81 protein-coding genes (2 of these 81 only partly in view) are annotated in these 115,343 nt (G+C 59.2%); 23 read left to right on the forward strand and 58 right to left on the reverse strand.

Features of this window, described 5'->3' with window-relative positions; genetic code table 11:
* The 10 genes from OGI63_RS12185 to OGI63_RS12230 form a co-directional block, all read right to left on the reverse strand.
* Nucleotides 1-222: the 5' end (the start) of a peptide deformylase gene (locus OGI63_RS12185; RefSeq protein ID WP_004218243.1), read on the reverse strand. The gene continues 432 nt to the left of window position 1, outside the view; the window shows 222 of its 654 coding nt (coding positions 1-222); it begins with the start codon at nt 220-222; the stop codon falls past the left edge of the window.
* A 37-nt stretch (nt 223-259) separates the two neighbouring features.
* Nucleotides 260-1,624, reverse strand: a complete 1,365-nt coding sequence (gene glmM / locus OGI63_RS12190) for a phosphoglucosamine mutase (RefSeq protein ID WP_004269221.1) — start codon at nt 1,622-1,624, stop codon at nt 260-262.
* A 464-nt stretch (nt 1,625-2,088) separates the two neighbouring features.
* Nucleotides 2,089-4,713: an aminopeptidase N gene (pepN, locus tag OGI63_RS12195; protein WP_004218245.1), complete on the reverse strand. Its 2,625-nt coding sequence runs from the start codon at nt 4,711-4,713 to the stop codon at nt 2,089-2,091.
* Nucleotides 4,714-4,869: 156 nt separating this feature from the next.
* Complete coding sequence (locus tag OGI63_RS12200; protein WP_004218247.1) at nt 4,870-6,777, reverse strand: ribonuclease J; 1,908 nt, start codon at nt 6,775-6,777, stop codon at nt 4,870-4,872.
* Between the two features lie 100 nt (nt 6,778-6,877).
* Nucleotides 6,878-7,789 carry a 4-hydroxy-tetrahydrodipicolinate synthase gene (dapA, locus tag OGI63_RS12205; protein WP_004269222.1) on the reverse strand — a complete coding sequence of 304 codons (912 nt, stop codon included), beginning with the start codon at nt 7,787-7,789 and terminating at the stop codon, nt 6,878-6,880.
* A gap of 45 nt (nt 7,790-7,834) precedes the next feature.
* The gene (gene dapB, locus OGI63_RS12210) at nt 7,835-8,596 is read right to left on the reverse strand and encodes a 4-hydroxy-tetrahydrodipicolinate reductase (protein WP_004218250.1); all 762 of its coding nucleotides are present in this window, start codon (nt 8,594-8,596) and stop codon (nt 7,835-7,837) included.
* Between the two features lie 55 nt (nt 8,597-8,651).
* Nucleotides 8,652-10,070 (reverse strand): MFS transporter, encoded by a 1,419-nt coding sequence (locus OGI63_RS12215; protein ID WP_004218251.1) that lies wholly within the window; start codon nt 10,068-10,070, stop codon nt 8,652-8,654.
* A complete protein-coding gene (locus tag OGI63_RS12220) occupies nt 10,067-10,777 on the reverse strand; it encodes a GNAT family N-acetyltransferase (protein WP_004218252.1) in 711 nt (236 codons plus the stop codon). The genes OGI63_RS12215 and OGI63_RS12220 overlap by 4 nt, the downstream gene beginning before the upstream one ends.
* Before the next feature lie 222 nt (nt 10,778-10,999).
* Complete coding sequence (locus OGI63_RS12225) at nt 11,000-15,136, reverse strand: ATP-dependent DNA helicase (RefSeq protein ID WP_004218254.1); 4,137 nt, start codon at nt 15,134-15,136, stop codon at nt 11,000-11,002.
* A gap of 12 nt (nt 15,137-15,148) precedes the next feature.
* On the reverse strand, nt 15,149-19,702 hold the full coding sequence (locus OGI63_RS12230; protein WP_004218256.1) for a PD-(D/E)XK nuclease family protein: 4,554 nt from the start codon (nt 19,700-19,702) through the stop codon (nt 15,149-15,151).
* A gap of 334 nt (nt 19,703-20,036) precedes the next feature.
* Here OGI63_RS12230 and OGI63_RS12235 point away from each other — a divergent pair, with 334 nt between their 5' ends.
* The 6 genes from OGI63_RS12235 (at nt 20,037) to OGI63_RS12260 (ending at nt 33,170) form a co-directional block, all read left to right on the forward strand.
* The gene (locus tag OGI63_RS12235) at nt 20,037-21,440 is read left to right on the forward strand and encodes a serine/threonine-protein kinase (RefSeq protein ID WP_004218258.1); all 1,404 of its coding nucleotides are present in this window, start codon (nt 20,037-20,039) and stop codon (nt 21,438-21,440) included.
* A gap of 6 nt (nt 21,441-21,446) precedes the next feature.
* Nucleotides 21,447-27,368, forward strand: coding sequence for an Ig-like domain-containing protein (locus tag OGI63_RS12240; protein WP_004218259.1), 5,922 nt, complete (start codon nt 21,447-21,449; stop codon nt 27,366-27,368).
* Complete coding sequence (locus OGI63_RS12245; RefSeq protein WP_004218260.1) at nt 27,352-28,590, forward strand: AAA family ATPase; 1,239 nt, start codon at nt 27,352-27,354, stop codon at nt 28,588-28,590. The genes OGI63_RS12240 and OGI63_RS12245 overlap by 17 nt, the downstream gene beginning before the upstream one ends.
* Nucleotides 28,577-29,770: a DUF58 domain-containing protein gene (locus OGI63_RS12250; RefSeq protein ID WP_004218261.1), complete on the forward strand. Its 1,194-nt coding sequence runs from the start codon at nt 28,577-28,579 to the stop codon at nt 29,768-29,770. Before OGI63_RS12245 ends, OGI63_RS12250 begins: the two co-directional genes overlap by 14 nt.
* On the forward strand, nt 29,767-32,256 hold the full coding sequence (locus OGI63_RS12255; protein ID WP_004218263.1) for a transglutaminase-like domain-containing protein: 2,490 nt from the start codon (nt 29,767-29,769) through the stop codon (nt 32,254-32,256). Before OGI63_RS12250 ends, OGI63_RS12255 begins: the two co-directional genes overlap by 4 nt.
* A gap of 266 nt (nt 32,257-32,522) precedes the next feature.
* On the forward strand, nt 32,523-33,170 hold the full coding sequence (locus OGI63_RS12260) for a hypothetical protein (RefSeq protein WP_004218264.1): 648 nt from the start codon (nt 32,523-32,525) through the stop codon (nt 33,168-33,170).
* A gap of 14 nt (nt 33,171-33,184) precedes the next feature.
* Here the strand turns inward: OGI63_RS12260 and OGI63_RS12265 are convergent, their stop codons facing one another.
* The 5 genes from OGI63_RS12265 to OGI63_RS12285 all read right to left on the reverse strand — a co-directional run bounded on the left by OGI63_RS12265 (nt 33,185) and on the right by OGI63_RS12285 (nt 43,794).
* A complete protein-coding gene (locus tag OGI63_RS12265) occupies nt 33,185-33,799 on the reverse strand; it encodes an FHA domain-containing protein (RefSeq protein WP_004269223.1) in 615 nt (204 codons plus the stop codon).
* A 131-nt stretch (nt 33,800-33,930) separates the two neighbouring features.
* Nucleotides 33,931-37,968: a DNA-directed RNA polymerase subunit beta' gene (locus OGI63_RS12270; protein WP_004218268.1), complete on the reverse strand. Its 4,038-nt coding sequence runs from the start codon at nt 37,966-37,968 to the stop codon at nt 33,931-33,933.
* 60 nt (nt 37,969-38,028) lie between these two features.
* Entirely contained in the window at nt 38,029-41,589 is a 3,561-nt protein-coding gene (gene rpoB / locus OGI63_RS12275) for a DNA-directed RNA polymerase subunit beta (RefSeq protein WP_004218271.1), read from the reverse strand.
* Nucleotides 41,590-41,822: 233 nt separating this feature from the next.
* Nucleotides 41,823-42,488, reverse strand: coding sequence for a hypothetical protein (locus tag OGI63_RS12280; protein ID WP_004269224.1), 666 nt, complete (start codon nt 42,486-42,488; stop codon nt 41,823-41,825).
* Nucleotides 42,489-42,804: 316 nt separating this feature from the next.
* The gene (locus OGI63_RS12285; RefSeq protein WP_004269225.1) at nt 42,805-43,794 is read right to left on the reverse strand and encodes an A/G-specific adenine glycosylase; all 990 of its coding nucleotides are present in this window, start codon (nt 43,792-43,794) and stop codon (nt 42,805-42,807) included.
* A gap of 73 nt (nt 43,795-43,867) precedes the next feature.
* On the opposite strand from OGI63_RS12285, the gene OGI63_RS12290 reads away from it, so the two are divergent.
* Nucleotides 43,868-44,539, forward strand: a complete 672-nt coding sequence (locus tag OGI63_RS12290) for a tRNA (cytidine(34)-2'-O)-methyltransferase (protein WP_004218275.1) — start codon at nt 43,868-43,870, stop codon at nt 44,537-44,539.
* Nucleotides 44,540-44,663: 124 nt separating this feature from the next.
* On the opposite strand, the gene OGI63_RS12295 is transcribed toward OGI63_RS12290, so the two are convergent.
* The 7 genes from OGI63_RS12295 to OGI63_RS12325 all read right to left on the reverse strand — a co-directional run bounded on the left by OGI63_RS12295 (nt 44,664) and on the right by OGI63_RS12325 (nt 52,166).
* Nucleotides 44,664-46,028: a PFL family protein gene (locus OGI63_RS12295; protein WP_004218276.1), complete on the reverse strand. Its 1,365-nt coding sequence runs from the start codon at nt 46,026-46,028 to the stop codon at nt 44,664-44,666.
* 44 nt (nt 46,029-46,072) lie between these two features.
* Nucleotides 46,073-46,345, reverse strand: coding sequence for an ACT domain-containing protein (locus OGI63_RS12300; RefSeq protein WP_004218277.1), 273 nt, complete (start codon nt 46,343-46,345; stop codon nt 46,073-46,075).
* A 124-nt stretch (nt 46,346-46,469) separates the two neighbouring features.
* A complete protein-coding gene (locus OGI63_RS12305; protein WP_004218280.1) occupies nt 46,470-47,318 on the reverse strand; it encodes a class C sortase in 849 nt (282 codons plus the stop codon).
* Nucleotides 47,319-47,598: 280 nt separating this feature from the next.
* Entirely contained in the window at nt 47,599-48,849 is a 1,251-nt protein-coding gene (gene galK / locus OGI63_RS12310) for a galactokinase (protein WP_004218283.1), read from the reverse strand.
* A 66-nt stretch (nt 48,850-48,915) separates the two neighbouring features.
* On the reverse strand, nt 48,916-50,196 hold the full coding sequence (gene galT, locus OGI63_RS12315) for a galactose-1-phosphate uridylyltransferase (protein ID WP_004218284.1): 1,281 nt from the start codon (nt 50,194-50,196) through the stop codon (nt 48,916-48,918).
* The gene (locus tag OGI63_RS12320; protein WP_004218285.1) at nt 50,196-50,999 is read right to left on the reverse strand and encodes a DeoR/GlpR family DNA-binding transcription regulator; all 804 of its coding nucleotides are present in this window, start codon (nt 50,997-50,999) and stop codon (nt 50,196-50,198) included. The genes galT and OGI63_RS12320 overlap by 1 nt, the downstream gene beginning before the upstream one ends.
* 135 nt (nt 51,000-51,134) lie before the next feature.
* Nucleotides 51,135-52,166 (reverse strand): polyprenol monophosphomannose synthase, encoded by a 1,032-nt coding sequence (locus tag OGI63_RS12325; protein WP_004218287.1) that lies wholly within the window; start codon nt 52,164-52,166, stop codon nt 51,135-51,137.
* Nucleotides 52,167-52,337: 171 nt separating this feature from the next.
* Here OGI63_RS12325 and OGI63_RS12330 point away from each other — a divergent pair, with 171 nt between their 5' ends.
* Nucleotides 52,338-53,489: a quinone-dependent dihydroorotate dehydrogenase gene (locus OGI63_RS12330; RefSeq protein ID WP_004269227.1), complete on the forward strand. Its 1,152-nt coding sequence runs from the start codon at nt 52,338-52,340 to the stop codon at nt 53,487-53,489.
* Nucleotides 53,490-53,787: 298 nt separating this feature from the next.
* On the opposite strand, the gene OGI63_RS12335 is transcribed toward OGI63_RS12330, so the two are convergent.
* From OGI63_RS12335 to OGI63_RS12395, 13 genes are all read right to left on the reverse strand, one after another.
* Nucleotides 53,788-54,918: an NADH:flavin oxidoreductase/NADH oxidase gene (locus OGI63_RS12335; protein ID WP_004218290.1), complete on the reverse strand. Its 1,131-nt coding sequence runs from the start codon at nt 54,916-54,918 to the stop codon at nt 53,788-53,790.
* 292 nt (nt 54,919-55,210) lie between these two features.
* Entirely contained in the window at nt 55,211-57,415 is a 2,205-nt protein-coding gene (locus tag OGI63_RS12340) for a transglycosylase domain-containing protein (protein WP_004218291.1), read from the reverse strand.
* Between the two features lie 130 nt (nt 57,416-57,545).
* Complete coding sequence (locus OGI63_RS12345; RefSeq protein WP_089194270.1) at nt 57,546-58,250, reverse strand: Crp/Fnr family transcriptional regulator; 705 nt, start codon at nt 58,248-58,250, stop codon at nt 57,546-57,548.
* A gap of 96 nt (nt 58,251-58,346) precedes the next feature.
* Nucleotides 58,347-59,510, reverse strand: coding sequence for a biotin/lipoate A/B protein ligase family protein (locus tag OGI63_RS12350; protein WP_004218293.1), 1,164 nt, complete (start codon nt 59,508-59,510; stop codon nt 58,347-58,349).
* Between the two features lie 96 nt (nt 59,511-59,606).
* The gene (locus OGI63_RS12355) at nt 59,607-60,071 is read right to left on the reverse strand and encodes a TM2 domain-containing protein (protein ID WP_004218294.1); all 465 of its coding nucleotides are present in this window, start codon (nt 60,069-60,071) and stop codon (nt 59,607-59,609) included.
* A 371-nt stretch (nt 60,072-60,442) separates the two neighbouring features.
* Complete coding sequence (locus tag OGI63_RS12360) at nt 60,443-60,577, reverse strand: hypothetical protein (protein WP_004218296.1); 135 nt, start codon at nt 60,575-60,577, stop codon at nt 60,443-60,445.
* Nucleotides 60,578-60,652: 75 nt separating this feature from the next.
* The gene (locus tag OGI63_RS12365; RefSeq protein WP_004218298.1) at nt 60,653-61,693 is read right to left on the reverse strand and encodes a 3-isopropylmalate dehydrogenase; all 1,041 of its coding nucleotides are present in this window, start codon (nt 61,691-61,693) and stop codon (nt 60,653-60,655) included.
* A gap of 167 nt (nt 61,694-61,860) precedes the next feature.
* Nucleotides 61,861-64,254 carry a S9 family peptidase gene (locus OGI63_RS12370; RefSeq protein ID WP_004218300.1) on the reverse strand — a complete coding sequence of 798 codons (2,394 nt, stop codon included), beginning with the start codon at nt 64,252-64,254 and terminating at the stop codon, nt 61,861-61,863.
* A 227-nt stretch (nt 64,255-64,481) separates the two neighbouring features.
* Nucleotides 64,482-65,993 carry an App1 family protein gene (locus tag OGI63_RS12375; protein ID WP_004218301.1) on the reverse strand — a complete coding sequence of 504 codons (1,512 nt, stop codon included), beginning with the start codon at nt 65,991-65,993 and terminating at the stop codon, nt 64,482-64,484.
* A gap of 56 nt (nt 65,994-66,049) precedes the next feature.
* Nucleotides 66,050-66,460: a glycine cleavage system protein GcvH gene (gene gcvH / locus OGI63_RS12380; RefSeq protein WP_004218302.1), complete on the reverse strand. Its 411-nt coding sequence runs from the start codon at nt 66,458-66,460 to the stop codon at nt 66,050-66,052.
* A 63-nt stretch (nt 66,461-66,523) separates the two neighbouring features.
* On the reverse strand, nt 66,524-67,633 hold the full coding sequence (gene nudC / locus OGI63_RS12385; RefSeq protein ID WP_004218303.1) for an NAD(+) diphosphatase: 1,110 nt from the start codon (nt 67,631-67,633) through the stop codon (nt 66,524-66,526).
* Nucleotides 67,633-68,559, reverse strand: coding sequence for an alpha/beta fold hydrolase (locus OGI63_RS12390; protein WP_004218304.1), 927 nt, complete (start codon nt 68,557-68,559; stop codon nt 67,633-67,635). The genes nudC and OGI63_RS12390 overlap by 1 nt, the downstream gene beginning before the upstream one ends.
* Nucleotides 68,560-68,638: 79 nt before the next feature.
* The gene (locus OGI63_RS12395) at nt 68,639-69,262 is read right to left on the reverse strand and encodes an NUDIX hydrolase family protein (RefSeq protein ID WP_014483189.1); all 624 of its coding nucleotides are present in this window, start codon (nt 69,260-69,262) and stop codon (nt 68,639-68,641) included.
* 176 nt (nt 69,263-69,438) lie between these two features.
* Here OGI63_RS12395 and trxA point away from each other — a divergent pair, with 176 nt between their 5' ends.
* Nucleotides 69,439-69,834, forward strand: a complete 396-nt coding sequence (gene trxA, locus OGI63_RS12400) for a thioredoxin (RefSeq protein ID WP_004218306.1) — start codon at nt 69,439-69,441, stop codon at nt 69,832-69,834.
* 300 nt (nt 69,835-70,134) lie between these two features.
* A complete protein-coding gene (locus OGI63_RS12405) occupies nt 70,135-71,193 on the forward strand; it encodes a G5 domain-containing protein (protein ID WP_004218307.1) in 1,059 nt (352 codons plus the stop codon).
* 276 nt (nt 71,194-71,469) lie between these two features.
* Here the strand turns inward: OGI63_RS12405 and OGI63_RS12410 are convergent, their stop codons facing one another.
* Both OGI63_RS12410 and OGI63_RS12415 read right to left on the reverse strand, forming a co-directional pair.
* Nucleotides 71,470-73,080, reverse strand: a complete 1,611-nt coding sequence (locus tag OGI63_RS12410; protein WP_004218308.1) for a sugar transferase — start codon at nt 73,078-73,080, stop codon at nt 71,470-71,472.
* 262 nt (nt 73,081-73,342) lie between these two features.
* A complete protein-coding gene (locus OGI63_RS12415) occupies nt 73,343-73,792 on the reverse strand; it encodes a hypothetical protein (protein WP_004218309.1) in 450 nt (149 codons plus the stop codon).
* A gap of 411 nt (nt 73,793-74,203) precedes the next feature.
* Between OGI63_RS12415 and OGI63_RS12420 the strand changes: the two genes are divergently transcribed.
* On the forward strand, nt 74,204-75,643 hold the full coding sequence (locus OGI63_RS12420) for a DUF2142 domain-containing protein (RefSeq protein ID WP_004218310.1): 1,440 nt from the start codon (nt 74,204-74,206) through the stop codon (nt 75,641-75,643).
* Here OGI63_RS12420 and OGI63_RS12425 read toward each other — a convergent pair.
* The 5 genes from OGI63_RS12425 to rfbB form a co-directional block, all read right to left on the reverse strand.
* On the reverse strand, nt 75,627-76,634 hold the full coding sequence (locus OGI63_RS12425; RefSeq protein ID WP_012619772.1) for a glycosyltransferase family 2 protein: 1,008 nt from the start codon (nt 76,632-76,634) through the stop codon (nt 75,627-75,629). The two genes, OGI63_RS12420 and OGI63_RS12425, sit on opposite strands and share 17 nt — an antisense overlap.
* Nucleotides 76,635-76,711: 77 nt before the next feature.
* A complete protein-coding gene (locus OGI63_RS12430; protein WP_004218312.1) occupies nt 76,712-78,601 on the reverse strand; it encodes a DUF4012 domain-containing protein in 1,890 nt (629 codons plus the stop codon).
* Between the two features lie 143 nt (nt 78,602-78,744).
* Nucleotides 78,745-79,635, reverse strand: coding sequence for a glucose-1-phosphate thymidylyltransferase RfbA (rfbA, locus tag OGI63_RS12435; RefSeq protein ID WP_004218313.1), 891 nt, complete (start codon nt 79,633-79,635; stop codon nt 78,745-78,747).
* Nucleotides 79,636-79,648: 13 nt separating this feature from the next.
* On the reverse strand, nt 79,649-81,100 hold the full coding sequence (locus tag OGI63_RS12440; protein WP_004218314.1) for a sugar nucleotide-binding protein: 1,452 nt from the start codon (nt 81,098-81,100) through the stop codon (nt 79,649-79,651).
* A 74-nt stretch (nt 81,101-81,174) separates the two neighbouring features.
* Complete coding sequence (rfbB, locus tag OGI63_RS12445; RefSeq protein ID WP_004218315.1) at nt 81,175-82,194, reverse strand: dTDP-glucose 4,6-dehydratase; 1,020 nt, start codon at nt 82,192-82,194, stop codon at nt 81,175-81,177.
* A 155-nt stretch (nt 82,195-82,349) separates the two neighbouring features.
* Between rfbB and OGI63_RS12450 the strand changes: the two genes are divergently transcribed.
* Nucleotides 82,350-83,315: a glycosyltransferase gene (locus OGI63_RS12450; RefSeq protein ID WP_004218316.1), complete on the forward strand. Its 966-nt coding sequence runs from the start codon at nt 82,350-82,352 to the stop codon at nt 83,313-83,315.
* 1 nt (nt 83,316) lies between these two features.
* Here the strand turns inward: OGI63_RS12450 and OGI63_RS12455 are convergent, their stop codons facing one another.
* The 13 genes from OGI63_RS12455 to OGI63_RS12515 form a co-directional block, all read right to left on the reverse strand.
* The gene (locus tag OGI63_RS12455; RefSeq protein ID WP_004218317.1) at nt 83,317-84,768 is read right to left on the reverse strand and encodes a flippase; all 1,452 of its coding nucleotides are present in this window, start codon (nt 84,766-84,768) and stop codon (nt 83,317-83,319) included.
* A gap of 25 nt (nt 84,769-84,793) precedes the next feature.
* Nucleotides 84,794-85,681: a glycosyltransferase gene (locus OGI63_RS12460; protein WP_004218318.1), complete on the reverse strand. Its 888-nt coding sequence runs from the start codon at nt 85,679-85,681 to the stop codon at nt 84,794-84,796.
* Nucleotides 85,682-85,699: 18 nt separating this feature from the next.
* Entirely contained in the window at nt 85,700-86,713 is a 1,014-nt protein-coding gene (locus tag OGI63_RS12465; protein WP_004218319.1) for a glycosyltransferase, read from the reverse strand.
* Nucleotides 86,706-88,052 (reverse strand): hypothetical protein, encoded by a 1,347-nt coding sequence (locus OGI63_RS12470; protein ID WP_004218320.1) that lies wholly within the window; start codon nt 88,050-88,052, stop codon nt 86,706-86,708. Before OGI63_RS12470 ends, OGI63_RS12465 begins: the two co-directional genes overlap by 8 nt.
* Complete coding sequence (locus OGI63_RS12475) at nt 88,049-88,942, reverse strand: glycosyltransferase (protein WP_004218321.1); 894 nt, start codon at nt 88,940-88,942, stop codon at nt 88,049-88,051. The genes OGI63_RS12470 and OGI63_RS12475 overlap by 4 nt, the downstream gene beginning before the upstream one ends.
* A 12-nt stretch (nt 88,943-88,954) precedes the next feature.
* Nucleotides 88,955-89,719, reverse strand: a complete 765-nt coding sequence (locus OGI63_RS12480; protein WP_004218322.1) for a DUF4422 domain-containing protein — start codon at nt 89,717-89,719, stop codon at nt 88,955-88,957.
* Nucleotides 89,720-89,723: 4 nt separating this feature from the next.
* Complete coding sequence (locus OGI63_RS12485; protein ID WP_004218323.1) at nt 89,724-90,608, reverse strand: glycosyltransferase; 885 nt, start codon at nt 90,606-90,608, stop codon at nt 89,724-89,726.
* Nucleotides 90,609-90,760: 152 nt separating this feature from the next.
* On the reverse strand, nt 90,761-91,693 hold the full coding sequence (locus OGI63_RS12490) for a capsular polysaccharide synthesis protein (protein ID WP_004218324.1): 933 nt from the start codon (nt 91,691-91,693) through the stop codon (nt 90,761-90,763).
* A gap of 64 nt (nt 91,694-91,757) precedes the next feature.
* Nucleotides 91,758-93,005 (reverse strand): nucleotide sugar dehydrogenase, encoded by a 1,248-nt coding sequence (locus OGI63_RS12495; RefSeq protein ID WP_004218325.1) that lies wholly within the window; start codon nt 93,003-93,005, stop codon nt 91,758-91,760.
* Between the two features lie 120 nt (nt 93,006-93,125).
* Complete coding sequence (locus OGI63_RS12500; RefSeq protein WP_012619777.1) at nt 93,126-94,562, reverse strand: flippase; 1,437 nt, start codon at nt 94,560-94,562, stop codon at nt 93,126-93,128.
* 47 nt (nt 94,563-94,609) lie between these two features.
* Complete coding sequence (locus OGI63_RS12505; RefSeq protein ID WP_014482347.1) at nt 94,610-95,632, reverse strand: hypothetical protein; 1,023 nt, start codon at nt 95,630-95,632, stop codon at nt 94,610-94,612.
* A 34-nt stretch (nt 95,633-95,666) separates the two neighbouring features.
* Nucleotides 95,667-96,530, reverse strand: a complete 864-nt coding sequence (locus OGI63_RS12510) for a glycosyltransferase (RefSeq protein WP_004218329.1) — start codon at nt 96,528-96,530, stop codon at nt 95,667-95,669.
* A gap of 93 nt (nt 96,531-96,623) precedes the next feature.
* Nucleotides 96,624-98,159: a sugar transferase gene (locus OGI63_RS12515; protein WP_012619778.1), complete on the reverse strand. Its 1,536-nt coding sequence runs from the start codon at nt 98,157-98,159 to the stop codon at nt 96,624-96,626.
* 276 nt (nt 98,160-98,435) lie between these two features.
* Here OGI63_RS12515 and OGI63_RS12520 point away from each other — a divergent pair, with 276 nt between their 5' ends.
* Both OGI63_RS12520 and OGI63_RS12525 read left to right on the forward strand, forming a co-directional pair.
* Nucleotides 98,436-98,777, forward strand: a complete 342-nt coding sequence (locus OGI63_RS12520) for a hypothetical protein (RefSeq protein ID WP_004218331.1) — start codon at nt 98,436-98,438, stop codon at nt 98,775-98,777.
* 72 nt (nt 98,778-98,849) lie between these two features.
* On the forward strand, nt 98,850-100,574 hold the full coding sequence (locus OGI63_RS12525; RefSeq protein WP_004218332.1) for an MDR family MFS transporter: 1,725 nt from the start codon (nt 98,850-98,852) through the stop codon (nt 100,572-100,574).
* Between the two features lie 137 nt (nt 100,575-100,711).
* Here OGI63_RS12525 and OGI63_RS12530 read toward each other — a convergent pair whose 3' ends face one another.
* On the reverse strand, nt 100,712-102,070 hold the full coding sequence (locus tag OGI63_RS12530; protein ID WP_044059188.1) for an Nramp family divalent metal transporter: 1,359 nt from the start codon (nt 102,068-102,070) through the stop codon (nt 100,712-100,714).
* Between the two features lie 103 nt (nt 102,071-102,173).
* Complete coding sequence (locus tag OGI63_RS12535) at nt 102,174-102,902, reverse strand: HNH endonuclease family protein (RefSeq protein ID WP_004218335.1); 729 nt, start codon at nt 102,900-102,902, stop codon at nt 102,174-102,176.
* 158 nt (nt 102,903-103,060) lie between these two features.
* On the opposite strand from OGI63_RS12535, the gene pdxS reads away from it, so the two are divergent.
* From pdxS to OGI63_RS12575, 8 genes are all read left to right on the forward strand, one after another.
* Nucleotides 103,061-103,936, forward strand: coding sequence for a pyridoxal 5'-phosphate synthase lyase subunit PdxS (gene pdxS / locus OGI63_RS12540; RefSeq protein WP_004218336.1), 876 nt, complete (start codon nt 103,061-103,063; stop codon nt 103,934-103,936).
* Between the two features lie 26 nt (nt 103,937-103,962).
* Nucleotides 103,963-104,613, forward strand: coding sequence for a pyridoxal 5'-phosphate synthase glutaminase subunit PdxT (gene pdxT, locus OGI63_RS12545; protein WP_004218337.1), 651 nt, complete (start codon nt 103,963-103,965; stop codon nt 104,611-104,613).
* 342 nt (nt 104,614-104,955) lie between these two features.
* Nucleotides 104,956-106,092, forward strand: coding sequence for an NAD-dependent epimerase/dehydratase family protein (locus OGI63_RS12550; RefSeq protein ID WP_004218338.1), 1,137 nt, complete (start codon nt 104,956-104,958; stop codon nt 106,090-106,092).
* Between the two features lie 104 nt (nt 106,093-106,196).
* Nucleotides 106,197-106,661, forward strand: coding sequence for a PssD/Cps14F family polysaccharide biosynthesis glycosyltransferase (gene pssD, locus OGI63_RS12555; RefSeq protein WP_004218339.1), 465 nt, complete (start codon nt 106,197-106,199; stop codon nt 106,659-106,661).
* Nucleotides 106,661-107,161: a glycosyltransferase gene (locus OGI63_RS12560; RefSeq protein WP_004218340.1), complete on the forward strand. Its 501-nt coding sequence runs from the start codon at nt 106,661-106,663 to the stop codon at nt 107,159-107,161. Before pssD ends, OGI63_RS12560 begins: the two co-directional genes overlap by 1 nt.
* A 77-nt stretch (nt 107,162-107,238) precedes the next feature.
* The gene (locus OGI63_RS12565; protein ID WP_004218341.1) at nt 107,239-108,192 is read left to right on the forward strand and encodes a glycosyltransferase; all 954 of its coding nucleotides are present in this window, start codon (nt 107,239-107,241) and stop codon (nt 108,190-108,192) included.
* The gene (locus OGI63_RS12570; RefSeq protein ID WP_004218342.1) at nt 108,185-109,021 is read left to right on the forward strand and encodes a glycosyltransferase family 2 protein; all 837 of its coding nucleotides are present in this window, start codon (nt 108,185-108,187) and stop codon (nt 109,019-109,021) included. The genes OGI63_RS12565 and OGI63_RS12570 overlap by 8 nt, the downstream gene beginning before the upstream one ends.
* Nucleotides 109,022-109,206: 185 nt before the next feature.
* On the forward strand, nt 109,207-110,340 hold the full coding sequence (locus OGI63_RS12575) for an EpsG family protein (RefSeq protein ID WP_004218343.1): 1,134 nt from the start codon (nt 109,207-109,209) through the stop codon (nt 110,338-110,340).
* Nucleotides 110,341-110,464: 124 nt separating this feature from the next.
* On the opposite strand, the gene OGI63_RS12580 is transcribed toward OGI63_RS12575, so the two are convergent.
* Entirely contained in the window at nt 110,465-114,046 is a 3,582-nt protein-coding gene (locus tag OGI63_RS12580) for an ATP-binding cassette domain-containing protein (protein ID WP_004218344.1), read from the reverse strand.
* 241 nt (nt 114,047-114,287) lie between these two features.
* Here OGI63_RS12580 and OGI63_RS12585 point away from each other — a divergent pair, with 241 nt between their 5' ends.
* On the forward strand, nt 114,288-115,343 hold the 5' portion of the coding sequence (locus OGI63_RS12585; protein WP_004218345.1) for an AMP-dependent synthetase/ligase. The gene runs 765 nt beyond the window's last position; the window shows 1,056 of its 1,821 coding nt (coding positions 1-1,056); its start codon is at nt 114,288-114,290; its stop codon lies off the right edge, out of view.

Consider the following 115,343-nt stretch of genomic DNA (forward strand, 5'->3'; position numbering starts at 1 on the left):
GGCCAGACCCACTCCAGGCGCGTCGAGCATGGTCTTGTGCATCGTCTCGATGAGCTTGTGCAGCGTATGCTTGCTCAGCTGGCCGTCGTAGCGCACGCACTGCTCACGCAGCACGGGCTCGCCCGCTTCGACTATGGGCAGCACGCCTTCCTTCGCGGACTTGAGCAGACGTTCGACATCCGCATTGAGCTCGATGTCGACATGGTTCTTCTTTCCGAACATGTTCAGACCTTTCTGGAATTCGCTGATTGACGTGCGCTCACAATGCGAGCTCGTCGGCGACGATCTGCGCCAGACGCGCAGTGACCTCGTCGGCCTGTTCCTGCGTGGCGGCCTCGGCCATCACACGCACGAGCGGTTCGGTGCCGGACGGCCGCAGCAGCACACGGCCCGTATCGCCGAGCAGCTCCTCCTCGCGGGCGACGGCTTCGAGCACGGCCTTGTTCGTCTTGGCCGCCATCTTGTCGACATTCGGCACGTTGATGAGCTGCTGCGGCAGCTGCGGGAAGTCGGCGGCGAGCTCCTTGAGGGACTTGCCCGACTTCACCACCTCGTTGCACAGTGTGAGCGCGGTGAGCGTGCCATCACCCGTGGTCGCGAACTCGCGGTTGATCACATGGCCGGACTGTTCGCCGCCCAGGCTGTAGTCGCCGCGCAGCATCTCCTCGAGCACATACCGATCGCCGACGTTCGTCTGCACGGTGTCGATGCCCATCTCTTTCAATGCGAGCTTGAGCCCCAGATTGCTCATGACGGTCACGACGAGCGTGTCGTGGTTGAGCTTGCCCTCGCGCTTCTTGGCACGGGCGAGAATGCCCATGATCTGGTCGCCGTTGACCATGTTGCCTTCGGCATCGGCGGCCAGGCAGCGGTCGGCGTCACCGTCGAAGGCCACGCCGAGGTCGGCGCCCGAGGCCCTCACCATCGCCTGCATCGACTCCGGGTGCGTGGAGCCGGCGTTCTTGTTGATGTTGTAGCCGTCCGGCGAGGCGTTGATCACAATGACGTCGGCGCCTGCGCGACGCAACGCCTCCGGGGCCACCACCGAGGTGGCGCCGTTAGCGCAGTCGGCCACCACTTTGAGGCCCTTGAGCGGCTGCTCGTTGCCTTCCGGGGCGATCGCCGAGACAAGGTGGTCAATGTACAGGTTCGTCGCGGTCGTCGTATCGTGGCTCACACGCCCCACACCGGCGCCTGTGGGACGCTCCCAGTCCTGGCCGAGCACGGCCTCGATCTCGTCTTCCTTCGTGTCGGGCAGTTTGAACCCACCGCGCGCGAAGAACTTGATGCCGTTGTCGGGCATCGGATTGTGCGAGGCGGAAATCACGGCACCCATCTCCACATTGAGCACGCTGGTGAGGAAGGCGACACCCGGCGTGGGAATGATCCCGGCGTCGATCACGTCGAATCCGCCGGCGCTCATGCCGGCAGCCAGAGCATGCGAAAGAAAGTCGCCGGAAACACGTGTGTCACGGCCGATCAGCGCACGGTGCCGGTTCGTCTCGCGACCACCGTCGTCGCCGAGCACACGGACCGCCGCGTCCCCCAAATCCAAGGCCAACTGGGCGGTGAGATCCCGATTGGCAAGCCCTCGAACACCATCGGTTCCAAACATACGCGGCATATACATCCTCTATTCCATTTCGCGCATTCCTATATTCCGTTCCAGTCTACGTCACCAGTGCCCCTTTCACCGCGCATCATTCGTCATGGATGAGCTGTACCCGTGTGCGCAAGTATGCGTTTGCCGTCTGTGGCACACCCTGATGCGTTACATACGTGCGAATATGATCTTATTCGTCTCATCTCCATGTCCCTCCATATGACGAACACATGCGCTTGCACACAGAGTTGTCATATTTGCAGACTCCTTGCGCTACATTCCCGTATATGCACGCACGTCTTCGTCGCATTGGGGGCTTCCAGATATGATTAATCCGTGCGTCGATGCACGTGTCTGTCACGTTCGAAGTCCCAAATGAGTCATGAGACTATTCTGAGACTATTCACTGACTTGCCGTATCCGCCGAATATCAACAATACGGAGGGGATGAGTCCCGCGGCCCATCCCCTCCCATGCCCAGCACATCACCGGGCGGATTCACCAATCGACGCGTTGAAATCGCTCACCATACGGGTGCGATGCGATGCCTCGACATTGGCCTTGACCATGCGCAGCAGCGCGTTGTCGGCATCCTGATGCGCGGCGAGCCAACGGTCGCCTGCTTCGACGAGCTTGGCCGGGTCGGCGTATGCCGGGTACAGGTCGCCAATGAGCACTTCGCTCATATGGAAGGTCTTGTTCTTCCAGATCCAGTCGATTGCCTCGAAGTAGGCATCCACATAACCGTCGGCGAGATCGGCGTCATGGGTGCCGGAGAAGCCGCGAGCCACCTCCCCGAGCTGGCTGTTGGTCAGCTCGTCGTTGTGCAGCGCCTGGTCGAACGCCCAGTCCTTCGATTCCTTGCTGTGCAGCGAGGCGCGCGTGCCCACGGCGAACTCGCGGTTCTCCGTGGTGTCGCGACGCTTGAGCTCGGCGTCGATGTCTGCCTGCTTGATCGCATTGATTGAAGCGAGCGCGTGCATGATCGACCAACGGAAGTTGTTGTCGAGCTCGAGTCCTTCGAACACGAGCGAACCGGAGAGCAAGCCACGCACGGTGTCGGCGAACTCGCTGTCGCCTTCCACGCCATAGGTGAGGTAGGCGCTCACGAGCTGGAACTGCTCGTCGGAGCCTGCCTTGGCCTGCTTGGCGAGCGCGAACAGTTCGCTGGCCACATGCTTGGCGATCCGATTGCGCTGCTTGGCGTCGGTGTAATGCCAGACGGTCGTTGAAAGCATGGCGAGCGCATACCGGAACGTCGTCGACTCGGTTTCGGTGCCGAGCATCTTGAGCGTCGTGTCGATGAAGTCGGTGGCGGCCAGCTCACCGTCGCGCGTCATGTCCCACAGCGACAGCCAGATCACGGCACGGGCGAGCGCATCGTCGAAGCGGTACAGGTTCGCCATGGCGAAGGCGAGGCTGTCGTCGTCGAAACGAAGCTTTGTGTAGGTGAGGTCGTCGTCGTTGGCGAGCAGCAGTGACGGCTTTGCCTTTCCGGCCGCCTGTGCCACCGTGGTGTGTTCGCCGTCCACATCGAGTTCGATGCGGTCGGTGCGCACGATCTTGCCGGTCTGCGGGTCTTCATCGTAGAAGCCGACGGCCAGGCGGTGCGGGCGCAGCACCGGGAACTCGGTCGGCGCGGCCTGCGTGAGTGTGAGCGACGTGATCTTGCCGTCGGCATCGGCCTGAACAGCGGTGCTGATCGTGTTGATGCCCGCCTGTTCGAGCCACTTGGCGCTCCAGGTCTTCAGGTCGCGGCCCGAGGTGGCCTCGAGTTCGTCGAGCAGGTCGTTCAATGTTGCATTCGAGTAGGCGTGGCGGTTGAGGTAATGGCTGATGCCCTCGAAGAACCGCTCGCGGCCCACGTATGCGACGAGCTGCTTCAGCACGGAGGCGCCCTTCGCATAGGTGATGCCGTCGAAGTTCACGTACGTGTCGTTGAGGTCGTTGATTGGCGCGACGATCGGGTGCGTCGTGCTCAGCTGGTCTTGTGCCAGTGCCCAGCTCTTCTCGCCCGAGCAGAACGTGGCCCAGGCGTCCTTCCAATCGGTGGCCTCGGCGGTGGCGAGCGTGGAGGTGAACTCGGCGAAGGATTCGTTGAGCCACAGGTCGTTCCACCACTTCATCGTCACATAGTCGCCGAACCACATGTGGGCGAGCTCGTGCAGCACGGTGACCACACGGCGCTCGGCGAGTGCGTCGGTCACCTTCGACTCGAAGACGTACGAATCGCGGATCGTGACGAGGCCGATGTTCTCCATTGCGCCGGCGTTGTATTCCGGCACATAGATCTGGTCGTACTTCGCATACGGGTATGGCACGCCCCAGGTCTTGGCGTAGAAGGCGAAGCCCTTCTTCGTGATGTCGAACAGGTAGTCGACGTCCTTGGCGAACGCGTCTTTGAGCGCCTGGCGGCAGTACTGGCTCATTGGCACGGTGCGTCCGTCCTCGTTCTCGTAGGTGGTGTGCCAGGCGGCGTAGGGGCCGGCGCAGATGGCCGTCAGATACGAGCTCATCGTGGGGGTGGTGGCGAAATGCCACAGTTTCGTGCTCTCGGCCGGCTTGCCTGCCAGCGTGCCGTCGGCGGTGAGGTCGGCCAGGTCCTCGGTGGATTCCACCGGCATGTTTGACAGCACGGTCCACGACTGTGGGGCCTTCACGCTGAACTTGAACGTGGCCTTCAGGTCGGGCTGGTCGAATACGGCGTAGACGCGGCGCGCATCCGGCACCTCGAACTGCGAATACAGGTACACATTGCCGTCGGACGGGTCGACGCTGCGGTGCAGGCCCTCGCCGGTGGTGGAGTAACGGCAGACCGCCTTCACCACGACCTCGTTGTGCTCCTTGAGGTTGTTCAGGTCGATGCGGTCGTCGTCGAACACCTCGTTCACGTCGAGTGTCTCGCCGTTCACCGTCACCGATTCCACGGAGTCGGCGATGAGGTCGAGGAACGTGCTTTCCCCGGCATGGGCGCCGAAGCGGATCGTGGAGGTGGAGACGAAGGTCTTCGGGCCCTGCGTCAAGTCCAGATCCACCGTGTATTCGATTGGATAGGTGATGATCGCCTTGCGCTCCTGCGCTTCCACTCGGGTGAGATTCGATCCCGGCATGGATTCTCCTTTACTGCTCTGTGTTTCCTATGCTTAGTACTACTCTATATGAATCTGGTCGGATTCCGCTCGCCGCACATGGCAAACGGCGCCCGGTCCGCCGGACGTGAGACTTCGGTCCACGCCTTGGGCGAATCGGGCGTCGCGTACGGCCGCTCAGTCGTTGTACGACTCCATCTTGTTCATGTCGGCGGCGACATCCGCCACGACCGGCACGATCATCGGCTTGCGCTTGAGCTCGCGCGAAACCCAGCCGCCGAGCGTGCGGCGCATGATCTGCTGGAGCTTGTGCGTGTCTTTCGTGCCCGTCATCATCGCGTCGCGCAGCTGCTCGACGATCTGGTGACGCACCTTCTCGAACTCGCTTTCGTCTTCAGCAACGGCGTTGAGGTACACCTTCGGTCCGGAGACCACCTCGGCCGCGTCCGTGTCGACGACGGCGAAGCATGACACGAAGCCCTCGGTGCCGAGAATGCGGCGCTTCTCGAGCTCCTCGTCGGTGAGCTCGCCCACCGAATCGCCGTCCACATAGATGTAACCGCAGGGCACGGAGCCGACGATGGCGGCCTTGCCGTGGTAGAGGTCGACGACGTCGCCGTCCTCGGCGAGCACGACGTTCTCGGGCTCGATGCCGGTCTTCACGGCGATCAGGCCGTTGGCCACGAGATGGCGGTTCTCGCCGTGGATCGGCATCGCGTTCCTCGGCTTGACAATGTTGTACATGTACAACAGCTCGCCCTCGTTGCAGTGGCCGGAGACGTGCACCGCCGCGTTGTCGCGGTTGACCACGCGCGCGCCGAGCTGTACGAGCTTGTTGATCACCTTGTACACGCCGTGTTCATTGCCCGGGATGAGCGAGCTGGCGAGAATCACCGTGTCGAACTCGTTGATCGTGATGTCGCGGTGGTTGCCGTCGGCGATGCGGCCGAGCGCGGCCATCGGCTCACCCTGCGAACCCGTGCACATGTACACGAGCTTGTTGTCGGGGTAGTCCTTGGCTTTCTTGACGTCGATCACCGTGTCCTCAGGCAGGTGCAGGTAGCCCAGATCGGCGGCGATGGCCATGTTGCGCACCATCGAACGGCCGACGAACACGACTTTGCGGCCATACTTGTGGGCGGCGTCCACCACCTGCTGCACGCGGTGCACGTGGCTCGAGAAGCTGGCGACGATGATCTTGCGCGTCGCGGTGGCGAACACCTGGTCGAGTGCCGGGCCGATCGAGGTCTCCGGCTTCACGAACCCGGGAACCTCGGCGTTCGTCGAATCCATCATCAGCAGGTCGATGCCCTGTTCGCCGAGCTTGCCGAACTCCACGAGATCGGTGACGCGGTGGTCGAGCGGCAGCTGGTCGAGTTTGATGTCACCGGTGTCGATGAGCGAGCCGGCCGGCGTGCGCACGCACACGGCGAGCGCGTCCGGAATCGAATGCGTCACCGAGACGAATTCGAGGTTGAACGGACCCACCTTGAGCTTGTCACGGCCTTCGACCTGCGTCATCACCGGCTCGATGCGGTGTTCCCTGCACTTCGCCTCCACGAATCCGAGCGTGAGCTTCGAACCGATGAGCGGAATGTCCGGACGCATCTTGAGCAGATACGGCACGCCGCCGATGTGGTCTTCATGGCCGTGCGTGAGCACCAGCGCATCCACCTTATCGAGACGGTCCTTGATGTAGTTGAAGTCAGGCAGAATGAGGTCGACGCCCGGCTGCTCCTCTTCCGGGAACAGCACACCGCAGTCGATGAGCAAAATGTGGCCGTTGTATTCGATCACATTCATGTTGCGGCCGATCTCACCCAGACCGCCGAGCGGCACGATGCGCATCGAGCCCTTGCGGTACTTCGGCGGTGCGACGCGGTTCTCGTCCTGCGTGTCGCTCGTGGCGAGCGGCTTGTTCACGTTGATCTGCTTCCTCACCCGTGTGGACGTATTGCGGGTGGACTTGCGCGTGCGCGGGCTCTTCGCCTGGCTGGCCGCCGACTTAGTGCTGCGGCGCTTCGTGCCGGTTGCGGATTTTCCTGCGGAGCGTTTCCTCGTTGTCTTTGCTTCTTGTGTTGCCATGCTACTTTCTCTTCGCATTTCCTTGATTATTGCCGTTGCCTTTGCAATCGGCGAGGTATAAAAACCAACGGCTGCCGCTTGGGCAACCGTTGTGTGCGGATCATTCCGGAATGAGACCGGATGCCCGCAGGCCGTCGCGTACGACTTCGATCTGTTCGTCGTTCGGCCCGATGTTCGGCAGACGCATTGTTGTGCATTCCATGATGCCGCGCACCTTGAGCGCCGCCTTTGCCATGACCGCCTGGAACCCGGTGCCGTTCATCGCCTCGATGACCGGCGCGATGCGGTTCGCCAGGCCCTGTGCCTTGGCGATGTCGCCGCGGTCGAACGCTTCGGCGAGCTCGCGCATCGGTTTGGCAGCGGCATGGGCCACCACCGAGATGATGCCCACCGCACCGATCGATAGGAACGGCAGATACAGTGCGTCGTCCCCCGAATACCAAGTGAGACCGGTCTCCATGCGCTTGCGTACCGCTCCGGCGATGTCTCCGGTGGCGTCCTTGACGGCCTTGACGTGGTCGAGTTCCGCGAGATGCACGTAGGTGTCCAGTGCGATTCTCACACCGGTGCGCCCAGGCACGTCGTAGACGATGATCGGCTTGTCGGCCGACTCGTTCACCGCCTGGTAATGGCAGAAGATTCCCTGCTGCGACGGCCGTGAATAGTACGGGCAGACGACGAGCACGGCATCCGCGCCCGCCTCCTGCGTCTGTTCGACCATGCGCACGGTATGCGCGGTGTCGTTCGAACCGGCGCCGGAGATGACCGGCACGTCGACGACTTCCTTGACGGCCTTGACGAGTTCGACCTTCTCATCCATGTGCGTCGTCGGCGACTCACCGGTGGTGCCGTTGACCACGAGGCCGTCGGCACCGTCGGCCACCAGCTGTTTGGCAACCGTCTGGGCCATGTCGAAATCGACATCGCCGTTGGGCTTCATCGGTGTGATCATCGCGGGCAATACGCGGCCGAACGGGGCCGGATCGAGAAGATGCATAATACCGTCACTCATAATTGCAACGGTACTTGCTAGTTCGGACGCGTACCGCCCGTTCGCTCACAGGTCGAGGAATTGATCGAGCCCGACGGTGAGTCCCGGGAACTCGCCGGAATCGACCTTGCGCACGGCGAGCAGCACGCCGGGCATGAACGAGATGCGGTCGAAGGAATCCGCTCTAATCACCAACTGTTCGCCGGCATTGCCGAGCAGCACCTCCTCGTGGGCGTTCAGTCCGCGCAGACGCACCGCATGCACGTGCACACCGTCGATCACCGCACCGCGGGAACCGTCGTCGGTCTGCGTGTTGTCGGGCATCTCACCCAGACCGGCCGCCTTGCGGGCGTCGGCAATCGCGTGGGCGGTGTGGATGGCGGTGCCGGACGGCGCATCGACCTTGTCGGGGTGATGCAGTTCGATCACCTCGGCGGATTCGAAATAGGGGGCGGCGATGCGTGCGAACACGTCTGCAAGCACGGCGGAGATCGCGAAATTCGGCGCAATGAACACGCTCTGCTTGCGACCGTCGATTGTCTCGGTCTCAGCGAGTGCGGCGCGCACCTGGTCGAGCTTCTCGTCGGTCCAACCGGTGGTGCCGACGACGACGTTGACGCCCTGCCTCACGAGCGTGAGCACATTGTTCAGACTCACCGCGGGCACCGTGAACTCGACGACCACATCGGTGTTCTGCGGCGTGATCTGCGTCAGATCATCGCCGGCATCAAGCGCGAGCGCCAACTCGGTGTCGTCGGCGGCACGCACCGCCTCGACCACGTGCGAACCCATGCGTCCCTTGGCTCCGACCACGGAAACTCGAATCATACTTCCTCCCTTGGGATTGTGTGCATCTGCACCTAAGAGTAATTCGTGGCGTGCATCACGCGTTCGGGTCGACGGCCTGCGCCTTGCGGGAGGCGACATACCAGCCGAGCACGGCGAAGGGGATCGCGGCGAGCGTGTACACCCACGTCGTCATCACACCGGCATGCGCATCGATGTGGTCGAGCACCATGCCGCCGAGCAGCGAACCCATCGCGGCGCCGATCTGCCCGGCCGTGGTGAGCCATGAGAGTCCCTCAGTCAACTGGCTCTCCGGCACCGTGTCTTTCACAATGAGATTGCCTGTGGCGAACATTGGCGAAACGACCAAGCCGGCAAGCAGCTCGACGATGCCAAGCACCCAGTAGATGTCCATCGTCACGCGCATCAGCATGAAGCCCACGGTGAGAATGCACAGGCACACGATGAGCCGGCGCCAATGCGAACCGCGATGCTGGCGGGAGCCGAAGTAGAATGCGCCGATGCACGAACCGACGGCGATCATTGCCAGCTGGAGCCCCAGGAAGCGGTCGAGATGGTCGGCCTCCATCTGGCCGGTCATCGACACGTCGAAAGTGGTGAAGCTCATGTTGAAGCAGATGAACGCGAGCATCAACGGCAGAATCCCGGCGTACGACAGCACGTTGCGCGTGGTCCTGCGCGACTGGCTCACCATGCCACGGTGCTTGCGCTCCACACCGGCACGCTGCCCGGCGACATGCGAGCCATCTGCCTGGGCGGCGAAACCGGAACGTGCCATGCGCACATCGTCGTCGTCACCGTTCACCTGCACCGTCTCCACGGCGTGCAACACCGGCGGTTGCGTGGATCTGAGCGAGAAGAAGATGCCGCCGCCGATCGCGCAGGCGGCGGTCGGCACGAACAGCTGCGAAACGGGGTGCACCGATGTGGCGAGCGTGGCGGCGAGAATGGGGCCGAAAATGAACACGATCTCGTCGATCGCCGCTTCGAGCGCATACGCGGTGTTGAGCAGATCCATGTTGTCGGTGCGTTCGAGCAAGTAGGTCCATCTGGTGCGCACGAGTGCGCCGAACGAGAACTGGGTGGCACCCATGACCACGGCGAGCACGAACAGCAATGGGATCGGCACGCGGGCAAGCGCCGCGAAGGCGAAGGCGAGCATGACAATCACCTGCACGGTGAGCGCGACACGGCCCACCTTCACTTGGCCGAAGCGGTCGAACAGGCGCGCGTAGAACGGGGTCACGGCGGCGACGGCCAGAATGTAGACGGCGCTCATCGCACCGGCCACGGTCCAGTTGTCGTACAGATGATTGAGCGCGAGCACGATCCCCAGGCTCATCATCGACATCGGCAGGCGCGCGAAGGCGGCGGAGAGGCAAAACGCCTTGGCCCCCTTGAGCCTGAAGAGCCGCGCGTACGGCGAGCCCGAGCCTTGTGCCGCCTGCGTCGCCCCATCGGCCGTTTTGGGAAGGTTGGATGGCTTCGAACTCATACGGCCGGCACCTCGCCCCGGTACACGAACATGTCGTCGCGAATGCCATCGGCACGCCCGTTGTCTTCCGGATGATCCGCGCGCAGCCGTTCGGCCACGCGTTGCAACCCGTGATGTTCGTAATAGGTGTAGTCGCAGCTGGTGTCGGTGTGCAGGTAGAACGCGTGCACGCCGTTCGCGCGGAAGCCCTGCAGCAGCGCATTCCACAACGCGCCTCCCACTCCATGGCCCTTGACCGCCGGATTGACCATGAACAGCAGCAATTCGGCCTGCGTGCTCTGCCCGACCCCGCTACGCAGTTCGAGTTGGTGGTCGGTGGCGCGGAAATGGTCGAATCCGGAGCGCATCATCTTGGCGATCGGGTTCTCGTCGATGATCTGCCGCAGGTCACCGAGCATGCCCTCCGTCTGGGGGAACGCCAACGGCTGCCCGTCGATGCGCGCCAACGTGACGCCGGCGAACTCGCCGTCGGCCGTCACCGCCACGCAGGACGCCGTGGCGGACCGCATGTATTCCAGCACGAAGTACCTCGCCAGTTCGTACGCCATGGGGGTGCCGGTCAACGGTGCAGCCTGCGGCCATACCTCGTCGAACACCCTGGCCACATCCTGCAGGTCGCCGAGGGTCATCGCACGCAGGGTGAGATCGCGGTTCGCCGTGCTCGACGCACTGGCAACGTTGTCATGTCGATTATTGGTGTCGCTCATATCACTCCTCATATCGAGTCAGTCATATGCGCCCGCCCGCATATTCGCCAACGATGCACGACGCGTGGAAGGCCGTGACGTGCGTTTCCCCGCCACCTATGGCCGCCGTTCCACGCACGCCGCCCGATGCCCATGTCGCATGGGTCACGCCGAGTCGTGTGCGTTGGCATGAAAACACTGCCTACACTAACTACGGGTGTAGATTGACGCCGTGAGCGTACGCTAATCGTTATCGTCGGGTTCAGGAACGCCGGCGCGCATCTCGGCGAGCACCTCCGCCTCGCTCCGTTGAGGCGCGACCACGAGCGCTTTCGCCGGGTCCTTCTCGCTGACGTAGTAGAGGGCGGCATCGATCTGACTCATCGGGATGCGTTTCTGCAGCGCCCAGAAATACCGGTACATGTCGAGCTGGGCGAGCTTGCCGGCGCGCTGCTGTGCATTGCGTGGCCGCGAGCCGGTTTTCCAGTCGATGATCGTATACCGCGCATCCCCACTCGCACCGGACGTGCCGTCGCCAAGACCGCCATGGAACACGGCGTCGAGCTTGGCATCCACGCGCTTGCCTATGCCGCTGACGAAAGTGGAGACGGTCTGCTCCACGGCGGCCGGTTCACGTGCCGACCATGCCGACTCGAGGAACCGCTGTTTCCATATGAGCAGATCGCGTTGCTCCCTGGGCACCGGACGACCTCCCCGCTCGGCCTGTTCGACGGCTTCCGCCTCGTGCGCCACCTCGCGAGCCATGGCCTCCTGCGAGATGCCGTATTCCGGGTTCACCCCCGCTTCGAGATACCGCTGTGCCCAGGCGTGGAATCTCGTGCCCGCCTGCGCCTGAGGTGTGCTCACTTGCGGCACGGGGCGAATGATCTCCAAGGCGAAATCCGTGGCGTTCTCGCCTGCCTCGGCATTGCGCTGCAGACCGGTGGCCGTGAGTTTGTCTTTGGCGGCCAGCACGCGCTGCCCGCGCATGCGCACGGCCTGCTCAATCTCGTCGGCCGTCATGCCTTCACGGATCAGCGTCGCCCTGTTGTCGATGAGCTGGCGCGCCCGCTCCAGCAGCGATCTGCCGTCGCCTTCCGCGGTTTCGCCCGGCATGTCTGTCGGATTGTTTTGCGACATGCGCTGCACCACCTGTGCCGCGCCCTTCCGCAGTGTGCGGTGCATCTCTTCGCTCAGCCGACTTGGCCATGGCAGATGCTGTTCCGTATCGATCGGCTCCATGGGTTCCTCATAGGGTTCGTCCACAAGAAGCGTCGCAAATTGCTCGGCCCCCTTCCCGACGATGACGCCCTCCGGTCTCTTGGCGCCGCGTTCATGCAGCGAGCGCGGCTGCGTGGACTCCAGATCATCGTAGGTCACGGCGGTGTTGCCGGCAGTGGCGGCAACCGGCCGGGCCGGCGCGGTGGTCTGATTGTCGAACGCGGTCAGTTCCACACGCTGGGAGAACGAGTCGTCGCATGACATGGAATCGCGCAATTCCCGCCAGAACACGGAGGGGGCGCCCGACTCCTTGGCGTTGTCTTCCGGTATGCGGCTCGTCGTGGCGCCCACGCTGTAGGTGACCAATGCATCGTGCTTGGCGCGGGTCAACGCCACATACATGAGGCGCCGCTCATCGGCATGCAGGGCACGACCACGCTCCTCTTTCTGCGACAGGTTCCACGCGTCGGGCTCGCCCAGCTCGTCGAGGAGCACACCATTGTCGCGCAGCAACGCGCGTAGTTCACCGTAGGCGTCGTTCTCCAGGCTCTCCACCGAATCGATGTCACGCAATGCGCGTACCGCGCTCTCCTGCAGGCTCGACGCATCGGATCCCCCCGCATCGGGAATCGTGGGGAACTTCGGCAGAATGGCGGCGTCCACGCGAATCGGCACCGGGACCGCCTCTGGACTCTCCAGCCAGCTTTTGGCCGTCTCCTCGTAGAGCGGCGGCTCCCAATCCAGTTTCGACCCGCGGTCTTCCAGTGCCTTCACCCTCAATGCGTCACCCTTATTCGAGGGGAATGCGCCCTGTTGCATGCCTACGATGGCCACGGCGTCCCATTCCAATCCCTTCGATTGATGCACCGTCATGAGCACCACATCGGCGGGTTCATCGCCGAGGTCAGCGGCTGCCTCCGGCATATCGCTGCCATTCGCCATGTCGAGGTAGGTCAGGAACCCACGTAATGTAGGACGCTGCTGTTGCGCGATCTCCGACGTGTAGGTGTTCACCGTCTCGAGCAGCGCATCGATTGCCGCACGCACTGCATCGCGCGGAGCCGGCGCTCCCCCCGTTCGTAGACTGCTTGCCACCATGAGGTCGACGTCGAGGTTCAACGCCTCCACCGCGGTGTGGATCACCTGCGCAAGCGGCTGGTACATCTCGTCCTGCACGCGGTGCATGGCCCGCACGGCCTGCATCACGCCGGCACGCCCCTCATCGCTCAGCCCGGCGGCTTCCAGCTGCGCTTCCACATCGTCGCGCAACAGCATGTCGATCAGGTACACCATGTTCGGCGCATTCCTGGCGTATTGCCGCACCAATGCGCCCCATTCGCGCTTCGGCGTGCCGGCGGGGGCGAGCCCCGCCTCCACGAGCGTGCGGAAGCGGTATTCGGTGTTCAGATCGGCGGCGCGTCGGGCCAGACGCTTGAGGTCGAGGGCGCCCAGAGCATAGCGTGGTGTGGCAAGCAGGCGCATCAACGCGTTGGCATCGGTGTGGTCGCCCACCACCTTGAGCAGGGCCAGCACATCCTGGACTTCCGGTCGGTCGAGCATGGCTGAAAGACCCACGGCACGCACACGCAACGGCCTGCCGTCGCGCAATGTCACCTGGCTCAGCTGATCCTCATACAAGGCCATCGACTTCTTGCCGCGAAACAGCACGGCCACCGGCGAATCACCGGGCTTGCAGGCATCACCGTACTGTTCCACGGATTGTTTCACGAATCGTGTGACGGCGTCGACCTCCTGTCCGCGGGTCTGGAAGCCAAGCACCGCCAAGGTGCCCTCATCCACCTCGACGCTGCCGTCGTCCACATTGCGCAGCGGCTGCACCGGCACTTCCTGTGCGTTGGCGCTGCTGGGGCGCTGTTCCACGCGGCGCAGCACCTTGGTGAGGTTGTTCGCCCCCTGCAGCACCACCCGCGAGTTGCGCCGTGTGCGCGTCATCGGCAACGGCTCCGCGGCGGCCGGCATGTGAAAATCGTTGATGAACATGCGGAATGCACCGGGCGAGGCCCCACGCCATGCGTAGATCGACTGGAACGGGTCGCCCACGGCGCTCACGGCCGCGCTGCGGTCGGTGCCATGGGGTTCGTCCACATGGAACAATGCGGCGAGCAACGCGGATTGGGTCGTCGATGTATCCTGGAACTCGTCGAGCAGCACATGGGTGAACTGACGCCGGTAGTGGGCGCCGATCGACGGGAACCGTTCGACCAGCTGATAGGCGGCGATCACGAAGTCGCTGTATTCGGCCATATGCCGCCGGCGTTTCTCCTCGTCGAACTCACGCACGAGCCCGAGCAGCACATCGCGTTTCATCGCCACCAGGTAGAGGTCACGCGCGGCCAACTCGGCGTCGGCATGTATCGCTTCACCGACTGCGTCCTTGTCGCCGGGGGTCTCGACGTACTCTCCGCCCTTCTTCTCCGCCTTTTTCCTGGCTTTGAGCACATCCTTCACCGCCTTTGGCGTGGCACCCCTTTGCCGATCCGCCAGCGGCCCGGTGAGCAGGCCGGTTTCATCGGTTTGCAGGAGGTCGAGGATCTGCGTGCGGAACGCCGCGTCCCATTGCGTTATCCGCTCGATGGCATCGGCCACGGTGAGGCATCCATTGCCAATCATCGAATTCGCGATGTTGTTCGCCAGTGCGCCCACGGCATCCACCACCGTGCCGAACGAGCCCATGTCCACTGGCAGTTGCACGATCTCGTCGACATGCCGGCCCACCACCGAGGCGATGATCTGGCGTGCACCGGCGACGCTCAGCGGCTGCGTCTGCGGGTCGAACCCCACCAGCAATCCGTATTGGCGCACGATCGACTGGAAGAACGCATCGTAGGTACGCACATCGGGTTTCATGAAGGCGAGCCGTGCAGGGTGGGGCCCTCCCTCCCTCGCACGTTCACGCGCATCGTCGAGCACCGCCTTCGACACTCGCGAAAGCAGCTCGGAGGCGGCCTTGTTCGTGAAAGTGAGACCCAGAATATGCTCCGGAGGCACGCCTTCGTGAATCAGGTGGATCACGCGTTCGGTCATGGTGAACGTCTTGCCCGAGCCGGCACCCGCCACCACAATCACGTTGGCGTTGGCATCGGCATCGACGATCCGCTGCTGTTCGGCGCTTGGAACCGGCTTGTTTGACTGTGCCATATTCGCTCCTGCCTATTCCCATTCCGTTTCGAATACCGTGGCCATCGCCTCATTGCAGGCTGCGCATACCTGCTTGTGGCGGCACGCTCCCCTATGGGCGTCCGTCGGATGCGCCACGATGTGGTCGGCCTGTTTGGCCGCGGCCGCATAGAACACGCGGGCAAGCATCGTCAACGCCCACAACGTGCCCTCCTGCGCACCGGCGAGCAGGTCATGCCACACCTCTTCCGGAACGCCGTCCGGAGCCTTGGAAGGCAGCTGCATCTTGAACAGGGAGCTCATGTGGGGCATGTAGTACCGTGCTGCGAACCCGGTGTCCGTGACGGCGCCCCCCTCCATCAGCGCCGGCTGATAATACGATTCCACTCGTGTGGCGGTGCCTGCCGGCGCCGGCTGGTCCTTGACGAAGAACAGCTCGGCACGGCTCACCTTCGGGCGTGGCCCGGTGAGTGCGGTCGTGGACCCATCGGTGTTGAAGGCCAGCCCAAGCTGGTAGCACACAAGCTGCAGATCGCTGAACTGCTCGGCGGGTGAGAAGCTGTTCCCCGTCTTGTAGTCCACAACCCGCCAATGTTCGTCACCATTGTCGAATCGACGGCGTTCCAGGCGGTCTATGCGGCCATTGATCTGCACCTCTTGCCCATCGGCCAATTGCACGGGCCAACCGTCCATGAGCACCCCGAGTATCGCCCGCATCTGCTGCACGGTGAGCTTTGGCCGATCCCCGGCATGGTTGTAGGCGTCGGTGATGCTGCGCAACGTGAAGGCTCCTTCGAAGGAGCATTCCGCGAACGACTCGACCAAGGTGCCTATGGCACCGGTGGTCTTATGGATGTACTCAGCCTCGTTCGAATCGACGAAATACCTCGCGATGTTGAACAGCATCGCCTTGGACTCAGCATCGCGCTGCAATGCCGCGAACCGCTCTGAGGCGTCCTCTATGCCCAGCGGGTCTATGCGCCGCGGCGCATAGTATTCGTCGAACATCCTGTCGGCTATGGCCTGGGCCGTCTGCTCACGCCATGTGTCGGTATGCGGCCCCTGAATCGGCACGAATTGTTCGTAGACCTGCGGCAGATCCCAATGGTGCTCGGTCGCGTATTGCGCGGCATCGTGCACGAGCGTGCCGAAATCCGCCACCACCGCGCTTGGGGTGGGGCCGCTGAAATCGCGTTCCAGGCGAGCACACACCGCGCACCCCCACAGTCGGTCGACCTGCGAGGGCGACAGCACGATCGGGGCGAACGGATCCGTCGGAACACTCATGGCTTGGGGCGAGGCTCCGGATTGTGCCGAGCCCGCGTTGAGACTGAGCGCCGTCCCAGTGGATTGCACGCTGTTCCCGGATTGGGTGCGCTCATGACGCCCCGGCGATCGCGCCCCGGTGGGGGCGTCGCGCAGGAACGGCCAACGCCGCGGGTCGGCCTCGTCGACTCCCGCCGACGCCAATGCCGCCAATGCGGCGACGGCATCCTGGAATTCCGCGGATGATTCCTCACTATGGGCCAACGTCATACGGGCCAAGGCGATCACACCCCGCATGCTCGCAGTGAGGGTCTCGTCACCGGCATGTCGTTCCGATTCCTTCACGCTATGGCCATGCTCAGCAGTGTCCACCGATGTTTCGGTCTGATTCCTTCTGGAATCCGCATTCCCGGCATCGGATGCGTCGGCCAGCCGTTCGGCCAATGGCCGCTCGGCATCGTCACGGGTGAAGCATTCCGGCAGGTACGCGTACAGGAAATCGGAGGGCACGGCATCGTCATTCTGGCTGGCGCTCACGTTCAATGTGCCGTTGGCGCGGGTGAGCGCCACCAGCCAGCCCTTCTGCTCGGACGCCAGCACCTCGTCGAGCTGGCCGCCGACCTCGTTGCGGTGCCGGGTCTGGCTGCCGTGCAGGGCGATATCCACCAAATCCTCGCCGCCGAACATGGTGTTACGGGCGGCCAGATTCGGCCAGATGCCTTGTTGCACGGCGGGAATCCACACATGCTCCCAGCTCAGTCCGGCAGTGCCGGCAGGCGTGGTGAGCGTGACCGCCTCGTCAACCGGTGCCAAGCTGGCCAGCGAATCCGCCTCGATCTGCAGCTGGCGCACCTGGTCGATGAAAGCGTTGATGTCGGGGGCCACGCCTTCGGATTGCACGTAGTTGAACAACCGCATCGCCGTGTCGAGCCGGTCGTTGGCGGCACGGCCGTCCGGCGAGTCGAAAATGGCCTGCACCTTCCACGCATCGGCCACATGGCACGCTTTCCATGCCGCCTCAAGCGCGTATTGGGGCGCCTTCGACGGCAAGGAGCCGAGGTCGTCGGCAATCTGCCCCACAATGCGCCACAGCAGATTGAAATTGCGCACGTCTTCGTTATGGTCTCCGCACAGCGCCTCGAGCACATCGAGCAGCGTCTCGTCATCACCTTGCGCAAGGAGCAGATATAACGCATCAATGCCGAATTCAAGGCCGTCGCCCACCTTGTCGGTGTCGCTCAGCCGCGAATCGTCCACGACGATGCCACTGGCCTGCTCCTGTGCGGCATGCGCGGCGCGCACCGTGCTCGCAAGGGCATCCCATTGCGAACGCAGATCCGATAAAGCGGATGCCTTCACCGATTCGGCGAGCGCGCTCCGATCCGGGTCGGCCGTCGCACTCGCATCGTCGAGAATGTCGGTCTGGGAGATCCTCGCCAACGCTTCGAGCGATGAAAGCGCGGCATTCACCGTGTTCAGGCGCATGGGCCGCGTCGGTTTGCGATGCGATCTGACGTGCGCGTTGATTGTGTTCGTGCCCATGTTCGCGGTGTCGATGAGCAGACTCTCGGCGATTCTGCCCACGCGGGCACGCACATACTGCGCGGCGGCGGCGAGCGTCATCGAGCGGGTTTCGAGTCCATGGGCACGCAGTTGGGCGAGCTCGATGAGCGCGAACAGCCCCTGCACGAACGGCTCGTCTGCGAGAGGCCGGGTCACCGACGAATACCGCACCGGCACATCGGCCCCGCGCAGCCTTTCCCCGAACCGCAGCACGTCGGCGTTGTCATGGCAGATCACGGCCATGTCGTTCCATGTCACGTTCCTGTCGTTCAGATGCAGCGCCGAAATCTGCCACACGATGTTGTCGAGTTCGTCGTTTGCCGACCGGTACAGTCTGCCGTTGAGAGAACCGTCTTCCAGCACCTTCTTGGTATGCGGGTCGTTGGCATCGAGCGGGCGCAGGCGGTCCGACCCCTCCACGGCAGGCAGTTTTCCGGGCCGCTGGGCCAACGGCAGCGAGGATTCCTCGGCGGAGGCTATCGACAGGCTCACGCGTGACGCCACGATGTCCCGATAGGTGGCGGGCTCGTGCTGAAATGCCTGCAATGAAACATGGTCGGCGGCGAACGGGCCGTTCGGGTCGAGGAAGCGTGCATAGAGGTATTCCGGGTATGAGCCGCGGAATGCTTGCACGGCTTCGTCCGGATCGCCGAACAGCACCAAATGCACGCCGAGCCCCTGCAGCACCGCGAGCAACGCCAGGCCACCCAACGTGAGATCCTGCACGTCGTCCACCACCAGCAACGTGGGCATCCAAGCCCCTGCAACAGTCAGGGAGCGCATGGCCGCAAGCGGCAGATACGAGGGGTCCAAACGGTATTCACCAGGGTAGCGCCGGGCCACCAGATCGAAATACTCGCGCCTCAATGCGAGTGCCAGACGCCACTGCAACGAGAGGCGCACGCCAGCGGGGCCCTCCGATTCCACAGCTTGGCAGGCGACCTGCATCGTCCATTCCTCCACATTGCGCGCAGCCGCCGTCGGCTGCATCGCGCCGAGACGCAACAATGCCCCCACCTCGTCGAAGTGGGCGAACACGTCGCGCAACTGGGCGATGAATCCTGCATTGACGTTCGCTGCGATATCGGCAATCGTCTCCTCGTCGGCATCGTTGGCATCGGCGGCATCCATCACAATGGTCGCCCAGTCGAGCGTGCCTGCGGACGAGGAGTTGGCAGCAGCACCCACCCCCTTCCGTGCGGGGGGCGCCTGCACGCCTGCATCCTCGAAATAGGCGCTGAGCAGCCGGCAGGTCTCGCATGAGCCATCCTCGCCACGGCGATGCTGTTCGACGTGCACGGCGATCACATGGCGCAACAATGCGTCCTGCTCGGCACCGTTGATGAGACGGGGTGCGCTGTCGCCGCTTCTCGAACGGGCGATCTCAAGCAATTGGAAGGCCAACGCATTGAGCGTGGTGGCCGGGCGCACACGTTCGCTTGAGCCGAGTTCGCGTATGATCCGATCGGAATACAGATCCGCGACGCGACGGTTCGGCACGAGCATCACCGTCGACCCATCGTCCCCGGCCGCCAAGCCGGCTCGCAGCCCGGCGAGCGTCGTCTCCACGGCCAGCTGCGTCTTGCCCGAACGCGGGGCACCCGAGACGAGCAGGGTGCGCGCCTTGGAGTTCCGGTCATCATTGTGAACCGACTCCAGGAATTCACGAATGGCACGGCGAGCCCCCTCGTTGGTCCGCGGCGCATCGTCATCGGCGACCATGCCAGCGACTCCATGCTCTTGGGTATGTTCGACCATGCATTGCCTCCTCGCCCTCATCGGCATCCTCCACACCGATTCTCCAAGTGTATGGACGGCCTGCGCGCACGTCAAAGAAACGCCGTGTACCGAGCGGTCCGTCCGGATTCCCATTTGCATCGTATCGCGGCTCATATGGCGTGCAATATGTTGCAGCATGCGATGCGCCAACATGGTCAATCTGCCCATATTGGCGCAAAACGACCAACGAAACGCCGCACTTCGTTGGGACAGTCTCATTGCCGGCTTACGCGCAAGCAGTCGAGCGCAAATTTCGATAATCTACATATGGGAGAATCCCCGACACCGGTACACAGCCAGCGAAGGAGCCGCCATGACCCAGCAGGTGCCCCAGCCACCGCGCCTTGCCGGCTACAGCTATGTGCGCGTGCTCGGGCACGGTTCCACCGCTACCGTCTACCTCTACCGGCAACAGGGCATAGAACGCGACGTCGCCATCAAAGTGAGCGTCGAGCAGGTGGACAGCAGAATCGCAGACGCCTTCCGCGCGGAGGCGCGTGCCATGGCCGCGTTGTCGAGCCACCCCTACATTCTCTCCACCTACGATGCGGGCGTCACCGACGACGGCCGCTATTACCTCGTGTTCGAGTATGCACCGGGCGGCACGCTCAAGGACGTGCTGTGCAACCATGTGCTCGACGTGCCGCAGATGCTCTCCATGGGAGTCCATCTCGCCAGCGCAGTCGCCACCGCTCACCGGGCCGGCATTGTGCACCGCGACATCAAGACGAGCAATGTGCTCATCACCTGGCAACGGTTGCCCACGCTCGCCGACTTCGGCATCGCCGTCACCGCCTACGATCACAGCAGCACCGGCTACTCCCTGCCGTGGGCTCCTCCGGAGACGCTGCGCACGGGCGGTGCGGGAGGTGAGGCGGCCGACATCTATTCGCTGGGCGCAGTGCTCTATGCCTCACTGGTGGGCACCTCCCCGTTCGAATACGGGTACCACCCGAAGACGGCGAAGGAGCTGGCAAGGCTCATCATGACGCAACCGCTGCCGACGATCCAGCGCAACGACGTTCCCACTGTGGTGCATGAGACGTTGGCACACGCAATGGCGCCGAATGCCGACGATCGCTACCCCTCCGCACTGGCTTTCGCCCGCGCGCTCCAGCAGGCGCAATTCGACCTGTATGGGCACGCCACACCGGTGAATGTCGAGGGCGCAGACCCCTATCCGTCCAGCATCGCACGCCGGCAGATCACCGAACGTCCGCCGGCGGCACGGCAACGCGGCAAACACCGCAAGGCGTGGATGGTCGCGGGCTTCACCGTCGCGCTGCTCACCCTGTTCCTCGCGGTGTTCATGGGGTTCGTGCTGCCCGGGCTCGACACCCATGCCAGCGGAAACCAGACGGTTGTCGAAGGCAGCCACGGCGCACTCCAGAACGGCGAACGGCCCGAACCCACGGGCAACGAGCCCCCCGGCGCATCCGTTGTGCCGTCGCCGCAACAGCTTTCCGGCACCCTCGACGAGAATGGCATCGCGCATTTCCATTGGAGGAATCCAGATCCACGGGAAGGCGACACCTACGTGTGGTCGCGTATCGGCGCCGCGACCACGCCGGGCGCCTCGCATGTGGTCGATTCCACCGGCTTTGACATTCCGGCTGACCAAACCGATCAGGCGCAGGTGTGCGTGCGCGTGAGCATTGTGCGGGCAGACCGCAGCATGTCGGCACAACCCGCCATCGCCTGCGCGGTACGGAAATGAGGTGACATGACCGAATCGCCACGCAACAGCATGCACAAGTTCTCGCCACGGCGCATATTCCGCGGTCGCGGCAAAACGTGGATGGTGCCCGCGGCCATGCTCGTCATCGTGCTCGCCGTCATCGCGGGAGCCCTCGTCATGCACTCGGTCTCGCAACGGCATCTGCAACTCGACGACGGGACCGTCTGGGTGACCTCGCAGGCCGACCAGAAGGCGGCCCGCTACAACGTGCGGCTGCGTGAGCCGGATGCGAGCGTCACCGCACAGTCGCCGAACTTCGACATCGCGCAGCACGGTGGAGACGTCATCCTGGCTGAGCCGCAAAAAGCCTCGGGCATCGACCAATCCACCATGGGTACCGCCGACGCCACCGCGACCACCTCCACGATGCGCACGCTGGTGGGTGGCCGTACCGCCGCGATCATCGACGCCGACCGCGGCGAGGTATGGGTGGGAAAAGCCGATGGCATCGCGCACCTCTCCCCCACCACAGCCACCGCGACGATGAAACTCGGCACCGGCGGCCGAATCGCCATCGCCGCGGACGGCACCGTCTACGGCCTCGACGCCCACACGGCAAAGGTGTACACCGTCGGGGCTGGTTCGAACACGGCGCATGAAATCGTCACACTGAACGAAGGCGAACCCATTGCCGCGGATTCCTTCACCGTGGTCGACGGCCAACCAGTGGCCAGCAGCGGCAACCGCCTGTACTTCGGTCGGAGCCATATCACCGTGGATGGCGTGGGAACCTTGACGTTGCAGGCACCTCCAGCCGACACCGACGACCGCTCACAACGCGGTTGGGTCGCGGCGGCCGCACCGGGCGCACTGGTCACGATGCCGCTCAACGAGGGAGCCAAACCCGCCATCCACCGCACCGCAGGCACCGGCGAGGCCGCACAACCCGTGTCGGTGAACGGATGCGTGCACGGGGCATGGAGTCAAACCGCGCGAAACTATGCCACCGTCTGCTCGGCGAACGGCGAACCCGATATGCTCGATCTGCAGGCGATCACCGCGACGGCCAATCTTCGCCTTCGTGTGAACCACAGGCTCGTCGTGCTCAACGACATCGCGAACGGCAACATATGGAACCCGGCGGATTCGCCGGATGTGATCCAGATTCAGTGGAAGCGGCTCGACAACGACACCAGCCGTCAGACGAGCACCACCACCGATAGCACGAGTTCGAAGCACACGTTCGCACGGGAATGCTCCACGAAATCAGGGCAGATTCGCGCAGTGGACGACGAGTTCGGCATACGCGCCGGCTCCAACACCGTCATCGACCCGTTGCGCAACGACGAGCAGACCGACTGCTCGGTGCTACGCATCACCTCAGTGAGCTCGCCGGAGAATGATTCGGTGAAGGCGTCCGCCATATATGATGGCCGGTTCCTGCAGGTCAGCGCGCACAACCCCGGCCGCGCGACCTTCACCTATGAGATCGGCGATGGGCGCGGACAATCCTCAAGGGCGACCGTGACGCTGACGATTGCCGGCGACCAGAACCGCACACCAACCCGCAAGGAGCAGCCGGAGGAAACCGAGGTCGAACAGGGTGCCACGTACACCATGAACGCGCTTGGCGGCTTCGTCGACCCAGACGGCGATCCGCTCACCCTGGTCGGCGCCAGTGTGGAGAACACCGACGAGGCGACGGTCTCCGCACGCCCGGACGGCGAACTCGTGTTCCACGCCGGTTCGATGCGCGAAGGCCGTGCAGCGGTGCGGCTGCAGGTCTCCGACGGCAGGAACCTCACCGAGGCAACCGTGTACTTCACCATCCGTCCGCCGCACACCTTGGCGGCGAACATAGATCCGGTCTGCCGCACCACCACGCCGAACACAGCAGTGACCGTCGATCTGTCCAAGGTCGTGCACGCCACCTCGGCCGATACCCCGCAATTGACACGGGTAGACAATCCCGAACGCACGAACGTCACCATGCGCGCCACCGACATGTCGTTCACCTTCCAGTCGAGCGAACCGGGCACCTATCATGTGCCCTACACGATTGTCCAAGGCGATGTGGAAGCCTCGGGACTGGCACGCATAGACGTCGAACCCGACCAGGAGGAATCGGCAAGGCCGGTCGCCGCCAACGACGTGGCATTGCTCGGAGCCGACAAGACGGCCATCGTGGAACCGCTTGCCAATGACGTCGACCCCATGGGCGGCGTGCTGGCCGTCACCGATGTCAGGGCCGACGCCAAATCCGGCATCAAAGCGGGCATCGTGGGAAATAAACGCGTGTATATCACGGCTCAGACGCTGCCATCTGCACCAGTGAGTCTCGACTACACAGTGGCGAACGCACAGGGCATCGCCACCGGCACCATCGTGGTGCAACCGCCGGCGCTCACCAGTGCCGATTCCGTGCCGAAGGCCTCCGACATCACCGTACCCGTACGCACCGGGGGCATAGTGTCGGTGGATGTGCTCGACCATGTCTCGTACACCGGTGCCTCGGCCCTCGCGCTGGACCGAAACCTCAAGACTGATGCGGGCAAGTTCCGCGGGCTCGCCTTCGCCTCGTCGAACACCGTACGGTACCAAGCTCCCAGTACGTCGGGTAATTACCCGCTCACCTACACGGTGACCGATGCCCTCGGCAACGCGTCATCGGCCGTCGTCACCTTCGCCGTGCATGACAGTGACGCGGAATCGAAATCCGCGCCGAAACCCACCGATGTCGAGGCGCAAGTGGCTGCTGGCCGAAAGATCCGCATCCCGATTCGCGTGACCGGCATCGACACGGACGGCGATGACGTGCAGTTGCTCGGCTTGGGCAACAATGCGCCCAAACTCGGCCGCGTGATGGAAACCGGAGCGGATTATCTGGTGTACGAGGCATTCGCCGATTCCGTGGGCACCGACACCTTCAGCTACGCGGTGGAGGACTGGACGGGCAGGCGCGCCCAAGCGCAGGTTCGCGTCGGCGTGTTCCAAAGCGGCGCGGATTCGGGAGTCTACGCCCGCGATGACTCGGTGACACTGCGCCCGGGAACCTCGACCACCGTGCCCGTGCTGCGCAACGACATCGCGTCTGACAACAGCAATCTTGTGCTCGAGAACAACGTGCAATGCCAAGGCATCGACAACGTGAAGGTGCAGGGCGGCATGATCTCGCTCACCGCACCCGACCATACCGGCACCGCCTACATCATCTACACGGTCCGCAACGCAGCGGGGGTCAAGGATGTCGGGTTGCTGAGCGTCACCGTCGATCCGAACGCACCCATCCAACCGCCGAGCGCCTACGATTACCGGGTGCCGGCAAGCGCCACCGTGGACAAAAGGACGGTGAACGTGGATGTCTCGGCATGGATCTCCAACCCGTCAGGAAGCCTCGACGAGCTCGCAGTGAATGTGGACAAGTCCGCCGCCCAGCATGCGCGTGCCACCGGCGACACCACGCTCTCCATCGATCTCACCGATGAGGCGAGGGCCATTGCCTATACGGTAACGAACACGACGCACGGCATCACCTCGACGGCATTCATCCATGTTCCCGCCTACGGCGTGTTCCCGCCAACCCTACGACCTCAGGCACCCCCTCTGCGGGTCAATGCCGGGGAGACCATCACCATCCCGCTTGCCGACCACGTACGCGTAGGGGCCGGCAAGGCGCCGATGCTGGCGAACTCGGAGTCGGTGAGTGCCACGAAAAGCGACAACGACGATTATGTGGTGAACAGCGGAACGCTCAGATTCACCGCGAGAAGGGACTACTCCGGACCGGCATCGATCACCTTCACCGTGACTGACGGCAGCCGGGGCACGAATGTGAGATTCGTCAACACGGCAGTGATCACATTGCCCATCACCGTAATCGGCAACACGCGTCCCGCGCCGACGTTCGCAGGCACCACCGTGGATGTCGTCGCAGGTGAGGCCGCCACGGTGATCGACCTCAACGCACTGGTCTCAGGCGGGGCGAATGAGGATCGGAAACCATACTCGTTCACTGGAGGTCAATCGTCTGCACCCTTCACCACATCACTCACCACCGACGGCAAACTCACCGTGGCGGCCGACGCCACCGCCACACCGGGTGCCACCCAATCGATTCCCATCACGCTCGACTATGGCAATGGTGCGCTCCACGCCGGTATCACCGTTCGGGCCGTGCCGTCCACACGCCCATTGGCCCGGCTCAACCCCGCCACCATCAGGCTCAAACCCGGTGAAAGCACCGGCATCGATGTGACTCAAGGAGCGTACAACCCATTCCCCCAAACCCCGCTGAGCCTTGTTTCGGCGAACGCGGATGCAGACTCCACGCTGCAAATGCAAACCGAGGGAACCGTTCTGCGTCTCTCGGCGCCTCCAACAATGCCAGCCGCCACCTACCATGTGGTGATCACCGTCATGGATGCCACCAAAACCGAGGAACGCAGCGTAAGCGCCACGCTCACAGTCGTCGTGCAGAATGTTCCCGGCGCCCCGTTGCTTTCCCCCGTGGCCGCAAAACCCGAGGATTCAGCGGTAACACTCAATTGGACGACCGGCAGCGCCAACGGCTCGCCCATCACCGACTATCTGGTGAGATGGCAGGGAGGCGAACAATCCTGCGGAAACGTGACATCATGCCGCATCGGGAATCTGCACAATGGCACCACCTATACGTTCACGGTGCGGGCACGCAACGCCATAGGCTGGTCGCCGGACTCCAATGCGGTGACGGGTAGACCCAATCGGGCACCGGAACCCCCCGGACAGGTGCAGGTGAGGGGCGGTCACCGCAGCGTCGAGGTCTCGTGGAACGAGCCGGACTACGCAGGCTCGCGCCCAAGTTCCTACACCGTGCAATTGCAGGGGCCCGACGGTTGGACGAAGACGAACACCAGGGTGACGGCGCTCGCCACATCCTTCGAGATCGACAACAACGTGATCACCGACTCGAGCGCCTTCTCCGCCACCGTCGTGGCGAACAACGAAGTCGGAGCCAGTGTGCCGAGCCGACTCGTGTCAACCCGGGACGTGTGGGGAGACCCCGATGCCCCGCAAGTGAGCATCACGCAGGCCAACGACCATGAGATCACCGGCACCGTGACGCTCGGCAACATGCGCAGGGCGGGGTGCGCCTCCATCCAGCTCTCCCATGGCACGACATCGTGCGAATCGCTGCGGTTCAGGGTTCCCCTCGACAATGCCATGTATTTCAAGCCGTTGAGCGTGAGCGCCACCGTGCACACATCAAGGCGTCCCGCAACTGTGGCGACGGGACAATCGAACACCATCGAGCCCACCATCGGCATTGCCGAGCCAAGTGTGCGCATGGAGGGCAGGAATGACGAGTGCATATTGGAATGGTCGGTGCCACGCGGCAGGCATGACGGCGTTCATGTGAAATTCGGTTCCATCGATGCAAACAGGGAGCCCGCCGGCAGTGAGACAGTGCGGCTCAGTCCGTGGGAGCGCTGCCCTGCGGGCGAGGTACGCACCCGGCTCCAAGGCCATTACAGCCCACCGGCACGGGCAACGAGCACACACCAGTACCGTGTGGCGCCAACCGTCGACGCCAACGAAATCGAGGTGAGCTGGTCGCAGCACAACCGCGATGCCATCGTGATGCGCAACACAGGGCGCGCCTTCACCGACTACGGCCAGCCCGTCACCATCACCTTGTCGTTCAGCAACGGATTCACCACGCGCTGGAATCCGGACACCGATGTCACGGTTCGTCCGGCACCCGGCGAGAGCACAGTCCCAGACAATCTGCGCTGGACCGCAAGCATCACCATGAACGAGGATGCCGGCTATGCCGCACGCACCGAAGAGCACACGGTACAGGGCATTCGCCGGGCGGCCACAACCCGCACAATCGCCTGGCACACGACACCACGACTTCCGGCAGGGCATCACAGTCTCGAGCCGCATCATATTGCAAAGGAGAGGTTCCATGACAGCCAAGCATGAACAGCCTGATGCACCCCATGCACAGCATACGGACGAGGGCTACGAATCCACCGTCCTCTCACGACGGGGCTTCCACACGCCTGCGGACGTGGCGCCGGATTCCGACGCCACCCGGCTGGGAGGCGTCCATGCTTCACCGTCGCGAACCGAAGTCCAGACGGTCACCGAGACCGTGAGCACCGTGAATATGCCGACCGAGCGAGATGCCACCGCAGTTCGGAGCGAATCTGCTCACAAGGGCGACATTGTGCGGTTCCACAGTCTGTTCGACGCCATCGTGGCGAACATATCGCAAGTGGTGGTGGACAAGGAGAAAACGATTCGCGAGTGCGTCACCGCCCTCCTTGCCGGCGGCCATGTGCTGCTTGAAGACAACCCGGGCACCGGCAAGACCCAGCTTGCCCGAGCGCTCGCCCAATCCATCGACACCTCGTTCAAACGCATCCAATTCACCCCGGATCTGCTGCCCTCCGACGTGGTGGGAGTCACCTTCTACGACCAGAAGAACGGCGAGTTCACGTTCCGCCCAGGTCCGGTGTTCGCGTCCATCGTGCTCGCTGACGAGATCAACCGAGCCTCACCGAAAACACAGTCGGCCCTCCTCGAGGTGATGGAGGAGCAGCACGTCACCGTCGACGGGACCACACATACGGTGCCGCAGCCATTCATGGTGATCGCCACCCAGAACCCGATCGAACAGCTCGGCACCTACTCACTGCCCGAAGCGCAGATGGACCGCTTCCTGCTGCGCACCACGATCGGCTACCCATCCAGGACCCGGAGCATGCAGTTGCTCAAGGAGGCCGACATCACCGATCGCGCCAGCACCATCGGCAGCGTTGTGAGCGCCCATGACATACTCGACATGCGCAAGGCCGTGCAACAGGTGCATATCGACGACGCGATCTACGAGTATATTCTGCGGCTGGTGGAGCAGACGCGCAACAGCGAGCTCGTCGCCGTCGGATCTTCCATGCGCGGTGCGCTTGCGCTCACCCGTTGCGCCCGTGTGTGGGCGGCGGCCGACAATCGCGCCTACGTCATTCCTGACGATGTCAAGGATCTCGCCATCTCGGTGCTCGCCCACCGCCTGACGCTCACGCCGGATGCCACCTTCGCCGGCCAGAGCCAGCACAGTGCAATGCAGGCGATCATCGACGACGTGCCGGTGCCGCAGACGGGACTCAACGAAGCCCACGAATCCACGCATGGCGAGCGCTGACATGGCCATACGGAAATACGTATCGCCATTGGGCTGGGCGGTGGCCGGCATGTTCGTGCTCACGCTCGCGTTGTTCCTATGCCTGGGTTGGGTGGAGATGCTTGCGTTCGCACTCGTGTGCGCCACGTTGCTCGTAAGCTCCGCGGCGCTTTCAGTGGGCAACACTGCGTTCACGGCCACGCTTTCGGTATCGAACACGCGGGTGAGCGTCAACCAGACGATGCACGCCATGGTCACCGTGTCGAATCCGAGCACCTCCGTCACCGCGAGCGCGAGCGGCGATCTGCCGATATCCCAGAGCAACTACGGCAGTCTCGAGTGGCACCATGAACGCTTCGCCATACCGAGTCTCGGCGCCCACCAGTCGAAGCAGACGGCGATTCCCCTCACCGCAACGCATCGCGCGGTGGTCACAGTCGGGCCATTGTCGGTGCGCAAAGGAGACCCGTTCGGCCTGGTGCGGCGCGAGCATCGTCTCACCGAGCAGATCCGCGTGTACATTCACCCGGACATCGTGCCGCTGCACACACTGCACGCCGGAATCATACGTGATCTGGAGGGCAATCCGAGCGACGACCTCGTCAATGACGACCTGAGTTTCTTCGGTCTGCGCGAATACGAATATGGTGACGACGTGCGCAATGTGCACTGGCTGAGCACCGCGAAAACGGGAACGCTCATGATCCGGCAATTCGAAGCCACGCGTCGCACCGATTCGTCGGTGAGTCTTGACGTTGCGGCGTTTTCGTATGCGAGCGCCGAGGAGTTCGAACTCGCGGTGAGCGTGTTCGCCTCGATTGGCGTGCAGTGTGTGTCAGAACGGCGTGCGCTGTATGCGCAATCCGGCAGATTGCATGTGCAGCCGCGCAAACCCGCCGACTTTCTCGACACGTGCAGTGAGATCGAACCTGAAACGCGTGGGGGCACCATGCTGGCGAATCTGGCACGCGAGGCCCTGCTTGCCTGCGACAAGGCATCGCTGTACTGCTTTGTCGCCGGTTCCGCGCATGAGGTGGACGATCTGCGCAGGCTTGGCGCCGCCATTCCGGATTCGGCGACCTGCGTGGTCGTGCAGGTCGTCGCCGGGGCGAGCAGCGCGGTGCGCACGCTGCCGGAATGCGTGTTCATCACGGTCGGCGTGCTCGACGACCTTCCGCTACTCATGGAGGTGCTCTCATGACTTCGCCGACCTCCTCCTTTGGCGCGACAAGACACGGCCGCACCCGCGGCGATGCTTCGTGGATCAACGACAATTCCACGCAAATGCCCGTCTGGCTGACGATGAACGCCCGCGACGCGCGTCGGGCCGATGCCGCACATGCCGCTGGCCATGCCACACGCGATGCCGCCATCTCACTTGTCGTGGTGATGGCAATCGTACTGTGCGCATGCGCGAATCTCATTGACGTGTACGGCTCGGCCGGCAGCTGGGCGCGCGCCGCGATTCCGGCTGCATTGCTCGGTTCTGGCATCGCGTTCATGACGCTGGTGCCCCGGTTGAGGTTCTGGTGGCAGATTCTGGCGTCCGTGCTCGCGCAATGCGTGATCGGCCCGCTGGTCGCACTGCCGCACACAAGCGTGGCCTACGTGCTGCCGACGTGGCAGACCCTCGCCGAAGGTTGCTCCGCCATGTTCACGTCGTTCAAGTTCCTCATCGCCGTGCCGGCGCCGACCGGCACCGCGGATGGCTCGCTCATGGCCGTATGGACGCTCTGCCTGCTCTCGTGCACACTTGGCGGCGTGCTGGCCGTGCTCCCCCAACGGCGATGGAGCGCATTGAGCGTATTGGTTGTGATCGGCGATTTCGCTGTCTGCGCGCTGCTTGGCACATCGGCAGGCGTGCTTCGGCTGCCATGCGGCGTGGTTTGCGCGCTCGCCGCCGTAGTCTGGCTGTCGTGGCGCTGGCGACTGTTCGAAATGTCACGATGGCTCGGTGCGGGCGCACTGTTGCTGCTGGCGGGCGCCGTGGCCGTAGGCGCATGCCTGCCCGTCCACGCCACGCGAACGATTCTGCGCGACCATTACGAGCCGCCGCTTGCGCCCTTCGACTATGCGAGCCCGATGTCGGGCATGCGCGCGTATCTGAAGGAGCATAAGGCAGACACACTGCTCACCGTGCGCAATCTGCCGGCGGGGGCCAGCGTGCGTCTCGCCGTGATGGATCGGTTCGACGGCAATGTGTGGAATCTATCGAACACGCGGATTGCCGGCGCATCCTCGAACTACACGCGCATGGGTCTGCGAATCACACAGGACGGCGATGACTCCGGAACCTGGTTCACTGCCATGTTCGACGTGCGCGACGGCATGCGTGACGATTGGCTGCCGCTTGCCGGCGCGGCGACGCAGGTCACCTTCGCCACCAATGCGAATGCCGACGATTTCTACTACAACACGGGCACCGAATCCGGTCTGCTCACTTCCGGCGTACGTTCCGGACTTGCCTACACCGAAACCGGCACGCTTGCACGCCGTCCCAGTGATGATGAGATTCGGCAGACACAGGCCGCACGCATCGCGCTCCCCGATGCCGGCGACATTCCCAATGCCGTGCGGCGCATGGCGGAGGCCTTTGCAGGAGGTCAGCCCACGGCTGGCGCGGCTGCGCTCGCATTGGCGAACGGCCTGCGCGACAACGGGTGGTTCTCGCACGGTTTGGTGGACGACTACCCTTCGCTTGCCGGGCATGGCAACTACCGGATCACCCAGCTGCTCGGCGGCACCGCAATGGTGGGAGACAGCGAACAGTATGCGTCGGCGATGGCCCTCATGGCGAGGTCCTTGGGAATCCCGTCGCGCGTGGTGCTTGGGTTCGTGCCCAAGGACGAGCATGGCGACATCACCGAGGCCCGCACACAGAGAACCGAGAACGGCACCACAACCGACTTCACCGGCAATGACATCGAAGCCTGGGTTGAGGTCGCGCTTGAAGGGCACGGTTGGGTGGCGTTCCACCCTACGCCTCAGGAGACGAAGACCCCTGAAGACAATCAGAATCCCACTCCCCCGAATCCGCAGACACTCGTGCGCCAACCGCCACTGCCCCTCACCGATCCACTGCGCGACAAGCAGGAGGCCACAGGAAGCACCGTGCTCTCCGGAGACGACGCCCAAGACCCGCGAACCTCGGGAGTCTGGTCGAAAATCGGCGCGGTGACGCGCGACGTCGCTATATACGGCTCCCCCGTGTGGATTCTCCTTGTCATCTGCGGCTGCATTCTTGCGGTCAAGGCGGCGCTGCTCATGCGATTGCGCAGGAATGGCAGCACGAATCACCGTGTGGAGTCCGGCTGGCGTTCACTCACGCAATTCGCGATGCAAAGCGGCATTCCCGTGCACGGCACACGCCGTGAGCAGGCGCATGCCATCGCGAGGTCCTTCGCCGCGGAATCTGCTGCCGAAGCGACCGCCAGCCCCTCCGACACGAGCCGTGGGCCGGTCACCGAAGCGCAGCTCAGGCACAGCGCGCAGACGGCGGATTATGCCGCGTTCTCGGGCAATCCTGTGCCTGAAAGCGAGGTCGTACAGTATTGGGAGTCTGTGGATGGCATGCGCGCCGCATTGCTGAAGACCCTGCCGTTCTGGCGCCGCGTGCGCACGCGACTGAGTCTGCGCGGCCTATTCCGGCACCATGCATACAAAGAGACATCCGACCACCCTGCGTAAAAAGGGACATCTTCGTTCGCAAATCTGTCCCTTTTTACGCAGGGCAAGCAGATCAAACCGAACAAACAGGTCAAGCAGAACAAGCTGCCCTCTTACGCAAGGTGGGATGCTTTTATTTATGCAGATGAGTCCACTATATGCGGCGGTCCGGCCACACACGGCGATTGATGCTAGTATGGCGGCGTGCGAGTTGAGGAAGACTCCACATGCGGAGACTGTGCGTGGGCTGCGCATGCCGAACATCTGCGAGCAGGAAAGGAATCTCGATGGTGGACTATCAGACGGCGGTGGCCGCAGTGCAAGACCCTCAGGCAGACCCGATCCTGCTCGCCAAAATCGCCTACGAGAACCCGGAGTTCGGCGCCAACGTGGCGGTGCATCCACGCGCCTACCCCGGACTGAAGCGCTGGCTCGCCGAATTCGGCGACAAACGGGCGCGCATGACACTCGCGCAGATGGGCGTCATCGCCACCGCAGACCCTGTAGAAGACCGCTTCGACGAGTCGGAGACCCCGTCTGGACAGCGGAACCCCGAACCGGCGCGCGCCGTGAAACTCGCCGTGGAACAACTGGTGCGCAATTCGGGCGCGCAGCAACCAGTGCAGGCGCGCCCCACGCGATTCACCCAGCCAGCGCAATCTACGCAGGCGGCACAGCACACGCTGGCGACGCAGCCTGATCGGGCAACGGCGAGCAATCCGAATGCGCAGTACAGTGCGAATGGCGAATTCACGCCGCAGCTGGCCATGACCACGTCTGATCCGGCGGTGATGCACGACATCGCCCAGTACGCACCGGATCTGCATGTGTATCTGGTGCAAAATCCGTATATCTACCCAGAATTGCTCAACTGGCTGGCTTCGCTCAATGAGACGGAGGTCAACGAGGCAATCGCCGCACGCCGTGCACGTTAGAGGGCAACGCCAGTTCAGCGGGCATCGAGTGTGAAGAACTGGTCGCCTATGCGAATGTTCGCAGGCAGATCGAGCTCCACCGGCATACCTTGGCTCACGCGCATCTCCTCGTCGTCATGCACGACGTACGTGCCGTTGAGGGAGCCCATGTCTTCCAACCAGAGCGTGCCATGCTCGCCGTAGCTGATCGCGCAGTGATTGCGGGAGACCGTACGCGTGGGGTCTATGAGCCGCACCGATTTCGAACCTTCCGGAATGTCGTGCGACGGCTTGCGCCCGAGTAACGTGTTCATATTGATGTCGATATGCTGGTTCGTCACCGCATTCGTCAACACCGCTTCGCGTTCGGTTTCGCGTGCGAATCGTTTGGAGAGCACGGTGCCGTCCCACTGGGCATCGCCTTCCGAACCCGGTTCCGCCGTGTACTCATCGGGTTCCCCGGCGTAGTCATCTGGCTCGCCATGCCATTCGGGCTGCTCACTCACTTGTCCATCTTGTCTATGCGCCTGCACACGGCGCATCTCCTGCGTTCCGTACGCGGGGAACGCGACCCCCGGCACCGCGTCGACGTCATCGTCATACCAACCCGGCTCCGGTGCCGGTGGATACGGAATTCTGCTCATACCCATGTTGTACCACACCGCGGCACATTCCCGGCTTCGATCCCCATTTTTTGGGCAGATTCCGCGCCCGCATACAGTGAAAGGTCCCCACACCCGCCATGGGTGTGGGGACCTTTCAGGTCAGACGTCGGCTCGGACTACTTGAGTTCGTCCGGGTCGATGCGGAACTCGTCTCCGAAGTCGACCGGGTTGTCGTTGTCGTCGAGGAAGTCGTCCGGGTTGAAGTCGTCGCCGAGCTTCAGATCACCGAAATCGATGTTCGAGAAGTCGACGTCACCCAGATCACCATCGCTGAGGTCACCACCGAGCGAACCGTCGCCCAGGCCGAAGTTCGGGTAGATGGTGTCGCGGATCGCCTTGTCGGGCTCCACGGTCGCGTTGCGGTAGCGCGCCAGACCGGTGCCGGCCGGGATGAGCTTGCCGATGATCACGTTCTCCTTGAGGCCCTTCAGGTCGTCTTCCTTCTCGTTCAGGGCGGCCTCGGTGAGCACTCGAGTCGTTTCCTGGAACGATGCGGCGGACAGCCAGGAGTCGGTCGCCAGCGAAGCCTTGGTGATGCCCATGAGCTCCGGGCGGCCCGCTGCTGGGCGGCCACCGGCGGCGACGGTCTTCTTGTTCTGCTCGCGGAAGCGTGCGCGGTCAACGAGCTCACCCGGCAGCAGGTCGGTGTCACCGGAATCGATCACGGTGACGCGACGCAGCATCTGGTGCACGATGACCTCGATGTGCTTGTCGTGAATGTCGACGCCCTGCGAACGGTACACGTCGTGCACCTCGTTCACGATGTTCATCTGGGCGGCACGCGGTCCGAGAATGCGCAGAATCTTCTTCGGATCCACGGAACCCTCGACCAGCTGGGTGCCCGGATCGACGTGCTGGCCGTCCTTGACGAGCATCGGCGCGCGACGGGTCACCTGATAGGTGATGGGCTCGAGCGAGTCGTCGTCCGGCTGCAGAATGACCTCACGGCCACGCTCGGTGTCCTGCACCTTGATGGTGCCGGCAAACTCCGAGATCGGCGCCTCACCCTTAGGCGTACGGGCTTCGAACAACTCGGTGACACGAGGAAGACCCTGCGTGATATCGGATGCCGAGGCGACGCCACCGGAGTGGAAGGAACGAAGCGTCAGCTGCGTGCCAGGCTCGCCGATGGACTGTGCCGCGACGATGCCGACCGCCTCGCCGACGTCGACGAGCTTGTTGGTGGCCAGCGACCAGCCATAGCACTTCGCGCACACGCCGCGCTTGGATTCGCAGGTGAGCACGGAGCGGCCGATCACCTGCTCCACACCATGTGCCACGAGGTCGTTGAGCACGTCCATCGAGAGGGCGTCGCCCGCGTGGTACAGAACGGTCTTGCCGTCGGCTGGGTCGAGCACGTCCTGAGCGAGCAGACGCGAGTACGGGCCGCCGTCCGCCGCCTTGACGAGCACGAGATTGCCGTTCTCGTCACGCTCGGCAACGGTCATGGGCAGACCGTGCGTGGTGCCGCAGTCCTCTTCGCGCACGATGATCTCCTGGGAGACGTCCACGAGACGACGGGTGAGGTAGCCCGACTCGGCGGTACGCAGTGCCGTATCGGCCAGACCCTTGCGGGCGCCGTGCTGCGAGATGAAGTACTCGAGCACCGACAGGCCCTCGCGGTAGTTCGACTTCACAGGACGCGGGATGATCTCGCCCTTCGGGTTCGCCACGAGACCACGCATGCCGGCGATCTGGCGAATCTGCATCCAGTTGCCTCGTGCACCGGACTGCACCATGATGTTCACGTTGTTGTCGTCATGGAAGTTCTCGCGCATGGCTTCGGCGACCTTGTCGGTGCACTCGGTCCACAGGTTGATGAGCTCCTGACGGCGCTCCTCCTCGGTGAGCAGGCCCAGATCATACTGGTTGTTCACCTTGGCGGCCTGTGCCTCATAGCCCTTGATGATCTCCTCGCGGTCCGGCGGGGCCACGATGTCGGAGAACGCCATCGTGACGCCCGACCACGGTGCGCGGGTGAAGCCGAGATCCTTCAATGCGTCGAGGGTAGCAGCCACCTGCTGGGTGGAGTAACGGGTCGCGATGTCGTCGACGATCTTCGAGAGCTTGCCCTTCGGCGCCTGCTCGTTGATGAACGGGTAGTCCACCGGCAGCGTGTCGTTGAACAGGATGCGGCCGAGGGAGGTGGCGAACAGCACGGAACCGTCTGCGAAACGCTCCTCCTTCACCACGTCCGGGCTGCCCGGCTCCGGGTCGATGACCTGGACCTCGCCCGGCTCCCAATCCTTCGGCAGCACGAAGTCCTGCGGCAGGCGGATGAGCACCTTGGCCTGCATGTCGATCTCATGCTTGTCGAGGGCCATCTGCGCCTCTTCGAGCGACGAGAAGATGCGGCCCTGGCCCTTGGCGCCGTCGATGACGGTCGACAGGTAGTACAGGCCGAGGATCATGTCCTGCGAAGGCATGGTCACGGTGTGGCCGTCGGCGGGCTTCAGAATGTTATCGGAAGCCATCATGAGCGAACGGGCTTCGGCCTGGGCTTCGGCGGACAGCGGCAGATGGACTGCCATCTGGTCGCCGTCGAAGTCGGCGTTGAATGCGGCGCAGGCCAACGGCGGAAGGTGGATCGCCTTGCCTTCGACCAAGATCGGCTCGAAGGCCTGAATGCCCAGTCGGTGCAGCGTAGGTGCACGGTTGAGGAGCACCGGATGCTCGGAGATGACCTCTTCGAGCACGCCCCACACCTCGGAATCACCGCGGTCGACGAGACGCTTGGCGCTCTTCATGTTCTGCGCATAGTTCAGGTCGACGAGGCGCTTGATCACGAACGGCTTGAACAGCTCGAGTGCCATCGGCTTCGGCAGGCCGCACTGGTGCATGCGCAGCGACGGGCCGACCACGATCACGGAACGGCCGGAGTAGTCGACGCGCTTGCCGAGCAGGTTCTGGCGGAAGCGGCCCTGCTTGCCCTTGAGCATGTCGCTCAGGGACTTGAGTGGGCGGTTCGAGGCACCGGTGACCGGGCGGCCGCGACGGCCGTTGTCAAACAGCGAATCGACGGCTTCCTGGAGCATGCGCTTCTCGTTGTTGAGCATGATCTCCGGGGCGCCGAGTTCGATGAGGCGCTTCAGGCGGTTATTGCGGTTGATCACACGACGGTAGAGGTCGTTCAGGTCGGACGTGGCGAAACGGCCACCGTCGAGCTGCACCATCGGGCGCAGATCCGGCGGGATCACCGGGATCACGTCGAGCACCATGGCCTCCGGCTTGTTGTCGGTGGTCAGGAAGGCGTTGACGACCTTGAGGCGCTTGAGGGCACGGGCCTTGCGCTGGCCGGTGCCAGTCTCGATCTCCTCGCGCAGCTCCTTGGCGGCGGCTTCGAGGTCGAAGTCCTGCAGGCGCTTCTTGATCGCCTCGGCGCCCATGCAGCCTTCGAAGTAATCGCCGTAGCGATCCTCCATCTCACGCCACAGGTCCACATCGGACTCCATGTCGCCCGGCTTGAGGGACTTGAACTTGTCGAACACCGCGGCGATGCGCTTGATCTGGTCGTCGTAACGCTGGCGGATGGCCGCCATGTCGCGTTCCGCGCCGTTGCGCAGCTTCGTCTTGGCGCTGCCCTTCACCTCGCCGTCCGCTTCGAGTTCGGCCAGGTCGGCTTCGAGCTTCTTGGCGCGCTCCTCGATCTCGTTGTTGCGGCGACGTTCGAGATTCTGCACCTCGTGGTCGAACTCGTCTTGCAGATCAGGCAGATCCTGATGACGCTGCTCCTCATCCACCGAGGTGACCATGTAGGAGGCGAAGTAGATGACCTTCTCGAGTTCCTTCGGCGCAATGCCGAGCAGATAGCCCAAGCGGCTCGGCACACCCTTGAAGAACCAGATGTGCGTCACCGGGGCGGCGAGCTCGATGTGGCCCATGCGCTCACGGCGCACGCGGCTACGGGTGACCTCGACACCGCAGCGTTCGCACACGATGCCCTTGAAGCGCACGCGCTTGTACTTGCCGCAGGCGCACTCCCAGTCGCGGGTCGGTCCGAAGATCTGCTCACCGAACAGGCCGTCCTTCTCGGGCTTGAGCGTACGGTAGTTGATGGTCTCCGGCTTCTTGACTTCGCCATAGCTCCAACCGCGAATGTCGTCGGCGGTGGCCAGGCCAATCTTCAGTTTGTCAAATGCGTTGACGTCCAGCACGTAATATCCTGTCTGTTGAAAATCGTCTTGTTCCTAGCACAGCTGTGCGGGAGTGCCCGTTCAGCGGTATTCCGGTTCGTCAGCGACCTGGTCGGCCTTCGCGGCGGCGTCCGGGCGGGCGCCGATGTTGAAGCCGAGATCGTTGGAGGAGGAAACAGGATCGTCGTCCTCGTCCTTCATGTCGATGGCCACGCCTTCGGCGTTGAGCACTTCGACGTTGAGGGACAGCGACTGCATTTCCTTGAGCAGCACCTTGAACGACTCGGGGATGCCTGCAGGCGGCAGGTTGTCGCCCTTCACGATCGCACCGTACACACGCACACGGCCATCGACGTCATCGGACTTCGTGGTCATCATCTCGTGCAGCGTATAGGCGGCACCGTAGGCCTCGAGGGCCCACACCTCCATCTCGCCGAAGCGCTGGCCGCCGAACTGGGCCTTGCCGCCCAACGGCTGCTGCGTAATCATCGAGTACGGGCCGGTGGAACGCGCGTGGATCTTGTCGTCGACCAGATGGTGGAGCTTCAGCATGTACATGTAGCCCACGGAGATCGGCTTCGGATACGGTTCGCCGGTACGGCCGTCGAACAGCGTCGCCTTGCCGTTGTCGCCGACGAGCTTGTTGCCGTCGCGGTCGGTCAGCGTCGTGGAAAGCAGGCCCTTGAGCACGTCCTGACGCACGCCGTCGAACACCGGGGTTGCCACCGGGGTGCCCGGCTCGCCCTTCTCGGCGCCCTTCGGCACCATCTTCTTCCATTCGGCTTCCATATCCGGATCGAGGGAGATGTCCCAGCCGGCATGGGCGACCCACCCCAAGTGCAGTTCGAGCACCTGGCCGAGGTTCATTCGCGAAGGCACGCCGAGCGGGTTGAGCATGATGTCAACCGGGGTGCCGTCCGCCAGGAACGGCATGTCCTCTTCCGGCAGAATGCGGGAGATGACGCCCTTGTTGCCGTGACGGCCCGAGAGCTTGTCGCCCTGGGTGATCTTGCGGTGCTGCGCGATGTAGACGCGGATCATCTGGTTCACGCCGTTCGGCAGCTCGTCGCCGTCCTCCTCGGCATCCTCGCGCGTGATCTCCTTGACGGCAATCACGGTGCCGGTCTCGCCGTGGGGCACGCGCAGCGAGGTGTCGCGCACCTCGCGGCTCTTCTCGCCGAAGATGGCGCGAAGCAGACGCTCCTCAGGCGTGAGCTCGGTCTCGCCCTTCGGGGTGACCTTGCCCACGAGGATGTCGCCGGCCTCGACCTCTGCACCAATGCGAATGATGCCACGCTCGTCGAGGTTGGCCACGGCGTCCTCGCCCACGTTCGGCAGGTCGCGCGTGATCTCCTCGGCGCCCAGCTTGGTCTCACGGGCGTCGATCTCGTACTCCTCGATGTGGATCGAGGAGAGCGTGTCGTCCTGTACCAGACGCTGCGAGATGATCACGGCATCCTCGTAGTTGTAACCGTTCCAAGGCATGAAGGCGACCAGCAGGTTCTTGCCAAGCGCCATCTCGCCCTTCTCGGTGGCCGGGCCATCGGCCAGCACGGTGCCCTTCTCCACGCGTTCGCCGTCGTGGATGAGCGGCACCTGGTTATAGCAGGTGGTCTGGTTGGAGCGCTGGAACTTGGCCAGCTTGTAGCTCGAGGTCGTGCCATCGTCGTTCATCACACGAATGATGTCGGCGGAGACGTAAATGACCACGCCCGGCTTCTCGGCCAGAATGACGTCGCCGGAATCGACGGCGGCACGCCATTCGGCGCCGGTGCCCACGAGCGGGCGCTCGGACTTGATGAGCGGGACGGCCTGACGCTGCATGTTCGTACCCATGAGCGCTCGGTGGCCTTCATCGTGCTCGAGGAACGGAATCAGCGATGCGCCGACCGACACCATCTGGCGCGGGGAGACGTCCATGTAATCGACCATCTCGACCGGAACGTCCTCCGCCTCGCCGGCGGCGTCACGCACCAAGGCTTCCTTCTCGACGAAGTTGCCGTTCTCGTCGAGCTTCTGGTTGGCCTGGGCGATCACGTGCTCGACCTCGCGGTCAGCGGTCATGTAGACGACCTCGTCGGTCACATGGCCGTTCTCGACCTTGCGGTACGGGGTCTCGATGAAGCCGAAGGGGTTGATGCGGCCGAAGGTCGCCAGCGAGCCGATGAGGCCGATGTTCGGGCCTTCAGGGGACTCGATCGGGCACATGCGGCCGAAGTGCGACGGGTGCACGTCTCGCACCTCCATGGAGGCGCGGTCGCGCGACAGGCCGCCGGGGCCCAGCGCGGAGAGACGGCGCTTGTTCGTGACGCCCGCCAACGGGTTGTTCTGATCCATGAACTGCGAGAGCTGGGACGTTCCGAAGAACTCCTTGATCGTCGCATTCACCGGACGAATGTTGATGAGTGACTGCGGCGTGATGGCCTCGGCGTCCTGCGTGGTCATGCGTTCGCGCACCACGCGCTCCATGCGGCTCAGACCGGTGCGCAGCTGGTTCTGGATCAGCTCGCCCACCTGGCGGATGCGGCGGTTGCCGAAGTGGTCGATGTCGTCGACATCCACGCGCAGCTCGACGTCCTCGCCGTCACGCTTGCCCGGGAAGGTGGCGTCGCCGGCATGCAGCGTCACGAGGTACTTGATCGTGGCGATGATGTCTTCGCGGCTCAGGCTGCGGTCGTTGTAATCCTTCTCCAGACCGAGCTTGCGGTTGATCTTGTAGCGGCCGACGCGGGCCAGATCGTAGCGCTTCGTGTTGAAGTAGAAGGAGTCGAGCAGTGTGCGGCCGGCTTCCGGCGTCGCGGCATCGGCCGGACGAATCTTGCGGTACAGGTCCACGAGGGCGGCGTCCTCAGAGTCGATGGTCTCCTTCTCGAGGGCATCGAGCACGAGCGGGTAATCCTTGAACGCGTCGCGGATCTCGCTGCGGGTCATGCCGATCGCCATGAGGAAGACGATGGCCGACTGCTTGCGCTTGCGGTCCACGCGCACTCCGAGGAAGTCGCGCTTGTCGATCTCGAACTCGAGCCATGCGCCACGGCTCGGAATGATCTTGGCGCCGAAGATCTCCTTGTCGGAGGTGCGGTCCGGCTGACGGTCGAAGTAGACGCCCGGGGAACGCACGAGCTGGGAGACGATCACTCGCTCGGTGCCGCCGATGATGAACGTGCCGTGCGGGGTCTGCAGCGGGAAGTCACCCATGAACACGGTCTGGGACTTGATCTCGCCGGTCTCGCCGTTCTCGAACTCGGCGTTCACGTACAGCGGCGCGGAGTAGGTGTAGTCCTTCTCCTTGCATTCCTGCACGGTGTGGCGCGGTTCCTCGAAGTATGGGTCGGAGAACGTCAGGCTCATGGTCTGTGCGAAGTTCTCGATCGGGGAGATCTCGTGGAACACCTCATCGAGTCCGGAGACGTGCGGCACGGTGTTGGTGCCGTTCGCCTCGTCTTCCTCCACGCGCTTCTTCCAGCGCTCGTTGCCGACGAGCCAGTCGAAGCTGTCGGTCTGCACGCCGAGGAGGTACGGCACGTCGATGGGTTCTTTGATGGAGCCGAAATTCACACGGTCCGAAGCCTTGTGCAGATCGATGTCATGCTGATCTGCGCGTGCGGTGACGGAGGTGGTATTCGTCGTAGTCTGTGACAATGGACGTTCCTTAATCGCTCACTTTGGTCGGTGTATTGTTAAGGAAGCGCGAGGGGGCCGCCATATGCCTGCACACGGGCGCTTCGTCTGGCAGACTGCCCGCTATATGACAATCTATACGCAAAGACAATAATTTAGCAGACTCAACTCGAAAACGCAAATTATATTCCCTCGCACAGTGCCCGGCGTGTCGCATGTGCCGATCTGCACGAAATACCCGAATTCGGCGGTGTCTACTCCACGGTGATCGTCTGCGGTTTGCTCTGCACCTTCGGGTCGTCCTTGAGGCTGAGCTGGGCCACATACGTGCCGCGATCGACCTTCGGCAACTGGTCGTCGGCCACACAGGAGGTGCCCGTGCGGTTCGTGTTCCACGCGATCTTCTGCTCGTCGGTGACGTCGGCGAAGAACAGGCGCGGGCGGTATGCCGCCTCGCACACATCGGAACGCCAGATCACATCGGAACCCGAGGTGATCGTAAGCACCAGACTGTCGGCGGCCGTGTTCATGCGGCATCCTTCGGGGCTTTTGCCCACATACGCGACCCGTTCGGTGAAGTCGAGCGAGCCACCCACGCCGACGGACGTGGCATCCGGCACGAGCTGCACATCCACATCACCGGGCGTGCACGTCTCCACCTTGCTCCTCTGCGGCGCGGCAGGCACCTCGGCACGGCTCAGCGCAGGCGCGGCGGAGGCCCCCGCCATGCCATGCACGCTCACCGCACCGCGCACCAGACTGTATACGGTGAACACGGCGAGCGCCAACACCACCGCAAGCGCCGAGAAGAACACGATGCGACGCCGGCGGTACAGGCGCTTGCGTTCCGCTGCGGTCATGCGCTTTCTGCCGCCGGTGGTGCGCGTCGTGCCACGGCGTGGCGATTGTGGTGAGCTCATGCTCCCAGTCTACCGAGCGCGCTCCCCGTTGCTGTCCCCCACGAGCTGCACTACTCCTTACTGGTCATTCCTGCAGCCCCATATCACATCTATCTCTTACGGGATGTCGGTAATTCTTACGGGATGTCATTTATGTACTTGTGTGAGCAATGTCTTCGACATTTTGGAGGTGTCATCGGCGAAAACAGGGCTTTTCCGTCTTTTAGCCGGATGTGCCGCAGCGGTGAAAGCGGCATCCCGCAGGAGAAGGGTGACATCCCGTAAGAATTACCGACATCCCGTAACGATTGAAGACATCCCGTAAGGCTCTGACACACTACGCCGGCAGACGCATCGCGTGGCCGGGCAGAATCTCAATGAGGCCGTCGTCGTCCAATGATGCGATGCAGCGGTCGAGCTGCACGGCGTCCGCACACAGTCCCTCGGCCTGCGCATGCGTGAGCGCACCGCCCGCCGGCAACGCGCGCAAGGCCTGCAGAATGCTGCCGCGCACCTGCCTGTCGGTGCCGTGGAACCGCTGCCGCGGCCGTGTGCGTTTCTCTCCGAGCCCGGGCATGCCGGCCTTCACGAACTCGCATTGCGGTTGCAGCGGGCACTGTTCGCACTGCGGCGCCTTCGCCGTGCACACGAGCGCGCCGAGCTCCATCACCGCCTGGTTCCACAGCACGGACTGCTCCGCCGCCTTCGGCAGCACTACCCATGCGAGCGCGCGCTCGAGCGGTGTGCACGAGCCGCCCAAGGATTCCACGCCAAGGAACGCGCGGCTCAGCGCGCGGCGAATATTCGTATCGATCACGGCGACACGCTCGCCGTATGCGAAGCTGAGCACCGCGCTGGCCGTGTAATCGCCCACGCTGGGCAAGGCCATCAGCTCGTCGTACTCACGCGGCAGGCGGTCGTCGTAGTCGCGTGCCACCACTTCCGCGCACTCCTGCAGTCGCAGTGCGCGACGCGGGTACCCGAGACGTCCCCATGCGCGGATCACCTCGGATTTCTCTGCTGCCGCAAGCGAAGCGGCGTCGGGCCATTGGCTCATCCATGCCTCCCAATACGGCACGACGCGGCTCATCTGCGTCTGCTGGCTCATCACCTCGCAGACGAGCACGCCCCATGGCGTTGTGCGTCCGTACCGCCAGGGCAAGTCACGTGCCGAGGTCTGCCACCAGGTGGCGAGTTCACGCAATGCCTGCCGGGCGCTGCGTTCGAGTTCGCGGGCACGCCGCTCGCCCACGGTCTGCTCGGGCGTGGCCTGCGCGCGTTTGCGGGACTTTGTGCGGGGGGAGGCATCTGCCATGTCGGAAACCATAGCGCAACATCGTACCGCAGATTGCCCCGACCTGCATGGCCGAACTGTCGATTGACCGCAATACGCTGTGACCATGACCGCACATTCCCAGAATCCGCAGGAAATCCCCGCACAGCACGCCGATCCCGAAGCCCAAGTGGAGAAGATGTTCGAATACGGTTACCGCAAATCGAATTACGGACCGGATGAACTGGTCACCGACGCGCACGGCAACCCGATTTCCGTCACCGATGCGATGATGACGGCCCGCGAGGCCGCCGAGACGCCGACGACCACGCCGCATCTGTGCTATTACAGCCCGCGCATCCCCGGCAACACCGGCTCGGCGATCCGCCTGTGCGCGGTCACCGGCACGATCCTGCATCTGGTGGAACCGCTCGGGTTCAATCTGCGCGACACCAAGCTGCGCCGCGCAGGCCTCGACTACCACGACATGGCCCATGTGGTGTTGCACCCGAATTTCGAGGATCTCGTGGAATCGATGCCGAATTCGCGCATCATCGCATTCACCGCGCACGCCACGAAGCTGTATACGGAGGTCGAATACAAGCCGACCGACATTCTGCTGTTCGGCCCGGAGCCCGGCAATATTCCCGACCCAATGGACATCATGGCCGGCCCGCATGTGGCCGAACAGGTGCGGCTGCCGATGCGTCCGAGCCTACGCAGCCTCAACCTGACGAACTGCGCTTCCATTGCCATCTACGAAGCATGGCGCCAGCTCGGTTTCGACGGCGGCCAGTGATCACGCCGCACGCGCCAATCCTGATCTGAGACTGGGATTGCAAAACGAGACATGCACCGCAAACATGAACGCGGGCACGGTATTCGAATACCATGCCCGCGTATGTGCAAGCTGAAACGGCCGCTCAGTTCTTGAAACTGTGGATCGGCGCCGGAATGCGGCCGCCGCGCGTCACGAACGCCTCACAGCTCGCCGTGTTCACCGGCATGATCGGCGCATAGCCCATCAATCCGCCGAAGTTGGCCATCTGGCCCACCGTCTTGCCCACGACAGGAATCACGCGCACGGCGGTCGTCTTCTGGTTCACCATGCCGATCGCAGCCTCGTCGGCGATGATGCCGGAGATCGTCGACGCGGTGGTGTCGCCGGGAATCGCGATCATGTCGAGACCGACCGAGCACACGCAGGTCATCGCCTCGAGCTTCTCAATGGTCAGGCAACCGCTTTCCGCGGCGTCGATCATGTTCTTGTCTTCCGAAACCGGAATGAACGCGCCGGAGAGTCCGCCAACGTACGACGACGCCATGATGCCGCCCTTCTTCACCTGGTCGTTGAGCATCGCGAGCGCCGCCGTGGTGCCCGGAGCGCCCACCTGCGCCAGACCGATCTTCTCGAGCACCTCGCCCACCGAGTCGCCGACCGCCGGAGTCGGCGCCAGAGACAGGTCGATGATGCCGAACGGGATGCCGAGGCGCTTCGATGCCTCCTGGGCGACGAGCTGGCCGACGCGCGTGATCTTGAACGCGGTGCGCTTGATCGTCTCGCACAGGAATTCGAAATCCTTGCCCTTGGCTGCATCGAGCGCGCGCGAGACGACGCCCGGTCCCGACACACCCACGTTGATCACCGCGTCGCCCTCGGTCACGCCGTGGAAACCGCCCGCCATGAACGGATTGTCGTCGGGCGCATTGCAGAACGCGACGAATTTCACGCAGCCGTACGAATCGATGTCGGCGGTCGCTTCGGCGATCTCCTTGATGATGTGGCCGAGCAGCTCCACCGAGTTCATGTCGATGCCGGTCTTCGTGGAACCCACGTTCACCGACGAGCAGACGATGTCGGTCTCGCTCAGCGCGGCCGGCAGCGAGCGGATGAGCAGTTCCTCGGCCGGCGTCATCGACTTGGAGACGAGCGCCGAGTAGCCGCCGATCAGATCGACGCCCACCGTTTTCGCCGCGCGGTCAAGTGCGTGGGCGATCTGCACGAAGTCGGCGGAGGTCTTGCAGCAGCTGGCGCCGACGAGCGCGATCGGCGTGACCGTGATGCGCTTGTTCACAATCGGAATGCCGAAGTCGCGTTCGATTGACTCGCCGGTGGACACGAGGTCCTTCGCATACGAGGTGATCTTGTTGTAGATGAGGTCGCAGGTGGTCTGCAGATCGGTGGACACGCAGTCCATCAGGTCGATGCCCATCGTGATCGTGCGCACGTCGAGCTTCTCCTGCTCGATCATCTGGTTCGTCTCATGAACTTCCAGAATATTCAGCATAGTGTTCCTTTTCGCAGTCTAAATCGAGAAACCGAATGCGGCGCTCACACGCGGTGCATCTTCGTGAAGATCTCCTCGCGCTGGCAGCGGATGCGCACGCCGATCTCCTCGCCGAGCTCCTCGAGGTCGTTGACGATCGTCTCGAAGGAGACGTCGGCGTCTGCATAGTCGACGATCATCATCATGTTGAAGAAGCCGTCGATGATCGTCTGCGAGATGTCAAGCACGTTCGTGTGGTGGTCGGACAGGTACGTGCACACGCGCGCGATGATGCCCACGGTGTCTTGGCCGACGACGGTGATGATTGCCTTGTTCATGGAACTCCCTGCTCGGTTTTTCATTCGCTTGCGCTTGCGACACGCGCACGCCCAACGTGTTCAGTATAGGGAAAACACAGGCCATACGCGTGCGTCTGCTCATTTTCGCAAGACTATTTCCCCGCTATTTTCTCGAACGCAGGTGCGAGCCATGCGCATGCGTCTTCCTACGCCGCCGCTGCGTGATCACGATCGTCGCCATGCACACGGCGACGCCCACGATCACGAACGCGGTGATCGCGATATCGCTCATGATCGCGCGCTCCGGGTTCACCTCGACCTCTTTCTTGTTCTCGGGGGTCGGAATGCGGTGCGCGGTGAGGATCAGGCGGTGCGAGTTCACGCCGTACGGCGTGCAGGTGACCAGACTCACCAAGTCACGACCCTCCTGAATGGCGAGCGGCTTCACGTTGGTCGGCAGCACCACCTGGCGTTCCTCCACTTCGTAGGTGAGCACGTCGTCGTACACGGTGATCGAGAACTTGTCGCCCTTCTTCATGCCGTCGATGCCGGTGAACAGCTGCGCGGACGGCAGGCCGGTGTGCCCGGTGATCACCGCATGCGTGGATTCACCGCCGATCGGGAAGCTCGAGCCCTCGTAATGACCGGCTGCGATCTGCAGCACCGTCTCGTCGGTGCCATGGTAGATCGGCAGCTTCGCGTGGATCGCCGGAATCGCGATGTAGCCCATGATGCCGGTGCCGGAGACGTCGAGAATCGAATTGTAGACTTTCTTCTCCTCCCCGTTCGGCAGGAAGCGCGCATTGCCCTGCCCGAGCAGGTTCTCGTTGTATTCGCGCGCCTTCTTGATCTGCGCCTCGCGATCTTCCTTCGGCGTGTTCGCCACCTGCTCGGAGTAGCCGGCGATCGCACGACTCGACACATGGCGGTTCCACGCGTCGGCGACGGTGGGGTACACGATGAGGCCCACACCCACGAGCAGCATGATCACCATGGAGATGATCATGAGCATGAACCGGCGGTTTGCACGCTTTTTACGCTTCGCCTGTGCTGCGGCCGCAACGGGGGTCCATCTCGGTGACGCCGTTCGCCTGCATATCGTTGCCGTTCTTCGGTGTTCTCGCCATATGCTCCCTCGCTGTTTCGCTCTGAGCCTAGTGTATCGAATACCGGCGGCGGAGGCGACTGATATGGCGAATGCTTGCAGACCCTTTTCACTTCCCTGCCCCATGACGACACACAAGCCGCCATGCTGGGCACGGCGGCTTGTCGAGAGGGCATCTGCGAGCAGATCACTGCACGCGGTGCGCCGAGGCGGACGCCTGCGCGGGCAAGGCGCGCGGCAAAACGAATCCGCGGCGCTCGAACTCATCGCAGATCGCCTGCGCAATGCGCTGAGATTCACCCGCGTTCACGAGCGCGATGATCGAACCGCCGAATCCGCCTCCGGTCATGCGGGCACCGAGCGCACCCTCGTCGCGGGCGACATCCACGGCCACGTCGAGCTCGGGCACGGTCACCTCGTAATCGTCGCGCAGCGAGTCGTGCGATGCGTTGAACAGTTCGCCGGCGGTCTGCATGTCACCTTCCGCGAAAGCGCGCACGAAATCGTCCACACGGCCGATCTCGGTGACCACGTGACGCACGCGCTTCCTCATGGTCTCGTCGTCGAGTCGGTCGAGCACGCCGTCGAGCGCGGCGGCAGGATCCGCCTGCGCATTCACCAGATCTGCCACCTCGCGCAGATTCGCGACGCCCAGAATGCGCGCGGCCTCCTCGCAGGTCGCACGCCGCTGGGCATACTGTCCGTCGTTGAGCTGGTGCGGCGCGCGCGTGTCAAGCACGAGCAGCTCAAGGCCGTGGCCTTCGAGGTCGAAGACCTCCTGCTGCACGCTGTCCACCGCGCTCAGGCCAGGTCGGCAATCCAAACGGATTGCATGGTCGGGGGTGCAGCGCATCGACGCGTTCTGGTCAAGGCCACCGGTGGAGGCGCCCGCCATGTCGTTCTCGGAGGCAATCGCCGCGTTGATCAAGGTCACACGGCCTTCGTCGGTATCGCCGAAGCCCTGTGAATACACGTCGTCGAGCGCAAGAGCGGTGGAGCAGGTCATCGCGGCCGACGAGCTCAGGCCGGAACCGAGCGGCACGCACGAGCTGAATGCCGCATCGAAACCCTGCACGCCGTCGAAACCGGCATTGCGCAATGCCCAGGCCACACCCACCGGGTAGGCGGCCCAACCGTCCACGCCACCGGCTTCAAGCCCGTCGAGGTCGGCCTCGGCAATCACATCGGAGGCGAGGTCGGAAACAACGCGCACGCTGGTGTCGTCACGCGGCGAGAGCGCTATATAGGTGCGGTGCGGCAGTGCGATCGGCAGGCAGAGGCCCGCGTTGTAGTCGGTGTGCTCGCCGATCAGATTCACGCGCCCCGGTGCGGCCCACACGCCTGCGGGCTCCTTGCCGTAGGCCTGCTTGAACAGTTCGGCGGCCCGTGCGGCGCCCTCGGCGTCGCTCATTGGCTCGATGAATTCGACTGATGTCATGGAAAGCCCTTTCAACAAGTACTTCGGATTCCAAATGTATGAATTGATATGCGTTGCGCTGCGCGGTCAGTCGGCGATGTCGACGGGGCCGAGCTCGTGGAATCGCTGTGCGATGAGCTCGGGCGTGGTGTCGGAGACCCATGCGGCCATGCCCGACTCCGAGCCGGCGAGGTACTTGATCTTGTTCGCGGCGCGGCGGAACGAGAAGAACTGCAGGTTCAGCCGGTAGTTCTCGCGGCGTGCGTCTCGCACGGGGGCCTGGTGCCATGCGGCGATGTACGGCAGGTCCATGCCCTTGCCGTCGCCCTTGTCGAAGAAGCGGTTGCCGCGCCTGAGCAGCGTCGAGTACATCTGCGCGAGATCCCAGCGCTCGGCGTCGTTGAGCTGGTCGAGCGTGAGAATCCCGTCGCGCAGCGGCTGCACATGCACCTCGAGCGGCCATCGTGCGGCCGCCGGCACATAAGCCACCCAGCTGTGGTTGCGCATGATCACGCGCTCCCCCGCATCGATCTCGGCGTGCATCAGGTCACGCAGCAGATTGCCGCCGGTGCGCTCGAAATACGCCTGCGTATGCTGCAGCTCGGTCTCCAGCTTCGGCGCGATGAACGGGTACGCGTAGATCTGGCCGTGTGGGTGGGCGAGCGAGACGCCGATCTCCTCGCCGTGGTTCTCGAACGGGAACACCTGCTCGATGCCGTCGATCGCGCTCAGCTCGGCCGTGCGGAAGGCCCATGCCTCCACCACCGTGCGCAGACGTTCCACCGGAAGGTCCGCCGGCAGCCCGTTCTCGTCGGAGTCGAAGCAGATCACCTCGCAACGGCCGGCCGCCGGACGCTCCTGCCACAGCGGGTTGCCGTCCACATAGCGCACCTCGTTCGGCACTCCCGGCACCTGCACCATCGACGGGAAGCGGTTTTCGAACACCACGACGTCGTAATCCGTGTCGGGCACCTCGCCGTCCTGATACGGGTCGCCCGGCTTGCGCGCCGCCAGAGGATTGCCTTTCGCCGTCGCGCCCGCGCCTGCAGTAATAGGCCTGTTCATGCGTGCCGTGGCCATGGGAATCCAGTCTCCGGTGAGCGGGTCGCGGCGCATCTGCGGTGCCGCGTACTTCACTTCCACACCCTCGGCGTTCAAGTGCGGTGCGAAGCGGTAGTCCAGGTCGCGCGGGTCGTCGAGCACGCGCGTCCTGCTGCCGTTCACATACTCCGGCTCGTCGTCGAGGTAGAAGAAATCACGGCCGTCCGACAGCGTGGTCGGCGTGATGCGCAGATGTTCCGCGGCGTATTCGCCGGGCTGGTAATGCGCGAATTCGGGCTGGTTGGGTGTCTGTGACATCGGTGTCATCACTCACTTTCCTCTTCGGTTTCGATCTGATGGGCGAGCACAAGCTCCTTCACCAGATCGCGGGTCTTTGCAACGGAATCCGGGTCGAGACCGTCGTCGGTGATCACCGTGTCCACCTGGTCGAATTTGGCGAACAGCGACAACGATGTGCTGCTCCACTTCGTGTGGTCGGTGAGGATGATCGTACGGTCCGCAATGTCCATCATCGCCATGTCGGTCGCCGCTTCGAGCGAGTTCGGCATGAGGAAGCCGCGTGGCATCGAGACCGAATGCGTGCCGAGGAACACCGTGTTCACACGCAGCGAGGCGATCACCTTGTCGGCGATCGGGCCGACGAGCGAATTCGAACGAGTGATCACGCCGCCGGTGACGATCACCTCGACGTCCTTCGATTCCAGCGCCTGCACGAGCTCGGCCACCGGAATCGAATTCGTCAGGATCGTGATGCCGTTCGCGTTGGGCGATTCGAGCAGATGCTGCGCGAACACGTACGCGGTGGTGCCGCCGCCGATCGCGATGACGTCTCCCGGTGAGACGAATTTGATCGCCTCGCCCGCAATCGCATCCTTCAGGCCGATGTCCATCTGCGATTTCACCGAGAACAGCGGCTCGCTCAGCAGCGTGCTGGTGGAGACCGCGCCGCCGTGCACGCGCCTCAACAGTCCTTTGTCGGCCAGTTCGGCGATGTCACGGCGAATCGTCATCGCCGAGACGCCGAACTCCTTCGATAACGCGGTGATGCGGACGGCGCCGCGCGTACGCAGGCGCCCCAGAATCAGATGCTGACGCTGTGAAGAAATCATGCGAACATTATCGCACATCTTCTTCCAAAGAACAACTTGAAACGAACATTTCGGCGTGTTTACCACACAACACCGAACAAAACCGCATATATCGCAGAATTGCGGATTCCCTCGCCCACGCCGCGCGGCGCACCGCTACTCGCGTTCCATATACTCCTCGGATTGCTCGGGATCATCCTGAGCCAGGCCCGCATCCTCACGCATCAGCTGCCCAGGCAGCTCCAGATCGTCCTCGACCTGCCGTTCCATCCGCTCGTTGTTGTGCAGAATCGTCTGCTGCATGCGCGTGAAGCCCCACTGCGTCACCTTACGCATCGCCTCGCGCACAATGGAGCCATCCATCTTCGAGTCGCCCTTCGTGCGATCCGGAAACACGATCGGCACCTCCACCACATGCCCGCCGGCGGCGATCACGCGGCGCGTCATATCGATCTGGAACACGTAGCCGTTCGCATCGATGCCGTCGAGGTCGATCTGCCGCAGAATCCTGGAGCGATATGCGCGGAAACCGCTCGTCATATCGCGCACCTTGAGCCCGAGCATCACGCGCGCGTACTGCGAACCGGCACGCGAGATCACGTCGCGGTACCATGGCCAGTCCTGCGTGGAGCCACCGGGAACGCGCCGGGAGCCAAGCACCAGATCCACCTGCGGGTGCCGCTCGAGCACGTCGATGATTGCTCGCAGATCCTGCGGCCTGTGCGAGCCGTCCATGTCCATCTCGCACACGATGTCGTACCTATGGCCAAGCGCCCATTCGAATCCCTGAATGTACGCGGTGCCCAATCCCTGCTTGCCGGGGCGGTGCAGCACAAAGACGCGCGAATCCATCGTGCACGAGGCCAGTCTGTCGGCGATCTTCAGATCCTGGGTGCTCACCTGCGTGTCGGAATACAGCGAGGAATCGGAATCCTCATCTGCAAAACTCACATCGCGCAGTACATCGTTCTCGTTATGCTCCACGTTGAGATCCTGCGGCAGCCGCGTCACGCGCGAGATTACGTCGGCGAGCGTGCCGGTGCCGTCGGGCGAGTTGTCGTCCACGATCAGCACATCCACGCCGGCATTGCGCAGAAAGAGGTCGGTGAGCGTGGGCTCCAGATTGTCACGTTCATTGTAGGTGGGCATCACCACGCACACACGGTGCCCGCTGTTCACCTGCGCCATCCGCACGCCCTCCCGTCATTCGAGCATCCGTTATTCGACCGTCTTCATTGTAGGCATACGCCGTTTCCCCAGCACTCTCTCGCAGAGCGCGAATTCGCACGAAGCGGGCGAAATGCGGGGCGGGTGCATGCAGGCATGCATTTTTGCCCCATCAATGGCACAATGGTGTGCATGGCTTATGTATCTCAGAACGGTCTGCACGACTCGATCAACAAGGCGACCACCGACCTGTTCACGTTCGCATACAAGCATGTGATCAAGCCGGATCTCGTGTTCAACCACACGCCCGACATCGCCCACGACCAAATGATCCGCTTCTGCCAGATCACCGGCAAGATGCCGCCGCTCATGTGGCTGTGCCGCACGATGCTCAACTACACCGACCCGATTCTCGAAACGAATGTGATGGGCATCAACTTCGCCAACCCGTTCGGCCTGTCGGCCGGCCTCGACAAGAACTGCGACATGGCCGCCGTGCTCGACCATGCCGGTTTCGGCTTCGAGACGGTCGGCTCCACCACTTCACGACCCTGCGCCGGCAATCCACGCCCCTGGTTCCACCGTCTGCCCGAATACGATTCGATGATGGTGCACGTGGGCCTGGCCAACGATGGTTCCGACGTCGTGATCGAACGCGCCGAAGATGCCTGGCGGCGCACGCAGAGCATGCAGCTGAGCGTGTCGATCGCACGCACGAACGACGACCAGGTGGGCGATCTGAACGAAGGCATCGAAGACTACTGCATCTCCATGGAGCGTGCCGCCGGCCGCACCGCGATGGTCGAGGTGAACGTCTCCTGCCCGAACACCACCGTGGGCGAGCCGTTCACCGAGTCCGCCGAGAATCTCGACAAGCTGTTCGCCGCGCTCGACAGAATCGAACGCCCGCAGCCCACGCTCGTCAAGATGCCGCTCAACAAGCCGTGGCCGCAGTTCAAGGAATTCCTCGACGTATTGGCCGCGCACAACGTGCAGGGCGTGACCATCGCGAATCTGCAGAAAGACCGCACCGGTCTCGACGACATCCCCAAGGATTGGCTCGGAGGACTCTCCGGCGGCCCCTGCACAGTGGCGAGCACCGAGCTCATTCGCAGAACCTATGCCGAGTATGGCGACCGGTTCGCAATCGCCGGCGTCGGCGGCGTGTTCACCCCCGAACAGGCCTATGAGAAGATTCGCGCCGGTTCCTCGCTCATCATGTTCATCTCGTCGCTCATGTACCGCGGCCCGCAGCAGATCACCGTATTGAAGCGAGGACTCGCGAAACTGCTGCGCCGTGACGGCTTCGGAAGCGTCGCCGAGGCCGTGGGCGTCGACGCCTGATTTGTCCTTCAGCTTCCGCTGGCCGCGGGATGGGGTACTCGGATGACCCATGGAATGATTGTTCAGCGAACAGCATGCACCTTCATCGGTACCAGCGTGGTCGGTTGGGTCTGCCGATTGGCTGAGGAACGTAAAGGACGCTTGCGATCCAGTGACGAAATCAACCGGCAGGCCCAACCGACCACATACTATTCCACTTTCCGTCCTCGGCTTTTTGCCGTCCCTCTTCCCCACGGCCTCTGACATCCCGTAACGGGCTTTCCCTGTTACGGGATGTCTCTTGCGACAACGAGGGCCATTACTCATTACGCCATGCGCCACGCACGTACTGTGGCGGGTATGGCAACAGGTCGGTCGGCTCACCAAGCTTGAAGCCGGCACGCAACGGCCAGTACGGCTCGCGCAATGCGGCGCGGCCAATCTCCACCGCATCCGCCTCGCCTTTGGCCAGAATGCGCGCGGCCTGCTTGGGCTTGGTGATCAATCCGACCGCGGTCACCGGAACATCGGCCTTCTTGCGAATCTGCTCCGAGAACGGCACCTGATACCCGGGCTTCGTCGGAATCGTCACATTCGGCAGAATGCCGCCGGTCGAGACGTCCACCAGATCGACGCCATGCTCCTTGAGCGCCTTCGCCAACACGATGCTCTGGTCGAGATCCCAGCCGCCCTCGGCCCAGTCGGTTGCGGAGATGCGCGCAAACAACGGCATGTCGCCGCGGATCACCGAGCGAATCGCATCGGCAACCTCGATCACAATGCGTATGCGGTTCTCAAGCGAACCACCGTATTCGTCGTCGCGGTCATTGACGAGCGGGTCGAGGAACTCCGACAGCAGGTAGCCATGCGCGGCATGAATCTCAATCACCTCGAAACCGGCCTCCATCGCGCGCCATGCGGCATCGCGGAATCTGTTCACAATGTCGTGGATCTCATCCACCGTAAGCTGGCGCGGTGCAGGCAAGTCGCCAAATGGCAACTCGCTCGGCGCAACCGTCTGCCAACCACCCAACTCGGGCGACACATAACCGGAGTCGGTGCGAATGGCGAAACAACTCGTCGAGCCCTTGCGTCCGGCATGATTGAGCTGAATCGCCGGCACAGCACCAGCGTCCTTCATTCCCTGCGCAATCCACCGGTATGAATCGATCTGCGAATCCTCCCATAGGCCCAGATCACACGGCGAGATGCGGCCGTCGGGAGTCACCGCGGTCGCCTCGACAATGATCAGGCCAAAGCCGCCCATGGCTCGCGAGACATAGTGCTGGTAGTGGAAGTTGCCTGGGCGCCCGTCGAGAGCGAACGCGGAATATGTGTCCATCGGCGGCATCCAGATGCGGTTGCGCGCGGTGATGCCACGCAGTGTGAACGGCGTGAACAGAGTCGGCTGCTGCGCCTTGACCTTCTTGGAATCCTTAGACTTGCCCATACGCGCAGAGTATCACATTCCCATTGCAGCAAGCGGCACAGTTCACGGAAGCATCCGCAGAACGGACCGCAAACTGCGCACTCCATGGCATAGTTTGCGGAATCATCCGAAAAACAGACCACAGATTGCACCCTCCACAGTCCAATTTACGGAAGCTTCCGTAAAACAGACCACAAATCGCACCCACCATGGCACAGCTTACGGAAGCATCCGAAAAACAGACCGCCAGCATCCGAATAGCACGATGGGCCCGAGTTGCCCCGAGCCCATCGTGCTATTCACGCCGAGCGAATCACCGCCGTTGCGTGTTCTGCTGTGTGCCTTGCCTATTGCTTTGCACGCCAACGCTATTCGTGTACTTGTCGACGGGTTGTCCGTAATCGTTGTCCATCGGCAGCTGCTTCTTGTCGGCGTATTGGTTCATCGCATCCTTGAACGCAGGTGCGGCGATGGTGGAACCATCCCAGTAGCCGTGGTAGTTGCCGTTGATGGCAATGTTCTCAATCGGGTGGTTCGTCGGGTCCTGCACGTCGCCGACGAGCACGAAGGTGGCGATCTGGTTCGGAATGAAGCCGCCGGTGGTCACGTACATGTTCTCGTTCGTACCGGTCTTCGCGAAGGTCTTGCGCCCGTTCGCGAGCTGGGCCGCACCTGCCGCGCCGTCGGGCCGTGTCACGCCCTGGTTCATCGTATAGGCCAGCGTCTGAATGATGTCTTTGTCCACCGCCTGGTGGCAGTTGGCCTTCGGCACGTCGAGGTCCTTGCCGTCGGAGTTCGTGACCTTCTTGAGCGCGATCGGCGTGCACTCCACGCCGTTGGCCGCATACGTCGCGTACACGTTGGCCATCGTGAGCGGCGATACCGACGTGGTGCCGCCGATGAGCAGCGCCGGGTGCATCGAGATGTCGGAATAGACGTCCTCCTGTCCGATCTTCGCATTGTGGTAGCCCACGGCCTTGGCGGCGTCCGCCACCGCGCACAGACCGATCTGCGCACCCATCGCGGCCATCGTCGTGTTATGCGAGTGCACCAGGCCGAGGAACGGGCTTTCCGGCGACACCGTGCCATTGGTCAACGCGTTCGTCACGTGCCAGTTGTCGGTGCCGCCCGTGTAGCCGTTGCAGGTGAAGCGGTTCGTGAGGAAGTCGGTCGGTGCGACGAGCATCTCGTTGACCGAGCGTCCCTGCTGCATCCAGGCGACGAGGTTGATCGGCTTCCACGAGGAGCCGATCGGGAAGCCCTGGCCGCCGCCGTCGATCTGATCGACCGCGTAGTTCATCGACGACTTCGTCTGGTCGGTGGCCGCGGCATCGGTCGCGTCGTAGGCGCGGTTGAGCCCGAAGCCGAGCACTTCGCCGGTGCCGGGCTTGACCGAGGCCATCACGATCTCCATGCCGCTGGAATCGTTCGCGGGAATCGTCTTGTTCGCCACGTCCATCAACGCATTGCTCGCGTCGAGGTCGAGCGTGGTGACAATCTGCAGACCACCCTCCTGCAGCAGCCGCTCACGGTCCTTCGCGGTCTTGCCGAACTCCGGCGAGTTCTCGATCCTGTGCACCACGTAATCGCAGAAGAAGCCCGTGTTGTACTTCGCCGCCATGCAACCGCGCGACACTGGCGTGATATGCAGCGTGTCCACCAGCGGGGTCTTCACGGCCTCCTCGTACTCGGCCTGCGTGATGAAATGCTGGTTCTTCATCAGCTCGAGCACGATGTTGCGCTGCTTCTGCGCCTCCTCCCGGTTCTCCGGAATCGACGGATCGTACTTCGACGGGTTCTTTGTGATCATCGCGATCGTCGCCGCCTGCACGATGTTGAGCTTGTCGGCGGTCGTATTGAAATACCGCTCCGCCGCGGCCTGCACGCCATACAGCGAATTCGTGCCGAACTGCGCGATGTTCAGGTAGCCCTGCAGAATCTCCTGTTTCGAATACTTCTTCTCCATCTGCACCGAGATCAGCATCTCGCGCATCTTGCGCGCGATCGTGTCCTCGGTCGCATGGTATTCGGCGATCGGATCGTCCTTCTCGCGCGCCTGCGTGGCGAGCACGTTCTTCACATACTGCTGCGTGAGCGAGGAGCCGCCCTGCTGATCGCCCTTCTTCATATATGTCTGCACGAACGCACGCAGCACGCCCTGCACATCGACGCCCGCATGCTCCCAGAAGCGGCGGTCCTCACGCGCCACCACGGCCTGCATCATCGGCTTGGAGATGTCCTTCAAAGGCACGACCTCACGATTCTGCGCATAGAACTCCGCGATCACGGTCTTGCCGTCGCTCGCGTACATCGTCGACTTCTGCGGCAGATTCGTCACGTCGAAATCGATGCCCTCAACCTGCATCGACGGCGTCACGGCCTTCACAACCTGATTCGCCCCCATCACGGTGGGCAGGAAGAGCACGGCCAACGTCACGCCGCCGCCAAGGCACAGCGTGATGAAGGCAAGTGCGAGCGCAAGTATACGAGCGCCAGTGAGGTTCTTCTTCTTCGGCATGTCTCTATTCTATGGGTCTGGCTCTACCGGAGCGCGAATTTTACAGTATGTTCGAAAAATATACAAACGAATGCCAGCCTGCTTTCAGACGACACTCAGATTGGCATATCGACTGCCCGAAACCGCATGCCTACCGCTGGGAACGGCGGATGAGAGCTCCCGGCTGGTAGATGATTATAGTGCGGCCGTTGCGTGCAATCCAGCCCCGGTTCGCAAAATCCATGAGCGCCTTGTTCACGGTCTCGCGCGAGGAACCGACGAGCTGCGCCATCTCCTCCTGGGTGAGGTCATGCGGCACCTGCAGCCCTTCCTCCACCGGCTTGCCGAAGCGCGAGGCGAGGCTCAGCAGTGTTTTCGCCAAACGGCCGGGCACATCGCTGAACACCAAGTCGGCAATGCGCTCGTTATTGGCGCGCATGCGATTCGCGAGCACCTGCAGCATGTCGACGGCCACGCCCGGGTATTTGCTGAGCCACGCGAACAATGCGTCATGGTCGAGCCACACCACCTGGGTGCCGTCCACCATCGCCACCGCGTTCGCCGTGCGCGGGCCGCCTTGCGGGTCAAACACGGGAATCTCGCCGAGCAGTTCGCCGCGGGTATGTATCGAGAGCAGCTGCACGCGCTTGTCCACAGACTGCCGTGTCAGCTTCACGCGCCCCTCCTGGATCACATACATGCGCTGGTCGGTGTCACCCTCGGTGAAGATGTACTCGCCCTTGTCGTACTCCTCATGGTGCAGGTAAGGCACGAGCTCGCGCGCCTGCTCCTCGGAGACCTGCTTGAACAACGCGGTCTCCAGCAGCGGATTGCGTCGCTCGCGTGCGTCGCCCATGCCGGCCGGTTCGTCAGACATCGCACCGCTTGGCATCCGCTCGGCGGACTGATTCATGCCGTTCCTCCAAAGGTATCTATCGAAAAGCACTGCCGTTCATATTGTATTCCCCACGACACCGAAACGGGAGGCCGTCTCGAGCATGCAATCGACAATCTGCGCGCGCGTGCACGACGTCTGCGAGTTCATCGGGTCGACGCGTTTGCTCGCCGATTTCACTGCCTTGTCCGACATCTTCTCCTTCGACGGGCGCAGCACATGCTGCAAATGCTCGGTGTTCATCGCATATGCCAGCGTGTCGTGGTGCAGCAGGCAACCGGGCCCCTCCCCGCTTGCCGGGAACCGACGTTCCGCCGCGCCGCCTATCTTGCCCGCCGCGCTCGCAATGTCGTTGAGGCCGGCGAAATGCGCGCGCACACCGCATGCGGCGAGCGCCTCCAGCAGCCACATATCGCAGAACTGGTAGCATTGCCGCGCGTCGAGCCCCGCCACCACCGGCTCGGGCACGTAGAGCGAATAGGTGATCGTGTTCTGCGGTTCTATGAACATCGCGCCGCCGCCGGTGTCACGCCGCACCACTTCAATGCCGTGCTCTTTGGCGTATTCCAAGTCCACCTCGTCGGCGATCGACTGGAATTTCCCGCAGACCACCGCGGGCGCCGCCCAATCCCAGATTCTCAGCGTCGCCTGCCGCTCCCCGTTCGCGACCTGCGTGGCCCATAGTTCGTCCACCTGCATCTGCTCGGCGGGCATGCGTGGAATGTCGACGACGGTCTGCGGATTCATCCGCGCCCATCGCCGTTTCGCGTCCTGCAGCCCGATGAGCATGGGCGCAGGTTCGTCCCCAGATTGCGCCCGCTCACCCTGCCGTGTTGCGCGCGCCTCGCGAATACGCTCGAATTCGCGTTCGGCTGTCTGCGCGGATTCGCGCGCACCGCCGCCCACCAGCGCACGCACGACGGCCAATGCGATCGCCTCGCCGTTGGCGCCGATCAGCGTGTCGCCGATCACGCCGCGCAATTCGCCGGACAGCGCCCTGTAGAACGCGAGGTAATCCGCGCTCCCCCAGTGCTCCCAATCATCGGGCAGTTCCGGCAGATGCGCGTCGATTGCGGATTGCGCACGCCCCAACACCGAACCAGCGTTGGCCTCCATGAAGAAATCGCCGTCGATTGTCGCATGCCAACCGCGCACCTCGTCGCCCTGCAAGGTCACCCGCACGAGTTTGCCGCCAGGAATCTTCACTTCGCCGGATCTCATTCGATCTCACCCGCCTTGGTATTCGCAAATATACGCAATGCGGGGCGCAGTCCAGTGGAACCACCCCCCGCAGAATGCAATGCGTCGAAGTCGCCGCTAATCCTGAAGCTCGACACCGCGCGCATCACGGTGGTGCTCGGTGCCGTAGTCCGCGGTGAGAATCTGAATCGCCTCCACAATCGCCCAGATCATCACGGCAATGGCCCCAATGCCGAAGGTCAGCACCGAGATGAGCACCTGTGCCACGCCTTTGCCGGTGTAGCCCAGGTAGAAGTTATGCAGGCCGAAGATGCCGAAGAACAGCGCGAGCGCCGCCGCCACATACTTGTTGCGCGGAAGGTAGGTCGGGTACGCGGCCGGTGGCTGGGCGTAGGTGTAGTTCTGCTGCGCGTAGGCATTCGGGTCCTGGTACTGCCCGTTGTAGCCGCCCTGCGACTGCGTGTACTGCGGCGCGGCGTAATTCTGCGCGGGCTGCGTGTACTGGGGTGCCTGTGCGGCACCTGACACGCCGTTGTTCTGCTGGTCGCCGCCCTGTGGCTGGTAACCGTTCGGATCACTCATATTGTCTCCTTATACGAATGTCACTGTGTATCACCGTGTGTTTGGTACAGCTCAGCATACACGTTCCTCGCATGTGAAGATATCTCCACAGCACAATGCGGCATCAGCGGGCTCTCATTGGTCAATACGCCACCGCCCGCGCAAAAAGACCCACGAGCAGCCATCCTCGTTGGCCAATTTGGCCGCGTGCGCGAGAAATGGCCAATGAGCGCACCTTCCCGGCGGCCTGATTTGCGCGCCCTGCCGATTTCGGCACGCTCACCTGCCCGGGTATGCGAAAAGGCCGACCCGAAGGCAGACCTTTCCGTGAGATTTGTGTTGCGTATAGCCCCGCAACCGGTTTCAGGCCGAAATGGCCGAATTCGACCAGCTCAGTCGACGTAGACCGGGCCGTACTCCGACGGAATGTGCGTCGTGGCGATGTACGGGCCCGAGGTCGGGCGCGCGTAGGTCTGGAAACCGTTGCTGTAGTTGAATGGAGCTTCTTCGTTGCAGTTGCAGCACATAATGTCCTCTTTTCCTGCCGCGCGTTCACGCGGCGCTTCCTATGGCCGAATCGATCGGCTTGACGTTGCCATAGTCTACAGGCGAGCCAAGATGTCGCGGCCCACTTCGTCGGTGGAGCGTTGCCGGCTGCCGTTTTCGGCGATGTCGAGTTCCACGGCGGCGTCGATTTTCGCGGCGGCGTCGTCGAATCCGAGATGACGCAGCAGCATGGCGGCGGAGAGGATCGCGGCGGTCGGGTTCGCGATGCCCTGGCCTGCGATGTCGGGGGCAGAACCGTGGATCGGCTCGAACATGGACGGGTATTCGTTGCTCGCGTTGATGCAGCCGGACGCCGAATAACCCACGCCGCCCACGACCGCGCCCGCCTCGTCAGTGAGAATGTCGCCGAACAGATTGTCGGTGAGAATCACGTCGAAGCGCGACGGATCGGTGACCAGGTAGATCGTGGCCGCGTCGATGTGCGAATAGTCATGCTGGACCTCGGGGTATTCGGCGGCCACCTTGTTCACGATGTTCTGCCACATGTCGCCGGCGTTGACGAGCACGTTCTTCTTGTGCACGAGCGTGACGTGCTTGCGGCGCTTCATCGCCAGCTCGAAGGCGTAGCGCACCACGCGTTCGACGCCGTACGCCGTGTTGATGGAGACCTCGGTGGCCACCTCGTGCTCGGTGCCGCGGCGGATCGCACCGCCGGCACCGCAGTAGAGGCCTTCGGTGCCCTCGCGCACCACCACAAAATCGATCTCGCCCGGGTTCGCCAGCGGCGACTCGACCCCCGGGTACAGCTTCGACGGGCGCAGATTCACATACTGGTCGAGCGCGAACCTCAGCTTGAGCAGCAAGCCGCGTTCGAGAATTCCCGCCTTGATGCGCGGGTCGCCCACCGCACCGAGCAGAATCGCGTCGGTGCTCTTGATGCGTTCGAGATCTTCGTCCGGCAGAATCTCGCCGTCACGCAGATACCGCTCCGCCCCCAGGTCGAACGGTTCGTACTCGAAGGTCGCCACTCCCTCGGTGGCTTTTTCGAGCGCCTGCTGTGCCCACGGGGTCACTTCCTTGCCAATGCCGTCGCCGGGAATGACGGCGATCGTGTACTGCTTTGCGTTTTGAGTCATATGGGCAGACTACCCGCTCGCACTCGCCGCTTTCGCGCGGTTTTCAGTTCTTGGACGTTTCGGCGCGAACGTTTCGCATAGTGAGATTGACGGTGAGATTAGTGGTGAGATTATTCCTGGGATTACTCCGGAGCAGTCGGCGCCGACGCGAACCGGCACCGCTCTTCTCACTCTTCGATGCCCATGGCGGCAAGCACCCACGCGTTCTCGTAGCAGATCTGCTTCCACTGCGCGTAGCGCCCGCTGGTGCCGCCGTGACCGGCCTCGGCCTCGATCTTGATGATCGCGTCCAGACCCGCGGCCTGCAGCCGCGCCACCCATTTGAGCGGCTCCACCACCATCACACGCGAGTCGTTCATCGACGTGGTCACGAAGATCTTCGGGAACGCCGTCACCGGCGTGCCGTCCGGCCACCGCGCGCCGCCCTCGCCCGGCGCCGGCGCGTTCTCGTATGGCGTGTACGTCTTCATGTAGCGGTAGGTCTCCGCATCGTGCAACGGGTCGCCCCACTCATCCCACTCGGTCACCGTGAGCGGCAACGTCGGGTCGAGAATCGTCGTCAGTGCATCCACAAACGGCACATCCGCCTCGATGCCGGCGAATCGTTCCGGCGCCATGTTCGCCACGGCACCCATCAGCAGGCCGCCCGCGGAGCCGCCGTTCGCCACCGTGCGCGCACGGTCGGCGAGCCCGCAGTCCTGTATGGCCGCAGTGACGTCTATGAAATCTTCAAACGTGTGCTTCTTGTTGCGTCTGCGCCCCATCTCGTACCATGCGCGGCCCATTTCGCCGCCGCCGCGCACATGCGGCACCACGTAGAGCACGCCGCGGTCGAGCATGCTCAGTCGCGACACCGAGAACGCCGGGTCCGAACTGATTTCGTAGGCGCCGTAGCCGATCACGAACATCGGCATGCGCCCGCGCACGCAATCGCGTCGCCAGACGAGCGAGACGGGCACCTGCTCGCCGTCGCGCACCTGCACCCAGATGCGTCGCTCCACATAGTCGCGCGCGTCGAAACTCCCCAGCACGTTCGCGCGTTTGAGCAGCACGTCCTCACCGGTGCGCGGGTCGAACTCGCGCAGTTCGCCCGGCCGCGTGTAGCCCGTCACCATGTAGCGCATGCGCGGCGCCTCGTAGCTCGGGTTGCCGGCGGTGCCGATCGAATACAGGCGCGCCGAGGAGCCTTCGAAATCCTTGAGTTGCGGCGGATTCACCGCAGCGTCGTCCGAGGCGCCGTCCCAATCCCCATCGAGCTCAGGCACGTTCACCTCGGCGAATTGCCAGGGGCGGCGCGCGAGGAAGTCCTGTGCGGCCTGCTGTTTCGACATCACCGCGAGCTTGGGCAGTCCGTTCGCGCGGTACGAGAGCGCCACGAAATGCTCGTGCATCGCGATGCCCTCCACCGCGAGCCCGCGCACGCCGCGCAGAATCTGCGGATTCGTGGCATCGTCGTACGGCGTGCCCACCGGCATTGCGGACGCGCCGGCGATCACCTTCTCGCCGTCCTCGCTGCCGTACGGCGAACCCTGCACAATGCGCACGCCATCGCCAATGCGGTAGGGCGGGCGGGCGGCGCTCATGTCGATGACATCGATCTCGAAATTCGGGTTGGCGAGATTGTGGTAGACGATTGCAACCGGCAGATCCTCGCCATGCTCGCCCGCATGTTCGAACACGGCGAAGCTCACGTCGTACTCGACGCCCTCCTGCCGCGGAATGAACGCCTGGAACTCCCCCTCCGGCGTCGCAGTGGGCAGCATGAGCACCTCGGTGGTCGTTTTCGAACCGGTGCCGATCACCAGATTCCGCTCATCGAAGGAGAGCCCTATGCCCACCCAGAATTTCTCGTCGTGTTCCTCGTACACAATCACGTCGCGTTCGACCGGCTCGCCCACCTTGTGCCGGCGAATCGCATATGGGCGCTGCGCGTCGTCGAGCAGCGTGGCGAACACATAGCGGCCATCGGGCGTGAAGCACGCCGCAGCCAGCCCGTCGAGCTCGTCGGGCAACTGTTCGCCGGTGTCGAGGTTGCGAATGCGGAAGTCATACTGTTCGTCGCCGGACGTGTCGACGCCGAACAGCAGCCATGTGCCGTCCTTCGAGATGTCCATGCCGCCGATCTGGAAGAAATCGTGGCCCTCGGCCTCTGTGTTGGCGTCGAGGATCACCTGTTCGCCGGGGATCACGCCCGGCGCATCGTTGGCATTAATCTCGGGCGGCGTCCAATCGTCCTCGCCGCGGATCGGCATGCGGCACTGCACGCCGTACTGCTTGCCCTCCTGCGTGCGTGCGTAGTACCAGTAGCCGTCCAGTCGCGTGGGCACCGACATGTCGGTCTCCTGCACATGCGAGCGGAACTCGTCGAATAGCGTCTTGCGCAGATTGGCCAAGCCGGCCGTGCGCGCGGAGGTGTAGGCGTTCTCGGCGGCCACATACGATTTGAGGTCTGCGGAATCTTTATCTCGCATCCACTCGTAGGGGTCGGTGAAGGTGTCGCCGTGGAACGTGCGCACGGAGGGAACCTGCTTCGCCTCCGGCGGCTTCGGGAAAACATGCATACCAGTCATTAGGCCAAAGATTATACCTGCGCACCCTCCCTTGCGTAAAAAGGGACATCCGCAGACTTCCACCTGTCCCTTTTACGCCCCACTTTCTGCGTAAAAAGAGACATTTACGCGCCCTATCTGTCTCTTTTTACGCAGATTTCTTCTGTTCAATGCGGATTTCTTCCGTTCAGTTGTTTCACTGCGTAAAAAGGGTCGGCTGCCGCAGAGGAGGCTCGGACTCACATGAACTGCCGCAGGTACGGCAACATCGTCTTCATGATGTTCGAACCGGTGGTGCCCGTGAACACCGGCACGTCGGTCACCGGCACAGGCTGCGTGGTGGAGAAGCCCGACATTGTGCCGAATCCGCCGGATTCCTTGGGCGAGAGCTGGCGTATGCCTATGGCGAGCACACGCCCCGGGTAGCGGCGAGCGATCTCGGCGTAGGTGGTCGGGTCTTTCTGCCCGTCGTCGCCGATCAGAATGAACTTCATGTCGGGGAAGTCCTCCATGAGCTGCTCGGCGTATTCGAGCTTGTGCTGCACGCCGGAGGGTACGAAGGTCTTCGGCCGTGGGTCGAGGTCGCGCAACAGCAGCGGACCGTCGGGGAATCCATAATCCTTCAGAAAGTTACGAATCGAATTCTCCACATTCCACGGCGAGGTGGACAGATAGAAGAACGGCGCCCCCGGGAACATGCTCGCGATCTTGTTGTACATGACCGCCATGCCTGGCACCGACGCGCGCTTGTGCGGGCTCAGGAACAGCATGTTGTACACGGCTTTCCACAATGTGGGCACCTGCGTGACCATACAGGTGTCGTCGACGTCGGAGATCACGCCCACCTTCGCCGTGCTCGGTATCGTGAACAGCTCCGCCTCTACCGCCGGACGACGCGTCACCTTGCAGCTGACCATGTGCACGCCCGGCTCGAGCCTGTGCTCGGCGAGCAAGTCGAGGTAGCCTGCCGAATCCGAAACCGAGTAATCCATCGTCACCGACCGTGCGGAATCGACCGGGTTGTAGACCTCCATCGTGCCCACCTGCACGGTTCGCAGCGGCACACCGTCGATGTCGATCTGCACGCATTGGCCGGGCGCGGGCACTTCGAGCATCGCGTGGATGCCGCGCATCGGCTTGTTCGGCTGTCCGTCTGCCGGCGCGAGGATAGTACGGCAAACCAGTCGCGAGTATTCCTCCGTGCCGTAGCCCACGTATGGCTTGACCATGGGGAACCAATGCAGCTGCTTTGCGATGGCCGTGGAGAACCGTATCCACAGGCCGAACGTCCAAGTGATCGCCTTGCGCAGCACTCGCTTGATCGATGAGACGAGTTTCGGATTCCTCCTCAGCCGCGTTCTCCCCGCCGGCGCTTTCGCCGCGGAGAGCGAGCCGAGCGGCACGGCCACGGTCGGCATGTCGTCTGTGGACGTGGCTGCGGACGTCGTGCGCAACGCCACCGCCGGCGCCCGCCATTGCCGTTCCGGGGTCTCGGTTTCCGCCTGCCCGTTCGCAATGCCGGTGATGACGCGCGTCTCGGCGGAGCCTGCATGCTGCGTGTCGTCGAAGTCGGCGTCCGTAGGCCCTTCGCCGGATCTCACCGTGCGACCTTGCGTCGCAACCGTGCTACCGTCGCCGTCCGCGGCGAGGCGTGCGCGCTCGGCCTGTTCGCGTTTCACCTGTGCGAGTGCCGCCTCAAGCAGACGCTTGGTCTTCCTGAGCTCGCGGTCCGACCTGTCCGTATATGCCATGTCTCTAACGCATTTTCCGTTGATTGTTTCGTATATATGCCTGCGATACCCGTATTCTACTGCTGCTGGGCAATGAATTTCGCGTATTCGCCGGCCGACAGCAGATCCGGTTCGTCGTCATCGAGCTCGATTTTGACGATCCACCCCTCGCCGTACGGGTCGTCGTTGATGACCGCACCGTCGTCCTCGGTCTCGCTGTTCACGTAGCGCACCACGCCGGCCACCGGCGAGATCATCGGCTCGACGGCCTTCGCGGATTCAATCTGCACGAGCTCGTCGCCCGCCTCCACGCGCATGCCCACCTCGGGCAGGTCGACGAACACGATGTCGCCCATCTTGTTCGCCGCGAATTCGGTGATGCCGAGCACCGCCGGCGTGACCGATTCGTCCACCCACACGTGGTCATGCGAGTACTGCAGGAAGTCCGGCACGTCGAGATGCGTGCCCTGTTCGTTCTCCTCTGCCATATTCTCTCCTTGTATCGTTCGTGCTGTCCGATTCCGTATTCGGCTGTCCTGTGTTCCGCGCGCTCAGTCCAGTTCGCGCCCGTACCATTCCTCGATCATAACGCGTGCGATCGTCGCCTTGCCGGGCGCTTCGATCTCGCCGGTGACGAGCAGATTCGTGTATTCGTCGCGCGTCACCCATCGTGCGGCGATCGTCTCGTCGCCGTCCACGTGGATGTCGTTGCTCAGCGCCTGCGCCTTGAACCCCATCATCAGCGAGAACGGGAACGGCCAGGGCTGCGAGCCGAGGTATTTCACCTCGCCCACGCGTATGCCGGTCTCCTCCATCGTTTCGCGCCTGCATGCGTGTTCGAGGTTCTCGCCGGTCTCCACGAACCCTGCCGACACGGAGAACAGATTGCTGTGTTTCCACGCGCGGTTGTGCTGCAACAGCAGGCGGTCCTTCGCATCGACCACGGTGCAGATCACCGCCGGTTCGACTCGGGGGAACAGTATGCGGTGGTCGTCCGACTCGCTTGTGCAGCGTTGCGCCCAACCCGACATCGCCGGTTCGGTGGGTGCGCCGCAGTGTGGGCAATGCCGTTGCATGTCGTGCCAGTTGGCGAGCGAGAGCATCGTGACCGCCTGCCCTATCTCACGTGAGCTGGCGTGCGGCGCGAACATGCGCAGGTCGACCCAGTCGAACCGTTCCACCGCCTGCTCGAACATGTTCACGGCGTTGCTGTCTGCAGATTCGCGCGCATCCACGTCGTCGCCGAAGGCCGCGTCGACGGCGTGCCCGGCCGCTGCCGCGCGCTCCTCCACGCGACGCAGCTCCTCGCCCTCCTCCACAGCCGTCAGGTCCAACGCAATGGCATGCTCATCGTGCGCGCCTTTGTAGCGGCCCAGATACATGGCCACCACACCGTTGTTGCCGTGTTCGAGCGCCCGTGCCACATACGAGCCGGGCAAGGTTGCCAAACGCATGCGGGAGGCGGCCAATTGCGCCATGTTGTGCTGCCCGAATGGCACGGCCACCTTGCCCTTGCGGCACAGCAGCACACAGGTGGAGGGCATTTGGAGCACCTGCTCGATGAGCTGCGGGTCCGCTCGCCGTTCCACCTGGTAGTCGATGTCGCCTTGGGCCAAGGGCAGGTAGGGCAATGCCTGCGTCAATGCGAGTGGTGCGAACATCAGGCCTCCCTGGCTGCAATGGCCGCGTCGGCGGCAGCAGGGTCGGCTCCGGCGGCGGCCGGCACCCTCGAAACGAGTTCATGCAATGCGCGGGCCACCGTCTCAGGGCGTTCCCATGCGCTGAAGTGCCCGCAATCCTCTATTTCGGTCATCACCACCGTCGTGTTCACCATGCGTTCGGCGAGGGGTCTCATCACGGCGGGAGCGCTCGACGGGTCCTCCTCGCCGCAGATCACCGCAGCCGGCGCCGTGATCTTCGCGAATTCGTCGTTCAGGTCGGGGCGTGCGGCCGCCATGCGTTCACGCCAGGCGACACCGTCAGGCTGCTGCTCGCGAATCCATTGCGAGAACTGGTCAATGTACGCGGCGGATTTCTTCACGCTCGAATCGCCTTCATGCACGTCCACGAAGAACATCACCGGTTCGGTGGTCTGCCGTTCCACGCATTCCTTCGCAATGGCGATGCGCGAGGCATGCGCCTGATCACTGTCCGCGTCGCCCTTCGTGTCGAGCAACGCGATGCCGGCCACCGCCTGAGGGTGACGGCGTTGAATGCCGAGCACCACATAGCCGCCCATCGACAGGCCGGCCCAGATCGCCTGCGTGTACCCGGCGTCGTTGAGCAGGGCCACGTAGGCGTCAGCGATGCGATCCAAGCCGTCCGGCAACGAGCCGTCCTCGTTCTCACGCCCGCTCTGTGCCGCAGTCGGCACCGGACTCTCGCCCGCACCCGGCATATCCGGCGCCCAGATCGGGTACTGCACGAGCTCATCGGCATCGCTCAGCTCCATGAGCGCCATCGCACAACGCCCCCACATGCGGCTGTCCACCGGGAAGCCATGCACCAGCACCAACGGAATGCCGTTGCCCTCACGAATCACATGGTTTGCAATCACCGGCAATTCCCTTGCATGGTCGTCCGCCATACCCATCTCCCTCACTCGGTTTCATTTCATACTGTCAAACGACTGTTAAGCGTAAACACCCAGAAATCCACCAGTCTGCTCACAGATTCACCCACGCGAGCGCCTGGCGCACAATCGTGCCATGCCCATCGTTCATCTGCTCAATGAACTCGGTAATCTGCGGGCCATGCGGATCCACCCACTCCACGTCGAGCGTCTCATCCTGCGGCTTGCAGTCACCGGCGATCGGCACCACATAGCACAGCGCAATCGCATGCTGGCGCGCGTCGAAGTACGGCGAGACTCCCGGGGTCGGGAAGAACTCGGCCACCGTGAACGGTGTCAACGTCTGCGGCAGCACCGGCAATGCGAGCTCGCCCATGTCCTTCGAAATGTTGCGGGCAATCGCCTCACGCAACGACTCGTGATACAGCACGCGGCCAGCGATCAGCGTGCGCTCCACAATCGACTGGTCGTTCGCCACGCGCAGCAGGGAGCCAATCTGCGTGACGCGGCCGAAATCATCGACGCGCACGGGCACGATCTCCACATACGCAATGGGCATGCGCGAACGCAGATCGGCAATGTCGTCGGCACCGAGCCAGCCGGGAGGGTTGCCCGTGCCACGCGTGATGTCTTCGGGCGTGATGTGGTCGAACTCGCCGCGGGAGCGTCCGGCGTCGAAATCGCCGTCATCGGGCACTTCATCATTCAAGACTCGCATACCCCTATTATGACGCGCGCAAGCAACGAACGCACGCCGGCAGGCAGAATCCGGCACGCCGACATATTTACCTCGTGGCGTATTGCAGGAAACTCACGGAATGAATTGCTAAACATGGGGTTGTACGTGAATAAGGGACGCCAAGAAACGCCCCGACAGACTTTAAGGAGCTAGATATGGCAGTTAAGGAACTCACTTCCGCAGATTTCGAACAGGCAGTGAAGGGCAACGAGATCGCGCTGTTCGATTTCTTCGCAACCTGGTGCGGCCCGTGCAAGGCGTTCAGCCCGATCTTCGACAAGGTGGCGGACGAGAACCCCGACATCTTCTTCGGCAAGATCGACATCGACAAGAACCAGGAACTCGCCAACGCAGCCAACGTGCAGGCCGTCCCCACGCTCATGATCGTGAAGAAGGGCCATGTGATCTACCAGGAGGCCGGCGCACTGCGCGAAGCCGACCTGAACGATCTCATCGGCCAGGCCAAGGCGCTCGACGTCGAGGCTGCGCTCGCAGCGGCCAAGGCCGCAGGCACCGACCAGGACGAGCTGATCGAAGAGCATGACGCCTGATTCGGCAGTCATTCCGCCAAGGCGACACATGCACGACATGTGCCGCCTTTTCATTTGCGCAATGTTCAATCCGCATGCCAGCGCATCGCAGCAATCTCGCAGAAGTATTGTGTTTCTCTATCGGCCGAATGTGAGAACTGGGTGACATATTGCCCTCTGCGTGGAAAAACTGCAACGGTGCGCGTATACTTCTGCCCAGCATGTGTTTGAGACGCCCGGTTTGGCAGCCGCACACAGAAGACGCTCGTTAACGAAGTCGGCGTCTTGGCATCGGCATTATCCGCAGACTTTAGGAGAAGAATGGCACACCATAGCAAGCACAACGCACCTACGCTGCGCTCGTTGAGCAAACGGCAGTGGATTCGCATTTCCACTGCGATGGCGTCGGTGGGTCTTGTAGTGGCCGGAGTAGTCGCAACCCAAAGCATGTATTCGCGTGCCGAGGCGCAGCCAACGCCCAGCGCAACCGCATATTCCATCACCGAGAGCAATCATGCGGCCTCCCGTGGCAACGCCCGCGAGGCCATGGACGGCGACACCTCGTACGTCACCGTCAAGGTGAACGGCAAGTCCCGCGTCGTGCTCGGCCAGGACTTCACCGACGTGAAGTCTGTGCTCGACGCCGGCGACATCACGTTGGAGCCGGGCGATCAGGTGAACCCGTCGCTCACCACGAAGGTGGACGAATCCACCACGATCTCCATCGAACGCCAGGGCGCGAAGATGGAGACCACGGAATCGAAGATCCCATTCAACACGGTGAAGAAAGACGACCCGTCACTGCCGAAGGGCACCGAGAAGGTGCAGACCGAGGGCGAGGAAGGCATTCTCGAAAAGACGAATCTGGTCACCCGCACCGGCGACAAGGTGGTCTCGTCGAACACCTTCGCCACCTGGGTGAAGAAGGCCCCGGTCGAGAAGGTGGTGCTCGTGGGCACAGGGAATCCGCAGCCCGCCGCCACCTCGGCCCCGGCGCAGACCAGCAATAACTCGAATACCAATGCGAACAACTCGTCGCAGCAGGCGGCAGCCTCGAGCATCGGCTCCACCGCGCCTGTGGGCGAGATGCAGCAGTGGGCGCATGACTACCTGCTTGCCAACGGCGGTTCGGAAGGCGACTTCACCGCCACCGTGTACATCATCAGCCGTGAATCCGGCTGGAACGTGAACGCCACGAACCCGAGCTCCGGTGCCTACGGCCTCGCTCAGGCGCTGCCGGGCAGCAAGATGGCCTCGCACGGCGCCGACTGGCAGTCGAACTACCAGACGCAGCTCAAATGGTTCTGGGACTACTGCAAGGGCCGTTACGGCTCCGTGCAGGGCGCCTACAACTTCTGGCAGGCGAACCACTGGTACTAAACCGCAGACCGGTTTCCCGGCACTATTCAGGGTGGTTCATCCAACATGGATGAACCACCCTTTTTGTTGCGGCAACAAAGGCCGCCATTAAATCTCTTATGGGAGACGATAAACGCCTCCACGATTCCCAAGATCCCACTTATTTCCCGGTATTATGGAATGCTCTCCTGTAACAGCCGATTGGCTACAGGTAGCAATTATGGATATGGCTAGGAAAAAGATGGGGGCTCTTAGTGTCACACAACACCTAGAGCCCCATCAAACATACGTATCCAACTAGTAGGCGCCCGTACCGCGGATGACCACCCACACCGTCTTGATCAGAATCGCGATGTCGCCGGTGATCGACCAGTTCTCGATGTACGAGACATCAAGGTACTCGCTTTGCTCCTCGGTGAGGTCGGAGCGCCCGGAGATTTGCCATGGACCGGTGATGCCCGGTTTCACGAGCAGACGGGCCGAATAGAGCGAACCATAGCGCGCCACCTCCTCGGGCAGTGCCGGGCGCGGGCCCACCATGGACATATCGCCTTTGAGCACATTGAGGAACTGCGGGAATTCGTCGAGTGACGTACGTCGGATGAAGCGGCCTACCCGTGTGATGCGTGGATCGTCCTTCATCTTGAAAATGAAGCGATCGGTCTGGCCGGTCTCCTGCATCAGCTTTTTCTTGACTTCCTCGGCGTTCGTCACCATGGAACGGAACTTGTACATCTGGAATCTGCGTCCATGCAAACCGATGCGGGTCTGTTTGAAGAAGATCGGACCACCGTCGTCCAGTTTGATGGCGATGGCCACGCCGAGCATGATTGGCGACGAGATGATGAGCGCTAACGACGACAGCACAATGTCGAAAATGCGCTTCAACAGGAATGTCGTGGCACGGTATTGCGGCAGGCTAGCCAGTAGAATCGGCTGTTCGGTGGTGTTGTGCAGGTACAGCCTATGGCCTGCGACATCGGCCAATGCCACCGATAGCGCAAGCTCCATGCCCAAGGATTCAATGGCCAGTGCAATGCCATGCAGCAGTTTGGAATCACGGTCGAGCACATCGGCCACGAAAACCTCCTGCACGCCGATCTGCTGCAGTTTGCGAGGGAAGTTGGAGTTCAACGGCACCGTCTGCACAGCGTATTTCTCGGCGATGCCCTCTTCCGGCACAAAATCGGTCATAATGTAGGCATCGTCACGATCCGGCACTTTCTCAATGGGGCATATGGCGACGGCGCGATACCCCCAATTCCTGTTGGCATCGAAGAGTTTGAGCACGCTATTAATGCCTGCGGAGGAACCGATAATCACCGTATTGTACTTGTATTCACCCTCTTCGCGCTTCCTATGGAGCATCAGGCGAAGGAAGAGCCTGCCGAAAAGTGCCAACACCATGCCGAAGATTGGTGCGACAAGAAGAATGGTGCGAGGGTAATCCAAATGCAGCATGAACACGATGAAGCAGAACACCACAATGGTGGCTATCGTGGCGTTGAGCACCTCCACATAGAGCTCATATCCCTCTGCCATGATGTGCCTGTGGTACGTACCGCGCCACACCAAACAGGTGAGCCACACAATGCAGTACAGCACAATGAACGCCCAGACCGGCATGTACCGCTCAATCGTGGTGTATGCCTCGCGATTGACCAACAGTACGCCCACCACGGCGATCAGCATCGAGATGACATCAACCACCGCAATGGTAAATATGAAGAGGAAGCGCCAGCGAGGCGCGTTGCACAGGTGATTGGCTCTTTTCTTGCCGGATTCCTCAAACGAGGTGTTGTAGAACGTGATCGGCTCATACGGCAACTGCTGGCGCGTCGATTCTTTCGACTCAGCACGGTGATTCTGCTCATGGCCTGTGACTATACGTATTTCCTGCGTTTGCATTGAGGAGCCTGCAGTCCACCGAGATGTATCACGCACCGTATTCCCTTCCGCTCCTCCGCCAAGCAAAGCCTTATCTAGTATATTCAGTCAATAGGACACTATTTATACCGAATAACTCGCGAAGAATGTACATTGAACTCGCATTGGCAAGTGTTACACATATATACTTGTCGAGGCTCGGAAATGGGCATCGGGATATCACGGCAAACAAAAACGGCCACCGCGAACGGCGACCGTTGTAATAGATAGGGGCTAGATTGGTTCAGGCCTCGGAGACCTTCACCTTCTGGCCTTTCTTACGACCACGCTTCTTCATCACACCCTGCTCGGCCTTCGCCGCATTGAACACCAGCATATCCTCGGAGTTCAGCAGCGTGCCCTTGATCTGTGCGTAAGCCTCCTGATCGTCCTCGACTTCGGGGAACTCGAAATACGGCCCCATTGCGTCAAGCACGAACTGCTGGTTCAGCGTCACCGAAGCGGTGGTCTTGCCTGGAATGAAGAACGGAATCGCATTCGGGTTGCTTTCCTCGCATGCCTTGAACGCGAACTGCTTGGTGGTCGGGTTGATGAAGAACTCAATGAATTCAGGGCGCCCAAGTTCAAGCACGGCGTTCTTGTTCAACCGAGCGTAGTTCTTCGTGACTGTGAGTACGGAACGACCGGAGGCCGTGTTCGGGCTGACTACTTCGAATCCTTGCAGAGACGACATATACAAACTTCCTTACGTCGACAGACGGATTATTTCGTAACAAACTGAGACCGTATGTCACAGCGATACATGCTCAATATAGCATCTTCAGTAGAGATTATTGCCTGATTTCACATATTTCGGTAAAAAGAATGCCTGATTTACAGGAGTCTTTTAGAATTTTCCGAGTCAACCCTAATCCGTGAAATCCATAACGCCATATACCACGCATGCTGCACCTGCACGAAGGAGGAGACACATTGACCATCAACCACGCTAGACTCGTGGCACGGGTGGCATAATTCCACTACATTCGACGCCCCATGATCCGGGGTGGAGTCCATTTGTTACGGCACGATAAGGAAGAGGACCGTTCCCAGGGCAGATGACGAACCGTCGGCTGCTGGAAATCCACGAAGAAAGGAGACTCATATGGAGGCAACCAACGGGGATTCCGAGAAAACAATGCAGTCAGCACAACGCCATCGGCATACGGACAAGGTTTCTTCACCATTCCCCGAACTCATTGGCAAGGGACTGCGCGAAAGCTGGAAGATGATGGCCTTGTTCCTCATCATCTCCATGGTCGAAGGCATTGCGTTCATCACCACAACGGCGCCACTGACCATGGCGGATCCCGACATGCATCTTCCATCGACCTATGCATTGGCCACCGGTCAGTCGTTCAATATCACACGGGCACCAGAGTCCCACCGGCAATATGACCCACGCACTTCGGAGGTTCCCAGCAGCATGCCGGTCGGCGGCAGACAATTGCTCACAGGAGAAGCACGATATCTCCAAGGCAGCGTGAATGGGGCGAAAAACGCTCTGGTGGAATCGATCAACCCATTCGATCTCACCAGAAACGACGAGTATGCCACGCAGTGCGACAGACTGAACAATCTTGCCGAGGGGGAACGTATCATCACAACACCCACGCGCAGTAACCAGTACATGTTCTTCGCCTACATTCCGCAAGCCATCGGCATGAAATTCGGCTTCCTCACCCATGCCAACCCAAGTACCTGCATCAACTACGCCCGGGCTTCGAATCTGGTTTGTTATCTGCTGTTGTTCCTGCTCGCCATCGCTGTGATTCCCACAGCAAAAGGCATCATCGCACTGCTGGGCATGCTGCCGTTACCTGTGTTCTGTTCAAGCACTTTGATGACAGACGGCACACTATTCGCCGCAGTCGCCTTGTTCATAGCGGTATGCGTACGTCTCATGCAACGCGAACGCCGTCTGAACAACTGGCAGGTTGCAGCGCTCACTGTAGGCACCTGCCTGATATGCTTCCTCAAATACGTGTACATACCAATCATTCTGCTGCCATGGCTTGCGTGCAAAGCACTGTCTGGAAAGCAGAAAGTGTGGTACACAGCATCGACCGTTCTGGTTGTCGGCGCCACAGTGCTGTGCTGGCAGAAATTCTTCGGATACAACCCAGAACGCGTGGAAGGCCTATATGCCTATAATTTCAACGCGGCACTGCATAATCCCTTTGGAACCACGTTCCGGATTCTAGCCAATGTGTTCCTGACCACATTCAACATGGTACAGAGCAATCCCACGTTAATCGTCTGCCTCATTCTTTTGCTCATTGCATGGATGTTCGGCCAGGACGCCCGCATCGCCGTTCCTCGGCGCACCACCATGCAGGTTTACACACTTGTCGGATTCATTGTGTTTGCCACACTATTCCTCATGTACATCCCGTTCCTGCTCACCTGGACGCTTCCCTCCGAAAGTCTCAGATTGGATGGCCTGCAGGTACGCTACTATTATCCGATTCTGCCTCTATTGGTAATCCCCTTCATCTACCGCTACAAGACCGGAACCAAGGATCTCGTCACTGTCCATCAGTGACGGGCTCATGCGAGACCTCGTCAACGCATGCACGGTAGGGCTCGCTGACGCTTGGATGACGACCAGATGCCGCGATGTAGGTCTGTGCCGCGAAGGCGAAACGCGAACGATCCTTGCGGGCGAACACCGCGAGCACCAAACCGGTGAACACCGCAATGACTCCGATGATCATCAGCATGGTGGATCCAATCAGCAGCGGGAATCTTCGTACCATGCCGGTCTGTGCGAATTCAATGCACACCCACAGCGCCAAGCCAAGCCCAACACCGCCAATGATGCCTCCCAATGTGCCGAAGAACGGCAACGGGCGGTTCTCATAGGCCAAGCGGAAAATGAGGTTGAGCACCTTCGCACCATCGGAGAACGTGCTCAGCTTGCTGGTGCTGCCCTCCGGCCGATCCCGGTACTGAATTGGCACCTCCGTCACACGCAGCTTGCGATCCAGTGCGAAAATGGTCATCTCCGTCTCGATTTCGAAACCATTGGACATGACCCCGTACGCCTTTGCAAACAGATTGTCGAACACACGATACCCGCTCATCACATCGCGAATCTGCGCGTGGAAGGTGCTATTGATCGCGGAGCGGACCAAGCGGTTGCCGGTATTGTGGAATGGGCGTTTATTTTCGGTGAAATAGGTCGAGGAAAGTCTGTCGCCGACCACCATGTCCCAGCCTTGGTCGAGCGTGTCCAACAAGGTGTGCACGTCTTCGGCCGGGTAGGTGTCGTCACCGTCCACCAGCACATACCGGTCCGCATCGATGTCACGCAGCATTCTGCGCAGCACATTGCCCTTTCCTCGTTCAGGAGCCATACGCACGATCGCACCCGCATCAGCAGCTACCTGTGAGGTGCGGTCGTCACTGGCGTTGTCGTACACGTAGATAACGGCATCCGGCAATTCGCGACGGAAGTCTGCCACCACCTTCCCTATCGTCTGCTCCTCATTTAGGCACGGTATGAGTACTGCGGTCGTCTGGTGAGTGGTCATCGTCGCGTCTTTCCGTTCGTCATACGGTTTCTAGTGATGCGGTCTCCAATGTAGTACCTCTGCAGTACGTCCACCCATCAATTGACTGGACACGAATTGAGGTACTCCACATTCGTGTTCTCGGTGCCCATTGGCGTCTGGTCGACGGCAAGACGACTCGCCGCCTGTTTCGACGTCGTTACATCGAAGGTGTAGGTCACCTTCTGTTCCGGCCTCACCTGTGCCAGCGAACGGTACATGATCGCCGCGTTGAATGAATCCATGGCCGGAACCGAACCGGTTCCCTGCACCTTGAAATTGCTCAATTCACCGCCATACGGCGGGTAGAAGAACACCTTATCGAGGCTGGCACCCTCATTGTAGGGGAACTGGCCGGTGATGTACCAGCTGAGCTTGCCCACCTCGTCTTCCTTGAGCGTGTTCTCCAACGTGTACTCCACCTGATATTTGTAGGGTGCAGAGTCGGTGCAGATCTGCTTGATCTTCGTGGAACGCTTGATATACCAACCCATCTTGGATGGGTTCTGTTCGGTGAGGTAGACGCCCAATGTGGGGTTCACCTTGTCGGTGGGCAACGTGGCGGAGAATCCGGCGGCCTTGATGAGGTCCTCCAACGATGGCGTGAATGAGTACATCGCCAGATGGCGTTCTTTGGCCAATGTGCGCAGATCTTTGGCGAGTGAACCAATCGTCTTCATATCCATATGCTTCATCAACGTGCCCACGCAGGCCTTCGCCACGATGCCGAAGTAGGCGTTCGTCTCCTCCGGCTCATGTTCGGTGTATACCGTATTCATCATGAATTGGGCGGTGTTATTGCCATTGAGCACAGTGCCATCCGGCAGTTTCACGTCACCGGTGACTTTCACGAGAGCCTGCACCACCACCGGATCAACCATAATGATGCCGTTGAGTGTGGTCTTCTCGCCCCATGGCATTCTCTTCCACAGCGAGAGGAACGCATTCGCCGTCATTTCGGTGTCGGTGAAGTTGGCCAGATCACGTACGTCATACGTCATATACAACGGTCCGTCATTCATGAAAATGCGTTTGGTGTCGAAATCCACATCTGCACCTCCTTCCTTGACATACGCGTCATTGGGAAGGAATTCACCAATCTCAATCTTGCCTTTGTTGAGAGTCAGCGTACCGATGGCCCCGATAAGGCCGCCGGACATACGCATCTCCGCAGGTGTCATTGCCATGACCGCATAAGTTTGGGGCTCCTTGTACCCCAGATAGCTCGGCAGATCCTGCATAATGGTTTCCGCCTGCTTGAGCAGCCCATCGGCTGTCCCCACATATCCCTTGGCCATGTTGACCAGATTACGGACCACGCCGATCGATGGTTCCGGAATGTCGTTGATGCGTGCGAGCTGGCTCATCAGATCACTGTTGGCCTCGACGAAATTCACGTATTGCGCGGTGACGGGTTTGATATTGACCTGACCGTTACTGAACAGCTTGTCCGACATAATGTTGGACGCGATATCTATGTATTTGGGCACCACATCTTGGCTTACATCCGCAACAATCTGGGTCAGATCTTGCGCTGCACCGATGTTGCTGCCCATGCCCGGCCATGATCCAATGAAATTCCATAGGCCGTTGTGCGTGATGCGGTTGGCTTTTCTGGTGTTTTCCTGCATCTTCGAGACGGCGTTCGGCAGTTCCTTCACATTGCCGCTCATCGCGGTGCGCCTGATGGTGTCGATGGAGCCGAGCTCGTAATTCTTCACCATCATTGCCTGCACGCCAAAAGTGCCAAAAAATGCAACGAGCACTGCAAAGATGCCGATGAGTGTCCAGCCCCACCATCGGATACGCTTGTACCACGGGCGCTTTGGAGCGGCGACCTCCCGCTCCTGTGAGGCTGCCGGTTCGGATTGCGGTGCGGTTCCTGCAGACTCCGCAGACTGATCGATGCTCTTCTCAATCTCGGGTTCATTGCCTTCTGTTCGGGACATGCCCACCCTTTCGTACCGGATCGGGATCCAAATCAATGTCTTTCAAGAATAGGGGTGCTGCAGTACAAGAAGCGCGAAAGGTTCGCTCGGAACACTTTCCGGAACGAACCTTTCGCACATACATCCCCTGCGCTGTCGATGCATCAATCGTCGATGGTGCTGAGGAACCGGTGTTCGGCAACGTCGAGCAGGTGCTTGCCGTACGGGCTCTTGCCATACCGTTCGGCGGCGGCAAGCAGCTGGTCACGGTCGATCCAGCGGTTCTCGTAGGCAATCTCCTCGATCACCGAAATCGGCAGACCCTGTGCATGCTCCACCGTGCGCACGAACTCGCCGGCTTCGAACAACGAGTCCATGGTGCCGGTGTCGAGCCATGCATAGCCTCGGCCGAGCGTCTGCACGTGCAATGAACCATCGTCAAGGTACATGCGGTTCAGGTCTGTGATCTCCAGTTCGCCTCGAGGTGATGGTTTGACCTGCTTGGCGAAGTCGACCACGCGGTTGTCATAGAAATACAGTCCGGTCACCGCATAGTTCGATGCAGGGTGCTCGGGTTTCTCCACAATGCTCACTGCCTTGTGCTCCTTGTCGAACTCAACGACACCGTAGCGTTCCGGGTCATCGACGTAGTAGCCGAACACCGTGGCGCCATGTTCGAGCGCGGCTGCCTTGCGCAGTTGGCGGCCCAAACCGTTGCCGTAGAAGATGTTGTCGCCGAGCACGAGGGCGCATGCATCGTCACCGATGAAGTCCTCACCGAGCAGGAAGGCCTGAGCCAGACCGTCCGGGCTTGGCTGAACCTTGTACTGCAACGAGATGCCGTATCGGGAGCCATCGCCAAGCAGGCGCTCGAAATTCGGTAGATCCTTCGGCGTCGAGATAATCAGGATGTCTCGGATTCCCGCCATCATCAGCGCACTCAATGGGTAGAAGATCATCGGCTTGTCGTACACCGGCAACAACTGCTTGGAGGTGACCGTCGTCAGCGGGTACAGGCGAGTGCCGGAACCGCCGGCAAGAATAATGCCTTTCATCTGGAACCCATCCTCACTTCTTCAGTTCGACTTCGACATAGGCCTTGAGACTGTCATGCCAATCGGTGGTCTCATAGCCGGTCTCCTCGATCTTGGCCAAATCGAGCGTGCTATTCGTCGGCCGTGGGCTCACCGGAGCCTTCGCGCTCTCGAAGTACTGCTCGGTGGAGATCGGACGCACCTTGTCTCCATTGCCATTCGTCATGGCGAACACCTCGGCGGCAATCTGTGCCCAGCTCACCACGTCACCGGAACCAGTGAGATCATACGTGCCATACGGATCCTCATCATCGAGCAGATGGAATATGGCAGCTGCCATGTCATCGGTGAACGTCAGACGGCCATATTGGTCATCCACCACCGTCACCTCATTCAATGCATCATTCGGATCAGACACCTTGTTCGAGAGCATCATCATCGTCTTGACGAAATTATGCCCATTGCCGATGACCCAACTCGAGCGCACGATGTAGTGCTTCGGGGCGTTGGCGACGGCGATGTCGCCGGCAGCTTTCGTCTGGCCATATACGCCAAGCGGCGAGAATGCCTCATCTTCGTCGTGCACCTTGGCGGTACCATCGAACACATAGTCGGAGCTTACATGCACGAGGGTCAGATTGTGCTCGGTGGCCACTTTCGCCAGCAGCGCCGGGCCAAGTGCGTTGGCCTTCCACGCCGTCACACGCCCTTCGGGCGTCTCGGCCTTGTCCACCGCCGTGAATGCCCCAGCATTGATGATCGTGCCGTACAGGCTCCAGTCATACCCCTCATAGGCGGCAGGATCCGAAAAATCGAATTCGTCGATGTCGGTGAATTCGAATCCTTTGAGATCATGCTCTTCAACATACTTGCGAATCGACTGCCCAAGCTGGCCGTTCGCACCGGTGACCAATGTGCGCTTCGGATCCATTGGCTTGGCATCCTTGAGCATCGGGTGATGCAGGTCCGCTTCGGAGAGTTCGGCCTGCTCAAGCGGAATCGGCCATTGGATGTTGAGTTCCGGGTCGGCCAGGTTCACGAAGGTGTATGTCTTCTTCTGTTCGAGAGACCAATGCGCGTTCACCAAATACGTGTAGGCCGTGCCATCCTCCAACGCCTGGAAGCTGTTGCCCACCCCGCGCGGCACATATATCGCCTTCGACGGGTCAAGGCGCGTCGTATACACCTGCCCGAAGGTGTCACCCGGACGCAGATCCACCCAGGCACCGAAGATCTCGCCGGTGGCCAGCGAGATGAACTTGTCCCATGGCTCGGCGTGGATGCCACGGGTCACACCGCGTTTCGCATTGAAACTGACATTGTTCTGTACCGGCTGGAAGTCCTTCGGCAAGCCGAGTGCCGTCATCTTCGCCTTCTGCCAGTTCTCTTTGAACCAGCCGCGGTTATCGCCGTGCACCGGCAAATCGAAGACCAACAGGCCGGGAATATTCGTCTCCGTGACCTTGAGTTCCTTTTCAAATTCCATAGTTCACGCTTTCCACATCACTGTTGCATGTCTGTACATGATGAATCCGCCGAGTTGCGGCGGATTCAAAGCATTCACTGGCCCTGGGCCTTGTACTTGGCCTCGGTGGCGGCTTTCGCCGGCTCCCACCACTGCGGGTTGTCGATGTACCATTGCACGGTCTGACGCAGGCCGGACTCGAAGTCGGTGTGCGTCGGACGCCAACCCAGCTCGGTCTGCAGCTTCGTCGAATCGATGGCATACCTGCGGTCGTGGCCCGGGCGGTCCTTCACCCAGTCGAAGGCGTCCTCCGGCTGACCCATCACGCGCAGAATGTCGTGCAGCACGGTCAGGTTGTTGCGTTCACCGTTGGCGCCGATCAGGTAGGTCTCACCCAAACGGCCAGTGGTCAGAATCGTCCACACCGCGCTCGAATGATCTTCGGTGTGAATCCAGTCACGTACATTGAGACCATCGCCATAGAGCTTCGGGCGAATGCCTTCGATGATATTCGTGATCTGGCGCGGAATGAACTTCTCCACATGCTGGTACGGGCCATAGTTGTTCGAGCAGTTCGAGATCGTGGTGCGCAACCCATAGGTGCGGTGCCAGGCGCGCACGAGCATGTCGGAGCTCGCCTTCGTCGATGAATACGGGCTTGACGGATGGTACGGCGTTTCCTCGGTGAACTTCGCTGGATCATCCAGAGCCAGGTCGCCATACACCTCGTCGGTGCTGATGTGATGGAACCGCACATCATACTTGCGCGCCGCTTCAAGCAGGCGGAATGTGCCCTCGACGTTCGTTTTCACAAACGGTTCCGGATTTGCAATCGAGTTGTCGTTATGCGACTCGGCCGCATAATGCACGATGGCATCATGCCCCGGCACCAGTTCGTCAAGCAGCTGCGCATCGCAGATGTTGCCATGTACGAACTCGACACGATCGCCGAGGATCGGCTTGATGTTCTCGAGGTTGCCTGCATACGTAAGTGCATCGAGCACCGTGATATGCACATCCGGGTGATTGTTGTACACGTAATGCACGAAATTCGAGCCGATGAAACCGCAGCCACCGGTTACAATGATGTTCTTCGGAATGAATGCGTCAGTCATAGGCATCAGTTTAGCAACTACCAACTATCAGAACACCCAGCTTCACTGTGGTATCGATCGGATTCAGCAGCATATTGGGCACATGTCTAATCCATGCTTTCTCCTTATAGGAGTATCTTGAAAACCGAAACATCTCATGAGGAAAGTAGTCATCCATGCAACCTGAAATTGAAATTCTCATGGCTACCTATAACGGCGCGGAATATATTGAGCAACAGATTGAATCCATTCAGCAGCAGTCTGTGCCCAATTGGAAACTTAGCATCTCCGACGACTGCTCCTCCGATGGAACGCTTGGCATTCTTCAGCGAATGGCGAATCACGATACCCGAATCAACATCGTTTCACAGGGAGTGAAGTATGGTTCTCCACAAGCCAATTTCACTTTTCTCATGAGTCAGGCATCAGGTCAATACGTGTTTCTGGCGGACCAAGATGACATCTGGCATACAAACAAGCTGGAACTATTCATGCAACGCATGCATAACGCTGAGGCACGGTATGGGAAGAATGCACCTATCCTCGCCTTTTCCGATCTTGTGGTGGTAGATGCAAACAATCATGTTATTGCACCATCATTCCTGCGATTCATCGGGCGCAACCCTCATCGGACACAGCTCAATGAGCTTCTTGCACAGAATCTCGTCACAGGTTGTGCAAGCGCAATGAATACAGCTCTACTGAACGTCATTCAATCTTGGGATCCCGAAAACGCCAATCGTATGATCATGCATGATTGGTGCTACGCCCTCATCGCAGCCACGTTGGGGCATGTGGTATATGTGGACGAAGCAACCGTGAACTATAGGCAACATGGGGACAATGCGATGGGAGCGCACAGTTACTCGGCATTGAAAACGTTCATGAGTCTCGTAATCCATCGCAATTCGATTCGCAGGCAACGCGTCACGCATATGAACCACATGTTGGATCAGGCGACCTATATACGTGATGCCTTGTCTGATCTTCAGCAGACTCGGAATCTCATAATCCTTGACCAGTACTGCGCTTTGCCTCAGATGACAAAACGTCAACGCACACACACACTGTTCGCATACGAATTCTGGCCGAACAAGTTCATGGATAGAATCGTCCAACTAGCGACCATACGTGCGTTGTAGTCTAGCGTTTCCTCACCATTGACATGATGAACGATTCCTTGACAAGTACAAGCAAGCCGCCATCAGCGACGCAAAACACCAGCGCTGCGATGATGATCTGCACAAATGGGTTCCACCCACGCATCGCATAACATATGCCAGCGGTCACTATGGATGCCACCGCCCACGCAAAAGCAATCTTCCAATAATCGGTATATTTACGGACTTTCCGCATGAAGTCACGAAGAATATAGGTGCGAATGCAATAGACGGACAGCTCCGTAAGCACAAGTCCAAGTGCAGCACCATTAATGCCCCACAAAGGAATGAAGATGCATTCCAGAACAATGGCAATCACAAGACCAGCCACATTGGTATACGTATAGACCTTTTCCTGATCGGAAGCGACCATGTATTGCGATTGCATGGAACCAATTGACCCAAGCAGCACAAGTGGTGCGCCGATTTTCAATGCAGCATTGCCGGGAAGATAGTCATTGCCCCCAAGAATCATGATCAGCGGATCGGCGCAAATGACCAAGGCGGAAATTATGGCCAATCCCAACATCAAGAGGAAATTGAAATTCTTCGCCATCAACTTGGTCGTCTGATCATGCCCCTCCTGCGCCTCGTAGTATGAGAGTCTCGGCAGCATGACGCCAGTGACCGATCCTCCGACACCAGTGCACATGTTACGAATCTTGAATACCAGCTGATACAAACCCAGCGCATAGTTCGAGCTGAAAAAACCAAGCAACAACATGTCTATCTGGCCATACATGCCCGACGTGATGCTGGAAATGCTGAACGCGAACATGGGTTTGAAATGACGCCGGATGTTCATCTCATATTTTCGTGAAAAAGTGACGAATGAACGTAGCCGAAGAATATTCAGAACATTCGAGCCCGTTGTACCAAGTACGGTAACTGCAGCATAGGCCAGATAATCGTTGGTTTGACGTACGAAAACAAACAGCAGCACAATGCTCGCTATTTTGAAGAGAATATTTCGTACTGTGATGTACTCGTATTGTTCGATGGATCGATAGAACCATTCCGCGCCGCATGCGGAAAGCCATATCGAGGTGCCCACAATGAACATGAGGGGAAGTTCGTCATGGGTGCGGGGCAGCAAAAACACCAGTACAACGAATGCGACGTACACAACAGTTGTGGAACATATCAGAATGACAAGCAGCTCCTGAACCACCACGCTCAGTTTCTCGCGATCGTCTCGAAGCTTTGCACACTCTCGGGTGCCATACATATTGAAACCCAGCAAAGCCACAAGAGAGAAATACCCTACGAAAGTAAACGCCCAGGAAACGATGCCGTTGTTGTCGGGCCCCAGCACGCGGGATACATACGGCACCGTGATCAGAGGGAATAGGAAGGTGGAAGTGGTCAGGATTGTATTCATGACCACGTTGAATTTCACTGAGCGTATCTTTGGCTGTTTCAGCTGCCTGCCCATGTATATCCTCAATTATCTACTTGGATTATTTTGAGTTGACGTACTGTTTCAGTACCTTCAATGAACGCACATAGTTATGCAGCGTGAAGATCATCTTCCTACGCTCATCTTTCCTCATCATCTGGTCGGTGGAGACATCCTCCATATGATCTACCCGGATGCGCTTGTCGTACCACATCGTCAGGTGCCGGGCTCGGCATCGCATCAACAGAATGTCTTCCTCAAAATAGAGGAAAGTTCCGGAGTCGAATGCGCAGCTGAACTGCTTGACGAATGCCGGTGTAAATACAAAGCACGCACCATGGAGCTTGTAAGGTTTGCCGGTAATGGCATCTGCCGTGGCATTGACATGCTCGGGCAATGCATTGGCATCGGAATGCGTGAGTTTTGCCTTGAGTCGGGTCAGCGGGCCGAACAGGTGAAGGTGCAGCAGAAGCAGAATCACCTTGAAGCGCCATATCTGACGATCCACCTCCGCGCGGGTGTCGATGATCGAATAAATCGGGTTCGAGTGCGAACCGTTCTTGCCCGAAACGATGTCCGGACCAATCACCCCCACATCAGGATGCGCCTTGAAATCCTCCTCGCACAGCTCCATGAAATCATCGCAGGAAATGGTGGCATCGTTGTTCATCGTGACGATGAAATCGCAATGCAGGCGATTCCGCGCATATTCATACCCGGTATTATTGCCGCGGGCGAACCCTTCATTCACTGCGTTATGCAGCAATGTCACGGTGGAATCAGCACCATACTTGCGTTGCAGCTCCTCGTAGCTACCATTGGCCGAGTTATTGTCCACCACCACGATGACAGCTTGAGGGCAATGCGTTTTGATGGATTCGATGCAACCTGCCGTGGCATCTCCCGCAAGATAATGCAGCACCACGAATCCGAATTTTGCAGCAGTCATGAATCTCCTTCAGCGGTATCAGCCCTTGGCACGCAAGGCACGTACCAGAAGCGAACACAACGTAGCATTTCGCATCATCGTGTATTTGAATCGAATTGCAGGGCTCAATGCGGAAACATCAATCTGATCCAATCGTGGCCCCAATGCCTGTGCACGAGTCCGAGCCGCCTGCTTGACGGATTGGGGGTCGGCGAGCATGATGACCGCCTTCAGTTCCTGGAAATACAGGTTCACCTGCTCCTCGTTCCAAGCCCGAAGCAACGTCGCATCGCCATCGAGATGGTACTCACGCATGAGTCGGGCACGCTCGTCAATGGCCGGATGGTATAGACCCCTGGCATTGTTTTTGTAGGTGCGCGCGCTCAATCCGCCCATACGGTAGTAATACCCTGCATAATCCACATACACAATCTCGTGCGCCAGTTGGAAAGCCTGCATATTGAACAGATTGTCTTGCATGCGAGGCAATGCTGCGTCGAACTGCAGTCCATGCTCCTGCAGGAAAGCGTGCCTGTACAGTTTGCCCCACGGCACTCCAATGGCCGTGACGAATCCTTTGGGCTGTGCATATGAACCATCCATCAATTGACGGAACAGTTCCACCTTCTCATCAGCGGCACGGGCCGTGAAGGATTCAGGGAAGAAATGCTGCCTGGCGGAACGCTGGTCATCGAATGCCACGCAGGTGCTCATGGCGATATCCGTATTACGTTCGGTGGCTTTCAGCAGGGTGTCGAGATAGTCAGGAGCCACATAATCATCCGGATCGATGAAGCACACCCATTCGCCTTTGGCATGAGACAGTCCATTGTTACGGGCCACGGATACGCCGGAATTGTTCTGATCAATGAGCTGAACACGACCATCACGCTGCTCGTAGCCCTCGAGAATGGAGACGGAGGCATCGGTGGAACCGTCATTGACGGCCAGCACCTCGAAATCCTCGAAACTCTGGTCGAGGAGCGAATCCATGCATGCGCCTACGTATTCTTCCTGGTTATATACCGGAATGATCACCGAGATCTCAGGCATGCCCCTCACTCCCCTCATGGGTCAATGGCGTACGAGCCACCAATGGCAGACTGCTCATACGTCTACTGTAACGCCAAATGAAGCTGGCATAGCCGTACGCGGCCACGAGCAACAGGAACGCGCAATTCTGTACCGGCGCAGTGATGAACACGATCATCACGAATCCGGCGAAATACCACATGTGCCAATCATGGGAACCTAGCACCAGCAGCACAAATGGCACGATCATATAAAGCGCCAGCACTAATCCACCATGGATGAGCAGGAACAGCAAACCACTGGTATATCCCATGCCATCGCGGTAGGCGCTCATATAATGCGTCCAGATGTACTCGTCGGAATCGAATCCGAATCCCGTCAGCGGGCGCTGCCACCAAATACGGAAGCCTTCAGTGAAATCAAGCAAGTGGGTTTGGCCGGAATAGGACGTGGCCATTTTGGAGATTACAATGCGCGTGCCTGCGACCACGGCAGCGATGGACACCAGAGCCGCAACACTGAGCAACGCATAGCGCAATCCTCTGCGCTGTACGTGAAGCATGGCCTTCCATAGCAACGGCACCAACAGCACCAACACGTAGAGCGCACCCCCAGTGGACAGGGATGTGACAAGTGCGCCGATAATGCAGAGATCGGCGCCCCAGTGCACTTTCTTGCCTATATACAAGTCGATGGCGAGTACCATACCGTAAAAAGCCACAGCGCAGGGTGGTTCATTGAAAATCGACGAGTTTCTCCACACCGTCATGCCCAGCACATGAGCATCCTGCACATTGTAGTACACATCTGCGTACGAATAGATCGGTGGTACATTATGCACCCAACTCAATCGCTCGACGTGCGAGGGGGGCAGCAGAAGGAAGGAGCTGGCCGCCCATAGCACCACTGATATGGCGGCGAATACCGCCGCCACCACCACCAAACGGTTGAGCAGCACCTTACGCACATATTCGTGGCCACGCATGAGCATGCACCCCATCAATGCAGGTACGATGAGCGCATATTGGAACCAGGTGCCGTTCGTGTACCCCGATCCCCCATGAGACACCGCCATTACCAACTGCCCAATGACGGTGGCCAGCACGAGCACGAGCATCGCAGACCCCACGCGATGCAGACGGTGCCGCGCCTCGCGCCAACAACACAGCATATACGCCATGCACACGGCGAGCAACACGAAGCACGAGAGCGAGAAATTATCACCCGCAAGCGCCCACAACGAATTCGAGTTGTAGATGATGGCGAGAACAAGCGCGTAATCCATCAACGCGTTCACCACCTCACGAATTCGCGGGCTATATTCCGCCTGCCGTTGAACGGTTTCGGTGGTGTCTGTCACTTCCTATACTCCACAATCTTCATCTTCATGCCATCGTGAATGCCCCGCGAATAGGCGCGCAGTTTTGCAATGCGATGGTTCTCGAACAGCAATGACAACGCCATGAGCAACGGAATTTCCGTAAGCCCCTCGCCACCGGTGTGCCTATGGTATTTCTTCCAATACACAATGCGGTTGCGTGACTGGTAGTAGCAACGCATTGGCGAATATCCGAGCTTATACAGCGGCTGCCATTGCACACCCGCCGACGTGTTGCGAGGCACCTTCAGCCAGGTACGCTCGGATTTGCCCTTCTCGTGCAACAGATAGACGGTGTTGTCTTTGACAATCTCATAGCCGTTCAATATCAGGCGCTCATTGAAATCGAAGTCCACGTAATCGATGAACAAGTTGTCATCGAAGCCACCAACCTCTAAGGCCGCTGCAACATCGACCAAGGAACCCGAAGTGATCGCGCCATGCTTGGCAGCATGGGTCAGCCGCTCCAACGGCGGCATCTTCTGCGCTTGCCACTCCTCCTCGGTCATGCGGTTGCGGTCGAGTATGAATGGGCATACCAACGCCACGGAACCGGTGAGGTGCCGTTCCAACTCGTCGCACATGCCTTCCGTGGGTACGCTGTCTTGATCGAGCAGCAGCATATGCTTGAACCCATGCTCCTTGGCGGCATCCAACAACCTGTTCAACGCAAAGGCTATGCCCCTGTTATTCGGGTCGGCTTCGACCCTCAGGGTCGTATATTCCGAGTCCGCAAGCGAGCGGATATCCGCGACGTTCTCCGATCCATTGTCGAAGACGAACACCGCATCCACTTGGCTGGCGGTGTTATTCAGGTTCGCGCGCAACCGTTCGAGATCGGGATTATAGGTGACTATCCCTGCGCAACGCATACGGTACCCTCTCTACAGCTTGTGTTCGAACAGCAGCGATTTTACACGCGTGCGCAGATTCTCCTTCCGCGCACTCTGCTCGGGCATGTATACCGGGTATTCCTTGACCCGCAGCTTGCGCGCGTTCACCCATACGTTGAGCAGACGCTCGGAAAGGAATCCGAAGAGCCGCTGATTGTATGCGTCATACTTCGACACATCGATGCGGCGCTCGGCCTCGTCGAGAATACGGAACAACCACGTCATATAGGCGTCGAACCGTTCACCCGACATGACGAACATGTTGTAGGCATGCAGCGAATGGCTCTTCAGCAGTTCATCGAGCGCCGGCACATACTCCGGACATTGCTCCTGCATGATCGAGCGCACGACCTCCAGATCATCCAGGTTGTGGAACTGGGCGAACTGGTCTCCTATGGTCTTTCTGAGCACCCAAGGTTCGGGGAGCACCACATCGTATTGTTCGAGGTCGCGCGAGAATTGTTCGGCCGGAACAATCTGCGCTTTCCGATGGTCGATGTAGAAATACCGGCGGTAGTGCACAAAGCCGATGTTCGCGTCACGGTCATCACGGTTCTTCCACACCCAATACTGCGCGGTGAGCTCGCAGAACCCCGGATTCTTGGCAGAGATGTTATCGCCGGTATTGTCTTTTACCTCAATGGAGGCATGGTTCTTGACCGCCCCTGCAAGAATGGGAACATACCCAGGAAGCTGGGGTGCATCAAAATCCTTGTGACTTACGATATACATGATCGTCTCGGAGGAAACAGACACTTTATCACTCCTTCCTGCCATGAGATTTGGCGGCAGCCCTCTGACCATTGCGATTGCCGATGAGACGGAATCCGCAATCAACGGTGAATCGCATTGCTTCAATCACATGCCCTTGCCTGAGCAAACCGCCAAGCGTGTACTTGACCAAGGAGAATCCTTCGCCAGACAATGACGCATCGCCAAGAATGTCTTTGTGCTTGGCAATCTCCACGCCCTGAATGTAGTTGCGTTTGTACTGCTGCTTGAAGGTGAAGTTGTGAGAATGAATCACCGTGGCGTTCGCTTCATACACGATCTTCCACCCTGCATGTAGAAAGCGTGCGGCAATGAACATATCTTCGTTGGTCAGCACATCTGTTTCGAAACCACCGACTTCCAGATATGCCGTACGACGATAGGCTGCACACACATCGGTAGAGTGGAAGGCCTTGATGCCCAAGCTCGGAATATCGGCCTTGGTGATCACCATGGATTCATCGCCATACGAGTACTTACGAACGAGTGCCTCTGCCGGGCGCGCATCCTTGCGTGGAAGTTGACGCCCATATACCAGCGCCACTTCATCGTCTGCGAATGGAGCCACAATCTTCGCAATATAGTCATTGCCACTTGGCATGGCGTCCTGCGTGAGGAACAGCACGAAATCACCAGTGCTCTCGCGAAGCATCGCATCGCGCGTACCACCGTGATTGAAATTCTTGCGATCGATGACGATCAGTTTCACCTCGGGATGGCGCTTGATCATCTCCTGTGTGATGTCTTCAGACGAGGAGTCTACAACAATGATCTCATCGGGTTTACGCGTCTGTTGCTCCAGTCGTGTAAGCAACGTGTCGATCTGCCTGCCCGCATTCAGCGTAGGTACAATGACCGAGATTGCGCCATCCACCAACTCGTTTCCTCCCACGTCTCATACGCCATTACACTATTCATTCCGAGCTCCGGGAACCTACAGGAATGGTAACAGCATACGCTGATTGCGTTCAGCTCAGCTCAAATCGCAGTGGTATTGCGTAGGTTTCATACATGTCACCTTCCACCTTAGAATTCACCATCAAGAAGACGTTGGTAGATGGTTTCCTTACCATTGACCGTGGTTGGGTAATCAATCTGATAGGTCAGTTTGTTTATGTAGGTACTGCTAGGAATCCGCGGCTGCGCCTCAGTGGAATCCATTTGCTCACTCAGTGCAAAGCGCCCCTCGTTATTCGCTGGTATGGCATCAATCATGGCTGTGAATTCAGCATGACGTGTATAGGCCACCGACAACATGACATCGAGCATGAAATACTCGGGGATTCCTTTCCCCCGAGTGACGAGGTGCGTCAGCGAACGCCCCGCGTAATCGAATAACGGATTGCCTTGGGTGCTGGCGATGAAATACGAAGTCCAATTTCTCGTGGGATTCTTCTGATGCACCGGTATCGAGTATATGGGGTGAGTGAATACCTCAGGGTTTATGTCATCCGTCAAGTAAACGGTGGCATCGATCCACGCGCCGCCATGCTGGTACAGCAGCGTGCAACGGATGATGTCCGAGAGCACCGCCATCGGAATCTCACCACATTCCGCAGCCTGCACAACACTCTCATCGATGGATGCGTACTCATGTAGATTCTGCTTCGAAATAACGTGAACCGGATGCCCATTGGCATGTTTGCGAATGCTGCGCACACACGCCTGGATGATGTCCGGAGCCTGATTGTCAACTCCTTGCCACCACATGACCCAGATCGGCGCATTCGCACATTGCTGTTCATCAACGGCAGGAATAGACATGCTGTATGGAAGGTCTTCCATCAATGTCGACCATGTTGCCTGTGATAGATCGGTATAGTACCGGTCCACGCCTATGCCCACCGTATGTGCCAGATAACCCTCCATGGCAAGCTTTGGCCCGAACAGGCGCCATGCGCTTACGCATTCCTTGCGGTATCGTTTCAGCTTTGTCCGAATATTGTGAAGCTTTCCCATAGCCGCCTTCCATGTATAAAGGTGCTCGGCCTTCCGAGGAAGGATCCAAGCACCTTGGGTGTTATCAGTCACGGCGGAAGAGATCGCGCGTATACACCTTGTCGGCGGCATCGGCGAGATCCGACTCATTCCATCGGTTCGCCACAATGATGTCGGAACGATTCTTGAAGGCATTGAGATCATGCGTCACTTCACTGCCGAAGAACTCGGCATCGTCGAGCGTCGGCTCATACACGAGCACATCGATGCCCTTGGCCTTGATGCGCTTCATGATGCCCTGGATGCTCGACTGGCGGAAGTTGTCGGAACCCGACTTCATCGTGAGACGATAGATGCCCACAACCGGCTTCTCCACACCCTCGAGCTTGGAGAGAATCTGATCGGCGATGAAATCCTTGCGCGTGCGGTTCGATTCGACAATCGCCCCGATGAGATTCTGCGGCACATCGGCGTAATTGGCCAGCAGCTGCTTCGAATCCTTCGGCAGGCAGTAGCCGCCATACCCGAACGATGGGTTGTTGTAATGCGTGCCGATGCGCGGGTCGAGGCACACGCCGCGAATGATCTCGGCGGTGTTCAGACCACGGCTTTCAGCATAGGTGTCGAGCTCATTGAAATAGGCCACACGAAGCGCCAGATACGTGTTGGCGAACAGCTTGATCGCCTCGGCCTCAGTCGTGCCGCACACCAGTTCCGGAATGCCTGTGGAACCATCGGCGTTGAGTCGATCGTTTTCCTCTGGAGCCGCGCCTTCTGCAAGAAGCATCGCGAAGGTCTGGGCGGCTTTCACCGCCTCCGCATCATCGGTAGGAGCTCCCACAACAATACGGGAAGGATGGAGGTTGTCGTAGAGCGCATGGCCCTCTCGCAGGAACTCGGGAGAGAAGATAATCTTCTTATCCCCCGTCTTCTCACGCAACTGAGCCGTATAGCCTACCGGAATCGTCGACTTGATGACAATCCAGCAATCCGGGTCATATTCACGAATCGCCTTGATGGCGGCCTCAACGCTGGAGGTATCGAAGTAGTTCTTCTTCGAATCATAGTTCGTTGGCGTGGCCACCACAGCGTAATCCGCTCCCGTGTAAGCAACAGCTGGATCGAGCGTGGCCTGAAAATCAAGATCCATCGTGCCGTCGCGCTTGCCATCGAGGAAACGAGTGATCTCGGTATCGACAATCGGGCTCTGGCAATTGTTGAGCAGTTCGACCTTCTCGGGAACGATATCGAGCGCATGCACCTCATTATGCTGCGACAGCAACAACGCAACCGACAGTCCTACATAACCAGTTCCAGCAACGGCAATCTTCATAGTAGCTCCATTTTTTATGTTGTTAATATGCTATTACATTAATATATTGAATTATCTGAAATAACTAATCTGATTATTCCACTCACTTAGCAGGAGATGAACACATTCTAAGAATTCGAGCTATTTCCTCCTCCTAAGCACATTGACTATATAATTCAGAATTGGATTCTTGAGCATCACCGACGACAAGAGGAATGATACTCCTCCCATGAGCACACAGGTTATAAAAGAGAAGAAAACATTTTTGATAACAAAATTGAATACTTCAACAATTATTGTCATTATCAATGTTGAAACAACTGTTTTCCAAATTACATTCTTTCGTATGCCGAAGGACAGAGTCTTGCTAGCGAACCACGCCGTGGTCGCCGTAACAAAAGTCTCACTCGCAACAGATGCAACAGCCGTGCCATTCTGGGACAACAACGGAATCAAGGCGAGATTGAGAGTAATGTTGATTAATGCACCGCCAATAGTGCAATACAGCAGTTTTTTCTCTTGGTCGAATGCCAGCAGTACCTGAGTGCCAAATAAATTACTAAACCCTAATGCATAGATTAGTAGTGACATAATTTGCATAGTAAGAATGCCTGCGCTATAGGCATCTCCGAAGAGAATAAGAACCAGTTGTCTAGAGGTGCATATAAGTCCAATCCCAATCGGGAGAAAGCAGAAGAACAAAATTTCAAACACACGACTTACGATGCTCGCACATTCTTCGTAGCGTTTCTCGACCTTATACCGACTGATGCGAGGAAGCAACACGCCTCCCACTGCAGTAATCACTGTAATGATGATGCGAATAATTTTATCAGCATTTGTGTAATATGCAACTGCTGCATTATTGGACATCAATCCCAATATTGTCACGTCAAGTAATGTGTACAACTTAATCGAAATGATGGTTGAGAAAATCAAAATAATTGGCTTGATATGTTTTTTCAATTCAATATTACTGAATCCTAAACCAATATTAAGTTTATGTAAATGTCCGACATTGAATATATTATTAAGCCCGATGGCACACACGCCAATTAGTGCATACCAGACATAATCATTTTGGCTCCGCACGAATACGAAAAGCGCTGCAAGAGAAACAAGTTTCACAATAAAACTGCGAACCGCGATAAAGCTATAATCTTCTAACCCCTGATAAATCCAATCAACATTAATGTAATTAAGGAGGATGCTACCGCCGCATACAATGTACAGAACCAAGTTCTCTTTGAAATTTGGAACTACGAAGATCATGGCACAGTATGCAATCGCCGCAAGAGTAGTGGAGATTGCATTGATTGAGATGAGCTCTGTAAATACTCTCTTTGTCCCAGCTTTCGAATCCCGCGCATGCGCAACTTCACGTATCGCGTAGTTGGGGATACCCAGAGATGCGAAAATCACAAAATACGCTACCCAATTCTGGGCCATCGCCACCAAACCTACGCCCGACGGCATAAGTACACGTGCCACATATGATGCAGAAATCAGCGGAAATATAACATTCAAAAGCTGGTAACAAACATTAAAAATAGAGTTTTTAGCCAGTGAGTTACTCATATATACACCAATTAAGCTATTCTACAGAACAGAAATCCCTCTCACGCTTAATGCATAAAAATAGAACGAACATCTTCTATAAATTTATTCTTCTCTGCCTTAATCGTTGACCTGTACCCATCAAAGTCACGCATCCTTCGATCATAGTCGACAAGGCATTCTCGTATCGTCTCCACAATCGCAGGAATACTCGTGACGGAATCCTCGAACTGATATTCCTCGGGAATCGGAACGTCATCATATGCAGCCGATCCTCTTTTCCCGGTAATCACACAGCATCCTGAAATTGCTGCCTCACGAGGGAATCTATCTTTACCGGGGTGATCTCCAAAATCTATATAGACCTTGGAGGTCTTCAATTTTCCCCGAACTTCTTCATTACTCATGTTCTCCAATGGAACCCAGTTCAGATCAGGAGCAGCTTCAATCAATTGCCTAGTAAATTCAATACCTTTTTTTGGATTATATAACACCGCATTATTGCGATATGAGATAGAAGTATCTTCTTGATATTCTTCATTAATGTAGTCGGAGAGATATACGATATTTGTAAAACCGCGTTTCTTTAGATAATCCTCGGCATAATACGATTGAACGAGATTCTTACTTACATTCTTGCGTATATACGAAAACCCGTAGCGCCAAAAACCATGCTTTGTCCATGTAAGAAAATACCTAGTTAACTTGTTCTTAATTATATAATGTAAATTATACCTTTTCAGGTAATTATCTACACTCAACCACCAGCAATACTTGGTCGCATTCTTTAGAAAATGAATATCTTCGATGTTGACTTCGGGAAATACGACAATCGAATCAGCTCTATCAGGAATCTGTTCGAATAAACAATACTTCTTCACATATTTTTTGAAAGCTGCGTTTACAGGAGAGAGTTTATCTTCCTTATTATAGGCTGTGTAAGCAATTATGGCCTTCACCCCATTATTATTAAGAACATGCACCAATTGGTGAAGCAATTCTGGGCCACCACTTTTTGAATACGCAGGACAAACCACGTAAATAGCAGAATAAGCATTATTAGAGACAGTCATAATTTTATAATCCTTCATACATAAAAATTTATAAATTCAAACAGATTGCTTATCAAAATTTATTAAACAGAGTACGTGAATCTCTGATAGCTTTCAGAATCGCCCGCACACGCTGAATTCGATTTGGGTCGAATACAAGGGTATGCACAATAGCGGATTGAGGTGATTGAAGCTGGATGTGCATCCTTTTCAGGAAGGAGCCGTATTTTTCTCGCACATAAAGGAGATTACGAATTTGATAGTAAGTGCGGAAAACCGAATGCCCGCTCCTATGACCCCGCCGAATAACAATTTTCCCTTGCTGTATTCTTGGGAAAGGTAATCCAGATGGTTCTATATGCCCAATTTCATGAGTCAAAACTACCGTATTGATACGATAACTACAATACCCCTTCATCAAAGCTCGAATATCATACTCCGTATCAACTAGATCAATGAACAGCTTTTCGTCAAACCCTCCAATTGCTTTCCATGCGTCCAAGTTGGTTAATGAACCAGATGTGATAGGGAGGAGACACACTTCCTTCTCTGGTAAATCGCTTGTATCTACTCTGACATTGATGTCGGAAATAATTGGTGACACGATTGCTACGTTATCCGTCCTATATCTAATCAGGTTACTGTACATGTTCTCACATGCCTCGCTGTCCTGATCGAGGAGCAGAATATCTCTCTCATCTCTTTCAAGGGCATAAGCACATAGACGATTCAACGCGTAAGCAACGCCTTTGTTGCTGCCCTCGGTAGCAATGTGTATCTTATCGCTCAAAGAGGCAGCGAGTGCAATCACTTCTTTGTAATTGTCTGACCCGTTATCCCAAACAAGCACACTACCCACTTGAGGAAGGATTGCATTGAAATTTGCTTCTAACCGTTTTAAATCAGGATTAAAGGTGGTGATCCCGCAAACAGACATATTTTCTCCTCTGCAACACTTAAGTATACTCTAAATTACTACACAGGTTTCAAAATATATCAAGATCGTGTAATTAGTTAGAACTACTTTTAACTAGTAAGCGCCACTCGGGTGCAGCACTGTGCCAATCGTGCGCAGAATGTACACGACATCACCCATGACGCTCCAGTCCTGCACATAACTCACATCAAGCTGACGGCTCTCCTCCTCATTGAGGTCATTGCGGCCGGACACCTGCCAGGGACCAGTGATGCCGGGCTTGACCAACAGACGTGTCGCATAGACCGGGTCATACTCGGCCACCTCGAATGAACGTTGCGGGCGCGGCCCCACCACACTCATCGAACCCATAAACACATCGAAGAACTGCGGAAGCTCGTCGAGACTCGTCTTGCGAATGAAGTTACCCACCTTCGTGATGCGCGGGTCGTGCTTGAGCTTGTACCGGGCTCCCAATTCCTGCCCTTGCGCAGCCAATACCTCTTTCAGGTGTGCGTCGGCATCCACACGCATCGAACGGAACTTATGGATATAGAACGGCTTGCCGCGCAAGCCGATACGCTCCTGCTTATAGAACACCGGACCGCCGTCTTCAATCTTGATCGCCAACGCCACGATCAGCATGATCGGCGAGCTCAGAATGATCGCAATCGTCGACACCACGAGATCGAACACGCGTTTCTTAATCTGTGCGGAGGGGGAATACTGAGGCAGACTGATCGTCATGATGCTCATACCCTGAATGTTGCGCATCTGCGTGGCATGCTCGGCAATGTCAAGCGCAGAGGTGATCAGCGCAATCTCAAGATTCACGGATTCCATCTGCAAAGCAAAAGTGCTCAGATTGTCGGAGAATCGGTCGAGCACATCGGTGACCATCACCGTCTGTGCGCCGGTTTCCGCAATCCGTCCAGCCAGCTGGGGTCCATATTCAATCACATCAATCGGGGAATTCCATGACTCATGCACTTCCTTGCTGAGCAATTCGGTGTTCGGATCCGCCTCAATGAGCCCCGTCTCGCTATTGACCCGAATCGGGCACAGGCGAATTGGCTTGTAATTGAGCTGTCTGCGTTGATTGAGGAACTTGAGAATCTGCCCAATACCCTCGGGGGAACCGACGATGACGGTCGGGTACGAATACTCCCCTTTGCGATGTTTACTGGTGAGAATGACGCGCGCGATGAAGCGAACGATCATTTCCGCCACCCACACAATCAACGAGGTGAGGCAGACCATGTAGAAGAATATGTTGCACTGAATGATGAAATTCAGCGCGCAAATCGCCACCCAGGCAATGAAGCCACCCTTGAGTAGCAACATGTTGAGCTGGTATCCGTCGGCGAACACATGCCGGTGGTACACCCCCGCCACATGCATGCAGTAGACGTAAATCGCCGCGCAGGCAGCGGAATACAGCCACGGGTCTATCGGCAGATTCAGTTGCAAACGAGTCGTCACTAGATTCGTGCCATGCGATACGACCAGCACAATCATGCTGGTAGCGAAGTAGACCAACGCATCGAACAGCATGAGTGCCAGGTTCATGACGAAACGCCATCGCAGCACCCTGCTGGAGCGGACGTCCACTTCCTCAGCGAGCTGAGCATCGCTTTTCGCCTGTGCCATGGCTCTCCCTCATACATGCCGTCCGTGGCTCTTACCTATTCAGGACTCAATACAGATGTCAATCATATCGCAATGCTCACACTGCACAATCAGCGACCTGGCCCACCGGCTAAGTTCACGAGCAGTGAATAGTACAGGCCAGTTCTAGAATAGGAACCAGATGGTTGTATATACACCGTTCTCATATACAATCTGAGCATCCGGGTATATCAACCTCGCCACACGTACAGCATGAATCGGCCGATACGGCCATTCGTCAGATAAAGGAGGAGACCCATGACCACCATCAATGACTCACCGATCACCAACGATTCCGACACCGAGCTTGAGGCATTTGAACAGCGCGTCAACGAGATGCTTTCGACCGGCGAACTCGACTCCGCGCTTTCCATCACCGATGAGAACGGCGTGGCACAGGTACTGCCGATGCTCGACACCGAGCCGATCGCGCATCTGCTCGACGGCATTGAGGAGCTCGGCGGCTCGGCCAACGTGTTTGTGCGCACCGCCGAAGGCACTGCCATTCTCACCGTGAACGAGTACAGCCCGGAAGACGCCGCGCTTGACACCGCAGAAAGCGAAGCGGATGCCGAAGCAGACGCTCAGTCCGCGGAATAACCGCCGCGGCGATTCCAAGCGCGCCGGCAGAACACACAGAACCATGCAGAAGAGAACAGGGAATCACAAGCGATGACCAGCCACGAGGGACCCGAGGAGGGCGAGCAACGCGGCGGGAACACGGTGACCGCAGCCGGCAAACCATACACCCGCGATGTGCATCACGACACAGAACCAGCTCCCCCTCGGGCTTCGGGCTACTTCGCCGGACTCACCCAGGCACTCACGCGCACCGATGCATACCGTGACGGGCATTTGAGCCGACCCGCGTTCCTCTCGCTGGCCATTCTCACGTTCATCACTTTCGTCGGCAACTTCACGCAGCTGCAGCTGAGCGCCGCGCTGCCCACCTTGGTGAGCGACTTCCATATCTCGGTGACGCTCGGGCAGTGGATGACGTCGATTTTCCAGCTCACGATGGGTGTCATGGTGCCGCTTACCGCGTACCTCACGCGCCGTTTCTCCACACGGCAGATCGTCATCACCTCAATGGTCGTGTTCACGCTCGGCTCGGTGCTGGCGTGGCTCAGCCCGTCGTTCCCGTTGGCGCTCTTCGGCCGCTTCCTTGAGGCCGTGGGCACCGGCGTGATGTGGCCGGTGCTGCAGATCACTGTGTTCTCCATTTTCCCGCTGGCACGGCGAGGCATGGCGATGGGCATCGTCGGCATGGCGATGGCCGTGGCTCCGGCCATCGGCCCCACGCTCGGCGGCGTACAGACCGATCTGAATGGCTGGCGCTCCATATTCCTCACCCTCACCATTATTGGCTGTCTCGCCATTGTGCTCACCACCTTCGGCCTGCATAATTTCGGGCAGGCAGACACATCCGCGCATGCGGACTTCTTCTCGGTGGGTCTTTCGATCATCGGCTTCGGCGGCCTCATGTTCGGTTTCACGAACATTCAGGCCTACCCGTTCTCCGCTCCGGTGGTCTGGCTGCCCATGGCCATCGGCCTGGCAGGCATCATCTGGTTCGTGCTCCGCCAGTTCCACACCGAGAAGATGTTCAAGGCAGGCAAGAGCAGCCGTCCCGCCCTGCTTGACCTTTCGGTGCTTCGCAACCGGAGCTTCTCGATTGGCACAATCATCGCATCGCTGAGCTTCTTCGCATTCAGCTCGCTCATTGTGCTCATTCCGCTCTTCATTCAGGATTGCCGCGGCTACAGCGCCACAATCAGCGGACTCGTCATGCTGCCGGGCGCCATTGCCCAGGCAATCTCGCAGTTCTTCGGCGGACGCGCACTCGACCGCTTCGGCGCGCGCCCCGTGGCCCTCATCGGCACGATTCTGCTTACGGCAGGCACTGCGTGCATGAGCACAATCGGGTTGCATACATGGATCTGGTCCATCTCGTTCTACCAGTTCATTCGCCAGATCGGCATGGGCTTCGTCATGATGCCGGTGACCACATGGTCATTGAACTGCCTCAAACCCTCCGAAGTCTCCGCTGGCTCGGCAGTCACGAACACGGTGCGTCAGATCGCCGGCGCAGTCGGCTCCCCGGTGATGATTCTCATCATGTATTCAATCACTGCGGCCAGCATGTCCAACGGACAGCAGACCATTCCCGCCAACATCACCGGCATAGAATGGGCACTGCGCATCAGCGCCGTCATCAACTTCATCATGATTCTCATGGTCGTCTTCGGCGTCAAGGGTGAAGATGCCGGCTCGGCCCGCGAAGCCGTCCGCATCGCGCTCCACCACGACTCGATAGAGCAGGAAGACAAGGGCACGAAGGCCCTCGCCCATACCGATGACACCGCCAAGCTCCGCACCATCGAGACGGGTAAATAGGCAGAAATACACGTGACGGGAAGCGCTGGGTCGGGGATCCCTCGCTGAGGAGCGTGATGCCCGCCGCATGCGGCGAAGCCGCACCGCGGCAGCATTTCACCTTGACGAAGCGTGGGATCCCCGACCCAGCGCTTTCCTCAGGCTTTGCCCATTAGGGTGAGCACGATGAGCACAAGGTTCAGGGCGATGATCACGGCAACCACCAACAGGCAGATGGCGTGCTTGACGGGTCCATCCACGTACTTACCCATGATCTGTTTGTTGTGCGTATATCGCATCAAGGGAATCACCGCAAACGGAATGCCGATCGACAGCACCACCTGACCTATGATCAACGCTTCGGTGGGGTTCGAGGTCAGGGCGAGCACCACCAACGCCGGCACAAGCGTCGTGATGCGGCACGCCCACATCGGCACGTTCCAGTGCAGCAACCCCTTCATAATCTCCGAGCCCGCATAGGTGCCCACCGAGGTCGAGGAAAGGCTGGAGGCGAGCAGTCCAATCGAGAACACCGTGCCGACGGTAGGGCCGAGCACCTGTGAGATCGTGTGCTGCGCTCCCTCAATCGTGTCGGTGCCACCCATGCCGTGCAGCGAATTCGCCGCCAGCACGAGCAGGGCGATGTTCACCGAACCAGCAAGCACGAGCGCCCACACCACATCAATGCGGCTGCCGTGCAGCATCTCCTTGATGCTGGGCTTATGCGCCTTATGCGCGTAGTGGTCGTTCACCAGCGTGGAATGCAAATAGATCGCATGCGGCATCACGGTCGCACCGAGCATCGAAGCAGCCATGAGCACCGAAGCGCCTCCGTTGAACCGCGGGATGAGCCCTTCGGCCACCTTGAGCGGATTCGGCGGATCCATGAACAGGCCGGCAATGAAGCCGAACGTGATTACGAGCAGTAGGCCGATCACCAGTCGTTCGAAAATCTTATGGGTCTTCCCTCCTTGGAACAGCAGCAGCACGGTGGAGACGGCACCTATGATGAGCCCTCCCACGAGCAACGGCAATCCAAACAGCAGATTCAGTGCAATCGCGCCACCGATCACCTCGGCCAAGTCGGTGGCGATCGCAATCACCTCGGCCTGCGCGAAGAACAGGAAGCTGCCAGCACTGCCCATGCGTTCACCGAGAATCTGCGGCAGGCTCTTGCCGGTCACAATGCCGAGTTTCGAGGCCTGGTATTGAATGAGCACGGCCATACAGTTCGCGAGCACGAGCACCCAGACGAGCAGGTAGCCATATTGCGCCCCCGACGTGAGATTGGCGGCCACGTTGCCCGGATCCACGTAGGCGACCGCGGCGATGAATGCGGGGCCGAGCATGCTGGCGAGCGCATGGATGGGCTTCTCCGGTTTGCCGGAATCCTTGCGCGCTATCGCGACATCCTGATCCGCCACGGCCGCCTCGGCCACCGTGTCGATGTCCACCACCGGCTCGCCGCTCACCATTGCCGATTGGCTGCCTGTCGCGCCTTCATCCCGTTCCGCCATGCTCCCACCACCTCACTCTTCTGTGTCGTTCTGCTTCAGGTTGCCGTTCTGCTTCAGATTTTAGGCGGCAATTGCAACCAAGCGAAATTCGTTCGCAGTGCGCTCAATCGGCGGGAATCTCCTGCCCCGGGCATCCATGCAGCACACTTTGCATCGCACGCTTCTCGCTGCTCGTCACCGAGAGTCCGTATTTGTCTTTCACACCGATTTGCCGGGCCACGTAATCGCAGCGATACGAAGCGTTTGTCGGCAGCCAGTATGCGGCGGAGGCGGAGCCTTTGCCTTGGTTCGCCGGGCCATCCACGGCGAGCAGATTATACGGATCGTTCGCGAACTGCATGCGTTTTCTCGCGTTCCAATCCTTGGCCCCGGATTGCCATGCGTTCTGCAAGGCAACCACGTGATCGATCTGCACGGCGGCACTCGTGTTCTGCCCGCGTGTGAAATGAATCACCTTGCCCGTGTACGGGTCGTTCAGCACACCGGATTTCACCTTGCAGCCGTTGCGCGTGACATATGCCACATCAGTCAGATCGCGCGCCAGAATGTCCTCGCGCACATCGCACCCGTTGCCGTCGTCGTCGGTCTCGCGGAATCCGAACAGATCGCGGTCATAGCCGTCGCCATTGGGCCTGTCCACCACGGCGAGCTTGTTCAACGTCTCCGCAGCGGTTCCAGTGGCCGTGTATCTGCCGGTGATCTCGGCGATGCCGTTGTTGATGCGCGGCAGAATCACGCCGAGGGTTGCTCCGACCACCACTGCGATGAGCAGGATGATCAGGATTCTCTCGAGCGGTGTCACTCCGTATTTGCGCTTGAATCGTCGTGCCATACGCACAGTGTAAACGCGCACGTTCGCAAACAACAGTCTTGCGTGTTCCCGAGTGTTTTACTGCCGCCCGCGTTCACAATGGGGACAGTTTCCCGAGATATGCGTGTTCGTGTGCTAATTGTCGTGTTGACACGGAAGCACAGTGAGGGAAGAGACTCATGGAAACCACTCGCAACGAACTCAACAGGAACCTGGCGCAGATGCTCAAGGGCGGTGTGATCATGGATGTGACCACACCCGAGCAGGCACGCATTGCCGAAGATGCCGGCGCGTGCGCCGTCATGGCGCTGGAGCGCATTCCGGCTGACATCCGCGCCGCCGGTGGCGTAAGCCGTATGAGCGACCCGGCGATGATCAAGGGCATTCAGGAGGCCGTGTCGATTCCGGTGATGGCGAAGGTGCGTATCGGCCACATTGCCGAGGCGCGTATTCTGCAGGCCATTGAGATTGATTACATCGACGAGTCGGAGGTGCTCTCCCCCGCGGATGACGTCTACCACATCGACAAGCGCGAATTCGACGTGCCGTTCGTGTGCGGCGCGAAGAACCTCGGCGAGGCGCTGCGCCGCATTGAGGAGGGCGCTTCGATGATCCGTACGAAGGGTGAGCCGGGCACCGGTGACGTGATCCAGGCCGTGCGCCATATGCGCACGATGACCAAGCAGATCCGCGAACTCGCCTCGCTGCGCGACGACGAGGTGTACGAGGCGGCCAAGCAGCTCGCCGTGCCGTATGAGCTCGCGAAGTATGTGCACGATAATGGCAGATTGCCGGTCGTCAACTTCGCCGCCGGCGGCGTGGCGACACCTGCGGACGCCGCGCTGATGATGGAGCTTGGCGCCGAGGGCGTGTTCGTCGGCTCCGGCATCTTCAAGTCCGGCGACCCGGCCAAGCGCGCCGCAGCCATTGTGCAGGCCACCGCGAACTGGCGCGACGCCGATTTGCTCGCGCGCCTGTCGGAGAATCTTGGTGAGGCGATGGTGGGCATCAACGAAGACGAGATCGAGACGATCATGGCCGCTCGCGGCGAATGACACGATACTGCTGTTGAGGACTATTCATGGTTGTTGACGTTTCCTATATCTCGAAGGAACACTCGGAGGATGCCACGACGGCATCCTCCGGTGTGACCGGCATTCTCGCTGTGCAGGGCGCCTTCGCCGAACATGCGGCGATGCTCGACAGACTCGGCGCCCCATGGAAGCTGCTGCGTGCCCGAGAGGACTTCGACGAATCGATTGACCGCGTGATCCTGCCCGGCGGTGAGAGCACGACGCAGGGCAAGCTGCTACGTTCCACCGGTCTGTTCGAGCCGATCAACGAGCACATCAAGGCCGGCAAGCCGGTATTCGGAACCTGTGCCGGCATGATCCTGCTCGCGCAGCGGCTCGAGAACGACCCGAACGTGTACTTCGGGGCACTGGACGCCACCGTGAGGCGCAACGCCTACGGTCGCCAGCTGGGTTCGTTCATGGCCACCGAGAATGTCGCCACATTCCACGCCGATGGCACTCCGGCTGGCGTGATCGAGAACTTCCCGCTCGTGTTCATCCGCGGTCCCTTCGTCGCCGAGACCGGAGCGAATGCTCGGGTAATGTGTGAGGCCAACGGCAATACTGTAGCGTTGCAGCAAGGCAGGATTCTAGCTACGGCATTCCATCCAGAAATCACTCCGGATACGCGGATTCACGAATTTTTTCTAATCATATGAGAAATAATTTATTTGCCCTGAACTAAAACCCTAAAAGGGCAACGCTTAACAACTCTGCTGTTGCGATCAGCATGATACCAACAGCAGCAGTGGCTCTACGATACCACTCCAACACCACGAACAGCTGGTGTTGCAGAGCCTCTTCCCACCCTTCAGATTGACCATAATCAAAAAATTATATATATATCTTGTATTATTTTCTATTCAATATTCCCATTAAACTCATGTGCTTTCGTCTATAGCGCGGAGCATACTTTGATATAATGTAGTTGCTCAAATAAATCGAACCTAATTCACCCTCTTATCAAATTAGAGCAACAAGGTTTTAAGGATTGAGAGAATATGCAAGTGTCAAGCGAATACCAGGATCCCAGCATCGCGTCTGACGGCAATCGTTCTGAGCTCGACTCAAATTCTAGTCCGGCGCAGCAAAAAACACCGGTGGAACTGAGCGGCAAGACTATCCTCATTACCGGTGCGGCCGGATTTATCGGCTGGAATCTGGCGGAACGTCTGCTTCATAGCTATCCGGACATCACAATTGTCGGCTTGGATAACCTGAATGACTATTACGACGTCAAATTAAAGGAAGCTCGTTTGGAACGTCTGACCAAATATCCGAATCTTATTTTCGAAAAAGGCGACCTCTCCGATAAAAAGCTTATCGGGCGGCTCTTCGAGAAGCATCATTTCGATGTTGTTGTCAATCTAGGCGCGCAAGCAGGCGTCCGCTATTCAATTACAAACCCCGATGCTTACGTAAGTTCAAATCTAATTGGTTTTTATAATATCTTGGAAGCCTGCCGCCATAATCCAGTTGAGCACCTAGTATATGCATCCAGTTCGTCCGTGTATGGTGGCAATAAAAAAGTCCCATTCTCCACGGAAGACAAGGTGGACAATCCAGTCAGCCTGTATGCAGCAACAAAAAAGAGCAATGAACTTATGGCTCATGCCTATTCCAAACTATATGACATTCCCTCTACAGGTCTTCGTTTCTTTACTGTTTATGGCCCTGCTGGTAGACCGGATATGGCCTACTTTGGTTTTACAAATAAACTTCTTGCCGGCGAGACCATCAAGATCTTCAATTACGGTAATTGTCAGCGTGATTTCACCTATATTGATGACATCGTCGAAGGAATTGTTCGTGTTATACAGGGAGCACCAACTCGCCAGACAGGCGAGGATGGTCTGCCTGTACCTCCCTATGCTCTTTACAACATTGGTTGCGGCCATCCTGAGAACCTTCTCGACTTTGTAACGACTCTTCAAGAAGAATTGATTCGAGCAGAAGTGCTTCCGGATGACTATGACTTCGAAGCGCATAAGGAGCTCGTCCCCATGCAGCCCGGTGATGTTCCTGTCACCTATGCTGATACTGAAGCCTTAACAAGGGATTACGGCTATCGTCCTACCACGAGTCTCCGTGATGGGCTTAGGCGATTTGCTGAGTGGTACAAACAGTATTATATGTGAATTAATACTATACTGCTCTTTCTCGCATTACCGGATACTGGTACTATCCCTACAGAACAAGATCGACGCACATATCTATATATGATTCAAGGGAAGTAAGTTAAGTGGTTCATAAAAGAAAACCCCGTCTTTGTTTTGTCTCCTCCTCCGGGGGGCACTGGGAGCAGCTCCAGAAACTGCTCCCACTGGCTGAAAAATACGAAGGTTTTTTCGTCACAGAGAAAACGCAATTTGAGACGCCACGCGCCAAATATTTCATGAAGCAGACGGATTTGAAAGACAAATTCATGGTTCCAAAGATGATCGTGAACTCGGCGCGCGCCCTGGTCATCTGGATTAAAGAACGCCCGGACTTCATCATTACAACTGGCACTATGGTGGCATATCCTTTCTATCTCCTTGCTGTACTCTTCCACAAGAAGTTTATCTTCATTGAGACCTTTGGACGTGCCAACATGCCCACCGAAGCCGGTAAGAAGATGGAGAAGCATTCCGATTTGTTCATAGTTCAATGGGAAAGCCAAAAGAAGTTCTACACTAAGGCGATTTATGGGGGGTGTTTATACTGATGATCTTCGTTACGGTAGGCTCACGCAATTATCCATTTGATCGTCTATTTAAGAAGCTGGATGATTTATACGAGCAGAGTGTTCTGTCCGAACCTATGTTCGCTCAAATTGGCACTTCATCATATAAGCCAAAGCATTACCAGTATACGGATTTTATATCACCAGAAGAGTTTGAAGAGAAAATCCAGGAGGCAGACATCGTTGTAACTCACGGTGCTTCCGGCTCTATAATGAAAGCCCTCAATGCAAAGAAAAAGGTTATCGCCGTAACTCGTCTGGCCAAATACGGCGAACACATCAACGACCACCAAATCCAGAACAATGAAGCCTTCAGTTCGAATCATTACGTCCTAATGGCTGACCCCGAGTTGGGCAACCTTGCTGAATGCTTTGAGAAAATATACATCGGAACTGATGGCCTGATTCCTTGGGAGAACAAAGATCCGTTATCGATTGTCAAAATCATTGATAAATTCATTCAGAAGGAATGGTACGGATAATCCTCTCCTAGTTCGATTGAAGAACCAGCTAGACAATCCGATAATTCATTATCCCGAGTTCGTATGGAGAAACTACATTGAAAGCTTCCGTTGCCGCTGGCGTAGTGCTGTTCAACCCAGAGGATATTAATAGAGTTCAGCAATGCATCGCTGCCATTCTTGAGCAGACTGACCATGTTTATGTTTTCAACAATGGTACTGTGGATGTTCCGCTTGCCGAGGATGCTAGAATCACATATCTCTCAGAAAATGCAAACAAAGGAATTGCCTACGCTCTAAATCGCATCATGGAATGCGCCATGAAGGATGGACATGAATGGGTGTTGACAATGGATCAGGATTCTATTGTCCCTGACGGCATGGTGGACGATTTCCGCCGCCTTATTGAGAAGGATAGGGACAAGACAGCCATATTTTGCCCCCAAGTTATTGACAAGCGTCGAGCTTATATGAAGACGGCTGATGATAATAACGTTATTAAAATTACTAAATGCATCACCTCTTCAAGCTGCACATCCACAAAAGCGTGGGAATGCGTTGGCGGATTTGATGAGTGGCTATTCATCGATCTTGTAGATGATGATTTCTGCAGAAGACTTATAGCGTCCGGCTACACCATCAAACGCGCCAATAAATGGGTGCTGGATCAAGAATTCGGAAAAATCGTCCCCAAATCTTCTCGAAAACAACAATTTTGGATTGGCCTCAGTAATTTATTGCATAATAAGAATATTGCAAAATTTTCATATAATAAATATGTAAGTCCACTTAGAGTGTACTATACTAATCGCAATATTATATACGTGAATCGTAAGCTAAAAAAATACGGACCGGTTGGTTACATCAACTACAATTGCAAAGGTTATTTAGGTTTTATATTTTGCTTTAATTTGCCAAGCCTTCTTCGAGCCCGGCATAAAGGACAGGTGCTATCCGCAATCATAAAGGGCACACGTGCAGGATTGAAAACATACCCCTCTCAATGGGTTGCTCCGACCATAACGGAGGCAGCAAAGGAACATAATGAATGATACAACTGCCAGACAAAACCTATTTGCAGGAATAGTTACTTTCAATCCAGACATTGAATTACTCCGCAAGAACATCGAGGCTATTTGCGCGCAGGTCGACTTAGTGATTATTGTCGACAATGGTTCTCGTAATCTAGAAGATATCCGACCCCTCGCTGACGCCCATCATTGCAAATTGATTCCCAATGCGCAGAATGAAGGCATTGCAACTGCGCTAAATCAAATTGCACTAGCCGGAAAGGGCGATGGCTATTCCTGGATGCTCACCTTGGATCAAGACTCGGAATGTCCTCCAGATTTTTGTTCGACGCTTTCACAGTTTTTCTCAATGAATTCCAGAATCGCTATCGTTGCTCCAGTTATACAAGATCGTGATCGGGGCATTATCGGACACAAACCCGCAGGTACATACGGGGAAGTGCGAACATGCATCACATCTGGCTCATGCACTCGTCTCTCTGCTTGGGAAAAAATCGGAGGTTTTGACGAGAAGTTGTTTATCGATAGCGTCGATTTCGATTTCTGCTATCGTATACGTAAAACTGGATATGTAATCATTCAGACGAGAGAAGCAGTACTGGAACACTCCATTGGAGAGGTTAAGAAAAACAAACTTCTTGGAATCCCCTATTCCGAGCATTCCGCATTTAGGTACTACTACATTTCCAAGAACAACATATATTATCCATTGAAAAACAGGTTGTATCTGCATGCTCTTCGAGGTAATGCTCGAAACATGAGAAATCTTCTTCAGGTACTTTTTTTTGAAGAGGATAAAAAAGCTAAGCTTAAACAAATTGCTCGGGGGTGGGTCAACGGATACAAATAGATTTTCTTATACCCGGTTATCGGTAGTACATGTTTAAGAATGTAGATACGTCTACTTTCAGCACCTCCGGTGCTTCTCTGACGAAAGGACTAACTGTGCAATTCATATTGCACGCCGTACGCATAGCGTCCGTAGCTCAACCAGACATCATAGAGTAGTCTTGCGCCCGATTTTTTAGGATCACCATGATTCAAGCTGTTAGTTATTTCATATTATTGTCTATCTCCTTCTTTAAAAGAAAAAGTTATATTCTGTACTTTGTTTGCATAGTATTCCTTTGGCTTATTGCCTCTTTTACTACAGGGAATGCAGATGAACAGATTTATCAAAGCCGTTATGACGAATATCAATTATGGGAAGATAACACTGAATATCTGTATATGGCGCTTATCAAAACATGCAATGCTTTGGGATTAACGTATCAGGCATTTAAATGCGTTTCTGCCTTCATAGTGCTGACCTTAATCAGCTGCACAATTCTTCGATTTGCTGCATGCCCGATATTGACTCTGCTGCTTTATGCGGTGTATCCTTTCCCTATTGACGTAGCCCAGATGCGGAATTGTTTGGCAACTTCAGTTTTCATCTTCGGCATGGGCTTCTTACTGGACGACGTACAGAATGGCGACAATCAAGGAAGATTCCTGACCAAGAACGATATCCTGTATTGCCTATGCATCTTTATCGCAACAATGGTACATACTGCAGCGTTCTTCTGGATTATCATTCTCGTGGCAAAGAAGCTTAATACCAAGTGGGCAGCGATTTTCACATTTGTGTTCTGTCTGCTGTTCTCAGCCATAATGACCCCACGCTTTATCTCGGGTCTGTCGGGTTTATTCGGCTCCAATGACCGAATTAACGCTTACACCACTGCGGCCTACGATCTGACTCGTGATCTTCATTTACCTCTCGCTTTGCTGCGTGTTGCTATTTTTTTCATTACATCATTGGCGGTTCTACTGATTACTAATCTAAGCAGCATGAAAATGACAGGAGTGCAAAAGAAAGAATACATATTCTATTTCAAAATTACTATATTAACTCTATGCATTCTTCCAATTACGATAAATTACACTCCCGAAATTTATCGAATGCAAACTGGGCTCTCGCTAATCTTCTATATGATTATCCTCAACATCATTTCAGGCGAGACAATCAACTCCACGAACGACGCGATTCTCAGATTCATCATTCCACTTCTTTTGCTAGTATTTGGTGTCGTCAATGCGTTCCTTCTCTATATATTTGGAGATAATTTAGAGACAGTATTTATACCAATTTTTGAAAACAATACGTTCTTCAACTCTATCGTCTAATGAACCTCGCTCTCATATATAATCAAGGAAACTTCTTCTTGCCGATAATTTGAAGTAGTCGTCAGCAATAATAAAATTTCTGGAAAATAGCAGAGAATTTATTTAATTTACATAAATCGGATTTTCATGCTTTATGAATTCCATCAGCGATCCGCATCGTCGAAGCTCGGTGAGAAACAAGCACAACAGCCGCATCACGCTCTTCGACCAGAGCGTTGATCGACTGCAGGATATAGGCCTCGTTGAGTGAATCCAGGCGACTGGTCGGCTCGTCGAACAGGTAGAGGCTCGCATCGCGCAGGAACATGCGGGCCAGGCCGAGGCGCTGTCGTTCACCTTCCGAAAGCCGATCACCGAGTTCGCCCACACGCGTCTCCATGCCCTCAGGAAGATCATCCACCAAAGCAGCGATGGATGCCTGCTCCAGAGCCCTGTGCAATTCGTCATCGCTCGCCTCCGGTTTGGCGATGCGCAGGTTGCCGGCAATCGTGTCATCGAACAGGTACGTCTCCTGGCTCATCATCGTCTGCAACCGCCTACGCGTATGCGCATCGATGGCAGGCAAAGCATGCCCGGACATTGACACGGTGCCTTGTTGTGGGTCCCAGTAGCGCATCAGCAACTTGAGCAATGTGGACTTGCCACGTCCAGACGGTCCCTGAATACCGAGGATCCCGGAGAGCGGGATATCCATCGTGACATCACGCAACACCGGCGCACCGTCACCATAGCCGAACGTCACCCCGTCCAACGACATGCCGTCGTATGCGCATTGCTCGGTTCCCCGCTCTTCCACTGCAGGTTCGGCGTCGAGCACCGAGAACAGTCTGCGTGCGGAGGCGAAGGTCTGCGTCAGATTCGCCGGCAACGCGCTCAGTGCGAGCGTGGGGCCGAAGGAACTCACCACGAGCACGAATGCGGCGATATTTGCAGCAGCACTCGTGTTGCCAAGGCTCAATGTCAACGCCAGCAATGCCGCCACGGCCGTCACCACAATCACGATCATGCTGTCGTAGCCGCTGAATGCACCGTTCCGCGCACTCAATCTCGTGCGCTGGCGCCACAATGACCTCGACCACGCATCAATCCGCTTCAGCCGGTCGTCACCACAATCAAAGCGAATGATCTGGTCAAGCCCATGCATGTCATCGAGCACTTGATCGTCAAGCGCAGCGCTGTCCTTGCGCAGTTTTGAACCCACACCACGGAGCGCGGCAGCGAACAGACGCGGCATCAGCACGCCGAGCAGCAGATGCGCGATCACCAGCAACAATGCAAACCAGGGGCTCAGGAACAGCAACGCCACCGTATAAAGCACGGTCGTCGAGAGCGCGATAATCGTCGGCGAGATCGTGTGGGCGAAGAAGATCTCAAGCAATTCCACGTCGGTGGTGATCAGCGAGATCATATCGCCGTTGCCACGGTTCGCAAGCGCAGCCGGAGCGAGTCTGCGCAATGCGTCGAACGCACGTTCACGGAACAATGCGAGCAGACGGAACGCCAGATTGTGGTTCATGTACTGCTCGCAGTAGGCCATGATGCCGCGGATCGCCGCACACACCACCATCAGGGTCACGGCCCAGCCGACAGACAAACCCCACACCGGGTGACCAAACGCCGCGCACGCCGCCATGATGCCAAACACCGGCATGAACGTGGCCGCCAAGTGGCCGAGCACACCAAAGCAGCATGCCAACACCATCAACGGACGCAATGAACCCACCTGTGCGAGCAGACGGCGAATCACCTGCACGGTCGTCATCGCATCGTCGGCAGCCATATCAATGCCGGAAAGCGCAGCGTTCCGTTTCCCAGCAGATTCCGCAACACGCTTCGGCATGTCGCCGCCCACTTCGTTCTGCGTGTGCGCGTAGCGTATGCCGCCGCCTTCCGTACGCCGATGCACTTGTTCGACGGTGGCCTGGGCGTGGAACATGCGCGCATAGCGGCCATCCGCAGCCATCAATGTGCTAGAGTCGCCGGTTTCCACGCAGCTGCCGTGGTCGAAGACGGCAATCATATCCGCGTCCACCGTGTCGGCGAGTCTATGTGTGACGACGATCACCGTCTTCGACTGCGCGAGCTCGTGGATTGTCTGCATGATGAGCGCCTCGGATTCGGCGTCGACACTGCTGGTCGCCTCATCGAAAATCATGATCGGCGCCTCATGCAGCAGCGCGCGTGCCACAGCGATGCGCTGACGTTGGCCGCCGGAGAGATTCGCCGGATCGATTGGCATACCAAGCCCTGCCGGCTGCTCGCGTACGAAATCATCGATATGCGCGAGTCGCAACGCGTGATGCAGTTGCTCGTCGGTGGCTTGCGGATTCGCCATGATCAGATTGTCGCGCAACGTCCCCACGAACAGATGGCTGCGCGCACCGACGAAGGAGACGGCAGCCATCAGTGCGGATTCGGATAGATCAGCCACTTCGACGGATTCACCATCCACTTCGAAGGCCAATGAGCCACTGTACCCTTCGAGTTCGCCGGCGATGAGCGCGGCGAGCGTGGACTTGCCGGATCCGGATTCACCGACAATGGCGGTCAGCGAATGTGCCGGAATGTCAAGCGAGACCTTGCGCAATGCCGGTTGGGCATCTGCTTCGTCGTCTCCATAGAAGAAGCCCAGATTATGTGCATGCACGGAAATCGGCCCGGCGGGGAGCGTCTGCTCACCATGATGCGGAGCTGGTGCGTCGAGCAACGCGAAGATCTTCTTGCTGGAAGTCATGCCGTTCATCGCCACGTGGAAGAATGAACCGAGCTGGCGCAACGGCAGGAAGAACGATGCGGAGAGCAGCACGATGAGCAACATGCCCGGCGAGCCGAGCTGCGGTCCGGCGAACATATCCAGTGGCGCGAAGGTGGTGCGGAACATCGTGACACCACTATGCGTGAGCTGCCAGATTGCCACGCCGATGCCAGCCGCCGCACCGCCATAGGCAACGACATCCATGGCGGTGAGCGAGCGTAGCTGGATCTGCAGCACGCGCATCGTCATCACACGGAAATTCTCGGCCTCCTCGTGCATCTTCCTGGCGGCCGACTCGTCGGCATCGAAGGTCTTCAGCGTCTCCAGCCCCTGCAGATTGTCGAGGAACGCGGAGCCCATATCGGTGTACTTGCCCCAGTATTTCTTGAACACGCGGGACGCGCGCATGGCGACCATGCCGACGATGATCACGATGAGCGGCGCACAAACGAGCAGCACGACGGCTGTGGGCATATTGATCGGCGCAAGCACGGCAAACAACGTAAGCGGGGCGAGTACAGCGTAGAACAGCTGCGGCACGAACTTCTCGTAGAAACTCTGCACCTGGTCCACGCCTTCACCGGCGAGCTGCACAATGCTCGCCGTGCTCGCCTGCTGACGATACGACGGGCCGAGCACGAGCAGCTTGCGATACAACGCATTGCGCAAGCCGAGTTTGACACGCTCGGCCGCCTCGGTGCCGAACCGTGAACCGAGATAGTGGGCAAGGAATCGTATGAACGCGATGACTGCGAATGCGAGCGCGTACCACCCCAGCGACACCACAGTGAACGTATATGCGGTATTGCGGCCCAGCACTGCGCCCATCAACGACACAGCAGTGACAGACAACGCAATGTCGGCGAGCAGACCGACCCACAGGCACACCACTTTCGCCACGATGAGCCCACGCACGCCGGGAGCGAGGGGAAACAGGCGCTTATCGAACATCCGACACTCCAGTTCACATTTCGACTTGAGAAAACCATGTGCCAATCTAGCAGCCGAATCGCGTTTGCAACAGACCCCGGCGCGAAAAACAGCTGATTGTGTGAATCTGACAATCAATTTCGCCATGCGTTGTCGGAGCTCACAAAGATTTGCTACGCCAGCGTAACTTAGAATGCTTGAGGATTTGCTCAGCAATTCATGCAGATTGTTTGTTATTTGCCAAGACAAGGAAATAAGGCATATGCTCACCGAATACACGACGCCGGGTCCTGCGCTCACCGTGCGCAATGACGAGACCATCTACTCTTTGCTCACCGACCGCATTGCACGTTCCGGCGAGGACTCCCCGCTCACCGAGAACAAGGAGGCCGACGGCGCGTGGAGCAAGCTCACTGCCGGGCAGTTCAATGACCGCGTTCGTGCCATCGCCAAGGGTCTGATTGCATTCGGCATCAAGAAGGGCGATGCCGTGACGATCTTCTCCGCCACGCGCGTCGAATGGGGTCTGCTTGATTTCGCCCTCGCTGCAGTCGGTGCGGTGACCGTGCCGATTTACGACACCGATTCCGCGGCGCAGGCCGAACGCATTCTCAACGATTCGAACGTGAAACTGGCGATTGCCGACAATCAGGAGCGCTTCGACCGCTTGGATTCGGTGCTCGACCACTGCCCGTCATTGGAACGCATTCTGATGCTCGACGCGAATGCCGTGGAAGCGCTGGAAGGTCTTGGTGTGATGGTCTCCTCGGAGGAACTCGACGAGCGCATTGCAAGCGTGAACGCCGATGATCTGGCGACGATCGTCTACACCTCCGGTTCCACCGGCACTCCGAAAGGCGCCGAACTCTCGCACAGGAACTTCGTGAGCATCACCCGCGCGGCCGCCGACTGCGTGCCCGAAGTACTCGAAGGCAATTCACGCCTGCTGCTGTTCTTGCCACTCGCCCACTGCTTCGCACGGTTCATCCAGTATTTCGCCTTCACCTCCGATGCCGGTGTGATCGGGTATCTGCCGAGCACGAAAACGCTGCCCCACGACATGCAGGTGTTCGAACCCACCTTCGTGCTCGCCGTGCCGCGCGTGTTCGAGAAGGTCTACAATGCGGCATCGCGCAAGGCAGGCACCGGCTGGAAAGGCCGTCTCTTCGCCAAATCCGTCGAGTTCGCCCGCGAATGGACCGAGATGGAGCAGGCCGGCATCGCACCGACGCCCAAGCAGAAGGCGGAGCATGCGATGTATGAGAAGCTCGTGTATTCGACGATCCGCAGCGCATTCGGCCCACGCATCAAATATCTG

The organism is Bifidobacterium sp. KRGSERBCFTRI (assembly GCF_025908335.1).

Coding starts and splice junctions, on each gene's coding strand:
- OGI63_RS12285 (WP_004269225.1), bottom strand. CDS start 43,794: ATGGTTTCCGACATGGCAGATGCCTCCCCCCGCACAAAGTCCCGCAAA.
- dapB (WP_004218250.1), bottom strand. CDS start 8,596: ATGATTCGAGTTTCCGTGGTCGGAGCCAAGGGACGCATGGGTTCGCAC.
- rfbA (WP_004218313.1), bottom strand. CDS start 79,635: ATGAAAGGCATTATTCTTGCCGGCGGTTCCGGCACTCGCCTGTACCCG.
- OGI63_RS12250 (WP_004218261.1), top strand. CDS start 28,577: ATGGCGAGCGCTGACATGGCCATACGGAAATACGTATCGCCATTGGGC.
- OGI63_RS12560 (WP_004218340.1), top strand. CDS start 106,661: ATGATCTTCGTTACGGTAGGCTCACGCAATTATCCATTTGATCGTCTA.
- OGI63_RS12370 (WP_004218300.1), bottom strand. CDS start 64,254: ATGCATGTTTTCCCGAAGCCGCCGGAGGCGAAGCAGGTTCCCTCCGTG.
- pdxS (WP_004218336.1), top strand. CDS start 103,061: ATGGAAACCACTCGCAACGAACTCAACAGGAACCTGGCGCAGATGCTC.
- pdxT (WP_004218337.1), top strand. CDS start 103,963: ATGGTTGTTGACGTTTCCTATATCTCGAAGGAACACTCGGAGGATGCC.
- OGI63_RS12260 (WP_004218264.1), top strand. CDS start 32,523: ATGGTGGACTATCAGACGGCGGTGGCCGCAGTGCAAGACCCTCAGGCA.
- OGI63_RS12490 (WP_004218324.1), bottom strand. CDS start 91,693: ATGGGAAAGCTTCACAATATTCGGACAAAGCTGAAACGATACCGCAAG.
- dapA (WP_004269222.1), bottom strand. CDS start 7,789: ATGAGTGACGGTATTATGCATCTTCTCGATCCGGCCCCGTTCGGCCGC.
- OGI63_RS12235 (WP_004218258.1), top strand. CDS start 20,037: ATGACCCAGCAGGTGCCCCAGCCACCGCGCCTTGCCGGCTACAGCTAT.
- OGI63_RS12375 (WP_004218301.1), bottom strand. CDS start 65,993: ATGGCATATACGGACAGGTCGGACCGCGAGCTCAGGAAGACCAAGCGT.
- OGI63_RS12515 (WP_012619778.1), bottom strand. CDS start 98,159: ATGGCACAGGCGAAAAGCGATGCTCAGCTCGCTGAGGAAGTGGACGTC.
- OGI63_RS12280 (WP_004269224.1), bottom strand. CDS start 42,488: ATGAGCTCACCACAATCGCCACGCCGTGGCACGACGCGCACCACCGGC.
- OGI63_RS12550 (WP_004218338.1), top strand. CDS start 104,956: ATGCAAGTGTCAAGCGAATACCAGGATCCCAGCATCGCGTCTGACGGC.
- OGI63_RS12240 (WP_004218259.1), top strand. CDS start 21,447: ATGACCGAATCGCCACGCAACAGCATGCACAAGTTCTCGCCACGGCGC.
- glmM (WP_004269221.1), bottom strand. CDS start 1,624: ATGCCGCGTATGTTTGGAACCGATGGTGTTCGAGGGCTTGCCAATCGG.
- trxA (WP_004218306.1), top strand. CDS start 69,439: ATGGCAGTTAAGGAACTCACTTCCGCAGATTTCGAACAGGCAGTGAAG.
- OGI63_RS12500 (WP_012619777.1), bottom strand. CDS start 94,562: ATGAGTAACTCACTGGCTAAAAACTCTATTTTTAATGTTTGTTACCAG.
- OGI63_RS12325 (WP_004218287.1), bottom strand. CDS start 52,166: ATGGCGCAGGTGAACAGCGGGCACCGTGTGTGCGTGGTGATGCCCACC.
- OGI63_RS12305 (WP_004218280.1), bottom strand. CDS start 47,318: ATGCTCATGATCATCTCCATGGTGATCATGCTGCTCGTGGGTGTGGGC.
- OGI63_RS12575 (WP_004218343.1), top strand. CDS start 109,207: ATGATTCAAGCTGTTAGTTATTTCATATTATTGTCTATCTCCTTCTTT.
- OGI63_RS12365 (WP_004218298.1), bottom strand. CDS start 61,693: ATGACTCAAAACGCAAAGCAGTACACGATCGCCGTCATTCCCGGCGAC.
- OGI63_RS12295 (WP_004218276.1), bottom strand. CDS start 46,028: ATGCTGAATATTCTGGAAGTTCATGAGACGAACCAGATGATCGAGCAG.
- nudC (WP_004218303.1), bottom strand. CDS start 67,633: ATGTTCGCACCACTCGCATTGACGCAGGCATTGCCCTACCTGCCCTTG.
- OGI63_RS12465 (WP_004218319.1), bottom strand. CDS start 86,713: ATGCCTGAGATCTCGGTGATCATTCCGGTATATAACCAGGAAGAATAC.
- OGI63_RS12405 (WP_004218307.1), top strand. CDS start 70,135: ATGGCACACCATAGCAAGCACAACGCACCTACGCTGCGCTCGTTGAGC.
- OGI63_RS12335 (WP_004218290.1), bottom strand. CDS start 54,918: ATGGGCAAGTCTAAGGATTCCAAGAAGGTCAAGGCGCAGCAGCCGACT.
- OGI63_RS12355 (WP_004218294.1), bottom strand. CDS start 60,071: ATGAGTGATCCGAACGGTTACCAGCCACAGGGCGGCGACCAGCAGAAC.
- OGI63_RS12425 (WP_012619772.1), bottom strand. CDS start 76,634: ATGACCACTCACCAGACGACCGCAGTACTCATACCGTGCCTAAATGAG.
- OGI63_RS12265 (WP_004269223.1), bottom strand. CDS start 33,799: ATGGGTATGAGCAGAATTCCGTATCCACCGGCACCGGAGCCGGGTTGG.
- OGI63_RS12245 (WP_004218260.1), top strand. CDS start 27,352: ATGACAGCCAAGCATGAACAGCCTGATGCACCCCATGCACAGCATACG.
- gcvH (WP_004218302.1), bottom strand. CDS start 66,460: ATGGCAGAGGAGAACGAACAGGGCACGCATCTCGACGTGCCGGACTTC.
- OGI63_RS12535 (WP_004218335.1), bottom strand. CDS start 102,902: ATGGCACGACGATTCAAGCGCAAATACGGAGTGACACCGCTCGAGAGA.
- OGI63_RS12505 (WP_014482347.1), bottom strand. CDS start 95,632: ATGAAGGATTATAAAATTATGACTGTCTCTAATAATGCTTATTCTGCT.
- OGI63_RS12570 (WP_004218342.1), top strand. CDS start 108,185: ATGAATGATACAACTGCCAGACAAAACCTATTTGCAGGAATAGTTACT.
- OGI63_RS12580 (WP_004218344.1), bottom strand. CDS start 114,046: ATGTTCGATAAGCGCCTGTTTCCCCTCGCTCCCGGCGTGCGTGGGCTC.
- OGI63_RS12390 (WP_004218304.1), bottom strand. CDS start 68,559: ATGGCGGACGACCATGCAAGGGAATTGCCGGTGATTGCAAACCATGTG.
- OGI63_RS12420 (WP_004218310.1), top strand. CDS start 74,204: ATGGAGGCAACCAACGGGGATTCCGAGAAAACAATGCAGTCAGCACAA.
- OGI63_RS12530 (WP_044059188.1), bottom strand. CDS start 102,070: ATGGCGGAACGGGATGAAGGCGCGACAGGCAGCCAATCGGCAATGGTG.
- OGI63_RS12215 (WP_004218251.1), bottom strand. CDS start 10,070: ATGAGTTCGAAGCCATCCAACCTTCCCAAAACGGCCGATGGGGCGACG.
- OGI63_RS12475 (WP_004218321.1), bottom strand. CDS start 88,942: ATGCGTTGCGCAGGGATAGTCACCTATAATCCCGATCTCGAACGGTTG.
- OGI63_RS12330 (WP_004269227.1), top strand. CDS start 52,338: ATGGCTTATGTATCTCAGAACGGTCTGCACGACTCGATCAACAAGGCG.
- OGI63_RS12200 (WP_004218247.1), bottom strand. CDS start 6,777: ATGGCAACACAAGAAGCAAAGACAACGAGGAAACGCTCCGCAGGAAAA.
- OGI63_RS12290 (WP_004218275.1), top strand. CDS start 43,868: ATGACCGCACATTCCCAGAATCCGCAGGAAATCCCCGCACAGCACGCC.
- rfbB (WP_004218315.1), bottom strand. CDS start 82,194: ATGACTGACGCATTCATTCCGAAGAACATCATTGTAACCGGTGGCTGC.
- OGI63_RS12230 (WP_004218256.1), bottom strand. CDS start 19,702: ATGGTCGAACATACCCAAGAGCATGGAGTCGCTGGCATGGTCGCCGAT.
- OGI63_RS12300 (WP_004218277.1), bottom strand. CDS start 46,345: ATGAACAAGGCAATCATCACCGTCGTCGGCCAAGACACCGTGGGCATC.
- OGI63_RS12360 (WP_004218296.1), bottom strand. CDS start 60,577: ATGTGCTGCAACTGCAACGAAGAAGCTCCATTCAACTACAGCAACGGT.
- OGI63_RS12440 (WP_004218314.1), bottom strand. CDS start 81,100: ATGGAATTTGAAAAGGAACTCAAGGTCACGGAGACGAATATTCCCGGC.
- OGI63_RS12320 (WP_004218285.1), bottom strand. CDS start 50,999: ATGATTTCTTCACAGCGTCAGCATCTGATTCTGGGGCGCCTGCGTACG.
- pepN (WP_004218245.1), bottom strand. CDS start 4,713: ATGCCGGGATCGAATCTCACCCGAGTGGAAGCGCAGGAGCGCAAGGCG.
- OGI63_RS12225 (WP_004218254.1), bottom strand. CDS start 15,136: ATGGCACAGTCAAACAAGCCGGTTCCAAGCGCCGAACAGCAGCGGATC.
- OGI63_RS12340 (WP_004218291.1), bottom strand. CDS start 57,415: ATGCCGAAGAAGAAGAACCTCACTGGCGCTCGTATACTTGCGCTCGCA.
- OGI63_RS12495 (WP_004218325.1), bottom strand. CDS start 93,005: ATGAAGATTGCCGTTGCTGGAACTGGTTATGTAGGACTGTCGGTTGCG.
- OGI63_RS12350 (WP_004218293.1), bottom strand. CDS start 59,510: ATGAGATCCGGCGAAGTGAAGATTCCTGGCGGCAAACTCGTGCGGGTG.
- OGI63_RS12410 (WP_004218308.1), bottom strand. CDS start 73,080: ATGCAAACGCAGGAAATACGTATAGTCACAGGCCATGAGCAGAATCAC.
- OGI63_RS12255 (WP_004218263.1), top strand. CDS start 29,767: ATGACTTCGCCGACCTCCTCCTTTGGCGCGACAAGACACGGCCGCACC.
- OGI63_RS12345 (WP_089194270.1), bottom strand. CDS start 58,250: ATGGGCGACGCACGCGAGCGACGCAATCCGCTGCTGGAGACCGCGTTG.
- OGI63_RS12525 (WP_004218332.1), top strand. CDS start 98,850: ATGACCAGCCACGAGGGACCCGAGGAGGGCGAGCAACGCGGCGGGAAC.
- OGI63_RS12415 (WP_004218309.1), bottom strand. CDS start 73,792: ATGTCGTCTCTGCAAGGATTCGAAGTAGTCAGCCCGAACACGGCCTCC.
- OGI63_RS12430 (WP_004218312.1), bottom strand. CDS start 78,601: ATGTCCCGAACAGAAGGCAATGAACCCGAGATTGAGAAGAGCATCGAT.
- OGI63_RS12220 (WP_004218252.1), bottom strand. CDS start 10,777: ATGAGCGACACCAATAATCGACATGACAACGTTGCCAGTGCGTCGAGC.
- OGI63_RS12395 (WP_014483189.1), bottom strand. CDS start 69,262: ATGCGAGTCTTGAATGATGAAGTGCCCGATGACGGCGATTTCGACGCC.
- OGI63_RS12510 (WP_004218329.1), bottom strand. CDS start 96,530: ATGTCTGTTTGCGGGATCACCACCTTTAATCCTGATTTAAAACGGTTA.
- OGI63_RS12455 (WP_004218317.1), bottom strand. CDS start 84,768: ATGGGCAGGCAGCTGAAACAGCCAAAGATACGCTCAGTGAAATTCAAC.
- galT (WP_004218284.1), bottom strand. CDS start 50,196: ATGACACCGATGTCACAGACACCCAACCAGCCCGAATTCGCGCATTAC.
- OGI63_RS12520 (WP_004218331.1), top strand. CDS start 98,436: ATGACCACCATCAATGACTCACCGATCACCAACGATTCCGACACCGAG.
- galK (WP_004218283.1), bottom strand. CDS start 48,849: ATGACATCAGTCGAATTCATCGAGCCAATGAGCGACGCCGAGGGCGCC.
- OGI63_RS12460 (WP_004218318.1), bottom strand. CDS start 85,681: ATGACTGCTGCAAAATTCGGATTCGTGGTGCTGCATTATCTTGCGGGA.
- OGI63_RS12450 (WP_004218316.1), top strand. CDS start 82,350: ATGCAACCTGAAATTGAAATTCTCATGGCTACCTATAACGGCGCGGAA.